99 protein-coding genes, 1 tRNA gene and 1 riboswitch (1 of these 101 running past the window's edge) are annotated in these 115,343 nt (G+C 68.0%); of the genes, 43 read left to right on the top strand and 57 right to left on the bottom strand.

Going from position 1 to position 115,343, the window contains the following annotated elements:
* Window positions 1-130: 130 nt before the first annotated feature.
* Window positions 131-556, bottom strand: a complete 426-nt coding sequence (locus BG90_RS11760) for a winged helix-turn-helix transcriptional regulator (RefSeq protein WP_025989966.1) — start codon at window positions 554-556, stop codon at window positions 131-133.
* Between the two features lie 253 nt (window positions 557-809).
* On the opposite strand from BG90_RS11760, the gene BG90_RS11755 reads away from it, so the two are divergent.
* Window positions 810-1,817 (top strand): zinc-dependent alcohol dehydrogenase family protein, encoded by a 1,008-nt coding sequence (locus BG90_RS11755; RefSeq protein ID WP_010116769.1) that lies wholly within the window; start codon window positions 810-812, stop codon window positions 1,815-1,817.
* A 39-nt stretch (window positions 1,818-1,856) separates the two neighbouring features.
* On the opposite strand, the gene BG90_RS11750 is transcribed toward BG90_RS11755, so the two are convergent.
* The 5 genes from BG90_RS11750 to BG90_RS11730 form a co-directional block, all read right to left on the bottom strand.
* Window positions 1,857-2,876 (bottom strand): hypothetical protein, encoded by a 1,020-nt coding sequence (locus BG90_RS11750; RefSeq protein ID WP_010116771.1) that lies wholly within the window; start codon window positions 2,874-2,876, stop codon window positions 1,857-1,859.
* A gap of 498 nt (window positions 2,877-3,374) precedes the next feature.
* Complete coding sequence (locus BG90_RS11745) at window positions 3,375-3,890, bottom strand: hypothetical protein (protein WP_025989967.1); 516 nt, start codon at window positions 3,888-3,890, stop codon at window positions 3,375-3,377.
* Window positions 3,891-4,005: 115 nt separating this feature from the next.
* Entirely contained in the window at window positions 4,006-4,830 is an 825-nt protein-coding gene (locus BG90_RS11740) for an OmpW/AlkL family protein (protein ID WP_010105920.1), read from the bottom strand.
* 79 nt (window positions 4,831-4,909) lie between these two features.
* Window positions 4,910-6,163, bottom strand: coding sequence for a DUF2957 domain-containing protein (locus BG90_RS11735; protein ID WP_010116773.1), 1,254 nt, complete (start codon window positions 6,161-6,163; stop codon window positions 4,910-4,912).
* A gap of 61 nt (window positions 6,164-6,224) precedes the next feature.
* Window positions 6,225-7,823, bottom strand: coding sequence for a DUF2957 domain-containing protein (locus BG90_RS11730; RefSeq protein WP_010116776.1), 1,599 nt, complete (start codon window positions 7,821-7,823; stop codon window positions 6,225-6,227).
* On the opposite strand from BG90_RS11730, the gene BG90_RS36130 reads away from it, so the two are divergent.
* Window positions 7,813-8,133 carry a hypothetical protein gene (locus BG90_RS36130; protein WP_157135625.1) on the top strand — a complete coding sequence of 107 codons (321 nt, stop codon included), beginning with the start codon at window positions 7,813-7,815 and terminating at the stop codon, window positions 8,131-8,133. The genes BG90_RS11730 and BG90_RS36130 overlap by 11 nt on opposite strands.
* A 424-nt stretch (window positions 8,134-8,557) precedes the next feature.
* On the opposite strand, the gene BG90_RS11725 is transcribed toward BG90_RS36130, so the two are convergent.
* Window positions 8,558-9,004, bottom strand: coding sequence for a winged helix-turn-helix transcriptional regulator (locus BG90_RS11725; protein WP_025989968.1), 447 nt, complete (start codon window positions 9,002-9,004; stop codon window positions 8,558-8,560).
* 287 nt (window positions 9,005-9,291) lie between these two features.
* Here BG90_RS11725 and BG90_RS11720 point away from each other — a divergent pair, with 287 nt between their 5' ends.
* The 8 genes from BG90_RS11720 to BG90_RS11690 all read left to right on the top strand — a co-directional run bounded on the left by BG90_RS11720 (window position 9,292) and on the right by BG90_RS11690 (window position 16,787).
* Entirely contained in the window at window positions 9,292-10,524 is a 1,233-nt protein-coding gene (locus BG90_RS11720; RefSeq protein ID WP_081469825.1) for a MoaF-related domain-containing protein, read from the top strand.
* Window positions 10,525-10,653: 129 nt separating this feature from the next.
* Window positions 10,654-11,241, top strand: coding sequence for a helix-turn-helix domain-containing protein (locus BG90_RS11715; RefSeq protein WP_010105929.1), 588 nt, complete (start codon window positions 10,654-10,656; stop codon window positions 11,239-11,241).
* On the top strand, window positions 11,238-11,765 hold the full coding sequence (locus tag BG90_RS11710) for a GNAT family N-acetyltransferase (protein ID WP_010116780.1): 528 nt from the start codon (window positions 11,238-11,240) through the stop codon (window positions 11,763-11,765). Before BG90_RS11715 ends, BG90_RS11710 begins: the two co-directional genes overlap by 4 nt.
* 281 nt (window positions 11,766-12,046) lie before the next feature.
* Window positions 12,047-12,661, top strand: coding sequence for a LysE family translocator (locus tag BG90_RS11705; protein ID WP_025989969.1), 615 nt, complete (start codon window positions 12,047-12,049; stop codon window positions 12,659-12,661).
* A gap of 18 nt (window positions 12,662-12,679) precedes the next feature.
* Window positions 12,680-12,868 carry a hypothetical protein gene (locus tag BG90_RS34990; RefSeq protein WP_124072254.1) on the top strand — a complete coding sequence of 63 codons (189 nt, stop codon included), beginning with the start codon at window positions 12,680-12,682 and terminating at the stop codon, window positions 12,866-12,868.
* 155 nt (window positions 12,869-13,023) lie between these two features.
* Window positions 13,024-14,160 carry a glycerophosphodiester phosphodiesterase gene (locus BG90_RS11700; protein WP_010116782.1) on the top strand — a complete coding sequence of 379 codons (1,137 nt, stop codon included), beginning with the start codon at window positions 13,024-13,026 and terminating at the stop codon, window positions 14,158-14,160.
* 130 nt (window positions 14,161-14,290) lie between these two features.
* Window positions 14,291-15,733, top strand: a complete 1,443-nt coding sequence (locus BG90_RS11695) for a DHA2 family efflux MFS transporter permease subunit (protein WP_045568138.1) — start codon at window positions 14,291-14,293, stop codon at window positions 15,731-15,733.
* A gap of 259 nt (window positions 15,734-15,992) precedes the next feature.
* Window positions 15,993-16,787 (top strand): sulfite exporter TauE/SafE family protein, encoded by a 795-nt coding sequence (locus BG90_RS11690; protein ID WP_010116790.1) that lies wholly within the window; start codon window positions 15,993-15,995, stop codon window positions 16,785-16,787.
* A gap of 214 nt (window positions 16,788-17,001) precedes the next feature.
* Here the strand turns inward: BG90_RS11690 and BG90_RS11685 are convergent, their stop codons facing one another.
* The 4 genes from BG90_RS11685 to BG90_RS11675 form a co-directional block, all read right to left on the bottom strand.
* The gene (locus BG90_RS11685) at window positions 17,002-18,849 is read right to left on the bottom strand and encodes a S10 family peptidase (protein ID WP_010105945.1); all 1,848 of its coding nucleotides are present in this window, start codon (window positions 18,847-18,849) and stop codon (window positions 17,002-17,004) included.
* 140 nt (window positions 18,850-18,989) lie between these two features.
* Entirely contained in the window at window positions 18,990-19,157 is a 168-nt protein-coding gene (locus BG90_RS36125) for a hypothetical protein (protein ID WP_157135626.1), read from the bottom strand.
* A 292-nt stretch (window positions 19,158-19,449) separates the two neighbouring features.
* Window positions 19,450-21,549 (bottom strand): D-(-)-3-hydroxybutyrate oligomer hydrolase, encoded by a 2,100-nt coding sequence (locus tag BG90_RS11680; protein ID WP_010105947.1) that lies wholly within the window; start codon window positions 21,547-21,549, stop codon window positions 19,450-19,452.
* A gap of 128 nt (window positions 21,550-21,677) precedes the next feature.
* Window positions 21,678-22,055, bottom strand: a complete 378-nt coding sequence (locus BG90_RS11675; RefSeq protein WP_025989970.1) for a BON domain-containing protein — start codon at window positions 22,053-22,055, stop codon at window positions 21,678-21,680.
* Between the two features lie 447 nt (window positions 22,056-22,502).
* Between BG90_RS11675 and BG90_RS11670 the strand changes: the two genes are divergently transcribed.
* The 3 genes from BG90_RS11670 (at window position 22,503) to BG90_RS11660 (ending at window position 25,699) form a co-directional block, all read left to right on the top strand.
* A complete protein-coding gene (locus BG90_RS11670) occupies window positions 22,503-23,942 on the top strand; it encodes a TAXI family TRAP transporter solute-binding subunit (protein ID WP_010116793.1) in 1,440 nt (479 codons plus the stop codon).
* 97 nt (window positions 23,943-24,039) lie between these two features.
* Complete coding sequence (locus tag BG90_RS11665) at window positions 24,040-24,678, top strand: 2-hydroxychromene-2-carboxylate isomerase (protein WP_010105957.1); 639 nt, start codon at window positions 24,040-24,042, stop codon at window positions 24,676-24,678.
* Between the two features lie 73 nt (window positions 24,679-24,751).
* A complete protein-coding gene (locus BG90_RS11660) occupies window positions 24,752-25,699 on the top strand; it encodes a LysR family transcriptional regulator (RefSeq protein ID WP_010105959.1) in 948 nt (315 codons plus the stop codon).
* A gap of 210 nt (window positions 25,700-25,909) precedes the next feature.
* Here BG90_RS11660 and BG90_RS11655 read toward each other — a convergent pair whose 3' ends face one another.
* The 8 genes from BG90_RS11655 to xdhA form a co-directional block, all read right to left on the bottom strand.
* A complete protein-coding gene (locus tag BG90_RS11655) occupies window positions 25,910-26,980 on the bottom strand; it encodes a FecCD family ABC transporter permease (protein ID WP_025989971.1) in 1,071 nt (356 codons plus the stop codon).
* Entirely contained in the window at window positions 26,977-27,906 is a 930-nt protein-coding gene (locus BG90_RS11650) for an ABC transporter substrate-binding protein (protein WP_232239081.1), read from the bottom strand. Before BG90_RS11650 ends, BG90_RS11655 begins: the two co-directional genes overlap by 4 nt.
* A 71-nt stretch (window positions 27,907-27,977) precedes the next feature.
* Entirely contained in the window at window positions 27,978-28,769 is a 792-nt protein-coding gene (locus BG90_RS11645) for an ABC transporter ATP-binding protein (RefSeq protein ID WP_010105965.1), read from the bottom strand.
* 40 nt (window positions 28,770-28,809) lie between these two features.
* A complete protein-coding gene (locus BG90_RS11640) occupies window positions 28,810-31,086 on the bottom strand; it encodes a TonB-dependent receptor (RefSeq protein ID WP_010116800.1) in 2,277 nt (758 codons plus the stop codon).
* A 603-nt stretch (window positions 31,087-31,689) separates the two neighbouring features.
* Entirely contained in the window at window positions 31,690-32,094 is a 405-nt protein-coding gene (locus BG90_RS11635; RefSeq protein ID WP_010116802.1) for a nuclear transport factor 2 family protein, read from the bottom strand.
* Window positions 32,095-32,466: 372 nt separating this feature from the next.
* Entirely contained in the window at window positions 32,467-33,249 is a 783-nt protein-coding gene (locus BG90_RS11630) for a substrate-binding domain-containing protein (RefSeq protein ID WP_010116804.1), read from the bottom strand.
* Window positions 33,250-33,851: 602 nt separating this feature from the next.
* A complete protein-coding gene (gene xdhB / locus BG90_RS11625) occupies window positions 33,852-36,221 on the bottom strand; it encodes a xanthine dehydrogenase molybdopterin binding subunit (protein ID WP_010116808.1) in 2,370 nt (789 codons plus the stop codon).
* 29 nt (window positions 36,222-36,250) lie between these two features.
* Window positions 36,251-37,768, bottom strand: coding sequence for a xanthine dehydrogenase small subunit (gene xdhA / locus BG90_RS11620; RefSeq protein WP_010116810.1), 1,518 nt, complete (start codon window positions 37,766-37,768; stop codon window positions 36,251-36,253).
* Here xdhA and BG90_RS37830 point away from each other — a divergent pair.
* Window positions 37,742-37,966 (top strand): hypothetical protein, encoded by a 225-nt coding sequence (locus BG90_RS37830; RefSeq protein ID WP_010116812.1) that lies wholly within the window; start codon window positions 37,742-37,744, stop codon window positions 37,964-37,966. The genes xdhA and BG90_RS37830 overlap by 27 nt on opposite strands.
* Window positions 37,967-38,047: 81 nt before the next feature.
* Entirely contained in the window at window positions 38,048-39,262 is a 1,215-nt protein-coding gene (locus BG90_RS11615; RefSeq protein ID WP_010116814.1) for an MFS transporter, read from the top strand.
* A 608-nt stretch (window positions 39,263-39,870) separates the two neighbouring features.
* Here the strand turns inward: BG90_RS11615 and BG90_RS11605 are convergent.
* The gene (locus BG90_RS11605) at window positions 39,871-40,761 is read right to left on the bottom strand and encodes a DMT family transporter (RefSeq protein ID WP_010116817.1); all 891 of its coding nucleotides are present in this window, start codon (window positions 40,759-40,761) and stop codon (window positions 39,871-39,873) included.
* 134 nt (window positions 40,762-40,895) lie between these two features.
* Here BG90_RS11605 and BG90_RS11600 point away from each other — a divergent pair, with 134 nt between their 5' ends.
* Window positions 40,896-41,843, top strand: a complete 948-nt coding sequence (locus tag BG90_RS11600) for a helix-turn-helix domain-containing protein (protein WP_010116818.1) — start codon at window positions 40,896-40,898, stop codon at window positions 41,841-41,843.
* A gap of 29 nt (window positions 41,844-41,872) precedes the next feature.
* Here the strand turns inward: BG90_RS11600 and BG90_RS11595 are convergent, their stop codons facing one another.
* Window positions 41,873-43,087, bottom strand: a complete 1,215-nt coding sequence (locus BG90_RS11595) for a pyridoxal-phosphate-dependent aminotransferase family protein (RefSeq protein WP_010116820.1) — start codon at window positions 43,085-43,087, stop codon at window positions 41,873-41,875.
* Window positions 43,088-43,993: 906 nt separating this feature from the next.
* On the opposite strand from BG90_RS11595, the gene BG90_RS11590 reads away from it, so the two are divergent.
* The 6 genes from BG90_RS11590 (at window position 43,994) to BG90_RS32540 (ending at window position 51,333) form a co-directional block, all read left to right on the top strand.
* Window positions 43,994-44,974, top strand: a complete 981-nt coding sequence (locus BG90_RS11590; protein WP_010116822.1) for a LysR family transcriptional regulator — start codon at window positions 43,994-43,996, stop codon at window positions 44,972-44,974.
* A gap of 46 nt (window positions 44,975-45,020) precedes the next feature.
* The gene (locus BG90_RS11585; protein ID WP_010116823.1) at window positions 45,021-46,025 is read left to right on the top strand and encodes a 2-hydroxyacid dehydrogenase; all 1,005 of its coding nucleotides are present in this window, start codon (window positions 45,021-45,023) and stop codon (window positions 46,023-46,025) included.
* 540 nt (window positions 46,026-46,565) lie between these two features.
* Window positions 46,566-47,225, top strand: coding sequence for a 5,6-dimethylbenzimidazole synthase (gene bluB, locus BG90_RS11580; protein ID WP_010116825.1), 660 nt, complete (start codon window positions 46,566-46,568; stop codon window positions 47,223-47,225).
* 115 nt (window positions 47,226-47,340) lie between these two features.
* A complete protein-coding gene (locus BG90_RS11575; protein ID WP_010116827.1) occupies window positions 47,341-48,510 on the top strand; it encodes an MFS transporter in 1,170 nt (389 codons plus the stop codon).
* Between the two features lie 445 nt (window positions 48,511-48,955).
* Window positions 48,956-50,314 carry an MFS transporter gene (locus tag BG90_RS11570; RefSeq protein WP_326972860.1) on the top strand — a complete coding sequence of 453 codons (1,359 nt, stop codon included), beginning with the start codon at window positions 48,956-48,958 and terminating at the stop codon, window positions 50,312-50,314.
* 207 nt (window positions 50,315-50,521) lie between these two features.
* Window positions 50,522-51,333, top strand: a protein-coding gene (locus BG90_RS32540) for an IS5 family transposase (protein ID WP_181911577.1) whose coding sequence is annotated in 2 segments (ribosomal slippage) — window positions 50,522-50,870 and window positions 50,870-51,333 — 813 coding nt in all. Because the reading frame shifts where the segments join, the coding sequence is not laid out codon by codon here.
* A gap of 206 nt (window positions 51,334-51,539) precedes the next feature.
* Here BG90_RS32540 and fahA read toward each other — a convergent pair.
* Genes fahA through BG90_RS11535 form a run of 6 tightly spaced genes read right to left on the bottom strand, consistent with a single transcriptional unit; the run spans window position 51,540 to window position 58,449 of the window.
* Window positions 51,540-52,847 (bottom strand): fumarylacetoacetase, encoded by a 1,308-nt coding sequence (fahA, locus tag BG90_RS11560; protein ID WP_010116833.1) that lies wholly within the window; start codon window positions 52,845-52,847, stop codon window positions 51,540-51,542.
* Entirely contained in the window at window positions 52,844-54,178 is a 1,335-nt protein-coding gene (gene hmgA / locus BG90_RS11555) for a homogentisate 1,2-dioxygenase (protein WP_010116835.1), read from the bottom strand. Before hmgA ends, fahA begins: the two co-directional genes overlap by 4 nt.
* 18 nt (window positions 54,179-54,196) lie before the next feature.
* Window positions 54,197-55,549: an MFS transporter gene (locus BG90_RS11550; RefSeq protein WP_010116838.1), complete on the bottom strand. Its 1,353-nt coding sequence runs from the start codon at window positions 55,547-55,549 to the stop codon at window positions 54,197-54,199.
* The gene (locus BG90_RS11545) at window positions 55,546-55,776 is read right to left on the bottom strand and encodes a DUF2783 domain-containing protein (protein ID WP_010106010.1); all 231 of its coding nucleotides are present in this window, start codon (window positions 55,774-55,776) and stop codon (window positions 55,546-55,548) included. The genes BG90_RS11550 and BG90_RS11545 overlap by 4 nt, the downstream gene beginning before the upstream one ends.
* A gap of 36 nt (window positions 55,777-55,812) precedes the next feature.
* Window positions 55,813-57,474, bottom strand: a complete 1,662-nt coding sequence (locus BG90_RS11540) for an FAD-dependent oxidoreductase (protein ID WP_010116840.1) — start codon at window positions 57,472-57,474, stop codon at window positions 55,813-55,815.
* Window positions 57,475-57,492: 18 nt separating this feature from the next.
* Window positions 57,493-58,449, bottom strand: a complete 957-nt coding sequence (locus BG90_RS11535) for an MBL fold metallo-hydrolase (RefSeq protein WP_010106014.1) — start codon at window positions 58,447-58,449, stop codon at window positions 57,493-57,495.
* 256 nt (window positions 58,450-58,705) lie between these two features.
* Between BG90_RS11535 and BG90_RS11530 the strand changes: the two genes are divergently transcribed.
* Window positions 58,706-59,512: an EAL domain-containing protein gene (locus BG90_RS11530; RefSeq protein WP_010106018.1), complete on the top strand. Its 807-nt coding sequence runs from the start codon at window positions 58,706-58,708 to the stop codon at window positions 59,510-59,512.
* A gap of 248 nt (window positions 59,513-59,760) precedes the next feature.
* Here the strand turns inward: BG90_RS11530 and BG90_RS11525 are convergent, their stop codons facing one another.
* Window positions 59,761-60,168: a GFA family protein gene (locus BG90_RS11525; protein ID WP_010116844.1), complete on the bottom strand. Its 408-nt coding sequence runs from the start codon at window positions 60,166-60,168 to the stop codon at window positions 59,761-59,763.
* Between the two features lie 750 nt (window positions 60,169-60,918).
* The gene (locus BG90_RS11520) at window positions 60,919-61,710 is read right to left on the bottom strand and encodes an IclR family transcriptional regulator (RefSeq protein WP_010116845.1); all 792 of its coding nucleotides are present in this window, start codon (window positions 61,708-61,710) and stop codon (window positions 60,919-60,921) included.
* Window positions 61,711-61,786: 76 nt separating this feature from the next.
* Here BG90_RS11520 and BG90_RS11515 point away from each other — a divergent pair, with 76 nt between their 5' ends.
* Window positions 61,787-62,974, top strand: coding sequence for an acyl-CoA dehydrogenase (locus BG90_RS11515; RefSeq protein ID WP_010106024.1), 1,188 nt, complete (start codon window positions 61,787-61,789; stop codon window positions 62,972-62,974).
* Between the two features lie 159 nt (window positions 62,975-63,133).
* Here BG90_RS11515 and BG90_RS11510 read toward each other — a convergent pair whose 3' ends face one another.
* Window positions 63,134-63,772: a peroxiredoxin gene (locus BG90_RS11510; protein ID WP_010106026.1), complete on the bottom strand. Its 639-nt coding sequence runs from the start codon at window positions 63,770-63,772 to the stop codon at window positions 63,134-63,136.
* 327 nt (window positions 63,773-64,099) lie between these two features.
* Here BG90_RS11510 and BG90_RS11505 point away from each other — a divergent pair, with 327 nt between their 5' ends.
* From BG90_RS11505 to BG90_RS11495, 3 genes are all read left to right on the top strand, one after another.
* On the top strand, window positions 64,100-64,402 hold the full coding sequence (locus BG90_RS11505) for an ElaB/YgaM/YqjD family protein (protein ID WP_010106028.1): 303 nt from the start codon (window positions 64,100-64,102) through the stop codon (window positions 64,400-64,402).
* A gap of 118 nt (window positions 64,403-64,520) precedes the next feature.
* Entirely contained in the window at window positions 64,521-64,910 is a 390-nt protein-coding gene (locus BG90_RS11500; protein ID WP_010106030.1) for a phage holin family protein, read from the top strand.
* Between the two features lie 103 nt (window positions 64,911-65,013).
* Window positions 65,014-65,421 (top strand): DUF3318 domain-containing protein, encoded by a 408-nt coding sequence (locus BG90_RS11495; protein ID WP_010106032.1) that lies wholly within the window; start codon window positions 65,014-65,016, stop codon window positions 65,419-65,421.
* Window positions 65,422-65,465: 44 nt separating this feature from the next.
* Here BG90_RS11495 and BG90_RS11490 read toward each other — a convergent pair whose 3' ends face one another.
* Window positions 65,466-65,867: a type IV pilin protein gene (locus BG90_RS11490; protein ID WP_232239080.1), complete on the bottom strand. Its 402-nt coding sequence runs from the start codon at window positions 65,865-65,867 to the stop codon at window positions 65,466-65,468.
* A gap of 75 nt (window positions 65,868-65,942) precedes the next feature.
* Window positions 65,943-66,386: a hypothetical protein gene (locus BG90_RS11485; protein ID WP_232239079.1), complete on the bottom strand. Its 444-nt coding sequence runs from the start codon at window positions 66,384-66,386 to the stop codon at window positions 65,943-65,945.
* On the opposite strand from BG90_RS11485, the gene BG90_RS37310 reads away from it, so the two are divergent.
* Entirely contained in the window at window positions 66,337-66,534 is a 198-nt protein-coding gene (locus BG90_RS37310) for a hypothetical protein (protein ID WP_232239091.1), read from the top strand. The genes BG90_RS11485 and BG90_RS37310 overlap by 50 nt on opposite strands.
* A gap of 4 nt (window positions 66,535-66,538) precedes the next feature.
* On the opposite strand, the gene BG90_RS11480 is transcribed toward BG90_RS37310, so the two are convergent.
* The 5 genes from BG90_RS11480 to glyA form a co-directional block, all read right to left on the bottom strand.
* Entirely contained in the window at window positions 66,539-67,324 is a 786-nt protein-coding gene (locus BG90_RS11480; RefSeq protein ID WP_010116847.1) for a type IV pillus assembly protein, read from the bottom strand.
* Entirely contained in the window at window positions 67,321-67,731 is a 411-nt protein-coding gene (locus tag BG90_RS11475; RefSeq protein ID WP_107950773.1) for a hypothetical protein, read from the bottom strand. Before BG90_RS11475 ends, BG90_RS11480 begins: the two co-directional genes overlap by 4 nt.
* Entirely contained in the window at window positions 67,728-68,288 is a 561-nt protein-coding gene (locus BG90_RS11470; RefSeq protein WP_025989974.1) for a GspH/FimT family pseudopilin, read from the bottom strand. The genes BG90_RS11475 and BG90_RS11470 overlap by 4 nt, the downstream gene beginning before the upstream one ends.
* Window positions 68,289-68,473: 185 nt before the next feature.
* A complete protein-coding gene (gene nrdR, locus BG90_RS11465) occupies window positions 68,474-68,950 on the bottom strand; it encodes a transcriptional regulator NrdR (protein WP_025989975.1) in 477 nt (158 codons plus the stop codon).
* 6 nt (window positions 68,951-68,956) lie between these two features.
* A complete protein-coding gene (glyA, locus tag BG90_RS11460; RefSeq protein WP_010116854.1) occupies window positions 68,957-70,204 on the bottom strand; it encodes a serine hydroxymethyltransferase in 1,248 nt (415 codons plus the stop codon).
* Window positions 70,205-70,346: 142 nt separating this feature from the next.
* Window positions 70,347-70,448: riboswitch (ZMP/ZTP riboswitch) on the bottom strand.
* 207 nt (window positions 70,449-70,655) lie between these two features.
* On the opposite strand from glyA, the gene BG90_RS11455 reads away from it, so the two are divergent.
* The 10 genes from BG90_RS11455 to BG90_RS11410 all read left to right on the top strand — a co-directional run bounded on the left by BG90_RS11455 (window position 70,656) and on the right by BG90_RS11410 (window position 78,515).
* Entirely contained in the window at window positions 70,656-71,402 is a 747-nt protein-coding gene (locus tag BG90_RS11455; protein ID WP_010106048.1) for an SDR family NAD(P)-dependent oxidoreductase, read from the top strand.
* A 109-nt stretch (window positions 71,403-71,511) separates the two neighbouring features.
* A complete protein-coding gene (ybgC, locus tag BG90_RS11450; protein ID WP_010116855.1) occupies window positions 71,512-71,985 on the top strand; it encodes a tol-pal system-associated acyl-CoA thioesterase in 474 nt (157 codons plus the stop codon).
* 146 nt (window positions 71,986-72,131) lie between these two features.
* Window positions 72,132-72,809, top strand: coding sequence for a protein TolQ (gene tolQ / locus BG90_RS11445; protein ID WP_010106052.1), 678 nt, complete (start codon window positions 72,132-72,134; stop codon window positions 72,807-72,809).
* A gap of 10 nt (window positions 72,810-72,819) precedes the next feature.
* The gene (tolR, locus tag BG90_RS11440; RefSeq protein ID WP_010116857.1) at window positions 72,820-73,269 is read left to right on the top strand and encodes a protein TolR; all 450 of its coding nucleotides are present in this window, start codon (window positions 72,820-72,822) and stop codon (window positions 73,267-73,269) included.
* Window positions 73,266-74,279, top strand: a complete 1,014-nt coding sequence (tolA, locus tag BG90_RS11435; protein WP_010116859.1) for a cell envelope integrity protein TolA — start codon at window positions 73,266-73,268, stop codon at window positions 74,277-74,279. The genes tolR and tolA overlap by 4 nt, the downstream gene beginning before the upstream one ends.
* Window positions 74,280-74,375: 96 nt before the next feature.
* Window positions 74,376-75,677, top strand: coding sequence for a Tol-Pal system beta propeller repeat protein TolB (gene tolB / locus BG90_RS11430; protein WP_010106057.1), 1,302 nt, complete (start codon window positions 74,376-74,378; stop codon window positions 75,675-75,677).
* Between the two features lie 17 nt (window positions 75,678-75,694).
* Window positions 75,695-76,207, top strand: a complete 513-nt coding sequence (gene pal, locus BG90_RS11425) for a peptidoglycan-associated lipoprotein Pal (RefSeq protein ID WP_010106058.1) — start codon at window positions 75,695-75,697, stop codon at window positions 76,205-76,207.
* Between the two features lie 19 nt (window positions 76,208-76,226).
* Complete coding sequence (ybgF, locus tag BG90_RS11420) at window positions 76,227-76,976, top strand: tol-pal system protein YbgF (RefSeq protein ID WP_010106059.1); 750 nt, start codon at window positions 76,227-76,229, stop codon at window positions 76,974-76,976.
* A 68-nt stretch (window positions 76,977-77,044) separates the two neighbouring features.
* Window positions 77,045-77,120: transfer RNA gene (locus tag BG90_RS11415), tRNA-Lys, on the top strand.
* Between the two features lie 696 nt (window positions 77,121-77,816).
* Window positions 77,817-78,515: a ribosome-inactivating family protein gene (locus tag BG90_RS11410; protein ID WP_010106061.1), complete on the top strand. Its 699-nt coding sequence runs from the start codon at window positions 77,817-77,819 to the stop codon at window positions 78,513-78,515.
* Window positions 78,516-78,852: 337 nt separating this feature from the next.
* Here the strand turns inward: BG90_RS11410 and BG90_RS11405 are convergent, their stop codons facing one another.
* Complete coding sequence (locus BG90_RS11405; protein WP_010106063.1) at window positions 78,853-79,086, bottom strand: flagellar transcriptional regulator FlhD; 234 nt, start codon at window positions 79,084-79,086, stop codon at window positions 78,853-78,855.
* Window positions 79,087-79,806: 720 nt separating this feature from the next.
* On the opposite strand from BG90_RS11405, the gene galU reads away from it, so the two are divergent.
* Complete coding sequence (gene galU, locus BG90_RS11395; RefSeq protein WP_010106067.1) at window positions 79,807-80,691, top strand: UTP--glucose-1-phosphate uridylyltransferase GalU; 885 nt, start codon at window positions 79,807-79,809, stop codon at window positions 80,689-80,691.
* Between the two features lie 244 nt (window positions 80,692-80,935).
* On the opposite strand, the gene BG90_RS11390 is transcribed toward galU, so the two are convergent.
* The 13 genes from BG90_RS11390 to BG90_RS11330 form a co-directional block, all read right to left on the bottom strand.
* Entirely contained in the window at window positions 80,936-81,871 is a 936-nt protein-coding gene (locus tag BG90_RS11390; protein ID WP_010106071.1) for a KpsF/GutQ family sugar-phosphate isomerase, read from the bottom strand.
* A gap of 108 nt (window positions 81,872-81,979) precedes the next feature.
* A complete protein-coding gene (locus tag BG90_RS11385; RefSeq protein ID WP_010106073.1) occupies window positions 81,980-82,531 on the bottom strand; it encodes a KdsC family phosphatase in 552 nt (183 codons plus the stop codon).
* Window positions 82,528-83,373 carry a 3-deoxy-8-phosphooctulonate synthase gene (gene kdsA / locus BG90_RS11380; protein WP_010106075.1) on the bottom strand — a complete coding sequence of 282 codons (846 nt, stop codon included), beginning with the start codon at window positions 83,371-83,373 and terminating at the stop codon, window positions 82,528-82,530. The genes BG90_RS11385 and kdsA overlap by 4 nt, the downstream gene beginning before the upstream one ends.
* An 82-nt stretch (window positions 83,374-83,455) precedes the next feature.
* Window positions 83,456-84,619: a glycosyltransferase gene (locus BG90_RS11375; RefSeq protein ID WP_010116861.1), complete on the bottom strand. Its 1,164-nt coding sequence runs from the start codon at window positions 84,617-84,619 to the stop codon at window positions 83,456-83,458.
* On the bottom strand, window positions 84,616-85,560 hold the full coding sequence (locus tag BG90_RS11370) for a glycosyltransferase (protein ID WP_010116862.1): 945 nt from the start codon (window positions 85,558-85,560) through the stop codon (window positions 84,616-84,618). Before BG90_RS11370 ends, BG90_RS11375 begins: the two co-directional genes overlap by 4 nt.
* The gene (locus BG90_RS11365) at window positions 85,557-86,087 is read right to left on the bottom strand and encodes a serine O-acetyltransferase (RefSeq protein WP_010116863.1); all 531 of its coding nucleotides are present in this window, start codon (window positions 86,085-86,087) and stop codon (window positions 85,557-85,559) included. Before BG90_RS11365 ends, BG90_RS11370 begins: the two co-directional genes overlap by 4 nt.
* A gap of 1 nt (window position 86,088) precedes the next feature.
* The gene (locus tag BG90_RS11360) at window positions 86,089-87,285 is read right to left on the bottom strand and encodes a capsular polysaccharide export protein, LipB/KpsS family (RefSeq protein WP_025989976.1); all 1,197 of its coding nucleotides are present in this window, start codon (window positions 87,283-87,285) and stop codon (window positions 86,089-86,091) included.
* A 32-nt stretch (window positions 87,286-87,317) separates the two neighbouring features.
* Complete coding sequence (locus BG90_RS11355; protein ID WP_025989977.1) at window positions 87,318-88,550, bottom strand: lipopolysaccharide biosynthesis protein; 1,233 nt, start codon at window positions 88,548-88,550, stop codon at window positions 87,318-87,320.
* 93 nt (window positions 88,551-88,643) lie between these two features.
* Window positions 88,644-90,884, bottom strand: a complete 2,241-nt coding sequence (locus BG90_RS11350; RefSeq protein WP_010116871.1) for a polysaccharide biosynthesis tyrosine autokinase — start codon at window positions 90,882-90,884, stop codon at window positions 88,644-88,646.
* Window positions 90,885-90,929: 45 nt separating this feature from the next.
* On the bottom strand, window positions 90,930-91,364 hold the full coding sequence (locus BG90_RS11345; protein WP_010106089.1) for a low molecular weight protein-tyrosine-phosphatase: 435 nt from the start codon (window positions 91,362-91,364) through the stop codon (window positions 90,930-90,932).
* Window positions 91,361-92,554, bottom strand: a complete 1,194-nt coding sequence (locus BG90_RS11340) for a polysaccharide biosynthesis/export family protein (protein WP_010106091.1) — start codon at window positions 92,552-92,554, stop codon at window positions 91,361-91,363. The genes BG90_RS11345 and BG90_RS11340 overlap by 4 nt, the downstream gene beginning before the upstream one ends.
* A 64-nt stretch (window positions 92,555-92,618) precedes the next feature.
* Window positions 92,619-93,686: a sugar transferase gene (locus BG90_RS11335; RefSeq protein WP_010106093.1), complete on the bottom strand. Its 1,068-nt coding sequence runs from the start codon at window positions 93,684-93,686 to the stop codon at window positions 92,619-92,621.
* A gap of 228 nt (window positions 93,687-93,914) precedes the next feature.
* Complete coding sequence (locus BG90_RS11330) at window positions 93,915-94,847, bottom strand: helix-turn-helix domain-containing protein (RefSeq protein ID WP_010116875.1); 933 nt, start codon at window positions 94,845-94,847, stop codon at window positions 93,915-93,917.
* Between the two features lie 899 nt (window positions 94,848-95,746).
* On the opposite strand from BG90_RS11330, the gene BG90_RS11325 reads away from it, so the two are divergent.
* The 3 genes from BG90_RS11325 to BG90_RS11315 all read left to right on the top strand — a co-directional run bounded on the left by BG90_RS11325 (window position 95,747) and on the right by BG90_RS11315 (window position 99,115).
* Window positions 95,747-96,319 (top strand): phosphatase PAP2 family protein, encoded by a 573-nt coding sequence (locus BG90_RS11325; protein WP_025989978.1) that lies wholly within the window; start codon window positions 95,747-95,749, stop codon window positions 96,317-96,319.
* Window positions 96,320-96,687: 368 nt separating this feature from the next.
* The gene (locus BG90_RS11320; protein ID WP_025989979.1) at window positions 96,688-97,899 is read left to right on the top strand and encodes a membrane protein; all 1,212 of its coding nucleotides are present in this window, start codon (window positions 96,688-96,690) and stop codon (window positions 97,897-97,899) included.
* 43 nt (window positions 97,900-97,942) lie between these two features.
* Window positions 97,943-99,115, top strand: coding sequence for a sialidase family protein (locus BG90_RS11315; protein WP_025989980.1), 1,173 nt, complete (start codon window positions 97,943-97,945; stop codon window positions 99,113-99,115).
* Window positions 99,116-99,184: 69 nt separating this feature from the next.
* Here BG90_RS11315 and BG90_RS11310 read toward each other — a convergent pair whose 3' ends face one another.
* Entirely contained in the window at window positions 99,185-101,230 is a 2,046-nt protein-coding gene (locus tag BG90_RS11310; protein ID WP_010116882.1) for a hypothetical protein, read from the bottom strand.
* A gap of 80 nt (window positions 101,231-101,310) precedes the next feature.
* On the opposite strand from BG90_RS11310, the gene BG90_RS11305 reads away from it, so the two are divergent.
* A complete protein-coding gene (locus BG90_RS11305; protein WP_234419672.1) occupies window positions 101,311-103,236 on the top strand; it encodes a hypothetical protein in 1,926 nt (641 codons plus the stop codon).
* Between the two features lie 225 nt (window positions 103,237-103,461).
* Here BG90_RS11305 and BG90_RS11300 read toward each other — a convergent pair whose 3' ends face one another.
* The 5 genes in view from BG90_RS11300 to BG90_RS11280 are tightly spaced (at most 38 nt apart) and all read right to left on the bottom strand, a layout consistent with a single transcriptional unit that may run on beyond the window.
* Window positions 103,462-104,184, bottom strand: coding sequence for a GNAT family N-acetyltransferase (locus BG90_RS11300; protein WP_010116895.1), 723 nt, complete (start codon window positions 104,182-104,184; stop codon window positions 103,462-103,464).
* Window positions 104,185-104,191: 7 nt separating this feature from the next.
* A complete protein-coding gene (locus tag BG90_RS11295) occupies window positions 104,192-105,514 on the bottom strand; it encodes an aminotransferase class I/II-fold pyridoxal phosphate-dependent enzyme (protein WP_010106112.1) in 1,323 nt (440 codons plus the stop codon).
* 38 nt (window positions 105,515-105,552) lie between these two features.
* Complete coding sequence (locus BG90_RS11290) at window positions 105,553-106,467, bottom strand: UDP-3-O-acyl N-acetylglycosamine deacetylase (RefSeq protein ID WP_010116897.1); 915 nt, start codon at window positions 106,465-106,467, stop codon at window positions 105,553-105,555.
* Entirely contained in the window at window positions 106,464-114,122 is a 7,659-nt protein-coding gene (locus BG90_RS11285; RefSeq protein ID WP_045568136.1) for a type I polyketide synthase, read from the bottom strand. Before BG90_RS11285 ends, BG90_RS11290 begins: the two co-directional genes overlap by 4 nt.
* A protein-coding gene (locus BG90_RS11280) for an LTA synthase family protein (RefSeq protein WP_010116914.1) crosses the window boundary here: on the bottom strand, window positions 114,119-115,343 show its 3' portion. It continues 311 nt past the right edge of the window; the window shows 1,225 of its 1,536 coding nt (coding positions 312-1,536); its start codon lies off the right edge, out of view — the gene reads right to left on this strand; its stop codon occupies window positions 114,119-114,121. The genes BG90_RS11285 and BG90_RS11280 overlap by 4 nt, the downstream gene beginning before the upstream one ends.

The following is a 115,343-nucleotide window of genomic DNA, read 5'->3' as shown; positions in this document are numbered from 1 at the left end:
TCCGCCGTCAGGACAGCGAAACACACGAACACCGCGCGAACATCGCCGGCCACCCGATATGGACGGGCCCAACGATTTGCGAATCGACTTCGGCGCACGCGCGCTCGACCGATCCGCCGACATCGGTGCGCTACGCGAGCTTCCTCGCGGCGGCTGCGCGTTTCTTCGACTGCGTCGGTGCGTCGCACGCCGGCCCGTCGCAAATCGTCTCGGCGGAGTTGGCACCCGATTGATGCGTCCGATACGCATCGCCCCATTCCCGCAAGCTGATCAGCACGGGAGCGAGCGTCTTGCCGAACGGCGTCAATTCGTACTCGACCTTCGGCGGCACCTGCGGATAGACGTGGCGCGCGACGATCCCGTCCGCCTCGAGCTCGCGCAGTTGCAGCGTCAGCATCCGCTGCGTCGTGTTCGGCATCAGCCGCGTGAGCTCCATGAAACGCTTCTTCTCCCGCAGCAAATGAAACAGAATCACCGGCTTCCACAATCCGCCGATTACGGAAAGGGTCACCTCGACGGAGCATCCGCTCTTGCTGTCGAAACGTTTCGGTCGCATCGCCACACACCCACATAATTGATAGTACCAGCGTTAATTGTACGTTCTTGCATCGAACGAAGTACGTCCGGACAATTCATCCATTCGCCGTTTGCTCGTCGGCCGACGCGGCCAGCTTCACCCAGTGCGATCCACCTGCACTTGCGTGCGGCACGCCAACGACACACCGCGCGCCGGTCCTGGGCCGGCCACTCACGAACGCATCGATCGCGCACCGCGCTTCGGGCGCTCACCATTTACAGGAGTCGAATCAATGAAAGCCATCATGCTGCGCCAGCCCGCAGGCCTCGAACAGCTCGAACGCGCGACGCTCGCCGATCCCGGCGCGCCCGCCGCGGGCGAGATCCGCGTACGCGTCCACGCAAGCTCGCTCAACTATCACGACCTCGGCGTCGTCACGGGCAGGATGAACGCCGCCGACAGACGCATTCCGATGTCGGACGGCGCGGGCGTCGTCGAAGCGATCGGCGAAGGCATCACGGAGTACGCGATCGGCGACGCGGTCGTGTCGACCTTCTTCCCGCAATGGCTCGACGGCGGCCCGACCGCGGCGGACTTCGCGACGGTGCCGGGCGACGGCGTCGACGGCTACGCGCGCGAATCGGTCGTGCGGCCCGCGCATTGGTTCACGCACGCGCCGAAAGGCTACACGCATGCGGAAGCCGCGACGCTGACGACGGCCGGCCTCACCGCATGGCGCGCGCTCGTCGTCGACGGCAACCTCAAGGCGGGCGACAGCGTGCTCGTGCTCGGCACGGGCGGCGTGTCGATCTTCGCGCTGCAGTTCGCAAAACGAATGGGCGCGACCGTGATCGTCACGTCGTCGTCGGACGAGAAGCTGGAACGCGCCCGCGCGCTCGGCGCCGACCACGTCGTCAACTATCGGCGCGATGCGAATTGGGCCGCGAAGGTCCTCGAGCAGACGAACGGACGCGGCGTCGATCACGTGATCGAAGTGGGCGGCCCCGACACGTTGCCGCAATCGATCCAGGCGTGCCGGATCGGCGGCCATATCGCGCTGATCGGCGTGCTGACGGGCATCGCGGGGCCGGTGCCGACCAACACGCTGATGACGCGCCAACAGAATCTGCAAGGTCTCATCGTCGGCAGCCGCCGGCACCAGATCGACATGGTGCGCGCGATCGAAGCGACCGGCATCAGGCCGGTGATCGATCGCACGTTCGCGCTCGACGAGATCGCCGACGCGTTCCGCCATCAGGCCGCGGGCAAGCACTTCGGCAAGCTCTGCCTGTCGATCTGAGCCGATCGGCGCGAGCCGGCTGTCGAGCCGGCTCGGTGCTCAGCGCATCGACCTGCGCTTCGTGTGAACGATGGGATTGCGCCGCGACGTGAAGCTCATCGACGCAGCCAGCCGCCCCAACACGGCCTCGCCGGCGCCGCCGATCCCGCTGCGCGCGGGCGATGCGAGGATCATGTCGAGCCACGCGTTCAACGCGTCTCCATGAAAGCGCCCGGCCATCGCGGCCACGACGTCGGGCGCCGCGATCATCACGCCTGCGAGCAGGTAATACGCCCAGAAGCTTCCGGCGCCGGTCAGCCATTCGAGCCGGCAGACGGCGAGCGCGGCGCACAGTCCTTCCGTCGACGCGAGATCCCGGCGCTCGCGCCGAATCGCGGCCGCGACGCCGTTGTGCTCGCCGCCGTATGCGGCGAGCGTGATCGGCGCGTTCGTCGCGAGCGTCGCCGAAAACGCCGCGAGCGCGGTCATGGCGTCGATGTGCTTTTCGTCCGCCCGCCACGCGCATCCGATCGCCCGGTCGATGACGCGGCCCGCCGCCGGTCCGTCGAAGCGAACCGGACCGCGCATCGCGTCTTCCGCGACGTCGCTGTCCGTCGCGAGCGCGTGCCCGATGCCGAACTCGATCGATTCGAGCGCGGCCCAGCCGGTTTCCGGATCGTCGAAGCCGCACGCGTTCGCAATGCCGTACGCCCCATCGAACACGGCTTTCGAACCAGGTAGATAACGATCGACGATCGCAAGCAGTCGTTTCGTCGGGGTACGCGCAAACGCGCCATATGCGGCCGCGCGCGACGTGTCGGCCGATGCGCCGTCGCCTTGCAGTGCCGCGAGCAGTTCGTTCAGGAGATCGTCGTCCGCCGTCGGGCCGCGCCGTGCGCTTGCATTCGATCGCGCGAGTGTGTTGTACGCGGCGGTCGCGATGTGCGCTTCGCGGCTCGCCGCCGCCGCGGACGCAAAACGCTCCGCGTGATCGAGGAGATGCCGAAGCCATGCTGCCGTGCGCAAGCTGCCGAGCGACAGGCCTTGGGCGTCGACACGATGATTATGATTGTCAGGCATGGGCCATCCGAGAAATAGCGATGCGGATCGTGTCCGCACTTAGGCGACGGCAACTGTCGCTGCGCGTCGCACGCGAGCCGCCCTCGCCCATGCGTCGAAGGCCCGACTCCGCGCGGCGCACCGATGCGCGAACGCGTCGCCCCTTTTATTTTTGACGACGACCGGCCCACATTCGCCCCGCTGTCGATCGGGCTCCGAAACGTCCGCGCGACGGCTGCCCTGCCTGCGCGCTCGTCTCGCACGCCTGCGCGCAACCCTCGCACGCATCGCACGGCGCGCACCGCGGCCCCACGCGCTTGCCCCTCAGCGCGATCGCAATGCTCGCCGGGCCGCGCATCCCGGCACAATGGCATGCGCGGCTGCCCTGACGTCAGGCGAACGACCTGTCGCTCGTCGTCTTGCGAACGCGGCGGCTCCTGGCAGCCGCGTTCACGCGATACGCGCGCAGCGGCTCATGATCGACGAGCCGCCACACGCCAAAACCGTGACGAACGCGAATTACTGGACGCGGAACTTCGGCGACGTCACGACCGTCCCCGTCACCTTGCAATCCGGCGCCAGCACCGAGTTGCTGAAGGTCAGCGACGAATTCGCGTCGTTCCACGACGTCACCACCTTGCTCGGACCGCACTGGCCGAGCAGCGACACGTTGACCTGCGCGTTGTTGATCGTCAGTTGCGTCGCGCTGTCGGCCTGGCCGGTCCACGGGTTCAGGCCGCTCGCGCTGCCCTTGATCAGGCCGCACAGGCTGTTGCTGCCGGTGAACGTCGTCGACGTGATGTTGACGACGCCCGCCGCCGAGATCGTGCCGTTGAACGTCGCGACGCAGTTCGCGGTGATCGATCCTTTGGACAGCAGCGTTTCGTTGGGAGACGACGTCGCCGAGAACGGCTCGCCGTTCGGATTCATCGGCTGGCCGTCGACGCGGGTGACGGTGACGGCGAGCGCCGGCGTAGCTGCGGCCGCTGCGAATGCCAACGCGACAACGAACGGAACAAATTTACGGTTACGCATGAGTCTGCCTCACTTGACGAATGGCGGCTTGCCGCCGGTAGCGTGACGTCGCGGCCGATCGATCCCGCCCGCTCGGTCACAGGAAGCCCGGGCGCCGACGCCGCGCGCCCGTGGCTCAGAACTTGTAAGAGATCCCGACGAACGTGATGAGCGGATCGGCCTTCAGCTTCGTGCGTGTCGTCGCGAGCGTCGTGCCGTCGGCAGCCTTGATGACGAGCGACGAGTACGTCTTGAGCGGCATGTACGACAGCGTCGCCGTCAGCGCCCAGCGCTTGGCGAACGCATAGCTCGCGCCGATGTTGTAGACCGGCGTGAACGACGACGACGCCTTCCCCTCGACCGACGTCGGTCCCGGCTTGCCGGCGCCCGCCGCGAGCACGCTGCCGAGGTTGTCGTTGACGTCCTTCGCGAAATTGCCGTTGAGCTCGATGTTCGTGAACCAGCTGTATGCGATGCCGATGCCGACGAACGGCCGGAACTTCGCCGTCGGCGAATTGAAGTAGTAGTTCAGGATGATCGTCGGGCTCCACTGCCGCGCGTTTTTCACGGCAGGCTGATTCGCCGGATTGCCGAGATCGACGCTGCCGAGCGAGCCCGACGGACCGGGAGGCCTGATGACGCCGTGGCCCGTCAGCGCGAATTCCGGCGGAATCCCGAGCACGGACGTCACCGCGATGTGGTCGGTGAAGAAGTACGTGAACGTGAGCCCCACCGTGTCCGCGTTGTTGACCGTCAGGCTCGTGCCCGGCGACGTGAACGAGCCGGGCAGCCGCAGCGGGCCGTTGATCGGCGAATTGACGACATTGGTGGTGAGGCCGTTGCTCGAATCCTGCGGCATCACGTGGAGCCAGCCGAGCGTCGCGACCGTGTCGCCCGCCTGCTGCGCGAAAGCGCCCGTCGATGCACCTGCAACGACGCACGCGGCAATCAGCTTCTTCATGAAGTCTCCTGATACTCCGATCGGGCGACGCGGGCCCGCGGGCCGCGCATCGCCGTGTGTCTCCTGTTCCGCGCGACGCTCACTGCACGAACGCGCCCACCGTGAAGTACGGGTTGCTGACGTCGCTCATGTCGAGAAAACCGAATACGCCGCCCGTGAAGATGAACTTGCCGGTAGGCGGCCCCGACGCCGCATTCGTCTGGACCGTCGTGACGACGCCCGGCACGGCCTGTGTGTAGTCGAGATTGAGCGCGCGCGTGAGCGCGACCTGCGACGCATGGAACGGATCGAGCAGCGTCGCCTGCGTGCCGACGAGCGCGGTCGCGCGATAGTCGAGCAGGCTGTCGACGCCCGTGTATTCGCCGTCCTGCGAACCCAAAGCGACCGCTTTCTGCGGACTCAGCATCGAGATCCCGGATTCGTCGTCCGCGACGGGCGCGCCTTGCGTCAGATCGGAATTCGCCGCGCCGGTACGGATGAAGACGGGCACCAGCTGATTGCGCAGCTTGCCGACGATCAGAATGCCCTTGCCCGCCTTCGTCGGATCGAGCGACGGCAGCGTCGCCGGGATCTGCGGCTGATAGTTGAGCGACTCGAACACCGGCGCATCGGCGCGCAGCGTCAGCCTCTGATTGACGGTCGCGCTCGACGCGAGCGGCTGCCCGCCGTTCTTCTTGCCGAAGTTGTCGGTCTCGACGTACGTGCCGTCCGCGTTGATCGTGACCTTCGCGTCGAGCGCCGCTTGCATGAAGTTCTGCGACGGCACCTGGTGATAGCCGAGCTGGTTGTAGTTGCCCGCGATCTTCGAAAGATCGGTCTCCTGATCGGAGAAGCTGATGAACGGATAGTACGGGAACGTCGTCTTCGGAATCCGGCCGACGCCGATCACGCCGTCGAACTCGATCGTCGCGCCGGGAATCGCGCCGCCCAGCACGCCTTCGCCGAGAAACACGCGCGCCGGGCGGCTCGGATCGAGGCTCGCGTTGTTCAGCCGGAACGTGCACTGGTTGAGCTTCTCGGTCGGAAGACCCGTCTCGTCCGTCAGCGTCCCGGTCACGACGTTGTTGGGCGGCGCATCGCGCGTCGGCTGCACGGTGCCCGCCGCAGCCGGCACCGGCGACGCGAGATACGTGATCCGGAACGTCATGTTCGTCGTGTCGAGCTGCACGCGAACGAGCTCACCGGAGCCGGAGCCGCCCGTAAACACGGTGTTGTAATCGATGGTCTTCGGACAGAGCCGGACGACGGGCGCGGGCGGCGGATCATCGCCGCCGCCGCAGGCGGTCAGGACGGAAGCCGATACGGCAGCGGCCAGCGATTTTCTCCAATGCATAGGAATCCTCGATATTGTGAAGTCTGCGGCGGCGCGCAGCGCGCCGCCGCGGTGCCATCCGTTATTGAACGAACGCGCCGACCGTGAAGAACGGGTTGTACTGGCTGTTGTTGACGACCATCCCGTACACGTTGCCGACCTTGATGAGCCAGCCGTAGTCGCCTTTCCTGAAGATCGCGACCGTACCCGCGCTGCCTTGTGCATTGAAGTCGCGCGTCGCCGTCACCTTGATCTTGCCGGGCGTCGTCTGCGTGTAGTCCAGCGAGAACTGCGAGCTCACCGACGACGTCATCGGATCCATGAACGCCGCGGTCGCGCCCTGGAACAGCGTCGACGTGTAGTTCGCCGCGAGCGTCGATACGGCCGAGCCGTCCGTGCAGCCGCCGGCGGACGGGTAGAAGAACCCGTCGTGATACGTGCCGGGCGATTCAGGATGAGGCACCGTGTTGTCGAATGCCGAGCCGCTGTTGGCGGGCGCGTTCGAATTGCCGCCGAAACTCACGACGCCGCACGCGACCGCGCTCGTCGCGCCGATGTAGCCGCCTTGCAGCGAGTTCGCCGCTATCGCCGTAACGGGGGCGAGCACCGAGATGCCGATCTCCGCATCCGCTACCGATCCGAGCGGATTGCTCGCGTCTACGTTCGCGTAGCCGACGCGAATGACGACGGGCACGAGCTGGCCGTTGAGCTTGCCGACGATCATCACGCCTTGCGCCTGGCTCGGCGTCAGGATCACGAGCGGCTGGCCCTGCCCTGCGGACGGATACGGCTGACTCGGTTGCGGATGGCTCACGAACACGTTGTCCGGCGTGCCGTCCGCGTTCGTCCGCCGCGTCCAGGGGGTGCCGGTCGTGCGGCACGAGTAGTCGCTGCCCGGCGTGATCGTGCACGAACCGTCCGCATTGAGCGTCTGCGTCCAGTTCACGACATCCGGCTGCCAGCCTTGCGGCGCGGCCGTCTGGAACGACGTGCCCGTCGGCTGCAGGTGCACGCCGACCTCGTTGTAGACGCCGGCCACTTTCGCGAAATCCGTTTCGGTGTCCGTAAAGCCAATGAACGGATAGAAGTCGAACGCGCGCGACGGCACCGTGCCGATCGTCAGGCCCGGGAACAGTTCCAGGCCGGAGAACGCGATCGTCGCGCCGGGAATCCCGCCGCCCACGACGCCCATGCCGACGAACAGCATCGGCGGGTCGGCGCGATTGATCGTCACCGAGTACGCGCCGTCGCTCGTCGCGCCGTTGTCGAGCACGAACGCGCAACGGTTCTGCTCGGCGGTCGGCAGACCGGTCGCGTTGTGGAACGTGCCGTTGATCGTGAGGCCGGCGCGCGTGTTGTTGATCTGCCCCGCGGACGTCGGCACCGACGACGCGATGAATTGCATCTGATAGGTCTTCTTCGCCGTGTCGAACTTGACCTTCACGTATTCGCCGCTGCCCGACCCGCCCGTGTACGTCGTCGAGTAATCAAGGGCATCGGGGCACAGCTTCGTCACCGTCGGCGGCGTCGTGCTCGGCCCGCTCGGCGGACACGAGCTGCCCGAGCATTGCCCGACCTGAATCGGGCCGGGATCGTCCCCGCCGCCGCAGCCGGCAAAGAACGGCATCGCGACAACCACACACGACAGCACGGTCGCACGAAGATTAGGCATGCAAAACATCACCCCTCCTTTTTTGGTCCAATCCGGTCTCGTCCGGCGTGGCCTCATCGCCCGCCGGCTGGTTGGTATCTCGGCGTCGCCGACAGGCGACACGGCGATTCTTGACGCTTGGCCGCGAGCATGCGGTCAATGCGAATTCGGCCGGCAGGATTCGATGCGCGCGCCGATTCGCGGCGCGGCATGGCAATGCGGCGCCCTCAAGTGGAAATTGAATGAAAATCGACGGCTAATTAGCGATGCGATTGCGCAGGAACACCATGCGCATGACGACTGCCCGTACGGGAATTTGAAAAAACGGCTGCTCCGCTGACCCCTCGTATGCGCGTATCATCCTCGGTCTCCGTAAGTACGCTTAGTTATCGTGCTGCTTTATTTGCCATGACTATGATCCGATGAATGGGGTATGTAAACCGACACATGGTTCCAAACATCCGAGCCTGATCAAACCCAGATCATTCAATGATCTGGACGTTTTTTCAAACGTCGTACCAGAGCATGTCAAATTCCGATCGAACAGCTTTCGCGTCGCTTTCTCTCAAGCATGATGAATGACGCGGCGCACCAAGGCAACCCTTTCCGAGCTTTTCGCTCGTTTCGAACGGCACAGGAAACAATTGCAATGATTCGATTCGCTTAAAAAAGCGTCAGTCGAGAATAAAAATCACATCGCGCCGGCATTTATTTTCTCGATATTTCGCGACGCCGATTTCGCCCGGTTGAACGTTCGCGATCGGTCAGGCGCTCACGTTGCCCTGCCGAGCATCGTAGGCCGTGCGCGCATCGAGCACGGCATCGATGTGCGTTTCCGCCCACACGATGATCGGCGAAATCGAACGCGCCAGCGTATGCCCGAGCGGCGTGAGCGCATATTCGACCGACACCGGCACCGTCGCGTAAACGGTGCGCGCAACGAGCCCGTCCCGCTCGAGCCGCTTGAGCGTTTGCGACAGCACTTTCTGCGACAGGCCCTCGATATGCCGCAGCAGCGTATTGAAACGCAGCGGCTGATGCGACAGCAGCGCCAGGATCAGGACGGTCCATTTGTCCGCGATGCGATCGAGCACGAGCCGCGTCGGACATTCCGACGCATACGCGTTGCCCCTGCGCGGCGCGTCGAGAAGCGAAGGTTTCCTCTCGGTAATCTGCTCACCTTTCGGTGCGTTCTTCCCCATCGTTGCCATCCAGTTTATAGTTTCTGCCGGTAACTACCTGTATCGCAGATACTAGCATCGTTTGCACGGCGGTCCATTTCCGCGTCGCAACGGACGTCGAAGCGCGACATCCATGCTTCGAGAGAGCCGGCAATATCGCTGGCCGCGCGTCGATTCATCGATTCGTTTTGCTAACTTTTCTTCAGCGAGGTGATGCGCCCAGATATCTGCTCGACGATACCGTCCTGCCTCGACGACGCCGCATCGCTTTGCTCGGGCGTCGCATTCACAATACCCATGCTCTCAGGGAATCCTTCATGTCCTTACGCTCTCTCGTGGCGCTCGCCGCCGCAGCCGCCTCGCTGTTCGGCGCGAGCCTCGCTCATGCCGCAGGCTCCGGCGCGCCGCTTCAGATCGACGTCTACAATCCCGGCGAAAAGAGCCTCTTTCCGGTCTCGTCCGAGATCGTCACCGGCAAGACCGGCACGATCCTCATCGACGCGCAGTTCCAGCGCAACGACGCCGAGGCGCTCGTCAACAAGATCAAGGCGACCGGCAAACCGCTCAAGTTCGTCTACGTGAGCCACAGCGATCCGGACTATTACTTCGGACTCGACACGATCAAGGCCGCGTTCCCGGACGCGAAGATCGTCGCGACGCCGCAGACGGTCGCCGCGATCCAGGCGAACAAGGACGACAAGCTCGCGTACTGGGGGCCGATCCTGAAGGACAATGCGCCGCGTTCGCTCGTCGTGCCGCAGCCGCTCAAGGGCGACAAACTGACGCTCGACGGCCACGAGCTGCGCATCGTCGGCCTCGACGGTCCGTCGCCCGACCGCACGTTCGTGTCGATCCCGTCCGCGCACGCGATCGTCGGCGGCATTCCGGTCGCGGCGAACATCCACGTGTGGATCGCCGATACGCAGACGCCGGAATCGCGCCGCAACTGGATCAAGACGCTCGACCGGATCGCGGCGCTTCATCCGAAGCTCGTCGTGCCCGGCCACTACCTCGCGAATCCGGACGGCAGCGAGCCATACACGCCCGCATCCGTGAAATTCACGCGCGACTACCTGGTCGCGTTCGAGACGGAGGCCGCGAAAGCGAGAAATTCTGCAGAACTGATCGCCGCGATGAAGGCGCGTTATCCGAACCTCGCCGACGCGTCGTCGCTCGAAATGAGCGCGAAGGTCATCAAGGGCGAGATGCAGTGGCCCGTCGTCGGCACGGAGTCCGCGTTCCCGGCCGCCGGCAAGAAGGCGCTCGTGCAATTCGGCGACATCGGCTTTCGCCTCGACTTCAAGGACGACCACACGATGACGTTCGTCGGCACGTCGGGCCAGTACCAGGGCGCGACCGACACCGTCGAATACAAGGCGACGCAGATCCGGCCGCAGGTGTTCATGGTCTATTGGCACGAGCCGAAGAGCGGCGACAACGTCGTGCACGTCGAGGATTTCGAGAACGGCGTCGTCCATACGAACATCGCGCATCGCAACGGCGAGTTCCAGCACCTGAACGGAACGATCCGCATCGAAGACGCGAAGTGACGCGGCGCGTCGCATCGGACGGACAAGGCGCGCCCCCAAGCCGACGAGCGCGCCGCCGTCGCTGACACGACGCGCATCGCCTTGATGCCAATCTAGTATTCTGGATTTTATTCCAATATACCGGACAGCATGGACGTCAATCAATTGATCGCGCGCCGCGTGCGCGCACTCCGCGATCTGCGCGGCTATTCGCTCGACGCGCTCGCCGAGCGCAGCAAGGTCAGCCGCTCGAACATCTCGCTCATCGAACGCGCGCAGAGCAGCCCGACGGCCGTCGTGCTCGAGCGGCTCGCCAACGCGCTCGGCGTATCGCTCGCGTCGCTGTTCGAGGACGATCGCGCCGCGCAGGCGGCGTCGCCGCTGTCCCGCGCCATCGAGCAGCCTGTCTGGAAGGATCCGGCGTCGGGCTACGTGCGCCGCAGCCTGTCGCCCGCGGCGCCGTCGCCGCTGCAGCTCGTCGAGGTGAAGTTCCCGCCGGGCGGGCGCGTCGCGTACGACACCGGCGAGCGCCACGCGGATTTTCATCAGCAAGTCTGGATGCTCGAAGGCGAAATGGACATCACGAACGGCGACGACACGTGGCGCATCGCCGCCGGCGACTGTCTCGCGATGCGCCTCGATCGTCCGACCGTCTTCTTCAATCCGGGCCGCAAGGCCGCGCGCTACGTCGTCGCGCTCGCCGCTGCGCCCGCGATCCGCGCGGGGAGAATCGAATGAGCGACTCGATCGACGTGCGACGCGTCGGGCCGAACGAAGCGATCGCATGCGTCGACGCGCTGTCCGACGTGCTGATCGATTGCGTCGAAGGCGGCGCGTCGGTGAGCTTCATGGCGCCGCTCGCGCGAGACAAGGCGCGCGCGTTCTGGCGCGACGTCGCCGACGGCGTCGCGTGCGGCGATCGCACGCTGCTCGTCGCCGAAGACGCCGGCGGCCGCATCGTCGGCACCGTGCAGATGATCACGCGCTTGCCGGAAAACCAGCCGCATCGCGCGGACGTCGCAAAGATGCTCGTGCGTCGCGATGCGCGGCGTCGCGGCGTCGCGCAGCGGTTGCTCGCCATGCTCGACAGCGTCGCACGCGCGGCCGGCAAGACCGTCCTCGTGCTCGACACCGTGACGGGCAGCGACGCGGAGCGGCTTTACCAGCGCGCGGGATGGCAACGCGTCGGCGTCGTTCCGCAGTACGCGCTGATGCCGGACGGCACGCCGTGCGCGACGACGTTCTTCTACAAGCAGGTCTGAGCCGCGGCGCGCGCCGTCTCTCCGGCGCACGGGCCGCGCGGGCCGCGCCGGCCCCCGCATGCCGGCGCCCGGCCGCCATCTTTCGATTGCCCGGCGCCGCCGCCGTGCTTTAAGCTCGCTTCTTCGGTCGCTTCGTCTGCAGATTGCGCCACACGCTGCGCATGCCGCATGTCGAAGTGCGCGCGGCGTCGGCGCACCGCCGTCGTAACGCGCGACGCCCGATTCGCCCTTGGCCGATTGCCGACGAGCCGATCCGGCGTTCCCACGACGAGCGACATTCCATGACGGTCAGCCCCACTCTCGCCTTCATCGTCACCTGCCTCGGCTTCGGCTTCATCCCGGGCCCCGCGCTGCTGCAAACGGTCTCGCTGACGCTGCAGCACGGCCGACGCGCGGGCGTGCTGTCGGCGCTCGGCATCCATCTCGGCGCGTTCTTCCAGATCTGCGCCGTGGCGATCGGCGCAGTCGTCGTGCTCGACACGTCGCCGTGGCTCTATCACGCGCTGCGCGTCGCGGGCGGCGCGTACCTGATCTGGCTCGGCATCCAGCGCATCCGCACGCGCCCCGACGACGGCGGCGCACCATCCGCCGTGCCGAGGAACGTGATCTCGTCGAGCGCGCTCATCGAGGCGTCGAACCCGAAGTCGGCGCTGTTCTATCTGTCGTTCCTGCTGCAGTTCGTCGATCCGTCCGCGTCGCTCGACGTCGGCTGGCAGCTCTTCCTGCTCGGCGCATGCGCGAACCTGCTGTTCTCGCTCGCCGACCTGACCTGCATCGCGCTCGCGCATCCGCTACGCAGGAACGCGGCGCCGGGCGGCGCGGCGATGACCGTCGGGCGCTATCTCGCGGGCGCGCTCTTCGTCGCGCTCGGCGTCGTCGCGATCGTCGAGCGCTGACGCGGGATCGAGCGAGCGATGTTCGCGTCGCGCATCGCCGCGAACATCGAGACGCCGCGCGTTGGGTTTTCCACGCGTTCGCCCGCCTCGGCGATTTCTTCATGCCGTCATGCAGCCGCGCCTTCCGCCCGCATGCCCGGCGACGAGCGTGCGGCACCCGACAATGTCGTCACCGCGCGACGTACAAAAATAGACAGCAAAAAGTAATACATATGTAATTATTCGCTGCGACGATCGCATCCCGGCCGGCATCCGCCGCGCGGGATGCGCACCGCCCGCGCGGGCGCGCGCGGGCGCGAACCGCCCGCCGCCGGCACATCCCCGTTCCCCTTGGCTTGGTTTCGTTTCACAGGATCGACGACATGTTCTTCAAGCGCTCGTTCGCTTTCTCCCCCGTCGCGCTCGCGTGCGCCGCGACGCTCGCGCTTGCCGCCTGCGGCGGCGACGACCCCGACTACACGCAGCCGATCTCGGCGAAGGTGCAGGTGGTCGGCCATCGCGGCGCGAGCGCGCTGCGTCCCGAGCACACGCTCGCGTCGTACCGGAAGGCGATCGAGGACGGCGCGGACGTGATCGAGCCCGACCTCGTGTCGACGCGCGACGGCGTGCTCGTCGCGCGCCATGAGAACGAGATCTCGGGCACGACGAACGTGTCGGCGCTGCCGCAGTTCGCGAGCCGCAAAACGACGAAGACGATCGACGGCGCGCAGCTCACCGGCTGGTTCACCGAGGACTTCACGCTCGCCGAGCTGAAGACGCTGCGCGCGCGCGAGCGCATCCCGCAGTACCGTCTGGCGAACACCGCGTACGACGACCAGTTCGAGATCCCGACGTTCGACGAGATCGTCGCGCTCGCGAAGCAGATGTCCGCGCAGGTCGGCCGCACGATCCACATCTATCCGGAGACGAAGCACCCGACCTACTTCCAGTCGATCGGCCTGCCGCTCGAGGACCGCCTCGTCGACGCGCTGCGCAAGGACGCGTACACCGCGCGCGACGCGACCGTCTACATCCAGTCGTTCGAAGTCGCGAACCTGAAGGCGATCCGCAGCCGGATCGGATCGAGCCAGCCGAACTGGAAGCTCGTGCAGTTGATGGACGAGCCGAAGCAGCGTCCGTACGACTTCGTGAAGGCGGGCGACGCGCGCACGTACGGCGACCTGTCGACGCAGCGCGGCATGCGCGAGATCGCGGCGTATGCGAACGCGGTCGGGCCGTACAAGACGTCGATCATTCCGGTCGGCGCCGACGGCGCGCTGCAGCAGCCGACCCACTACGTGCGCTATGCGCACGAGGCGGGGCTGCTCGTGCATCCGTACACGTTCCGGCCGGAGAACAACTTCCTGCCGGCGTCGCTGAAGGACGGCGGCGCGCCGAGCGCGCGCAACGCGGCGGGTTCGGTGCGCGAGATCCAGGCGTACCTGCGCGCGGGCATCGACGGCTTCTTCACCGACGATCCCGCGGTCGGCCGCACGGCCGTCGATACGTTCCGCCGGTGAGCATCCGCGTGCGGGCCGCGCGAGTCGCCGCGGCCCGCACGCGAACGAGAAACCGCCTGTCAGCAACCGGCAGGAAGACGCCCCACAACAAGCTTACAATGCTGCCTCCCACCCTTCGGAGGCATTCCCCATGACTCACGGCCTGCACGGCCCGAAGCGCTGGTATGCGCTCGTCGTCCTCTGCCTGGGCGTGCTGATGATCGTGCTCGACTCGACGATCGTCAACGTCGCGCTGCCGTCGATCGGCGCGGACCTGCACTTCTCCGAAACCGCGCTCGTCTGGATCGTGAACGCCTACATGCTGACGTTCGGCGGCTGCCTGCTGCTGGGCGGCCGGCTCGGCGATCTGTACGGCCATCGCCGGATGTTCCTCGCCGGCCTGACGCTCTTCACGCTCGCGTCGCTCGCGTGCGGGCTCGCGCAGACGCAGGTCGTGCTGATCGCCGCGCGCGCGGTGCAGGGGCTCGGCGGCGCGGTCGTGTCGGCCGTCGCGCTGTCGCTCATCATGAATCTCTTCACCGAGCCGGGCGAACGCGCGAAGGCGATGGGCGTCTACGGCTTCGTCTGCGCGGGCGGCGGCAGCCTCGGCGTGCTACTCGGCGGCTTCCTCACGAGCGCGCTCAGCTGGCACTGGATCTTCCTCGTCAATCTGCCGATCGGCGCCGCCGTCTATGCGCTGTCCGCCGCGCTGCTGCCGAAGGCGCGCGCGCAGGCGGCCGACGCGCGGCTCGACGTCGCCGGCGCCGTCACCGTCACGGCTTCGCTGATGCTCGCCGTCTACGGCGTCGTCAACGGCAACGAGGCCGGCTGGCTGTCGACGCAGACGGTCGCGCTCATCGGCGGCGCGGCCGCGCTCTTCGCGGCGTTCGTCGCGATCGAGGCGCGCGTCGCGCATCCGCTCATGCCGCTCGCGCTCATCGCGAAGCGCAACGTCGCGGTCGCGAACACGATCGGCGTGCTGTGGGCGGCCGCGATGTTCGCGTGGTTCTTCCTGTCCGCGCTCTACATGCAGCGCGTGCTCGGCTACGGACCGCTCGAGGTCGGCCTCGCGTTCCTGCCCGCGAACCTCATCATGGCCGCGTTCTCGCTCGGCCTGTCCGCGAAGATCGTGATGCGCTTCGGCATCCGCGGCCCGATCGCGGCCGGGCTCCTCGTCGCCGCGCTCGGCCTCGCGCTCTTCGCGCGCGCGCCCGCCGACGGCGGCTTCGTCGCGCACGTGCTGCCCGGCATGGCGCTCCTCGGCGTCGGCGCGGGCGTCGCGTTCAATCCGGTGCTGCTCGCCGCGATGAGCGACGTCGCGCCGAGCGATTCGGGGCTCGCGTCGGGCATCGTCAACACGTCGTTCATGATGGGCGGCGCGCTCGGCCTCGCGGTGCTCGCAAGCCTCGCGTCCGCGCACACCGACGCGCTCGTCGCCGCGCACGCGCCGCTGCCGATCGCGCTCAACGGCGGCTATCACGTCGCGTTCGCGTGCGGCGCGGCGTTCGCCGCGGCGGCCGCGGGCTTCGGCATCGCGCTGCGCATCCGTGCACCGTCGAACGCCGGAGCCGAACTGCACGGCGCGGCGCATTGACGGCCGGGGCGCGGGCCGGGCAACCGGCGCGCGTCCTCGAAGCCGGCCGCGCGCGGCATGCACCGCGCAATCGCGCGCCACGCATTCGCGCCGCCTCGTGCGCGGCGCCCGCCGCCCCGTGCCGTTCGCGCCGCCGCCCGGAAGCCGCGCACGACGCTTCTCCGATCTTTTTGCGCTTTTCCGCATCGATCCGCGAGTTTTGCGACAATGGCGGATTCACTTCGCGCCGCTGCTTTCAAACGCCTAACGCCCTCCGCCGATGCCGTTGCTTCATATCGATCCGCTGTATTCCCTGTCCGGCCTCTTCGTCGGTTTTCTCGTCGGCTTGACGGGCGTAGGCGGCGGCTCGCTGATGACGCCGATCCTCGTTCTCCTGTTCAACGTCCATCCGGCGACCGCGGTCGGCACCGATCTGCTGTACGCGGCGCTCACGAAAGCGACCGGCACGTTCGTGCACGGGCTCAAGGGCACGGTCGAATGGCGGATCACCGGGCGCCTCGCGGCAGGCAGCGTGCCCGCCGCCGCGATCACGCTGTGGTTCCTGCATGCGCACGGCATGCACTCGCAGGAAACGAGCCGGATGATCCAGTTCGTGCTCGGCGCCGCGCTGCTGCTCACGTCGCTGTCGCTGCTGTTCCGCCCGCAGCTCGCCGCGTTCGCCGCACGGCGCACGCGCGCGCTCCCGCCGAGCCCGACGCGCACGCTCGCCGCGACCGTGCTTACGGGCGCCGTGCTCGGCGTGCTTGTGTCGCTGACGTCGGTCGGCGCGGGCGCGATCGGCGTGACGGTCCTGTTGCTGCTGTACCCGACGCTCTCGACGACCCGCATCGTCGGCTCCGACATCGCACACGCGGTTCCGCTCACGCTCGTCGCGGGCGTCGGGCACTGGATGCTCGGCTCGGTCGACTGGTCGATACTGGTGTCGCTGCTGATCGGCTCGGTGCCCGGCATCGTCGCCGGCAGCCATCTGTCGGCGCGCGCGCCCGAAGGGCTGCTGCGCCGGATTCTCGCGACGATGCTCGTCGCGGTCGGCGCGAAGCTCGTGCTGTCCTGATCGCATCGCGCGCGCCGCATTCGCCCGCTGCCCCACCGCGCTCCGACGCGGCCATCCGCCCGCCGGGCGACCGCCCCCCCAAAAAAACGCCTCGCGAGCGCATTGCACCCGCGAGGCGAAGATCGCCGCGAAGCCGCCGTTCGCGACTCCCGAGCCCGCCGCCGTCGAACGACGACGACGGCACGCGGCCCGGCCGGGAACGGCTAGCCCCGCGTTACTGCCCCTGCTGTTGCTTCTGTTGCCTCATCTGCAGCGCCTTCTGCTGACGCAGCAGCACACGTTGCAGCGCCATGCGATCCGCGAGGATGCCGTCGTAGAACGTGGCGAGATCCGACTTCATCGCGATCCGCGAATGATCGTTCAGATAGATCATGTGGCCGGACGGGTAGTTCTTCACGGTCAGGTTCGCCGCCTTGAGCGACGGATCGAGCGGCATTTGCTGCAGCGTGAGTTCGGTCTGGTGGAACGGCGTCACCGAGTCGAAGTAGCCGTTCGCCGACAGCACCTTGAGGTCCGGGTTCAGGCTCATCGTCGCCGCGAGGTCGCCCGCCGTGTACAGCGTATTGCCGCCGCCGCGGCTCGCGCCCGTCGGATCCGTGTGGCTGAAGTCCCAGTTGTTGAACACCTGGTCGTTCAGATCGACGAACGACGACGTCGACACGTACTTCAGGTCGTTGTTGATGTAGTCGTTCCACAGCACCGTGTACGCGCCGCCGATGTTGCTGATCGACGGATCGTTGCTGCCCGAGTTCGGCAGGATGTACGGCGCGATGCCCTTGCCCGTGTAGTTCGCGCGTCCGTCGTACTGGCCGATCTGGATGCCCGGCACGAGCGTCAGGAAGAACGTGTACGGCGGATTGTCGTCCGACGACGGCACGTTGCCGAGCGCGGCCGGATTGCCGAACGTCTGGATCAGCGAGACGGGATCGGTGCCGATGTACGCGCCCATCTGCTGCGCGGCCGCGAGGTTCAGGTTCAGCCGCACGTTGACGAAGCCGCCGTCCTGCGGATTCGGCGCCTGCGCGAGCGGCGTGAGCACGTTGTCCGCGTAGCTGCGCGCCTGCACCATGTACGCGTCGAGATCGGCCGGTTTCGGGCTGACGGTCGTCTTGTTCCAGTAGAACGCGTCGGCCGCGAGCGTCGGGAAGATGCCGATCGCGCTCACCGCGTTCGAGTAGTCGAGGATCGACGACTGCAGCGTGACCCCGTTGAGCTCGATGCCGTCCTCATGCAGCACCCACGCCGTCACCGCGCTGCGCACCGTGCCGTACGATTCGCCGAACAGGAACTTCGGCGAGTTCCAGCGCGCGTACTTCGTCAGGTAGCGCTGGATGAAGCGGTCGATCGAGTGCGCGTCCTGGTCGACGCCCCAGAAGTCCTTGTTCTTCGCCGGCGCGATCGCGGCCGAATAGCCGGTGCCGACCGGGTTGATGAACACGAGGTCCGAGCGGTCGAGGAGGCTCTCCGGATTGTCGCGCAGCCGGTACGGCGCGGGCGGCGTGAAGTTCGGGAACGACGACTGCAGGCGCTTCGGCCCGAACGAGCCGAGCAGCAGGTAGACCGACGACGAGCCCGGGCCGCCGTTGTAGAAGAACGTGACGGGGCGCGGCTTCTTCGGATCGGGATTGTCGAGCGTGTACGCGACGTAGAACATCTTCGCGTTCGGCTTCGACGTGATCGGGTCGATCGTCACGAGGTGGCCGGCCGTCGCCGTGTAGGTGAGGATCTGGTCGCCGATCTTCACCTGCCGGTGGACGACCGATGTGCCTTCCGTCGCATCCGTCACCGCGTCGTTCGGGCCGGTGCCGTAGACGTCGTTGTCGAGATACGGCTGATCCGGCGGCAGCGCGGCGTTGCTCGTCGCGTCGGTGGCGGTCGTGGCGTTCGTGGACGTCGCCGTGTTCGCGACGTTCGCGGCCGCGAGCGACGGGCTGCCGCCGCCTCCGTCATCGCCGCCGCAAGCGGCGACGAGCAGTGCGGCAAGGGCGGCAGCGGCGACCGGCCGTGCCGCCCTGCCCAACCTGAGCGCGAAACCGTCTTTCAAGGACTTCTGTATCTTCATTATTGCCCTCTCGAATAGAACGATAAATTCCGTCGATTGAAACGGATGATTTCATCGACGCTCCGCACCAGGAATGCGACCGTTATGCGACGCGCACCCCGAGTATTTTCGCCATGCGCAGCATTAGCGCACGGCATTATTTACCCGCCCGGATTTCCGGCTTGACGCACTGGAATCAATTCCAGAATAAAATCGGCGATCGCGATGCCGATCGCGCGGGACGCCCCCTGCGCTCCGAGTAGACAAGACCGCCCCGCGCGCAGCCAGGCTGCCGCACGCATTGTTTTTTCAAAGAAAATAATCCCCACTCCGATTTTCCATTAATCATCGACCGACAATTCGAGTCGATTTTTAGAAAACCGTAAAATGATTTCGAAAGGATTATTTAATGAAACAGAAATATATTGGTTACATGTAATTTTTAAAAATATGAGCAAATATCGGCGCATATTAGAAGCGCCCGACTGCAACGTAAAGTAAGAATTTGTTACAGAGAAATCCGGGAATGGCGCGATGTGGCGAATGCGTATCGGCCAATGAAAACGGCCGGCCGCACGTATGTGCGGGCCGGCCGTCGCGGCGGAAAACGTGCGCGGCGCGTCAGAGCGGCACGTCGATCACCCCCGCGTTCACCGTGATCGCGTTCGCGCCCGGCGACTGGACGATCGGCGGCAGATTCGCCGTCGACAGCGCGGGCGCGGCGCCCGGCACGCCGCCGCGCGGCACCGTGCGGATCACCTGCGACGGCGGCAGCGGCGCGCCGTTCTTCAGGTGATTCCACATCAGGTTGAGCGCCTGCCCGTCGTAGTAGTGAACGGGCACGAAGCGCGTGTCGAAGCCCGGCACCGGCAGGAACGCGTCGAAGTGCTGGCCGTTCGTCACTTCGTAGAACGACAGCTGGCTCGCGCCGCGCTCGGTCGCGCTGTTCTGCGCGACGTACGCGCGCGACGCGTGATTGACCGGCACGAGCGCGTCGCTGCGGCCATGCACGATGATCGCCGGCTTGTGCTGCAGGTTCGCGTTCACGCGCACCGCATCGACGTTCGCCGCGATGCCGAGCTGGCTCGCGGTCCATAGCTGGCGCAGGCACAGCGCGCCAGCAAAGCTCGCGTCCGGCGTCGCGAGCCGGTGGTCGACGCCGCCCGAGACGCCGTTGAACACGAGATTGATCCCGTTCGTCGGCGGCACCCCGTTGCCCGCGCCGAACAGGTTCGTCATCGGCGACGCGGCGGGCGCGGCGACGGCGCCCGTCGCCGGGTTCGTCGTCGCGAAGCTGAAGTTGCACAGGTTGTCGGTGACACGCGAGCGCGTGTACGCGTTCGCGTACGTGACCGCAATCGCCGGGATCGCCTGCGAATCCCACATCGGCGCCTGCAGCAGGTCGGAATCGGCGAGATAGCCGGCCGCGTGCAGTTGCGCGAGCGCGTCGCTCGCCTGGCTCTGCGTGTCCGCGCCCGAAACGAGCCCGGCCGCCGCGAGCGTCGCGCAGCGCTGGACGCGGATCGACTGCGTGACGCTCGTCGGCAGCGCGCTGAGGTTCGGCGCGCCCGTCGCGGCGCTCGCCGCCGCCGCGCACGGCTGCAGCAGGTTCGCGAGCGTCGCGTAATCGGCGAGCGGCCGGCCGAACGAAGGCACGGGCGCGCCGCCCTGCTCGACCGTCACGCCGGGCGTCAACCGCACGTTGATCTGCGGCTCGCCGACGACGACCGCGGTGATCCAGCCGCGCGTATCCTGCTCGGCCGCCGCGAGCGCCGAACCGCCGCCGTTGCTGACCGAGGCGGCGATCGTCGTGATGTCACCCGGCCGATAGCGGATGCCATGGCGCGTGCCGTCGACGACGGGGCCGAACTGCTCGTTCAGCGCCCAGTACGCGAACTCGACCGCCTGCAGCGTCACGCGTCCCCAGTCCTGCTCGGGATTCTGCTGCGAATGCGCGTGCTTGTACGCGTAGCGGTTCGGAAATGCGCTGTTGAACGCGGCGAGCGCGCTGCTCGACTCGCTCGCGGTGAAGAGGCTCGCGCGGCCAGCGCTCGATGCGCTCGCGAGCGTGCCGTCGATCAGCGTGACGAGGCCCGTGCCGATCTCGTGCGCGCCGTTGCCGCCGCCCTTGTCGTTGTACGCGACCGCGCAGCCGCGCTTCAGGCCCCACTCGCCCGCCGCCGCGATCGCGCCGTACACGCCGCGCGAGCCCGACGCCGTCGCCGTCACGATGCACGGATTCGCCGGATCGAAGCTCGCCGGCACCTGCACGAGCAGCGTGACGTTCTTGCGGCCGCTGCCGTCGTCGGAGTACGCGAGATATTCGGTGCCGGGAATCTTGCCTTCGCCGAGCGTGTCGTTGCCCGCGAGGTCGACGTTCGGCCCCCAGAAGCGCCCGTAGCCGCCGTTCGCCGTGATGTCGACGAGCGCGCGATAGTTCGAGTAGATCGCGAGACGCCGCAGCTCCGCCGCGGTCGGCTGCGCCGGATTCGCGAAGCCGGGCCGCGTGTCGCCGCCCAAGCCCGTCTTGCCGAGTCCCGCCGTCAGCAGATCGTCGCTGACGCCGTCGTAAGCCGTCGTGCGCACGCTGCCCGAAACGAAGTCGGGCAGCACGTTCACCTGCGCGTTGTCGTTGCTGTGGCATGCGCCGAGCAGCACGCTGCCGAAGAGTGCGAGCGCCAGCATCGACGCGCGCTTCGATCCGCCCCTGATCGTCGTCATCATCGCCCCCAGTCTGCTTGGTTGGTTCGCATCGCTCGATCGTCGAGCTGCGCGCGCCGTGCCCGTGCCCGTGCCCGTGCCCGGCCGGCGCGCGCGGCGGACGGCGTCGCCGCGGCGCCCGCCCGTCGTCACTCCGGCTGCACGGACAGCTTGTTGTTGACCGACGCAACGCCCGACACGCCCTTCGCGGCGTCGACCGCCTTGTCGATCTGCGACGCGTCCGGCACCGATCCCTCGAGCGTCACGACGCTGCCCTTCGCGCGCACCGTGATGTTCGACACGTTCACGCCGTTCACCTTCGAGATCGCCTTGCGCACCGCGTAGCCGAGCTTGCGGTTCGACTTGCGCGCGGTCTTCGCGGCGTCCTTCGACGCGCTCGGCGCGGCGGCGGGCGCGTTCGCGTCGGTCGACTCGGTCGCCGCGCCGCTCGCCTGCGCGAATGCGTTGCCGCAGACGAGCGCCGCGACGATCATGCCTCCCACTGCCTTCGATACGATCGATTTCATGCGTTCTCCTGATTCTGGTGGTTTTGACGGGAACCGCGACTGCGGGCGATGCTCGGTCCGGATGCGGACCGCGATGCGTCGTCGCGCGGCGCCGCATGGCGGCTGCGCGAAATGATGCGGGAAAAGCGCCGGCCGGGAATCGAGCCGGATGCGAACCGGCGCGGCGGGCCGGAACCGGATCCGCCGCGTGCCGGGCCGCGTCGCCGCGCCGGAAAGACGGGTGGCGGCCGGCTCGGCCGTTGCGGCGGACGTTGCCGCGCCCGCGCCGGCCGGCGACCGCGCGTTTGCGTTCGCCGGCTGAAAGCAAACGCGCGGCGGCCCTGCACAATGTAATCCACAGTCCGCGCGCGCGCCAAGTTCTCGTGCTGCAGCGCGGCGCACCGCACTGCCGCAGCGGCGCCGAACTCGGGTACCATCGCCGCGAACAGACCGCCTGCCGTCAGTCTCATGAAGCCAGACCATCCTCGCCGTCACCGGCCGCATCGCATCGTCGCCCGCTTCGTCGCGGTGTCGTGGCGCGATCTCGCGATGTCGATCGGGCCGACCGTCGTGTTGTCGATCGCCGCGATCTGGCTCGCGATCGCGCTGATCCAGCCCGCGCCGCCGACATCGCTGACGATCTCGGCGGGCCCGCCCGGCAGCACGAACTGGCGCGCCGCGCAGCGATACAAGCAGATCCTCGCGAAGAACGGCGTGACGCTCGACGTGCTCGAATCCGAGGGCTCGGCCGAAAACCTCGCGCGGCTGTCGGATCCGGCGCAAAAAGTCGACGTCGGCTTCGTCCAGAGCGGCATCGCGCAGAAGGAGAAGCAGGAGAATCTCGTCTCGCTCGGCAGCGTCGGCTACGTGCCGCTCGCGATTCTCTATCGCGGGCCCAAGATCCAGCGGCTGTCGCAGTTCAAGGGCAAGCGGCTCGCGCTCGGCGCCGAAGGCGCGGGCGCGCACGAACTCGGCATCGCGCTCCTCAAGATGAACGGCATCGCGCCGGGCGGCGCGACCGAGCTGCTGCCGCTCTCCGGCGAGGACGCGGCGCGCGCGCTCATCGAAGGCAAGATCGACGCCGCGTTCCTGTCCGGCGACTCGACGCAGATTCCCGTGATGGCGAAGCTGTTTCGTTCGCCCGGCGTGCGTTTCTATTCGTTTACGCAAGCCGAGGCGTACACGCGGCGCTTCCCGTACCTGACCGACATCACGCTGCCGATGGGCGTCTACGATCCGGGCACGAACCTGCCGCCGTCGGACATCCACACGCTGTCGCCGACCGTCGAGCTGATCGCGCGCGACACGCTGCACCCCGCGCTGTCCGACCTGCTCGTCGAGGCCGCGCGCGAAGTGCACGGCCGCGCGACGATCCTGCAGCGCGCCGGCGAGTTTCCGTCGCCCGTCACGCACAGCAGCTTCCCGCTGTCCGACGACGCCGCGCGCTACTACAAGTCCGGCAAGACGTTCCTGTACCGCAAGCTGCCGTTCTGGGTCGCGAGCCTCGTCGACCGGCTGCTCTTCATCGTCGTGCCGCTCATCGTCGTGCTGATTCCGGGGCTGCGGCTCGTGCCGTCGCTGTACGGCTGGCGCGTGCGCTCGCGGATCTACCGCTGGTACGGCGCGCTCATCGCGCTCGAGCGCAGCGCGCTCGGCGAGCACACCGCGCGCCAGCGCGTCGTGCTGCTCGACAAGCTCGACGACGTCGAGGAATCGGTCAACCGGATGAAGATGCCGCTCGCCTACGCGGGCCAGTTCTACGTGCTGCGCGAGCACATCGGCTTCGTCCGCGAGCGGCTGCTCGCGCGCGAACACGAGTCGCCGCCGCCCGCCGCGGCGAATGCGCAGGCGGCGCCGAAGCCCGCCGACGCGCCGCCCGCCGCCCCGCCCGCCTCGGACGGCGCTTGAGCCGAAAATCCGTCGCGGCGGCTGCATTTGCCTGCGCCGCCGCGTAACATTCAATAACGAGGCCGCGCGTTGCGTCCTTTTCATCAGGAGACACTCCATGACCGTCGGCCTCGACGCTTCCCAGCCGATATGGTTCTACGACTTCCTGTCGCCGTTCTCGTATCTGCTGCTGGAACAGCACGACAAGTGGCCCGGCATCGCGTTCGCGCTCGCGCCGGTGGCGCTCGCCGATCTGCATCGCCACTGGGGCCACCGCCCCGCGTCCGACGTGCCCGCGAAGCGCGTCTTCACCTATCGGCACGCGCTCTTTCGCTCGGAGCAGCTCGGCATCCCGTTCAAGATGCCGCCCGCGCATCCGTTCGATTCGACGCGCCTGCTGCTGCTCGCGATCGCGCTCGACTCGGACGTCCAGGCGATCCGCGAGATCTTTCGCTTCGTCTGGCGCGAAGGCCGCGATCCGTCGGCGCCCGACAACTTCGCCGAACTGTGCGGCCGCGTCGGCATCGCGCACGACGACGAGCGGCTCACGTCGGACGAAACCGTCTCGCGGCTACGCCGCAACACCGACGATGCGATCGCCCTCGGCGTATTCGGCGTGCCGACCTTCTGGCTGAACCATCAGCTCTTCTGGGGCGAGGACGCACTGCCGATGGTGCTCTATTGCGCGCGCACGCCGAGCTGGCTCGAATCGAGCGAAGTGAGGCGAATCAGCGCGCTGCCGTCCGGACTCGCATGACGCCGCCCGCCTTTGCGCCTCGCGGGCGCGCGATGCGCCGCGCCCGCGCCTGACGTCGCCCTCCCCGCTGCAGATGCAATCGGATCAAGACCGCGCCGCGTCGCTCGACATCTGGCTCGTGCGCGTGCTGCGCACGCTGCTCGTCGAGCGCAGCGCGACGCAGGCCGCGCTGCGCCTGAACCAGACCCAGCCCGCGATCAGCGCCGCGCTGCGCAAGCTGCGCGACGCGCTCGGCGACCCGCTCCTCGTGCGCGGCAAGACGGGCATGGTGCCGACCGAGTACGGCGCGTCGCTCCTCGATGCCGCCGAGCGCGCGCTGCGCGACGTCGACTTCGTCGCGACGCCGCACGGGCCGTTCGATCCCGACACCGCGCGCCGCACGTTCCGGATCGCCGCGCCCGATTATCTGAACGACTTCTTCATGCCGACGCTGATCGCGCGCTTTCGCGCGGCGGCGCCGCACGCGCGGCTCGAGATCGATTCGCTCAATCCGTCGCTCGATCACGCGGCCGCGCTCGATTCGGGCGCGCTCGATCTCGTGATCGGCAACTGGCCGAAGCCCGACCCGCGCTTCGTGCGCGCGGACCTGTTCTCCGACACCGTGGTCTGCCTGATGCGGCGCGACCATCCGCTCGCGCGCGCGCCGCTCACGCGCGACGCCTACGCGAACGCCGCGCATCTCGCGCCCGCGCCGTACATCGGCGCGCGGCACAACGCGATCGAGATCGGCCTCGCGCGCGCGGGGATCGCGCGGCGCGTCGTCGCGACGCTGCCGTACTTCGGGCTCGTGCCGCAGGTGCTGCTGCAATCGGACCTGATCTTCACGACGACGCGCCGCTTCGCGATCCATTACGCGCAGCTGCTGCCGCTCGTCGTCGTCGAGGCGCCCGTGCCGTTTCCGCGCATCCGCTGCTATCAGCTCCGGCATCCGGCGCCCGATCGGCCGACCGACGTCGATTGGCTGAGCGCGTTGATGGCCGACGTGTCGGCGGAGCTGACGGTGCGCGGAAGGCGGCGGTAGGCGGTCGCGCCGCGTTGCGTTGCGCCGCGTTGCGTTGCGTTGCGTTGCGTTGCGTTCGTTCATCGACGGACGCATCGAGCTCATGGAATTCGGACGAGCGGCGGCATCACATCGTCGCGATGCGCGGATCGCGCACACGTGGCGCACACGTCGACGGCCGCCTCACTCACGGTCGATCGCCCCGCGCGGGTCGCCGGCGCGCAGCGCCGCTCAATGCCGCCGCATCAGCGCGATGAAGAACGCGCCGCCGAGCGCCGCGGTGACGATCCCGATCGGCAGATCCTCGGGCGCGACGAGCGTGCGCGCGGCGACATCGGCCCAGACGAGCAGCGCCGCGCCGCTCAGCCCCGCGACGGGCAACAGCCGCCCGTGCTCCGCGCCGACGAGACGCCGGCACAGATGCGGCGTCACGAGCCCGACGAAGCCGATCGCGCCGCTCACCGCGACCATCGCGCCCGTCGCGAACGATGCGATCACGAACACTTCGCGGCGCATCCGCGCGACGGGCACGCCGAGCGAGACCGCGGCGACGTCGCCCGACATCAGCGCGTTCAATTCGCGGCGGCGCGCAACCAGCAGCAGCGCCGCGAGCGCCGCGCAACACGCGGGCGCGCCGAGCAGATCCCAGCGCGCGAGCCCAACGCCGCCCAGCATCCAGAACAGCACCGACGACGCGGCGCGCGGATCGCCGAGATACAGCAGCAGGTTCGCGACCGCCGTCATCGCGAACGACACCGCGACGCCCGCGAGCAGCAATCGATCCGATTCGAGCCGGCCGCGCCGGTACGCGAGCGCGATCACGAGCGCGGTTGCGACGAGCGCGCCCGCGAACGCCGCGAACGACAGCGTGAGCGGCCCGAACGCGGCGCCGAAGCCGAGCGTCGCCGCGACCGCGCCGAGCATCGCGCCCGAGCTCACGCCGAGCAGATGCGGATCGGCGAGCCGGTTCGCGGTCGCCGCCTGCAGCGCGACGCCGACCATCGCGAGCGTCGCGCCGACGAGCGCCGCGAGCAGCGCGCGCGGCAGCCGGATCTGCCAGACGATGCTGTCCTCGGCGATCGACGCACGGTGCAATGCGAGCGCGTCGATGCGCAGCCCATCCGCGACGTGCGCCGCGACGATCGCGACGACGCGCGCGGGCGCGATCGGCGTCGCGCCGAGCGCGGTCGCGGCGATAACCGAGAGCGCGACGAGCGCCGCGAGCGCCGGCAGCACGAGCCGCGCGCGCAAGCGGCGGCCGTTCGCAACGGTCGACGCTTCGACGATCGTCGCGTCGCTCATCGCGCGGCCTTCGCGAACGCGTCCGGATGCAGGCCGCGCGCGATCGTCTCGACGGCCGCCGCGTTCTCGACGCCGGGCGTCGCCGCATCGTAGGGAATCACGATGAAGCGGCGCGCACGGATCGCGTCGACCTGCGCGAGCGCGGGCTGGCTCAGCAGGAACTGCTTCTTCTGTTCGGCCGTCACCGCCGAATAATCGACGATCACGATCGCCTGCGGATTGCGCGCGACGACGCTCTCCCAGCCGACCTGCGTCCAGCTGCGCGGCACGTCGTCCATCACGTTGCGGCCGCCCGCCGCCGCGATCAGCGCGTTCGGCATCGCGAGCGCGCCGGCCGTCAGCGGCTTGTCCGCGCCGCTGTCGTAGACGAACACGCGCGGCGGCGTCTTTTCGACCGCCGCGCGCGCGAGCGTGCGGCGCACCGCGTCGATGCGCGCGCGCATCGCGTCGACGACCCGCGCGGCGCGCGCGTCGACGCCGAAGATCCGGCCGAGGTTCGTCAGGTCGCGATAGACGTCGTCGAACGACGCGGGCGGGCGCCGCATCACGTCCGAGCACGACTCGCTCAACTCGTACGTTCGGATGCCGAAGCGTTCGAGCGACGCGGGCGTGACCGGGCCGCCCGGATTCATCCCGTAGCCCCAGCCGGCGAAGTAGAAATCGGCGCGCGCGTCGACGAGCGCTTCGAGCGACGGATAGTGCGTCGCGAGCTCGGGCACGCCCGCGAGCGCCGCGCTCAGCCGCGCGTTGCCGGTCTTCCAGCCGGCGATGCCGGTGTAGCCCGCCATCCGGTCCGTGAGGCCGAGCGCGATCATCATCTCGGTCAGGTTCACGTCGTTGCTCACCGCGCGCGCGGGCGCGCGCTCGAACGTGACGTCGCGATCGCAGCTGCGCACCGTCACCGGATACGCGACGGCATCGTTCATCGCCGCCGCCCCGAGCGACAGCGCGCAGACGATGCGCGCGAGCGTCGTGACGCGCAAGGCGGTTGGTCGTTTCAACATCGTTCGGCATCCTCCGGATAGATCAGCGTGACGCGCGGCCGTCCCGATACCGGATGCGCGTCGACGATCGCTTCGACGCCGAACACGTCGGCGAGGAGCGCGCGCGTCAGCACGTCGGCGGGCGCGCCGCTCGCGACGATGCGGCCGCCCGTCAGCACGTGCAGCCGGTCGCAGTACGCGGCGGCGAGGTTCAGGTCGTGGATCGTCGCGAGCGTCGTCACGCGCAGCGCGCGCACGCGCGCAAGCAATTCGAGCTGATGGCGCACGTCGAGGTGATTGGTCGGCTCGTCGAGCAGCAGCAGCGCCGGCCGCTGGACGAGCGCGCGCGCGAGCAGCGCGCGCTGCTTCTCGCCGCCCGACAGCGACGCGAAGCGCCGCTCGCGCCGCGTCCACAGATCGACGTCGCGCAGCGCGGCCTCGACGATGCGCGCGTCGTCGGCGGTGTCCGCATCGAGAAGGCGCTTGTGCGGCGTGCGGCCCATCCGCGCGATCTCTTCGACCGTCAGGCCGAAATCGTCGGGCGCCTCCTGCTGCAGCACCGCGATCCGCTGCGCGCTCCAGCGCGGCGACGCGCGCCACACGTCCCGCGCGTCGAGCGTCACCGCGCCCGCCTGCGGCCGCGCGAAGCGGAACGCGCAGCGCATCACGCTCGTCTTGCCGCTGCCGTTCGGACCGATGAGGCCCGCGAGCTCGCCCGCGCGCACCGTCAGCGACAGGCCGCGCAGCACGGCGGGCGCGCCCGCCGGCGACCAGCACAGGTGTTCGATGTCGAGTGTCGCGGACATGGGCGGGCCTCGTCGATGATCGTCCGGATGCGGCGACGCGCTAGAAGCGCAGCGTCGCGACAAGCTCGGCCGAACGCGACGGCCCAAGCAGCCATTGCGCGCCGCCGTTCGACGTCGACGCCGCATATGTGCGGTTCGCGAGATTGCGCGCGTAGAGCGCGATCTCGACGTCGCGCGCCGCCTGCCATGCGAGCGACGCGTCGAACACCGTGTACGACGGCACCGGCACGAGGTTCGCGTCGTCGCCGTAACGGCGTCCGACGTAGCACACGCCCGCATGCGCCTGCCAGCCGGGCGCGAATGCCCAGCCGATCCACAGGTTCGCGGTCTGCTGCGGGATGTCGTGCGGCACGTTGCCCGCGCGTTGCTCGACCGCGCTGCCGACGCGCTGGCTGAAGTCGCCGTAGCGCGCGCGCAGCAACGCCGCGTTCGCGTCGATCGTCACGCCGCCGGGCAGCCGCACGCCGCCCGCGAGCTCGATCCCCCGCGACGACTGACGGCCGACCTGCTGCGCGCGCGCCGGATTCACCGGATCGGTGCTGACGAGGCCGCGCTTGACGATGTCGTAGACGGCGAGCGTCCAGTACGCGCGGCCTTCCCACATCTCATGCTTGACGCCCGCTTCCCATTGGCGGCCCGTCGCGAGCGCGTAGTTCGCCTGCGACGACGACAGCGTGACGAGCGAGCCGACGCCCTCCGCGCCCGTCGTGTACTGCGCGTAGGCGGTGAAGGCCGGCGTGATCTCGTAGACGAGCCCGCTGCGCCAGCCCGTGTGCGCGAAGGTCTTGTCGAACGCGCCGCCCGTGATCAGATCGTCGCGATGGAACGAAAGATGGTCATGGCGCAGCCCGCTCACCCACGCGAGCCGCGGCAGCACTTCGAGCCGGTTCTCGACGAACACCGCCGCCTGCCGCGTGCGCGTGCGAAAGCGCGGCGACGTCGGATCGGGGCTCGCGAACGCGCCCGGATCGAAGCCGAACGCATCGACGGTCGACTCGCCGCGATACGGCGCGTTGTTCGCGCCGTCGAACGCGATCTGGTTGAACTCGGCGCCGATCACGAGCCGGTTCGCGCGGCCGAACACGCGCGAGTCGATGCGCGCCGCGAACCGCTCGCCGAACTGCCGCTCGCGATGGAAGATCTCGAGATAGTCGCTGCGCGTCACGGTGCGCGCCGCCGCGTCGAGCGCGTACGATTCCGCGTCGCGCCAGTGGCGGCGCGTCGCGAGATAGTAGAGCTGGCCGTCGAGCGTCACGCCGTTGCCGGCGCGATACGTCGCGGCGAGCCGCGTCCACGTATCGTGATAGGCGATCGTCGCGTCGCCGACGTTGTAGTTGCGCTCGCGCAGCGCGGGATCGAGCACGCCGTTCGTCACCGGCGCGCCGAAATAGGTCGCCGGCTTCTGGCGGCCGTAGTCGTAATCGAGCGTGATCGAAAGGCGCGGATCGACGTCGAGCTTCAGCGCGCCGCCGACGGCCGTCGTGTGCGCGTCGCCGCGATCGACGAAGCCGCGCGTGCGCTCGTCGCTCAGATAGAAGCGATAGGAAAGATGCGGCCCGAGCGCGCCCGTCGCATCGAACGCGACGCGCTTTTCGCCTTGCGTGCCGATGCCCGCCTGCAGCGTCGTCGACCGCTCGCGGCGCGGGCGCTTCGGCACGACATCGACGACGCCGCCGATCGCCCCTTCGCCGTACAGCACCGACGCGGGGCCGCGCAGCACCTCGATTCGCTCCGCCGACCACGTCGAGAACGGAAACGTCACCGTGCCCGCGCCCGGATAGAGGCGCACGCCGTCGACGAGCGTCGTCACCGACTCCTGGCCGGCAAAGCCGCGCACGCTGAGCGCGGTGCCGCCGTTGCCGGGCGACGCGGCCGTGCTGAAGCCCGTCGCGCGCGTGACGGCATCGACGATCGTGCGGTCGCCGCGCGCGGCGATCTGCTCGGACGTGATCGCCTCGACGCTCGCAGGCGTGTCGAGGCTCGCGAGTCCGAGGCGCGAGCCGGCCGCGAGCGGCGCGGACAGCGGCGGCGGCGCGTGCGGCGCGTCGCTCGTCACGTGCACGGTCGGCAGTTCGTGATGGCCGTCGCGCGCGGAATCGACGGAATCCGCGTCGGCGGCGAGCGCGCCGGACGCCGTCATGGCGCAGGCGAGCGCCGTCACGCAGCGCTCGACGGTCGTGCGGCGCTGGGCGGGACGCGGGAAAATCGCGTGTGCGGTGTTTGCGATGCGTTCAGCGTGCGAAGCGTGCGCGACGGTCGCTGCGGGCATCCGGCCGAATGCGCGTCGGCGCAGCGGCGCGTGTCGGGTCCGGCTCATCGGCGGATCGCCTCGTCCGTCGCAAATGTCGATGCGCTCATCGCGCGCCCCGCCGTCGTCGGCACCCTGCGGCGCCGAATGCATCCCGCCTGCTTCGATGTGTTCACTGCTCGTCGACTCCCGCAACCTTGATCGGCATCGCGCGGGCGGCGGGACGTCGTGCAATCGGCAGGGACCGCAATCCCGCCTGCATCAGCGTCGCGCACGCGCGGCTGTGCGCAGGCGGCGGCGGCGCCGCACGAGCGCGACGGCTTACGGCTCGCCTACGCGAAGAGGACGATGATATAACATATCATCCTACCTTTGCACGGTCGATTGATGCGCGCGCTCGGGATCTGTGCAATGCCGATCGGGCGCGAACGGCCGACGGAATGCGGAGCGCGAGCGACGTTTGCGCACCGGCAAGCGTGCGCTCACGCTACGCAGAAGGTCTCCTGCAGATGCGTCGGCGCACCGCCCCCGTTTGCGGAACGCGTTCGAACACGGCGGTCGAGCGGCGTGTCGGCAGCGCGCACGGCTCGGGATCGGCGCAACGCCGATCGGACGCGAGCGGCAGATCGAACGCGGAGCGCGAGCGGCATTCGCACTCCGGCACACACACGCTCACGCCACGCAGAAGGTCTCCTGCAGATGCGTCCAGCGCACCGCGCCCGTTTGCGGATCGCGCTCGAACACGGCGGTCGAGCGGCGCGTCGGCAGCGCGCCCGTCGCGTCCGTCTGAAACTCGCAGTAGCTGACGACGCCGAGCGCCGGATCCGCGGCGAGCGCGCGCATCTCCGCGAACGTGATCTTCAAGCCGGGCTTGCGGCCGTGGAGCCGCGCGAACAGCGCATGCGCGGCCGCGTGATCGTAGACGTTTCCGTCGGTGCCGATCATCGTGAAGCGCGGCGCGAAGCGCGCCATCAGCGCATCGAGCGCGGCGGGCCCGGACACGTCGCCTGAGAGCCAGCCGCGAATCGCGTCGCAGCCGGCGACGATCTCGTCGAAATACGGTCGATGCGCTTGCATGAGTGTTCCTCGCCAAGGCGCGCGGCACGTGACGCGCGAATCTGCGAGTGTACGCGACGCGCGCCGCGCGTCCATTCGGGCGGTGCGCGGCCGGTTGTCTCCGGGGCGCGTGAAGATCGTTCGCAGCTTGCGGCGCTCGGCTCGCGCCTATCGCGGCCGGCGCGCGATCTCGTCGCCGCATGAGGCTCGGGTTCGCGATTGGCGGCGCAACGCGTGGTGCGCGGGAGCCGGCTCGACGAATCTTGCGAGCGTCGTCAGCCGAAGCAGCCGGTACTCGACCTGCGACCCTCGGCTCGCCCGCGTTGCGGCCAGCGCATGCGACCGTCGCCGCACGAAGCGCAGCGGCGCGACCGACGACGCAAACGCAACGCGTCAGCGCGCCGGAATCGGATCGAGGCCCGTCTTGCGGATGTCGTCGGCCGACGCGGGCGACGCCAGATAGTCGAGCAGCGCACGCGCCTCGCGCGGATGCTTCGCGCCGACCGGCATCCCGCCCGCGAACCGCGTGACCGATTGCAGCGACTCCGGAATCTTGCCGACGAACGTCACGCCCTGCACCGGCAGCAGTTCGCTCACCTGCTGGAAGCCGAGCGCATACGTGCCGTCGGCGACCTTCGATGCGACCGGAATGCGCGGCACCATCGTCGCCTTCGGCTTGACCTCGGCTTCGACGCCGAGCCGCTCGAACAGCGCGTTCTGGATATAGATGCCGCTCGCGCTGTCCGAGTACGCGACCGATTTCGCGTGCAGCAGCGCGGCCTTCAGCGCGTCGGGCGTGCCGATGTCGGGCACCGGCTCGCCCGCGCGCACGACCGCGCCGATCCGCGAATCGGCGAGCTCGACGCGCGAGCCCGGATCGACCTTGCCTTCGCGGATCAGCTCGTCGAGCGCGTAGCCGACCATGATCACGACGTCGGCCGGCTCGCCGCGCGCAAGCCGGTTCGGGATCGCTTCAGGCGTCGTGCCCATCGACGGCCCATACGCGATGTCGAGCGTGTTGCCCGTCGTCGCCTCGAACTTCGGCGCAAGCAATTTGTACGCGGCCGTGAAGCCGCCGGAATTCATCACGTGCAGCTCGGCTGCGTGCACTTGCGCGAGCGCGGCGGCCGCGGTCAGCAGCGCGGCGCCGAGATGCTTCGTCAGGGCGTGTCTCATCGTTGTCGTCGTTGTCGTCGTTTTCGATCCGTCGTCGGGAGGGAAGCGCCGATCATCTTCGCGGAAACCGGCTCCGTTGAGAAGTGCAGGTTTGTACGGATCGGTTAGCTTCGGGCCGGCGCGCCATTTGCATTCGGGCTGCGTACGCGCCGAACGAACCGCCTCGGCGTGGAAACCGTCGCACTGGCTCGCCGCGCGCGGGCCGATGTGCGAAACAAGCGCGCGGGCGGCTTCCGGACAACGATTGCGGCAGCGTGCGGCGTCCGGCACCGGACGATCTCGCGCGAACGCATGCTTGCGAGCGACGGCGCATCGCACGCTCGCGCGCGTACGTTTGCCGGATCACCGCGTGCGCATCGAAGCCGCATACGCATGTGCATGCGGCTTCGATGCGCGCGCCGCATTGCCACGCGCGTCGGCCGTCCGCATCGCCGCCGCTCGATCCTCGCTGCCGGTGTCTCTTACGGCGCGATGCGAGGCCGCGCCTCTGCGCCAATCGGCACCCGCGTTATCGGCACGCGCGTTCCTTCTTGCGCCGCTGCGTCACGCACTCGCACAATCATGCATTCGCGCATTCGCCCATCCGCGCGGCCGACACCGCATCACGCTCTCGCCGCCGCCCGCGCCGCACGCACGGCCCGCACCGCATGCAGAATCGACTCGCCCGTCGCGGGCGCGGCGAGCGGCGGATCGATCGCGTAATCGCCGACCGCCGCGATCGCGTCGCGGATCGCGAAGAACACCGAGAACGGCAGCAGCAGCGGCGGCTCGCCGACCGCCTTCGACCGGTGAATGCTGTCCTCCGCATTGCGATTGTCGAACAGCTTCACGCGGAAATCCGGCGGACAGTCGTTGACGGTCGGGATCTTGTACGTCGACGGCGCATGCGTCATCAGCTTGCCGCCGTCGTTCCACCACAGCTCTTCGGTCGTCAGCCAGCCCATCCCCTGGATGAACGCGCCCTCGACCTGTCCGATGTCGATCGCCGGATTCAGCGACGCGCCGACGTCGTGCAGCGCATCGGCGCGCAGCACGCGCATCTCGCCCGTCAGCGTGTCGACGACGACTTCCGACACCGCCGCGCCGTACGCGTAGTAGAAGAACGGCCGACCGCGCAGCGTCGCCTGATCCCAGTGCAGCTTCGGCGTCGCGTAGAAGCCGTCCGACCATAGCTGCACGCGCGCGCGATACGCATGCGCGACGACTTCCGCGAACGGCACGACGGCGTCGCCGACGCGCACTTCGTCGTGCGCGAAGCGCACGTCGGCCGCGCTCGCCGCGCCGTCGCCGAAGCGTTCGGCCGCGAACGCGGCGAGCCGCTCGCGCAACTGGCGCGCGGCGTCCTGCGCGGCCTTGCCGTTCAGATCGGAGCCCGTCGACGCCGCGGTCGCCGATGTGTTCGCGACCTTGCTCGTGTCGGTCGCCGTCACGCGGATTCGCCCGAAGCCGACGCCGAGCTCGTGCGCGACGACCTGCGCGACCTTCGTGTTGAGCCCCTGGCCCATCTCGGTGCCGCCGTGGTTCACGAGGATCGAGCCGTCGGTATAGATGTGGACGAGCGCGCCCGCCTGGTTGAAATGCGTGACGTTGAACGCGATGCCGAACTTCACCGGCGTGAGCGCGATGCCCTTCTTCAGCACCGGGTTCGCCGCGTTGAACGCGCGCGTCGCCGCGCGGCGCTCGCGGTATTCGCTCGTCGCCTCGAGCTCGGCGATCAACTCGTGCAGCACGTTGTCCTCGACCGTCTGCCCGTACGGCGTCACGTTGCGCTCGGTCTTGCCGTACAGGTTCGCGCGGCGCACGTCGAGCGGATCGCGGCCGAGCGAGCGCGCGACGCTGTCGATGATGGACTCTATCGCGAACGCGCCCTGCGGTCCGCCGAAGCCGCGGAACGCGGTGTTCGACTGCGTGTTCGTCTTCCCGCAGCGGCCGACGATCGACACATCGGGCAGCCAGTACGCGTTGTCGAAGTGACACACCGCGCGCGTCATCACGGGCCCCGACAGATCGGCGGAGAAGCCGCAGCGCGACGTCATGTCGACCGACACGCCTTCGATCACGCCCGCGTCGTCGAAGCCGACGTCGTAGCGGTAATGGAAGTCGTGCCGCTTGCCGGTGATCATCATGTCGTCGTCGCGATCGGGGCGCAGCTTCACGGGGCATTGCAGCTTCCACGCGGCGAGCGCCGCGCAGCACGCGAACAGGCCCGATTGCGATTCCTTGCCGCCGAAGCCGCCGCCCATCCGCCGGCATTCGACGAGCACGTCGTGCGACGCGAGCCCGAGCACGTGCGCGACGAGATGCTGCATCTCGCTCGGATGCTGCGTCGAGCTGTAGACGTGCATCGCGCCGTCTTCCTTCGGCACCGCGTATGCGATCTGCCCTTCCAGATAGAACTGCTCCTGGCCGCCGAGCGTCAGCTCGCCCGTGCCGCGATGCGCGGCGTGCGCGATCCGCGCGGCCGCGTCGCCGCGCGCGAGCGTCATCGGCGGGATCACGTACGAATCGGCCGCGCGCGCGTCCTGCGCGGTCAGGATCGCCGGCAGCTCGTCGTATTCGATCTGCGCGCGGCGTGCGGCCGCGCGCGCCGCGTCGTGCGACGTCGCGACGACGACGAACATCGGCTGCCCGACGTACTGGACGACGCCGTCGGCGAGCACCGGATCGTCGTGAACGATCGGCCCGCAATCGTTGACGCCCGGAATGTCCGCGGCGGTCAGCACGGCGACGAAGCCCGCCGACGCGCGCACCGCGTCGAGCCGCATCGACACGATCTTCGCGTGCGGCTTCGCGGACAGGCCGAGCGCCGCGTGCAGCGTGCCCGCGACGAGCGGGATGTCGTCGGTGTAGGTCGCGCGCCCGCTCACGTGCAGATGCGCGGATTCGTGCGGACGCGACACGTGGACTTGCTTGAACGCGTCGCGCTCGGCGTCGGCGGCGACGCTCAGGAAAGGTTCGGCTTGCTGATTCATGATGCGATGCTCCGCTTGGCGTCGATCGGTCAGGAGGCGGCCGGCTCGGCGGCGACTTCGCGCACGTTCACGGCCGCGGCGGGCAGCGGATCGTGCGGGCGGGTCTCCAGCCAGAAGCGGTACAACAGGTTCTTCGCGGTCTCGATCCGGTACGCGCTCGACGCGCGCATGTCGGTGAGCGGCGCGTAATCGTCGTCGAGCGCGCGCATCGCCGCGAGCGCGGCGGCTTCGTCCCAGACGGCGTCGGCGAGCACGGCCTCCGCGTGCGGCGCGCGCTTCGGCGTCGCGGCCATCCCGCCGAACGCGATGCGCGGCGCGCGGATCGACTCGCCGTCCATGACGAACGCGAACGCCGCGCAGACGGCCGAGATGTCGGAATCGAAGCGCTTCGACAGCTTGTACGTGCGGAATCGCAGGTTTGCGCGCGCGCCGGTGCGCTTCGGCACCCTCAATGCGACGACGAGCTCGTGCTCGGCCATGTCCTTCTTCTGATAGCCGAGATACAGATCCTCGAGCGGCAGCTCGCGCGTCGCGTCGCCGCCGCGCAGCACGACGCGCGCACCGAGCGCGATGAGGCCGGGCATCGAATCGCCGATCGGCGAGCCGTTCGCGACGTTGCCGCCCATCGTCCCCGCGTTGCGGATCGGCAGCGACGCGAAGCGCTTCCACATCTCGGTGAGCTCCGGATAGTGCGCGGCGAGCGCCGCATACGCGGCCTCGAGCGTCGCGCCCGCGCCGATCTCGATCCAGTCGCCGTGCTCGGCGATCCGGCGCAGCTCGGCCACCTGGCCGACGTAGATCACGTCGCCCAAATCCCGGAGCTGCTTCGTCACCCACAGGCCGACGTCGGTACTGCCCGCGAGCACGCGCGCCGACGGCTTGTCGGCCTTCAGCCGCGCGAGCGCGTCGAGCGTGCGCGGCGCGTCGAACGTGCGGCCCGCGTGCTCGTAGTGAAACGTGTCGTCGCGGCGCAGCGCGTCCAGCATGCGCGCGAGCGCGGCGACGTCCACGGGGGCCTTCGGCGGCGGCGCGTCGAACATCCGCACCGCCGCGTCAACGATCGGCCGGTAGCCGGTGCAGCGGCACAGGTTGCCCGTCAGCGCGTCGGCGATCTCGGCGCGCGACGGCGTCGTCCGGTCGGCGCACGGCGCGCCGTGCCCGTGCTTCTCGTACAGCGCCCACATCGACATCGCGAAGCCCGGCGTGCAGAAGCCGCACTGCGAGCCGTGGCATTCGACGAGCGCGTCCTGCACCGGATGCAGCGCGCCGTCCGGCTGGCGCAGATCCTCGACCGTGAAGAGCGCGCGGCCGTCGAGCGTCGGCAGGAACTGGATGCACGCGTTGACCGCCTTGAAATCGACGCCGCCCGCGTCGTTCAGCTCGCCGACGACGACCGTGCACGCGCCGCAGTCGCCTTCCGCGCAACCTTCCTTCGTGCCGGTGCAATGCGCGTCCTCGCGCAGATACTGGAGCACCGTGCGGGTGACGTTCGCGCCGCTGACCTCGCGGATCGCCTGGCGATGATAGAAACGGATCGGCTCACTCATGTTGCGTCGTTCTCGAAAATGGGGACATGCATGGACGATGTCCGTGCGTGCAGCGCCGAACCGGCGCGCAGGCGGCCGCCGCGGCCGTCGTCGTCACAATTCGCACGCTATCACCGTCAAATTCCGGAACCCATAGCCGCCCGCGCATGCGGTTTATATCGCTGCGACGATATGCCGCTTTGCGCACCGTTTAACTAAGCAGTACCTGCAAGAAAACCGGTTCCATGTAAAAATTCGGCTTTCGCATCAAATGGATGCGCGTCTTCGTTCCGTCCCCCAATGTCCGCCGATTCCGCCCCTTCCCCGCGCAGCGCGTCCGCCACGACGCTGCAGATCGTCTCCGTCGTTTCGTTCACGTTCGTCTGCTACCTGACCATCGGGCTGCCGCTCGCCGTGCTGCCGGGCTTCGTGCACGACGAGCTCGGCTTTTCCGCGATCGTCGCGGGCGCGGCGATCAGCGTGCAGTATTTCGCGACGCTCGCGTCGCGGCCGCTCGCCGGTCGCTGCGCGGACACGCTCGGCCCGAAGCGCACCGTGCTGCGCGGGCTCGCCGCTTGCGGCGCGAGCGGCGCGCTGCTGCTTTCGGCGTTCGCGTTCGCGCGCTGGCCGGCCGCGAGCATCGTGCTGCTCGTCGCGAGCCGGCTCGTGCTCGGCATCGGCGAGAGCCTCGTCGGCACGGGCGCGATCCTGTGGGGAATCGGCCGCGTCGGCACCGCGCACAACGCGCGCGTGATCTCGTGGAACGGCATCGCGACGTACGGCGCACTCGCGATCGGCGCGCCCGTCGGCGTCGCGATCTCGCATGCGCTGATTCCCGCCGTGCTCGGCGTGCTCGTGATCGCGCTCGCCGCCGCCGGCTACTATCTCGCGCGGCTGATCGCGCCCGTGCCGCTCGTGCACGGCGAACGGATGTCGTATGCGAGCGTGCTCACCCGCGTGCTGCCGCACGGCCTCGGCCTCGCGCTCGGCTCGGCCGGCTTCGGCTCGATCGCGACCTTCATCACGCTCTACTACGCCGAACGCCACTGGCCGAATGCGGCGCTGTCGCTGACCGTGTTCGGCACGCTCTTCATCGGCGCGCGCCTGTTGTTCGCGAACACGATCAAGACGCACGGCGGATTCCGCGTCGCGATCGTGTCGTTCGCGTTCGAATGCGCGGGCCTCCTGATGCTGTGGCTCGCGCCCGTGCCGCACGTCGCGCTCGTCGGCGCGGCGCTGACGGGCTTCGGTTTCGCGCTGATCTTCCCCGCGCTCGGCGTCGAGGCGGTCGCGCTCGTGCCGCCCGCGAGCCGCGGCGCGGCGCTGTCCGCGTATTCGGTGTTCCTCGATCTGTCGCTCGGCATCACGGGACCGCTTGCCGGCTACGTCGCCGGCGCGTTCGGCTATCCGCAGGTGTTCCTGTGCGCGGCCGTCGCGGCGGCGGCGGGCGTCGCGCTGTCGACGGTGCTGTATCAGCGACAGGCGCGCTTGTCCGGCAGCGGCGCGGCCGCCTGAGCGGTCGCGGCGCGTCCGGCGGCGCTTCTGCCGCCGCGCGCCCGACGACGAAACGAAAAAGCCGCCCGCGCATTGCGGGCGGCTTGCTTTTTAGGCAGCCACGGCGCCTTCGCGTGCACGAGCCGACACGCCGTCCGGGCCGCGCCGGCTGCTTGGCGATTGCGTCAAATGGCGCTCAGCGGCAGGCGAAGAGCGGCGAGCGATGGGCCATGGGCTGCTGGCGGGCGGCGACTGACGGAAAGCGGTTGGCGGTTGGCGGTTGGCGGTTGGCGGTTGGCGGTTGGCGGTTGGCGGTTGGCGGTTGGCGGGCGGCGGTTGGCGGTTGGCGGTTGGCGGTTGGCGGTTGGCGGTTGGCGGTTGGCGGTTGGCGGGCGGCGGTTGGCGGTTGGCGGGCGGCGGTTGGCGGTCGGCGGTCGGCGGTCGGCGGTCGGCGGTTGGCGGTTGGCGGGCGGCGGGCGGCGGGCGGCGGGCGGCGGTGCAACAGGATAGCCGTCGGCGACATCGGCCACGTGCGCCGAGCGACCCGCTCCCCGAGCCACGCCCCGTAGCGACTTCGCGCGCATCGCTCCGAAATGCGCGCGACAGCCAGTCCAGCCCGCCGCGCCCGTTCAGGCGATCCGCACGAAGAGGCGGCGCGTCAGATCGAATGCGACCAGATTGCCGGCCACGACGAGCATCAGCCCGACTACCGCGAGCGGCGACCACCGATATCCCTCGAACACCGTCGATGCGGCGAGCGCGACGATCGGGAACAGCACCGTGCAATAGGCGGCCCGCTCCGGTCCGATCCGGCCGACGAGCGTCAGGTACGCGGTGAAGCCGATCACCGAGCCCGGCACCGCGAGATACACGAGCGCGCCGAGATAGCGCGGGCTCGTGTCGAGCGTGAACGGCAGCCCGGCTGCGACGCCGCCGACGGTCAGGATCGCCGCGCCGATCAGCATCGCCCAGCCGTTGGTCGCGAGCGGATGGAGCCCCATCGACTGCATCCGGCTCGACAGCAGGTTGCCCGCCGAAAAGCACATCGTGCCCGCAAACGCGATCGCGAGACCGATCCAGGTCGCGCGATCATCGACGTGCCCCGCCATCTGCTGCCAGAACAGGCAAGCGATGCCGGTCAGGCCGAGCAGCGCGCCGGCGATCGCGGACGCCCGCAGCGGACGGCCCATGAACACGCGCCCGTTGATCGAATTGAGCAGCGGCGCGGTCGAGAACACCACCGCGACGAGGCCGCTCGGCACGACCTGCTCCGCGTAGTAGAAGCACAGGAAGTTGAGGCAGAAGAGCGCGAAGCCTTGCGCGGCAAGGTAGCGCCATGCTTCGCGCGGTGGCCGAACCGGCCTGCGCATCAGGCGCAGCAGCACGAACATTGCCGCCGCCGCCAGCCAGAAGCGCCAGGCGATCGACACGGGCGGCGGCACGCTGCCCAGTTGCCATTTGATCGCGATCCAGGTGGTGCCCCAGATCAGCACGGTGACGACGTAAAGCGACAGGTTCATGGCGAATTCGAAAACGGAAGCGGAAGCGGGAATCCGACTATGCCGCCGCGCATCCCGCGCCGATTGTCTGGAATTGCGGTCTTTTGCGGACGGGCGGGCCGCGCGCGCACGTGCGCGCTTATACTCGCCCCATCATGCACACGCGCCCATCGCTTCCGCTCGACGCCAGCCTGTCCGCGCCCGCCGCCGGTTTCGTCGGCGGCGAGGCGCCGTTCGGCCTGCAGTCCGTCTGCCGGACGCTCGCCGAGGCGAACGCCACGCTAGAGCGCTTCGCGTGGCTCGGCGACCATCTGGCGATCGCCGAGTGGACGCGCGTCACCGAGGAAAGCGAGACGGTCTATGCGCAGCCCGGGCATCACACGCTGTCGTGCTACCTCGACGGCGGCTACCGCACCGAGCGGCAGAAGGTGGCGCGCTACGGCGCGCCGAGCCTGCTCTGCGCGCTGCCGGGCGACCACGAATCGCGCTGGTGGGTGCGCGGCGAGATGCACTTCGTCCACCTCTACTTCCTGCCGGAGCACTTCGCGCAGCGCGCGGTCCGCGAACTCGACCGCGAACCGCGCGAGCTGAAGCTCGCCGACCGCACGTATTTCGAGGATGCGCGCGTCGCCGCGCTGTGCCGCGCGCTCGCGCTCGAGCGTTGGGACGACGCCGACGGCCGGCTGCGCGTGAACGAAACCGCGCATGAAGTATTGAGCCTCCTGCTGCGCGGGCAGAGCACGACGCGCTCCGACGCGCCGTTCAAGGGCGGCCTCGCGCCGACCGTGCGCCGCCGCGTGCGCGACTACATCGATACGTACCTGACGCAGCCGCTGACGCTCGGCGAGCTGGCCGAGCTCGCGTCGCTGTCCGAATACCACTTCTCGCGAATGTTCCGCGTGTCGTTCGGCCGCGCGCCGCACGCGTGGATCGCCGAGCAGCGCCTCGCCCGCGCACGCACGCTGCTGCGCACGACTGCGCTGCCGCTCGCGCAGGTCGCCGCGCACTGCGGCTACGCGAACGCCGCGCACTTCAGCCACCGCTTCCGCGACACGCACGGCGCGACGCCGGGCGCATACCGGCGGGCGATGCAGGCCGCCTAGGCGGCCCCGGCATTTCCGCTCACGTCACGTCACTCACCGCGTCCCGACAACGCCTGCTCGAGCGCCGCGACGCCCGCCGGCAGATCGACGGGCACCTTCAGATCGACCATCGTGCGGCCGAACGCATGCAGCGTGCGGAACAGATTGTGCTCGCGGCACTGCTCGCCCATCTGGCCGATCCGCACGATCGGCAGGCCGAACGAGCCCGAGATCTCGACCTGGTACTGCTTCGAGATGTGCCCGCAGATGAGCCCCGGCGTGAGCCCTTCCGGCACCGCGATGCCGACGACCGAGTTCAGCCGGCACGATTCGGGCGCGTAGAGCTCGAGCCCCATCCCCGTGACCCCCGCCTGCAACGCGAGCGAGCAGCGCAGATGGCGCGCGTAGCGATTCTCGAGCGTCTCCGCGCAGACGAGCCGCAGCGCCTCGTGCAGCGCGAGCACGCCGGACACGGGCGCCGTGTAGTGGTAGCCGGCGTTGTGCCAGAAGTTCTCGGCGAGCGCCATGTCGAGGCACCAGTGCGTGTTCGGCTCCGGGCGGCTCTTCATCCGCTCCCACGCGGCGTCGGAGAACGCGATCAGCGACACGCCCGGAATCGACGACAGCCCCTTCTGCCCGCCCGTGATCACGGCGTCGATGCCCCACGCGTCCATGTCGAGCGGCATCGTCGACAGCGTGCAGACCGCGTCGACGACGACGAGCGCGCCCGCCGCCTTGGCGATCGCCGCGATTTCCTTCAGATGGCGGTTCCAGACGGTGTTCGACGTCTCGCCGTGGACGATCGTGACGATCTCCGGGCGCTCGCGCGCGATCGCATCGGCGATCTCGTCGAGGCTCGCGACCGAGCGGTCGGACACGTCGATCGTCGCGACGTCCGCGCCGACGCGCGTCGCCATCTCGGCCATCCGTGCGCTGAAAAAGCCGTTCTTGATCGACAGCACCTTGGAGCCGCGCCACGCGAGATTCGAGATCGCCATCTCCATCGCGGCGGAGCCGGGGCCCGCGACGCCCAACACCCACTTCGTGCGCGTCTGGAACACGTAGCGCGCCATTTCCTTCACCTGCTCGATGATCTTCGCCATCGTCGCGCCCAGGTGGTTGATCACGATCGTGTTCGCCTTCGCGACCGCGGCCGGGATCGGCACGGGGCCAGCGCCCATCATGAGGAGCGGTTCTTCGGGCAGGATCGCGTCGAGCGGAACGACGACGGGACAGGGAATCGGCGAGTGATCGGTCGTGGACATGAGCTAGGCGGAACAACGGGTTGAGAATGCGGTGATCGATCGATCATTCCGCGAACCGTTGCAATGCGCAAGTGTTTTGATCGACGCGTGCTTCGGAAGCGTGCGGCGCCCGGCGGCGAAACGGCGAGGCCCCGCTGCCCGACCCCGCCGCCGACAGGCGGCCGAACGTCGCGCCGGACCGCCTGAGCGCCGCACGGCGAGGCGGGCGCCCGGCCTTTCAACTTCGACAGGCGGCCTGCGACGAATCCGGGGTTGACGCCGGCCGCCCGCCCGGCGTTCATCCGATCATCCGTGCTTTTTTCACGCGACGGCCTCGGAAAAATCCCACCGCTCCCGCCCGAATAGGCCAAATCGGCATCAAAACGCCCCTCTACTAAATCGAAAAATCATTCTTTGCAACCCGAACCGTCAAATTTCCCGAAAAAGCTTGCATTAACCATTCGATGCAATGCAGCAAATTTATTTGTTCCGCACCGGAAAAGAACTGGTGACGGCATTGCAATTCACACACAAAAATCACCAAAAAAATACCCCGCCGGCATCCCGCGCGCGGCGCTCCGCACTCCGAACCAGCGGAGTTCCGGATTGGGAACGGTACCGCGTCAGCCGCTCCACGCGGCCGCCTCGCCAGGATTAAAACCGCTGCAATCGTCGAATATCGCCCGCGCAAATCACGGAATCGGTTCACGCCCCATAAATCGGGTTCGACGTGACCGCCAGCCGATTTATTACATTCGGGATGAAATAATTATTTAGTTGACTGATGCAGTCAGCTTATTGAACAATTTGCCCAGCCTTCGATGATTTGACATTTAAGACAAGCCCTGTGCTGATCCGACAGCCCGCGGCTCGTCACGATCGAAGGTGTAAAACACAACATAATCATTTAATGGGCCAACGAAAGCTATGAACCAAATCCAGACCATGCGTGTTTTCGTATGCGTTGCAGAACTGCAGAGCTTCCGGCGGGCGGCGCGGAAGCTCGGCGTATCGAATGCGCTCGTCACGCGTTCGATCGCGATGCTCGAAACACATCTGAACACGCGTCTCATCCATCGCACGACGCGCAATCTGTCGCTGACGGAAGCGGGTATCCGCTACCTCGACGGCTGCCGGGCGCTGCTCGAGGAGTTCGATCAGCTCGAGGCGTCCGTCGAGCGGGCGGTTCACGAGCCCGTCGGCACGCTGCGCGTCGCCGTGTCCGGGTTGCTGTCGCCCGGCCGGGTCACACCCCTCGTCGACAGCTACCGGCGTCAGTACCCGAAGGTGCGCGTGCAGTTGACGCTGACCGAAGGTCCGCTCGACGTGATCGAGGCCGGCTACGACGCGGGCCTCGTCACGGGCGGCCGCCTCGACGGCAACCCGGCGCTGATCGGCCATCCGCTGATGCCGAACACGCTCGCGCTGTGCGCGGCGCCCTCGTACATCGAACGGCACGGTGCGCCGCACCGTCCGGACGATCTCGTCCGCCACGCGTGCATCGCGCTGCCGGCCGACCAGCACTCGTCGACCTGGCGCTTCGTCGATCCGGACCACTTCACGCACGTCGTGTCGCTGCAGCCCGTCTACACGGTCAACAGCGCGTCGATGGTGCGCGCGGCGACGCTCGCGGGCACCGGCATCTCGGTGCTGCCGGAAAGCTACATCGCCGACGCGCTCGAAAGCGGCGAGCTCGTGCGGATCCTCGGCGACTACCGGATCGACGATCCCGACACGCAGTTGTCGATCGTCTATCCGAACCGCCAGTTCCTGCCCGCGCGCACCCGCAGCTTCGTCGAGCACGCGCTTTACCACCTCGGCGGCCAGAAGACCGAGACGAACGGCCACTACTTCATGCGCGAGGCCGGCACCGCCAAGCGCCCCGACGTCGTCGCCGGGCTCCAGTGACGCCCGACTGAAGTAAACTGACGCGCACCTTTACCGGAGGCAAAGCGTGCGCGTAATTCTTTTCAGCAGCCGGCAGTACGACCACGATTCGTTCGATGCCGCCAACCAATCGTTCGGCTACCGGCTGCATTTCCAGCCTTCCCATCTCGACGCGGAGACGGCGGTCCTCGCGCGCGGCTACGAGGTGGTGTGTCCGTTCGTCAACGACACGCTCGACGCGGCCGTGCTCGAGACGCTCGCCGCGGGCGGCACGCGCGTCGTCGCGCTGCGCTCGGCGGGCTTCAATCACGTCGACCTCGCGGCGGCCGCCCGGCTCGGGCTCTCCGTCGTGCGCGTGCCCGCCTACTCACCGCACGCGGTCGCCGAGCACGCGGTCGCACTGATCCTCGCGCTCAACCGACGCCTGCCGCGCGCCGTCGCGCGCACCCGCGAAGGCGATTTCTCGCTGAACGGGCTGCTCGGCTTCGATCTCTTCGGCAAGACGGTCGGCGTGGTCGGCACGGGCCTCATCGGCAGCGTGTTCGCGCGGATCATGGCGGGCTTCGGGATGCGCGTGCTCGCGCATTCGCTGCCGCCGCACGACGATGCGCTGATCGCGCTCGGCGTGCGCTACGTGACGCTCGACGAGCTGCTCGCGGAATCGGACATCGTGAGCCTGCACTGCCCGCTGATGCCGGCCACCCATCATCTGATCGACGCCGACGCGCTCGCGCGGATGAAGCCGGGCGCGATGCTGATCAACACGAGCCGCGGCGGACTCGTCGATACGCAGGCGCTGATCGACGCGCTGAAAACGGGCCAGCTCGGGCACCTCGGGCTCGACGTCTACGAGGAGGAAAGCGGACTCTTCTTCGAAGACCATTCCGACCGCCCGCTGCAGGACGACGTGCTCGCGCGGCTGCTGACGTTCCCGAACGTGATCGTCACGTCGCACCAGGCATTCTTCACGCGCGAGGCGCTCGCGGAGATCGCGCATACGACGCTGTCGAACATCCGCGCGTGGCAGGACGGTGCGCCGCAGAACGTCGTCGACGCTGCGCGGCAGGGGTGACGGCCGAACGAGCAGGCGCGGCCGCGCGGGCCGGCGCCGGCGAGATGCGTGAATTGCCGCCCGGCCCGGCTGGCGTTGCGGCGTGGATCGCGTTTCGCGTTTCGCGTTTCGCGTTTCGCGTTTCGCGGTGAGCGGTGAGCGGTGAGCGGTGAGCGGTGAGCGGTGAGCGGTGTCGAATTCGTCACGATCGACGGGTTCCGGCCAAGTTCGCCAAAATCTCACCCGTGCCTCGTCGGAACCTCGGGCAAAGCTCGTTGGAGACGCATCGCGATTGCGTCGCTTTCGCCATCCTCGACGCCCGCTGTTTCCCCGCCGTTCGTCCAAGGCTCGCGCGCAATCTCCCGACGTTTCACCGGACCTCGCCGCCCGCCTTCGAAACTTCGCCCGCCCCTTGCCAAACCACGACGAACCACGCCAAACCACGACGAAGCTCAACAAACGTCGCCGTGCCGGCCCAGCTCGGCTGAACCCCTTATTGGCGCGCCGCGCGAGTCTGCTATCGTTGCGGCGATTCGCCTCCACCCGCCTCGCCAGTCCATCATGCGTTTCGACGAACCCGCGATCGCCGCCGTCTACCGGGCGATCTTCGAGCGGCGCGACATGCGCCATTTCACGTCCGCCCCGGTCGATCCCGCCGTGCTCGCACGCCTGCTGCGCGCCGCGCATCACGCGCCGAGCGTCGGCTTCATGCAGCCGTGGCGCTTCATCCGCGTGACCGATCCCGCGCTGCGCGAACGCATCCACGGGCTCGTCGACGCGGAGCGCCGCGCGACCGCCGACGCGCTCGGCGAGCGCCACGACGAATTCATGCGACTGAAGGTCGAAGGCGTGCGCGAATGCGGCGAGCTCCTCGTCGTCGCGCTCGCCGACGGACGCGAGCGGCACGTCTTCGGCCGCCGCACGCTGCCGGAGATGGACCTTGCGTCGGCCGCGTGCGCGATCCAGAACATGTGGCTCGCCGCGCGCGCCGAAGGGCTCGGGATGGGCTGGGTATCGCTCTTCGATGTCGACGCGCTCCGCCGGCTGCTCGCGATGCCCGACGGCGCGAAGCCGATCGCCGTGCTGTGCCTCGGCCACGTCGACGCGTTCTACGCGAAGCCGATGCTCGAAGAGGAGCGCTGGGCCGCGCGGATGCCGCTCGACGAATGCCTGTACGAAAACGCGTGGGACGCCGCGCCGATGCCGGCGCGCAACACCTGATCGGGCCCCAAACACAGGGGTTTTCCCTGAGATAAAATCGCGGCTGTTCCGCGCGCTTCCATCGGCGCGCCGCATTCCGCGGCGCCGGAGGCGGCGGCCCTCCCGCGAGCCTCCGATGCCACTGCCCCTGTTCGCCCTTGCCGTCGCCGCGTTTGGTATCGGTACCACCGAGTTCGTCATCATGGGACTCCTGCCGAACGTCGCGCGCGATCTCGGCGTGTCGATTCCGGCCGCTGGCATGCTCGTGTCCGGCTATGCGCTCGGCGTCACGATCGGCGCGCCGATCCTCGCCGTCGTCACCGCGAAGATGCCGCGCAAGGCGGCGCTCCTCGCACTCATCGGCGTGTTCATCGTCGGCAATCTCTTTTGCGCGGTCGCGCCCGGCTACGCGACGCTGATGATCGCGCGCGTCGTCACCGCGTTCTGCCACGGCGCGTTCTTCGGAATCGGCTCGGTCGTCGCGAGCAGCCTCGTCGCGCCGAACAAGCGCGCGCAGGCGATCGCGCTGATGTTCACCGGCCTGACGCTCGCGAACGTGCTCGGCGTGCCGCTCGGCACAGCGCTCGGGCAGGCGTTCGGCTGGCGCGCGACGTTCTGGGCCGTCACCGGCATCGGCGCGCTCGCGGCGGCGGCGCTCGCCGTCTGCGTGCCGAAGCGCCTCGAGATGCCCGCGGCCGGCATCGCGCGCGAGTTCGGCGTATTGCGCCACCCGCAGGTGCTGATGGTGCTCGGCATCAGCGTGCTCGCGTCGGCGAGCCTCTTCACCGTGTTCACGTACATCACGCCGATCCTCGAGGACGTCACGGGCTTCACGCCGCACGACGTCACGCTCGTGCTGCTGCTCTTCGGTCTCGGCCTGACGGTCGGCGGCACGGTGGGCGGCAGGCTCGCCGACTGGCGGCGCATGCCGTCGCTCGTCGCGACGCTCGCCGCGATCGGCGTCGTGCTCGCCGCGTTCGCGGGCACGATGCGCGCGCCGCTGCCCGCGCTCGCGACGATCTTCGTATGGGGCGTGCTCGCGTTCGCGATCGTGCCGCCGCTGCAGATCCTGATCGTCGATCGCGCGAGCCACGCGCCGAATCTCGCGTCGACGCTCAACCAGGGCGCGTTCAATCTCGGCAACGCGCTCGGCGCCTGGCTGGGCGGCACCGCGATCCACGCGGGCGTGCCGCTCGCGAAGCTGCCGTGGGCGGGCGCCGCGCTCGCGATGGCGGCGCTCGCGCTGACGTTGTGGTCGGCGTCGCTCGAACGGCGCGCGCTCGCGGGGCCCGCCGAATGCGCATGACGCCGGCTCCGACGTCGGGTTCGCCGTGCGTTCGAGCGGCGAACGAGCGACGTGCGGGCGGCCGCGCAAAAAGCGCGCAGCAGGCAACGCATCGATCTCCACCCATAGAGTTGAAACTGGCGCACGATAACCAGTTGCGCGCCTGATGAATGCGACCGCCTCCCGCTCGCCGCGCCTGCAGGCGCGGCCCTTCGATGCCGGATCGAGCGTGGCGTGCGCGTCCCGGGACGGCCGATTTGCTCGCCCCGCACTCGAGCGTCGCCCGGCGGACAGCTCGGCTCGAAGCACGCCAATACGCGACGAGCGCCCAACTTTTCACGCATGCGGCGCGCGACCGTCGGCTCGGTGCGGCGCGGCTCGGTGCGGCTCGGTGCGGCTCGGTGCGGCTCGGTGCGGCTCGGCGCGGCTCGGCGCGGCTCGGCGCGGCTCGGCGCGGCTCGCATGAATCGTACGGACGCTGCGGCCTTCGCATACGGCCGAGCGACGCGAGAACGACGCGCGCACCGAACGCCGCCATTCCCGCAGCACACGCCCCGTCCTCGCGCATGCCCGACCGACGCGCCGACTCCGCCGGACCGCGCGACACGCATCGCGATGGAGCGATTCGGCCCGCCGGTGTAGCATCACGGCCGTTATGAAGACGATCCTCACCCGCGATTTCCTCGCGCTCATTCTCAGCGTCGCCGTGGTCGGCCTGGGCACGGGCGCCACGCTCCCCCTCACCGCGCTCGCGCTCACCGAAGCGGGCCACGGCACCGACATCGTCGGCATGCTGACCGCCGCGCAGGCGGGCGGCGGCCTCGTCGTCGTGCCGTTCGTGTCGGCGATCACGAAGCGTCTCGGCGCGCGGCAGGTCATCGTCGCATCGGTGCTCGTGCTCGCCGCGGCGACCGCGCTGATGCAGTTCACGTCGAGCCTCGTCGTCTGGGGCGTGCTGCGCGTCGTCTGCGGCGCCGCACTGATGCTGCTCTTCACGATCGGCGAGGCGTGGGTCAACCAGCTCGCCGACGACGCGACGCGCGGCCGCGTCGTCGCGATCTACGCGACCAACTTCACGCTGTTCCAGATGGCGGGCCCCGTGCTCGTCAGCCAGATCGCCGGAATGACGAACGCGCGCTTCGCGCTGAGCGGCGCGCTCTTCCTGCTCGCGCTGCCGTCGCTCGCGTCGATCCGGAAGACGCCCGTCGGCGACGAGCCGCATCACGAAGCGCACGATCGCTGGACGCGCGTGATGCCGAAGATGCCTGCGCTCGTCGTCGGCACTGCGTTCTTCGCGCTGTTCGACACGCTCGCGCTGTCGCTGTTGCCGCTCTTCGCCATGGAGCGCGGCGTCGCGAGCGAAACGGCCGTGCTGCTCGCGGCGATCCTGCTGTTCGGCGACACCGCGATGCAATTTCCGATCGGCTGGCTCGCCGACAAGCTCGGCCGCGAGCGCGTGCACATCGGTGCGGGCTGCGTCGTGCTCGCGCTGCTGCCGCTCTTGCCCGCCGTCGTCGCGACGCCGTGGCTCTGCTGGCCGCTCCTCTTCGTGCTCGGCGCGGCGGCGGGCAGCGTCTACACGCTGTCGCTCGTCGCATGCGGGCAGCGCTTTCGCGGCTCGGCGCTCGTGACGGCGAGCTCGCTCGTGTCGGCGTCGTGGAGCGCGGCGAGCTTCGGCGGGCCGCTCGTCGCGGGCGCGCTGATGGAGCAGTTGGGCGGCGACGCGCTGATCGGCGTGCTGATCGTGTCGGCGCTCGCGTTCCTCGCCGCTGCACTGTGGGAGCGGCGGGCGTTGCCGATGCACGCGGTTCGGCAGGAGCGCTGACGAGAAAAGGTGAAGGCGGCGCGGTCGGGTTGCCGGTGCGCGAGAGCGCGCATCGCGCGGGACTTGGCGAAATCGCGCGTGACGCCGAATTTCGTACGCCCGGCTCCGGACTTGGGACTTAAAAACTCTAACAAAATGAGTGTTTGGGGGCTGTTAACCCGCCGCGCGTTTTGTTAACCTCTTCGTTGTTTCGCTGACGAGGAGGCCATGGCCAAACCGATACTCGATGACGAACTGTGGTCACTGATCCAACCGCTGCTGCCTCCACCGAAGCCACGCCGTACGCGATACCCGGGCCGCAAGCCGCTGGACGATCGCGCCGTGCTGACCGGCATCCTGTTCGTGCTGCAATCCGGTATTCCCTGGGAAATGCTTCCGCAGGAAATGGGCTGCGGCTCGGGCATGAGCTGCTGGCGCAGACTGCGCGACTGGCAACAGGCGGGTGTCTGGGACCGGCTGCACGAAGTATTGCTGGCCAAACTTCGTGCAGCCGATCGCATCGACTGGTCGCGTGTGGTTATCGATTCGTCCTCCATTCGTGCAGTGGGATCGGGTCAAAAACAGGACCCAATCCCACCGATCGGGCGCGACCCGGTTCAAAGCACCATCTCGTTACCGAAGCGCAGGGCATCCCGCTCGCGCTGATCCTCACGGGTGCCAATCGCAACGACGTCACCCAACTGCTGCCTCTGATCGAGGCCATTCCGCCCATTCGTGGCAAGCGCGGGAGGCCTCTGTCAAAGCCCGTCGTTGTGCAGGCCGATCGCGGTTACGACCACGACAAATATCGTAAGCCCTTGCACGCTGCCGGTATCGCCACGCAGATCGCACGCCGTGGTGAGCCCCACGGCAGCGGCCTCGGCAAGACCCGGTGGGTCGTCGAGCGCACCTTCGCGTGGCTGCACAACTTCAGACGTCTGCGCATTCGGTTCGAGCGCCTCGCCGCCATACACGAGGCGTTCATGAAAATCGCCGCCTGCATCATTTGCTGGCGACACCTCCAAAAATCATTCTGTTAGCGCTTCTTAGGACTTGGGACGCGGCAAAAGGTCAACGCAAACCCATCGCGCCCCGCCTGCCCCGTTCCAAAATCGCGCCGACGCGCCGAAACGACAAAGGCGCCTGCAGCATCGAAGCCGCAAGCGCCTGATTCGACCACCCCGCACCGCCCGCCGCTCGACATCGATCGCCGGGCGGCGCGGGAATCGCCCTTCTCTCTACCGCCTCATCCCTTCAGCGCCGGCAGGATCTTCCCGACGCACGCGCCGAAGCCGACGCGATACCCATCGCCCTCGCACCAGCCGGCAAGCGTCAGCTCGTCGCCGTCTTCGATGAACGCGCGCGTGCCGCCGCTCGCGAGTGCGATCGGCTCCTTGCCGTTCCACGTCAGCTCGAGCAGGCTGCCGAACGCATCCTTCGCCGGTCCGCTGATCGTGCCCGAGCCCATCAGGTCGCCGACCCGCGTGTTGCAGCCCGACACCGTGTGATGCGCGAGCTGCTGCGCCATCGTCCAGTACATGTGCTTGAAGTTCGTGCGCGCGATCGTCGTCGCGTCCGCAGCGCCGTCCGGCTTCAGGCGCACTTCGAGCTCGACGTCGAACGCGTGCTTGCCGCCGTGGCGCAGATACGCGAGCGGCTCCGGCTCCTGCTTCGGCTGCTCTGCGCGGAACGGCTCGAGCGCGTCGAGCGTGACGATCCACGGCGAGATCGACGTCGCGAACGTCTTCGCGTTGAACGGCCCGAGCGGCACGTATTCCCATTGCTGGATGTCGCGCGCGCTCCAGTCGTTCACGAGCACCATCCCGAAGATGTGCGATTCCGCGTCCTCGCACGCGATCGGCTCGCCGAGCGCGCTGCCGCGGCCGACGATGAAGCCCGTCTCGAGCTCGATGTCGAGCTTGCGGCACGCGCCGAACACCGGACGGTCGCTGTCCGGCAGCTTCAGCTGCCCGTTCGGCCGGCGCACCGGCGTGCCGCTCACGACGACCGACGACGCGCGGCCGTTGTAGCCGATCGGCATCTCCAACCAGTTCGGCAACAGCGCATTCTTCGAATCGCGAAACATCGAGCCGACGTTCGTCGCGTGCTCCTTCGACGAGTAGAAATCGGTGTAGCCGGGAATGTCGACGGGCAGATGCAGCGTCGCGTCGCGCTGCGCGACGAGCACGCGCGCGCGCAGCGCGGCGTCGTCGCGAAGCCGCGCGTCGTTGCGCTCGAAGAGCGCGCTCAGCTGGATGCGCACGCTGCGCCACGCGTCGCGGCCAAGCGCGATGAAGTCGTTCAGCGCCGGCCGCTCGAACACGGCCGCCCCGCCCTGCACCGTCAACAGGCCCGCGCGCGCGAGCTCGGCGAGATCGACGATCGCATCGCCGAGCGCGACGCCCGCGCGACGCGCCGGATGACGCGCATCGCTGAAGATGCCGAACGGCAGGTTCTGGATCGGGAAATCGCATGCGGCGTCGTTCGCCGCGTCGAGCCAGCTCTTGCGGGAAGGATCGAGGGTCGCGCGCAGCGCGTCGGGAATGGCGCTCATCGTTGCTCCGGGTTGAAGTGTTTTTCGAGGCCTTGCCAGCATTCGAAGTAATTCGCCTGCAATTGCGCCGTGTCGAGCGCGAAGCGCGTCGGACGGATCAGCGTGCGGGTTTCGAACATGAACGCCATCGTGTCGCCGACCTTGCTCGGCTTCGACGTATCGATCGAAGAGGCCTTCTCGAACGTGTCCGCATCCGGCCCGTGGCCCGACATGCAGTTGTGCAGGCTCGCGCCGCCCGGCACGAAGCCTTCCGCCTTCGCGTCGTAGACGCCGTGCACGAGGCCCATGAACTCGCTCGCGACGTTGCGATGGAACCAAGGCGGGCGAAACGTGTCCTCGGCCGCGAGCCAGCGCGGCGGGAAGATCACGAAGTCGATCGCGTCGACGCCCGGCGTGTCGCTTTGCGACTGCAGCACGAGGAAGATCGACGGATCCGGGTGGTCGTAGCTGATCGAGCCGATCGTGTTGAAGTGACGCAGGTCGTACTTGTACGGCACGTAGTTGCCGTGCCACGCGACCACGTCGAACGGCGAATGATCGATGTCCGCGCGCCAGAGCCGGCCGTTCAGCTTCGCGACGAGCTCGAACGCGCCTTCGCGATCTTCGTACGACGCGTTCGGCGTCAGGAAATCGCGCGGATTCGCAAGCCCGTTCGAGCCGATCGGCCCGAGATCCGGCAGCCGCAGCAGCGCGCCGAAGTTCTCGCAGATATAGCCGCGCGCCTGCCCGTCCGGCAGCGCGACCGAAAAGCGCACGCCGCGCGGGATCACCGCGATCTCGAACGGCTCGACGTCGAGCCGGCCGAGCTCCGTCATGATGAAGAGCCGCCCTTGTTGCGGGACGATCAGCAATTCGCCGTCCGCGCTATAGAAGAAGCGGTCGCGCATCGAGCGGTTCGCCGCGTACAGATGGATCGCGCAACCGCTCATCGCCGCGGCCGAGCCGTTGCCCGCCATCGTCACCCAGCCGTCGACGAAATCGGTCGGCTGCGCGGGCATCGGCAGCGGATCCCAGCGCAGCTGGTTCGGCGGCGTCGGCGGCACGTCGTCCGAATCGCCGAAGTCGGCGACGATCCGACGCTCGCCGGACGCGAGCTCGAACGGCCGATGCACGGCGGCCGGCCGGATCCGGTACAGCCACGACCGGCGGTTGTGGCCGCGCGGCGCGGTGAACGCGGTGCCGGACAACTGCTCCGCATAGAGCCCGTACGGCGCGCGCTGCGGCGAATTGCGCGCGTGCGGCAGCGCGCCCGGCAGCGCCTCGGTCGCGAATTCGTTCGCGAAGCCGCTCTGGTAGCCGGCTTCGCCCGGTTTCGAAAAATCCAGTGTCATGATTGTCGTTCTCTCCATTCAAGCGACGCTCGGCGCGGCCGTGCCGCGCCGCCGCGTCACGCTCGCGAGGCCGATCACGAAGATGGCCGAGCACAGCACCGGCACGGCCGCCGCGTGAAACAGCGCATCGTTCGACCAGCCGAGCGCGATCAGCTGCCCGCCGACGAGCGGCCCGAGCACGGAGCCGACGCGGCCCACGCCGAGGCTCCAGCCGATGCCCGTCGAGCGCAGCGACGTCGGGTAATAATGGCCCGCGAGCGCGTTGACCGCGGGCTGTCCGCCGACGATGCAAAAGCCGCCGACGAACACGGCTGCGAGCAGCCAGGGAAACGCATGCGCGACCGAGCCGATCAGGCCGACTGCGATCGTCGCGCATGCGAAGCACGCGAACAGCACGCGCGCGAAGCCGTGCCGCTCGATGAACCAGCCGAGCGACAGCGTGCCGATCACGCCGCCCGTCTGCAGCACCGTGCCGACGACGACGGCCGTGCCGCTCGCGTAGCCCGCGTCGCGCATCACGGTCGGTAGCCAGTTCGACAGGAAGTACAGGTCGATCAGATTCATGAAGTTGATCGCCCACAAGAGCAGCGTGACGCCCATGCGTCCCGCGCGGAACAGCTCGGCGACGGGCGCGCCCTGCGGCGCCGCTTCGCGCACGACGAGCCGCGTGTCGGGCGAGAGCGCGAGCTGCGGCGCGAACTTCGCGAGCCACGCGCGCGCCGCTGCGTGCCGGCCGCGCAGCACGAGGATCTGCGGCGACTCCGGCAGGCGCGCGGCCATCGCGATCGCGAGCGCGAGCGGCACCGCGCCGCCGACGAAGAACACCGCGCGCCAGCCGAACGCCGGAATCAGCGCGGCGCTGACGAAGCCGCCCAGCGCCGCGCCGGCGGTGAAGCCGCACGACACGATCATCATCCGCTTCACGCGATGCGCGCCCGGGCTGCATTCGCCGACGAGCGCCATCGCGTTCGGCATGATGCAGCCGAGCCCCAGGCCCGTGACGAAGCGCAGCGCCATCAGCGTCGGAATCGACGTCGCGAACGGCGTCGCGAGCATCGTCAGTGCGAAGAACAGCGTCGCGCCGATCAGCACGGGCCGCCGGCCAATCCGGTCGGCGAGCACCGACAGGCCGAGCGCACCGATCAGCATCCCGAACAGACTCGCGCTGAACACCGGGCCGAGCGCCTGCTTCTTCACGCCCCACTCGGCGATCACGCTCGGCGCGACGTAGCCCATCGCCTGCGCATCGAAGCCGTCGATCACGAGACACAGCCCGCAGAGCGCGAGCAGCATCACGTGAAACGCGGGCCGATGCATGTCGTCGATCACGCGCTCGACGTCGATCACGCGTGCGGCGGCGGGCGCGGTCATTGCGGCGCCGACGCGCCGGGCGCGCCGCCTTGCGTCACCGCGCCGCTGCGCGCGAGCGCCATCGCTTCGCGCAGCACGTCGAGATCGCCGACCTGGTTCGCAAGCAGCAGGATCAGCTTCGCGTTGACGAGCTGGCTCTCGCTGTCGGGCAAGTCGCGGTGCATGTCGATCAGCGCCTCGTAGAACGCGTCCGGATCGGACAGACGCAAGCGGGTGTCGAGGTGCATCGGGTGTCTCCTGGTCGCTGTCGATATGTGTTGCAGTCACGCGTTGCAGATCGCGCGCGCGAGCGCCGCGCGCACCGCGCGCGCGTCCGGCGTGCGAAAGCGCGCGCAGACGTGCTGGTCCGGACGCAGCAGGTAGAACGTGCCGGGACGCGCGTCGTAGCGCTGCGCGGCGAGCCCTTCGCTGTCCTCGACCACGTCGACGCCCGCCACCGCGCGCGCTTCGCCCTTCGGCACGACGAGCACGGGCGCGACGGCCAGCGCGTGGCCGCGCGTCGCGTCGACGAGCGCGGGCGCATCGCCGATCGAGCCGAACAGGACGGCGGCGAAGCCGCCCTTCAGATGCTGCAGCAGCCAGCCGTGCTCGCCGTTCGCGAGCACGGGCGCGTCGAGCGCGACCGCGCCCGGAACCGGCGCGCGTTCGAACGCGTCGCCCGCGCGATCGGGCGTATTGAGCGGCGAGTCGGCGAGCACGGCCGGCACCGACAGCCGGCCGCTGTTGACGAGCTTGCGCGCGAACTCGCAATCGCGCGCGAGCTTGAGCGTCGCGTCGCGGAACACGCGCGAGATCGGGCTCTTCGGCGTGATGAAGTCGGTCGAGCGCGTCGAGTTGCGGATGTTCTCGTCGGCCGCGAATTCGCGCTCGCTGGCGTACGTGTCGAGCAGACGATCGGGTGCCTCGCCGTCGAGCACGAGCTTCAGCTTCCACGCGAGGTTGTCGGTGTCCTGCACGCCGCTGTTCGCGCCGCGCGCGCCGAACGGCGACACGCCGTGCGCCGAGTCGCCCGCGAACAGCACGCGGCCGTGCCGGAAGCGGTCCATCCGCTGGCAGCGGAACGTGTAGACGCTCACCCATTCGAGCTCGAACTCGACGTTGGGCCCGAGCAGCGCGCGCACGCGCGAAATCACGCGCTCCGGCGCTTTCTCGGCGACGGGATCGGCGTCCCAGCCGAGCTGGAAATCGATGCGCCACACGTCGTCCGGCTGGCGGTGCAGCAGTACCGACTGATTGCGATGGAACGGCGGATCGAACCAGAACCAGCGCTCGGCCGGAAACGGCGCCTTCATCTTCACGTCGGCGATCAGGAAGCGGTCCTTGAACGTGCGGCCGCGGCTGTCGAGACCCATCATCGCGCGCAGCGGGCTCTTCGAGCCGTCGGCCGCGATCACGTAGCGCGCGCGCAGCGTGTACGGCCCTTCCGGCGTGTCGACTTCGAGCTCCGCATGGTCGGGCGTCTGCCTGATTCCCGTCACGCGATTCTTCCAGCGCAGATCGAGATTCGGCAGCTCGAGCGCGCGCTCGGCCAGATAGCCTTCGACATAGTACTGCTGCAGATTGACGAACGCCGGCCGCGCATACCCGGCCTCGGGCAGCAGGTCGAACGCGTAGATCAGCTCGTCTTGCAGGAACACCTTGCCGACGTGCCAGCTCACGCCCTTCTGCGCCACCCGCTCGCCGCAGCCGAGACGATCGAGGATCTCGAGCGTGCGCTTCGCGAAGCAGATCGCGCGCGAGCCGGTCGACAGCGTGTCGTCGTCGTCGAGCAGCACGACGGGCACGCCCTGCTGCGCGAGATCGACCGCCGCCGCGAGCCCGACGGGCCCCGCGCCGACGACGACGGCCGGATGCGGCTCGCCGGCGTCGGCGCCGGCGGCGCGCGGACGATAATCGAACTTGAGCGTCTGATAATCGATGGTCATGATCGCCGCCCGCCGTGCTCAGCCTTCGAGGGTGCGCCACATGTCCTTGTCGCGCTCGGCCGTCCAGATCCGCGGATCCGGATATTGCGTGGCCTCGTCGAACGCGCGCGTCACGTCGAACGGCATGCAGTGGTCGAAGATCACCCACTCGCCGAACTTCGGCTTCAGCTCCGCGTACGTTTCCTTGTAGATCGCGTTCAGGTCCTTGCCCGCCGCCGCGCCGGACTTCACTTTCGCGTACAGCTCGCTCACGAACGCGCGCGTGCCCGCGAGGCCGTCCGCGACTTCCTGCGGCGTCTTCAGCGCGGCGCCGCGGCCCGGCACGAGCTTCTCCGGCTTGAGCGCCGCGATCGCGTCGAGCGTGTGCGGCCAGTCCTGGAAGTACGCGTCGCCCGCGTACGGCGTCGCGCCGTATTCGACGAGGTCGCCCGACAGCAGCACCTTCTCCTGCGGCAGCCAGACGACCGTGTCGCCCTTCGTGTGACCGCGGCCGAGCTGCATGATCTTCACTTCGAGCTTGCCGAGCCGGAGCGTCATCTCGCCCTTGAACGTGAGCGTCGGCCACGTGAGGCCCGGCACCGACTCGACCGAGCGGAACAGGCGCGGAAAGCGCTCGATCTCGCTCTTCATGTCGGCCGCGCCGCGCTCGACGATCAGGTCGTACGTGTCCTGGCTCGCGATCACATGATCGGCGCCGTACGCGGACGCGCCCAGCACCCGCACCGCGTGGTAGTGCGTGAGCAGCACGTACTTGATCGGCTTGTCGGTGACTTCGCGGATCCGGCGGATCACGTCCCCGGCCATCACGGGCGTCGCCTGCGTGTCGGCGACGAGCACCGCGTCGTCGCCGACGATGATCCCCGTGTTCGGATCGCCTTCCGCCGTATAGGCGTACGCGTGCTCGGACAGGCGTTCGAACGTCACCTTCTTCTCGGTCAGGTCCGCCTGCGATGCAAATTTCTTGTCACCCGCCATCTGTCGCTCCTTGCTCCGTATTGAGGGATGCGCCGCTTTCGTCGGACAAGCTGCGCGTCTGACTGCTTGATCTACGTCAACGTCATGATTTACGAATAGTAAAACCAATTACGATTAGTGAAATTAACGTATACCCTAGGCGCCGGCGCGGAGCCGATATCGATATGAGCAACTCGCGCAGCCAATCGCGCCCGGCGCTGCTACTATCGTTCATATACGGAGGCCGTTTCGGCCACATTTCTTCCATCCGGAGTCCATGGTTCCGCCCACCATTCCCGAACTCGTCGCCCGTGCGGGCAAGCTGCCGTTCCTGTGCGATCACCTCGCGCTCGACGACGGCACACAAAGCGCGTACGCGCACCTGCGCGATCTCAAACTGGAAAGCGCATACGAGCCCATCTACGACGTGTCGATGCCGGGCGCGCCGCAATCGACGTCGCTCTCCGACGCGATCGAGCGCTACGGCGACGAACTCGGCTTCCAGGCGATCACGCACGTGGGCGGCGCGCCGTTCGATCCGATCGACGCCGTCGCCGACGATCAGGAACTCGTCGCGCTCGACCGGCTCGCGCGCAGCCTGCACGCGATCAACTTCTTCGGCGCGCAGCGGCACGGACTGCTGTTCCTGCGTGTGCACGAGCGGCTGCTGAAGAGCGTCAAGTACGACCACGGCAAGCACTTCTCGAGCGTGCTCAAGGGGTTCGGGCTGCCGTCCGAGCGCGTCGTGATCGAGCTGCCGGCCGCGGCCGTCGCGCACAAGACGTTCCTCGGCTATCTGACGAAGAGTTACCAGCACTACGGCTTCAAGGTCGCGGACAAGCTGCCCGATCCGGGGCGGATCCTCGCCGTCGAATCGGACATGGCGCGGCCCGACTACATCAAGATGGATGCGGCGATCGCGCTGCGGGAAGGAATGGTGAAGGCGCTCGTCGGCTACGCGCATCGCGTGCGCATTCCGCTCATCTTCGATCACGTCGTCGACGAAACGCAGTTCGAGCTGCTGCGTCAGTACGACGTGCGGCTCGTGCAAGGGCCGGTATTCTCGCAGCCGGCCGCGGTTTGACGGATGGGAGCATGCTTGGCGCACGGTGCGTCGAGCAGGGCGAACGCGATGTGCTGCGCGACTTGCGCGGCGCCGCATGCAGCGCCGCGTATAAAAATCGGAGCCGTCGCAATCGCTGACCGCGCCTCGCGCCGGCCACCCTCGCCGCGCCTGACGCGCTCGACCCACTTGCCGCACGCCCGACACGATGCAGCGCCGCGAAGCGCCTGCATCACTTCGCCGCCTGGCTGCGCCCGCGCGACGTCGGGTCAATCGCCGCCGTCGCCGAACACCGGCAGATCGCCCGCCGCTTCGAGACCGGGAATGCGGCTCGCGTACCACGTGTGCGCTTTCGGCCGGATCGCCGACGGATCGTCGAGCGTCGCGTAATTGACCTCGACCGTCGCGGGCGCGTTCGACAGCCGGTATTCGAGCTGCGCGCCGCACTGCGGGCAAAAGCGCCGCTCGCCCCACGCGCTCGACGCGTACACGCGCGGCTCGCCCTTCACATACTCGAACGCGCCGATCGGCACCGTCGCCCACGGGAGCATGGCGGCACCCGTCGTCCGCTGGCACAGCCGGCAATGGCAGAAACCCGCGTCGGTGGGCACGCCGACGATCCTGTAACGGATCGCGCCGCACGCGCACCCGCCTTCCAGCAATTTCGAGCCCGACATCGTGAACCTCCTGTTCACGTTGCGCATGGATGCTGCGGTGGGAAGCGGTGTCTACGATACAACCGATTGCGGTCGGCTGCTGCGTTGCATTGCGGCGTGGAGCAGTGCATCGGATTGCGTCGGGTTGGATGGATCGTGTTGGATCTCACGTGCCGGATCGCGGGTGTCGAGTTGCGGGTGTCGAGTTGCGGGCGCCGAGTTGCGGGCGCCGGATTGCATACGCCGGATTGCGGGCGGCAAGCCGCCGTCGCACGACCATTTGCAAAGCGAAGGTGCCGCGTCGGATCGAGACGTTCACGCGCGCGACGCCGACACGCGCCGCAAGAGGCGGCCGCGCCCGCAAGCGACACGGCGTTCCGCTCGCGCAAGCGGCCCCTTTCGACATCGACAATATCGGCCCGCGCCGCCACAGCCGGCGCGTCGAATTTCACGCATCGGATGACGAAGATGAACGTAACGCCGACCGGCGGCACTCGCCGCACGCAACGCGCCGACAACCTGCATCGACGACAACGCCGACGTCGCTGCCGGTTCGCGCCGCTGCGGGCTCGGCAACGTGCCATGGCCGGTCGCACGGGCTACTTGCTACTTGCTACTTGCTACTTGCTACTTGCTACTTGCGACTGGTGGCTGAGGTGGCTGGCGACAGCGGCAGCAGCGACAACAGCAACAAACCACCGGCGAAAGCCGCAACGGTGAACGATCACAAAGCCACCCGCCGCCGCTCGCGCACGACGGCGGCGCCCCGGCCTACGCCGGTTGCCCGAGCCGCCGTGCGAGCGCTTTCAGCTTCGGGCCGATCTTGTTGCGGAACACGTCCTCGCCCATCGACGACGCGGGCCCGCTGCAGCTCAGAATCAGCCAGCGCCCTTCGCGCGGCTCGCGAAACGGCACCGCGATCGCATTCACGTCCTCGTGCCAGTCGCGAAACGAATAGCAGCAGCCGTCGGCGGCGAATTCCTCGACCGCGCGCTCCGCCGCCGCAACGAGCGCGGCGCCCGCCCGCCCCTTCCCCGCCGTCTTGCGCAGCTCCGCGAATAGCGCCGCGCGCACGTCGGGCGGCTGCACGGCGAGATACGCGCGCCCCATCGAGCTCGTCAGCATCGACAGCCGCGATCCGGACGCAAGCCCAAGCGTCAGCGCCGTCTCGCTGCGGATCGTCTCCAGGTAGATCATGTCGAGACCGTCGCGGCAGCCGAGCGACACCGCCGCGCCGATCTCGCGCGCGAGCGCCTGCATGTGCGGCCGCGCGAGCGCGAGCGTGTCGGAGCCCGCGAGCAGCGCATAGCCGAGCGACAGCACGCCCGCGTCGAGCGCGTACTTGCCGAGCGCGTCGTCGTAGCGCAGATAGCCGAGCACGGTGAGCGTGTACGCGAGCCGGTTGACAGTCGCCTTCGGCAGCCCGGTGCGCTCGACGAAGTCGCGGTTGCCGAGCATCGACTCGCCGGGCCGGAACGCGCGCAGCAGATCGAGCCCCCGTGCGAGGGCGACGACGAACTTGCGTTCGTCGAGCGTGTCGGCGTCGATGGTCGAAAAATTCATGTGGTGATACACTGAATCCAATTTGCAAAACATTGTTCCGCATAGCGGAACTATAGTCAAGTGAGGAGATGACGCGATGGCTGCCGCAACCTTTCATTGGGACGATCCGCTGCTGCTCGGCCAGCAGCTCACCGACGACGAGCGCATGGTGCGCGACGCCGCGAACGCTTACGCGCAGGACAAGCTCGCGCCGCGCGTGACGCAGGCGTTCCGCCACGAGACCACCGACACGGCGATCTTCCGCGAGATGGGCGAGCTCGGCCTCCTCGGCCCGACGATTCCCGAGCAGTACGGCGGCCCCGGCCTCGGTTACGTGAGCTACGGGCTCATCGCGCGCGAGGTCGAACGCGTCGATTCGGGCTACCGGTCGATGATGTCGGTGCAGTCGTCGCTCGTGATGGTGCCGATCTTCGAATTCGGCTCCGACGCACAGAAGGAGAAATACCTGCCGAAGCTCGCGACGGGCGAATGGATCGGCTGCTTCGGCCTGACCGAGCCGAATCACGGCTCCGATCCGGGCAGCATGGTCACGCGCGCGAAGAAGGTGCCGGGCGGCTACTCGCTGTCGGGTTCGAAGATGTGGATCACGAATTCGCCGATCGCCGACGTGTTCGTCGTCTGGGCGAAGCTCGACGAGGACGGCCGCGACGAGATCCGCGGCTTCATCCTCGAGAAGGGCTGGAAGGGCCTGTCGGCGCCGACGATCCACGGCAAGGTGGGCCTGCGCGCGTCGATCACGGGCGAGATCGTGCTCGACGACGCGTTCGTGCCCGAAGAGAACATCATGCCGGGCGTGAAGGGCCTGCGCGGGCCGTTCACGTGCCTGAACTCCGCGCGCTACGGCATCGCATGGGGCGCGCTCGGCGCGGCCGAATCGTGCTGGCACACCGCGCGCCAATACGTGCTCGACCGCAAGCAATTCGGCCGTCCGCTCGCCGCCAACCAGCTGATCCAGAAGAAGCTCGCCGACATGCAGACCGAGATCACGCTCGGCCTGCAAGGCGTGCTGCGGCTCGGCCGGATGAAGGACGAAGGCACGGCGGCCGTCGAGATCACGTCGATCATGAAGCGCAATTCGTGCGGCAAGGCGCTCGACATCGCCCGCCTCGCCCGCGACATGCTGGGCGGCAACGGCATCTCGGACGAATTCGGCGTCGCGCGCCATCTCGTGAATCTCGAAGTGGTGAACACGTACGAAGGCACGCACGACATCCACGCATTGATCCTCGGCCGCGCGCAGACGGGGATTCAGGCGTTCTTCTGACGTGATGCCCGCGCCGCCGCGGCCTGCGCGCGACGCGCGGCAACCGGAGCGCGACTGCACCGCCCCGGCGGCACTGCAAACGAAAAAGCCCCGGCGGTCATGCCGGGGCTTTTCGTCATATGACAGTCACGCCGCGAAGCGGCGCGGCACGCGCGACGCTCACTTGTTCGGCTGCGGCGTCAGACGCAGGTACGGACGAACCGCGTTGAAGCCCTTCGGGAAGCGCTGCTTCAGCTCTTCCGGATCCTGCAGCGACGGCACGATCACGACGTCGTCGCCGTCCTTCCAGTTGCCGGGCGTCGCGACCTTGTAGTTGTCCGTCAACTGCAGCGAATCGATGACGCGCAGCACTTCGTCGAAATTGCGGCCAGTGCTCGCCGGATAGGTGATGATGAGACGCACCTTCTTGTTCGGATCGATCACGAACAGCGAGCGCACGGTCAGCGTCTCGTTCGCGTTCGGATGGATCATGTCGTACAGTTCGGAGACCTTGCGGTCGCCGTCGGCGATGATCGGGAAACCGACGCTCGTCGCTTGCGTCTCGTTGATGTCGTCGATCCAGCCCTTGTGCGACTCGACGCTGTCGACCGACAGCGCGATCACCTTCACGTTGCGCTTCTCGAATTCGCCCTTGAGCTTCGCGGTCAGGCCGAGCTCCGTCGTGCAGACGGGCGTGTAGTCGGCCGGATGCGAGAACAGGACGCCCCAACTGTTGCCAAGCCATTCATGGAATTTGATGCGGCCGAGGCTCGAATCCTGTTCGAAATCCGGCGCGATGTCGCCAAGACGTAGACTCATGTTGCAGCTCCTTGAACTTGCATGGGTTGGGTGCCCGAGCGCACGGTGCGCAAGGGCAAGCTTTTAGCTTAAGTGATCCAGCGGCCGGCGCGAACGATTATTCCGTCAGATATTCATGCCTTTTTATCATTTTCGCCGGGTGCGATTTGACAATCCTGGAAACTTTTTCGTTCCGGATCGGCTCTCTATTGTCATTGCAAGTCGTTTACCATGCTACTCAAGCGCGATCTTGCGCCGCCTGCGCGCCGGGCCGCCGCGCCCGCCCGCAGGCACGGGTTTCGCTACGATGTTCGTAGGACAATCCGTTTCGGCAAGAAGGGAGTCGCAATGTCTGAAGTCAACAAGGAGAAACTGATGTCGGATATCAAAACTGTTCTCGCGGACGCGGAAGATCTGCTGAAACAGGCCGCGAGCACCACGGGCGACCGCGCGACCGAGCTGCGCGAGAAGGCGCTCTCGCGCCTGAAGCAGGCGAAGGAGAAAGCGGCCGACGTTCAGGTGGTCGTGGTCGAGAAAGGCAAGAAGGCGGCGCGCGCCACCGACGACTACGTGCACGAGCATCCGTGGACGTCGATCGGCGTCGCGGCCGGCGTCGGCGTGCTGATCGGCCTCTTGATCAACCGCAAGTAACGCGGCACGCCGCCGCGAGAGACAGCCCCCGGCCCCGCTCGCATCCGCGCGACGGCCGGGACCATGCGCACCGGCCCGTTGCGGCGCCGGCCGTTCTCCGCGCGCAAGCGCCTCATCCATGACGACAGAAACCTCATCGCACCAGTCCGCGCACGGACCGCTGCGCCGCCTGCTCGGCTCCGTGTTCGCGCTCCTGCAGACCCGGCTGGAACTCGTCGGCATCGAGCTCGCCGAGGAAAAGGAACGCCTGATGGGCGTGCTCTTTCTCGGACTCGCCGCGATGATGCTCGCGACGATGGCGCTCATCAGCCTCACGGTGCTCGTCGCCATCGCGTTCTGGGACACCTACCGCTGGCAGTCGCTCGCCGTCATCACCGCGCTCTATGCGCTCGGCGCGCTCGCCTGCGGGCTGAGGGCGCGCTCGGGATTGCGCGACGCGCCCGTCGTGTTCGAAGCGACGCTGAACGAACTGGAAAAGGACCGCGAACTGTTCCGCGGCAAGTCATGAACGCGCGGCCGCGTTCCTCCTCTTCTCGCCAACCTCCTGTCGATGCGCCATGAGTTACTCCGCTCCGGAACAACGATTCCGCACCGCTTCGCAGAAGCGGCACATGAGCGCGGCCCAGTACCGCGCACTGCGCAAGGAACTGCTGATCCTGCGCTCCGACGTCGAGCGCCTGGAGCTCGCACAGGCGGGCGCCGAACTGCGTCAGTCCGTCACGCATTTCAGATGGCTGAAGTTCCTCGTGCCGGGGGTGTCGGGCGGATCGCTCGGCAAGTCGGCGAGGAGCGTGAACGCGACGCTCGGCACGCTCGTCAGCCAGTATCCGCTGTTGAGCTCGCTCGCGTCCGTCGTGCTCGCGAAGCCCATGCGGGCGCTGCTGCGCGCGAGCGCGCGCCCTGCGCTCAAATGGGGCGCCGTCGGCTTCGCGGTGTGGGAGGCCTATCAGATATGGAAGCAGGCAAAGAGCGGCAATGACGCGTCCGACGCGCGGGCGCGGCGCGATGAGCGAGCGTGAAGGCGGGTAACGGCTGTTGACCCAGCCCGCTCGCCGACGCGTGCCTACCCCGCTCGCCAACACGCGTCGGCATTCGGCGCGCGTCCGTTGAGCGCGGCGCGTCCGGCCGCGCGATTCTCGCGCGTGCCGTCAGCATGCAGCACATACACGCCGCAGTTGTCGTCCCGCATCGCGCCATCGACGGTCGGGCTCGCCTCCAGTGCGTATCCGCCGCGCGCGTCGTCGAACGTGATCCGCAGCGCATAGACGGCCGTGCCGGAATCGGGCGCTCGACTCATCCCTTCCGGCAATGCGGCAGGCGGCACCTCGCCGAATGCTTCGACATACTGCGCGGCGCGATACAGCGCAGCCATCGCACTCAGCCGATGCCCTCGTTCGACATGGCCCCGGTACGACGGCACCGCAAACGCCGCAAGCACGCCCACGATCGCAAGCGCAACGACCACTTCGATCAACGTGAAACCTCGCCGATCCGGATTGCGTTCAGTTTCAGTGCATGACACCGCCGCTTCCTCCTCCAGCTATGCCGGCCGTCCCACGACCCGGCGCCAGCGGCGCTCGACGCCTCCGCGCTCGACGGCAATCTGCAATTGCAGCCACTCGACCGTATCCTTGGTCGCGCCCACGCCGCGTGCCGTCACGAGATAGGCGCGTGCGTCAGGGCGCGCCGTGAGCTTCCACGCTTCGATCACGCAGCTCGGCCCTTGCGCCGCGCCCGGCCATCCGGCATACGGCCTGAACGCGCCACCGCCGTCGAACGCGCCCGGCTGCCGCCAACCGGCCGGCTCGCGCGCCAACGCCATATCGCCGCCCGCCGCGGCGTAGGGCGCCGCGCCGCTCAGCAACGCGTCGGCGCAGGCTTCGAGTGCAGCATCCGCCGCACGAAACGCGACCGATCGGCTCGCGACGTTCGACATGCGCCGCATCTCCGTCGTCGCGATCTCGAACCACGCGGACGACATCACGATCAGCGAGGCCGTTACGGCAAGCACGCCCGGCAGTGCGACGCCGGGCGAAGCGGTCATCGCCCGCTCGCGGCGCCGCATCACATTGCGCGGCGCCGAACGCTTGCGGACTATCCGCGCTCGATCTGCCTCCCACACGGCTGCCTGACGCGTCATATGCGCTCCCGATTGCGAACCGCGACATACCGTCGCAGCGCGAGCCGCGCGCGGGTATCCGCGGCGCTCGTCATTCGCCCTTCGCAGTCGACGTAGCGCACCGGGCGTCCCGTTCGCATGCCTCGCACTTGCACGCAAACTGACACAGCGGCGACGCTGGCCCAGTCCGATGCGGATAACGCCGACGCCTCGATCCACTGCACGGTCCCGTGCAGCCGATAGCGCAGGCGCACGCGCTCGACGCCTTCGACGAGAGGCTGCGCGATGCCAGGTCTGCCGCTGCCTTCGCAATACAGCTCCGGCTCGCCTGTCGACGCGCTGACGCGAGCGTAAAAGCGGTTGACGATCAGCGGCTGCGCATCGGCCGCGCCGACGCCCTGCCCGAGGCAATCCGTCACCTGCCCGCTCGTCGTCAGCCATGTGGAAACGCCGTCGCCGACGTAGCGGACGACGAGTCCGTCGGAACCGCTCGCCAGCGGATCGCATGCCAGTTGCACGCCGGCTCCGACGGGCCGTCCCGCCGTACAACCGAACAGACCCGGTGCTGGCGGCGCATCGTGCGCGTCGAGTGGAACGAAACCCGCGATCTGGATCTGTTGCGCGATCAGTGCGAGCGACGCCTGCGCCGCGTCGCGCAAGCGCGCGGCATCGGCCGCCGCCGAATAAGCCGCCCGCTGTACGCGGTAGAGCGAGATCGCGGCAAGCAGGATCAGCAAGCCGAGCGCCATGGCGATCATCACCTCGATCAGCGTGTGCGCGCGCCAACGTATCGCTCGCGTCATCGGCCGTCCGTTATCGCATATGCGAGCGTCACGCATTGCTTGTCGCCGTCACGCGCAGCCACGGTAGCGCCTTCGCAGCGCGACGGGCTCGCAACGGCCGCCCCGGCCTGCTCCCATTCGACGCGCACGGTCGAAATGCTCGCGTCGGTGCCCGTCACGACGAGCTTTCCGCGACGAAGCCCGTACACCAACGCGTTCCAATCGACGCCTGCCGGCCCGCCGGCGCGCGCCATCTCGGCCCACGAATCTGCGGCGAGCAGCGCCTGCTCGCGCGTTGCGGCATCGCGCTCGCCTCGTATCGTCGCGAACAACGCTGCGATCACGCCGAGCGCTGCGAGCGCGAGCAGCGCACACGCGATCGCCGTCTCCAGCAACGAGCTCCCTCGCATCGACCGAACACGCATCATGTCGACGCCCCGCAGCCGCCTTCGACGAACCGCACGCGACCACCCGCCGCGATCCGCAGGCAACGTCGCCAGCGCTCGCCGCGCCACGCATCCGACGCGTCGTTCGGCGCGAATTCGAAACTTCGGAAGCCGCCGATCACCTGGCCCGCTGGCGGCGTAAACACCACGTCGCCGCCCGCTCCCGTCACGACCACTTGCGCATCGTGCTCAACGCGTCGCAACACCCGCGTACCGCGCGCGCCGTCCGCGACGACCACCGCCCAGCCGCATGACCAGTCGGTCGCACCGCCGTCACAGGGCCGCCCTGCGGCGACGCATCTGGCGGCTGCGTCGCTGCGGCACAGCATCACGCGCGCGCCGAGTCTGGCAGCCTCCCCACGCGCATACGCCAGCGATGCTCCGAACATGCGCGCGCGTGCGTCGACCCGATCGCGCATCCGTGCGCCTGCGAACGTCGGCACGGCCAGCGCCGCGGCAAGCGCGACCAGCACGAGCGCGACCATCAATTCGACGAGCATGAAGCCCGCCATCGCTTGCCTGCCGCCTTCCGTTCGCATCGCTGTCCTCCGTGACCCGATGCGCCGACTCTACCGGGACGAACGAACGCGCACCATCGGCCGAACGGCCGAGTCGCGCGCCGCAGCCGGACGCACGACAATCGCCCAGGCGAGCACGAGCACCGCGCGCTACGCGGGAGAAACGCATGGAATACGGAACGAAACGGGAAATGGAATGTGCAGGCTCAGCGCTTGCGCGGCTTCGCGGGCGCCGCGCGGCGGAACTCTTCGATCACGTCCGCGAATTCGGACACGTCCTCGAACCGGCGGTAGACGGACGCGAAACGCACATAGGCGATCGTGTCGAGCTGGCGCAGCTCGTTCATCACGAGTTCGCCGAGCTTTTCGCTGCGGACTTCGCGCTCGCCTGTCGCGAGCAATTGATATTCGATGCGGGCGACCGCCGCGTCGATCGCATCGGCCGCAACCGGGCGCTTGCGGAGCGCCAGTTGCATGCTCGCGACGATCTTGCGGCGGTCGAATTCGGTGCGGCTGCCGTCCTTCTTCACGACGGCCGGCAACGCCAGTTCGACCCGCTCGTACGTCGTGAAACGCTTGTCGCAGGCCGAGCAGCGGCGGCGCCGGCGGATCGCGGCGCCGTCTTCCGACACGCGCGAATCCACCACTTGCGTATCGTCGTGCCGGCAGAACGGGCAGCGCATGGCCGATCAGCGATAGACCGGGAAGCGCTTCGTCAGCTCGGCGACCTGCGTGCGCACGCGCTCGATCGTCGCCGCGTCTTCCGGATTCTCGAGCACGTCGGCAATCAGGTTGCCGACGAGTTCGGCCTCCTGCGTGCCGAAGCCGCGCGTCGTCATTGCCGGCGAGCCGAGACGGACACCGCTCGTCACGAACGGCTTTTCCGGATCGTTCGGAATCGCGTTCTTGTTGACGGTGATGTGCGCATTGCCGAGCGCCGCTTCCGCCGCCTTGCCGGTGATGTTCTTCGCGCGCAGGTCGACGAGCATCACGTGGCTCTCGGTACGGCCCGACACGATGCGCAGACCGCGCTTGACGAGCGTCTCGGCCAGCACGCGCGCGTTCTCGACGACCTTCTGCTGGTATTCCTTGAATTCCGGCGACAGCGCTTCCTTGAACGCGACCGCCTTCGCGGCGATCACGTGCATCAGCGGGCCGCCCTGGATGCCCGGGAAGATCGCCGAGTTGATCGGCTTCTCATACTCGGCCTTCATCAGGATCACGCCGCCGCGCGGGCCCCGCAGGCTCTTGTGCGTCGTCGTCGTGACGAAATCGGCGTGCGGCACCGGGTTCGGATAGACGCCCGCGGCAATGAGGCCCGCGTAGTGCGCCATGTCGACCATCAGGTACGCGCCGACCGCCTTCGCGATCTTCGCGAGACGCTCGAAATCGATCTTCAGCGCGAACGCCGACGCGCCCGCGACGATCAGTTTCGGCTTGTGTTCGTGCGCGAGCTTCTCGGCGGCTTCGTAATCGATGTCTTCGTTTTCGTTCAGGCCGTAGCTGACGACGTTGAACCACTTGCCCGACATGTTGACGGGCGAGCCGTGCGTCAGGTGGCCGCCGTGCGCGAGGCTCATGCCCATGATCGTGTCGCCCGGCTTCAGCATCGCGAAGAAAACGCCCTGGTTCGCCTGCGAACCCGAGTTCGGCTGCACGTTCGCGGCTTCGGCGCCGAACAGCGCCTTGACACGGTCGATCGCGAGCTGTTCGACGATGTCGACGTACTCGCAGCCGCCGTAATAGCGCTTGCCCGGATAGCCTTCCGCGTACTTGTTCGTGAGCTGCGAGCCTTGCGCCGCCATCACGGCCGGGCTCGTGTAGTTTTCCGACGCGATCAGCTCGATATGCTCTTCCTGACGGACATTTTCTTGCTGGATCGCTTGCCAGATCTCGGGATCGACGTTCGCAATGGTGCTTTGGGCTCTGTCAAACATACGGTTTCCGTTAAGTGTGTACAGGTTGACCGAAGTGGCCGAGTGCATCGCGCAGCCGGCGACGCAGCCGGCTCGACGTGGCGGAGGATTCCGTGGAACGCGAGGCAGGACAGCCACCGGCAATGCACGCAACGCGGCGCACAACGGCTGCCCAGGCGAACGGCAAAAGCGACGCCCTGCGCTTCACGGTGGGACGCTCCACCTTTGACCCCGAAAGGTCTTATCGCCAGTCACGCAGGGGATATTGAGCGCATTAGTGTATTGGATGCGCGATGAATAGGCAACCGCGCCCGGAGCCCGCCTCATATTAAGGGCCAAATCTGGCGACACCGCCGGCGCAGGCATCCGCCGCAGATATCGGGAGCGCGCGCCGCCGCGCCTTGCCGCACCGCCGCAATGCCAGTAGGCTAGCGAGTTCTCCCAGCAAGCCTCGTTTTAAGGAGCAGCAGCAATGATCGTGTTCGTCACCGGCGCATCGGCAGGTTTCGGCGCCGCCATCGCCCGCGTCTTCGTGAAAGGCGGCCACCGCGTCGTCGCCACCGCGCGCCGCAAGGACCGCCTCGACGCGCTTGCCGCCGAACTCGGCAGCGCCATGTTGCCGATCGAGCTCGACGTGCGCGACCGCGCGGCCGTCGAGGCCGTGCCGGCCGCACTGCCCGCGGAGTTTGCCGCGATCGACGTGCTCGTCAACAACGCCGGCCTCGCGCTCGGCGTCGAGCCGGCGCACAAGGCGAGCCTCGACGAGTGGCAGACGATGATCGACACCAACTGCTCGGGCCTCGTCACGGTCACGCGCACGCTGCTGCCCGGCATGGTCGAGCGCGGCCGCGGCCACGTCTTCAACCTCGGCTCGGTCGCGGGCAGCTATCCGTACCCGGGCGGCAACGTCTACGGCGCGACCAAGGCGTTCGTGCGCCAGTTCAGCCTGAACCTGCGCGCGGACCTCGTCGGCACGCCGCTGCGCGTCACCGACATCGAGCCGGGCCTTTGCGGCGGCACCGAATTCTCGAACGTGCGCTATCGCGGCGACGACGCGAAGGCGGCGGGCGTCTACGCGAACGTCCAGCCGCTCACCGCCGAGGACATCGCGGACACGATCTACTGGATCGCCACCCGCCCCGCGCACGTGAACATCAACACGATCGAGATGATGCCCGTCGCGCAGGCGCCCGCCGGACTGACCGTCCACCGCGGCTGAGCGTGCCGCCGCCGGGCCGCCCGCACGGCTTGACGGGCGGCCCGGCAAAGGCAACATTCCGTTACGAATCAGGGGAATCGGGGTCGTCCGTTCCGGTAGAATGCGCGCCATGACTGAACCCAGCCGACAGCCCGACGCGGCGCCCGACTTCGCGTGGCCGGTCCGCGTGTACTACGAAGATACCGACGCCGGCGGCGTCGTCTACTACGCGAACTACCTGAGGTTCTTCGAGCGCGCGCGCACCGAATGGCTGCGCGCGTGCGGGATAGACCAGCGCCGGGTCGCCGACGAGACGGGCGCGATCTTCATCGTCCGCCGTGCGGCGCTCGATTACCGCGCCCCCGCGCGGCTCGACGACACGCTGGAAATCGTCTGCAGAATCGCCCGCCTCGGCCGCGCGACGGTGGAATTCGAACAACAGGCGTGGCGAGGCGGCACGCTGCTCGTCGCGGCCGACGTCCGGATCGGCTGCGTCGACCGCTCGGCGTTCAAGCCGACCGCGATTCCGCCCTCCGTCCTCGCCGCCCTCGAGCGCGGACCGGCCGTAACCGGCCGGCAAGCCGTGTCAACGGCGTACGCATGAGTGCCGTTTAGACAGAGCCGATGAACTCGACCCCATGATCCGCCACTAAGCAAGGTTCGGCGGAAAGCTTCCGGCGGACGCCGCCGGAGCGCGCCGGCCGGGCAATCCTGGCCAGGCCTCCCCGAAGGGACGTTACACAAACCTCTATGAACACTTCTCAAGACCTGTCGATCATTTCCCTCGTCCTCAATGCGAGCGTGCTTGCCCAGGCGGTGATGGGGCTCCTTCTCATCCTGTCGCTGATGTCGTGGACGTTCATCTTCCGCAAATGGTTCGCGATCCGCCGCGCCCGCGCGCAAACCGAGCGCTTCGAGCGCGATTTCTGGTCGGGCGGCGACCTGCAGGCGCTGTACCAGAGCGCCGCGAACAATCGCCACACGATCGGCGCGCTCGAGCGGATCTTCGAGTCGGGGATGCGCGAATTCCTGAAGGCGAAGGAAAAACGCCTGAGCGATCCGGCGCTGCTTCTCGATGGCGCGCGCCGCGCAATGCGCGCATCATTCCAGCGTGAGATGGACGTCCTCGAGTCGAATCTGTCGTTCCTCGCGTCCGTCGGCTCGGTGAGCCCGTATATCGGTCTGTTCGGCACGGTCTGGGGGATCATGAACTCGTTCCGCGGCCTCGCGAACGTCCAGCAGGCGACGCTCGCAAACGTCGCGCCGGGCATCGCCGAAGCGCTCGTCGCGACCGCGATCGGCCTGTTCGCGGCGATCCCTGCAGTCGTCGCCTACAACCGCTACGCGCACGACATCGACCGTCTCGCGATCCGCTTCGAAACGTTCATCGAAGAGTTCTCGAACATCCTGCAGCGCCAGGCGCAATAAGGAGCACGCGATGGCCGGCACCCCCATTCGTTCCAGCATGCGCGGCGGCCGCTCGCGCCGTTCGATGGCCGACATCAACGTCGTGCCCTACATCGACGTGATGCTCGTGCTGCTCGTCATCTTCATGGTGACGGCACCGCTCGTCGCGCCGTCGATCGTCAATCTGCCGACCGTCGGCAACGCGGCGCCGCAGGAGCAGACGCCGCCCGTCGTCGTCAACATCCAGGCCGACGGCAAGATCAGCGTCCGCTACAAGGGCGACTCGGGCGCGTCGCAGGAAGACACGATGACGAAGGCCGAGCTCAACAGCTTCATCGCGGCGCGCCAGGCCGACCACCCGGATCAGCCGGTCGTGATCGCGGCCGACAAGACGGTTCAATATGACTCGGTGATGACCGTGATGTCCGATCTGAAGGCGCGCGGCGTGAAGCGCGTCGGCCTCCTCGTCAAATCGCGATGAAGCCTCGCCAGTCGCGCACAGCCGCCTATCCGCCTCGGCCGCCGCGCGAGCGCGGCACAGGACGCGCGTTCCTGCTTGCCGCGCTGATGCACGTGCTGCTCGCGCTCTTCCTGTACCACGGCGTTCATTGGCAGAACAGCACGCCGGCAGGCGCGGAGGCCGAGCTGTGGACGTCGGTGCCGGACACGTCGACGCCGCGGCCGGTACCGACGCCGCCCGTGAAAGTAGCCCCTCCCCCGCCGCCCGTCAAGAACGAGGAGGCGGACATCGCGCTGCAACAAAAGCGGCGCGAGCAGCAAGCCGCGGCCGCCCGCGAGGCGCAGCTCGAAGAGCAGCGCCGGCAGCAGCAGTTGAAGGCTCAGCAACTCGCCGCGCAGCAGGCCGCCCAGCTCGCCGCGCAAAAAGCCGCCGAGCGCGAGAAGCAGAAGCAGGCCGAGAAGCTCAAGCAGCAGCAGCTCGCGGAGCAGCAGCGCAAACTCGAACAGCAGAAGCTCGAGCAACAAAAGCTCGAACAGCAGAAGAAACAGGAACAGCTTGCCGCGCAGAAGAAGGCCAACGCCGAAAAGGCCGAGAAGGCGGCCAAGGCTGCGGCGGCCGCCAAGGCGAACGCCGCCGCGAACGCGAAGCTCGACAAGGAGCGCCAGGCCCGCCTCGCGCAACTCCAAGGGATCGCAGGCGGCGGCTCGGGCGGCGGCGAAGGGCTCGCGAAGAGCGGCACGGGCACGGGCTCGGGCGGCAACGCGGCGTCGCCCGGCTATGCCGACAAGGTCCGCCGGCGCGTGAAGCCGAACATCGTGTGGGCGGGCGAGCGCGACAGCCTCGTGACCGTCGTCGCGATCCGCTGCACGCCGTCGGGCGACGTGCTCAGCACGTCGATCCGCCGGTCGAGCGGCAATTCGGGGTGGGATCAGGCGGTGATCAGCGCGATCCAGGCGTCGGTGCCGTTGCCGCCCGATACCAACGGCCGCACCCCGGCCGAGATTACGATTACCTTCAAGGCGGCGGAATGAGCACATTTGCGCTTACACTCCCGCCGTCGCACCGGGAACGAATCGGGTATTTTTGAGTCTCTGCGGTTGCGCAGCGTACATACGGGAACAAGAAGCATGAGTTTGATGACGAAGCTAGGTTTCAGGGCACTCGTGGCCTCGTGTCTGATTGCCGCGGGCGGCGCCGCCCACGCGCAGGTGAACGTACTGATCACGGGCGTCGGCTCCACCCAGTTTCCGATCGCCACCGCGAATTTCGTCAATGAAGCGAGCCTGCCCCAGCAGGTCACGTCGGTCGTGCGCGGCGATCTTGCGAGAAGCGGCAAGTTCTCCAACGTCGACGCGGGCAGCACGCCCGTGCCGGAAACGGCGTCGGTCGATTTCGGCGCGTGGAAGGCGAAAGGCGCGAACGCGTTCGTCGCGGGCAGCGTGAGCCGCGAGCCGAACGGCCAGTACAAGGTCAACTTCATCCTCTACGACACCGTCAAGCAGCAAAGCCTGGGCGGCCTGTCGCTCACGACGTCGAACGACAACGAGGGGATGCGCAAGACCGGCCACAAGATCGCCGACTACATCTACCAGAAGCTGCTCGGCGTGCGCGGCGTCTTCAACACGCGCCTGTCGTACGTGCAGCGCACGGGCAATGTGTACAAGCTGCTGATCTCCGATTCGGACGGCCAGAACGCGATCCCCGCGCTGACGAGCAAGGAGCCGATCATTTCGCCCGCGTGGTCGCCGAGCGGGACGAAGGTCGCATACGTGTCGTTCGAGCTGAAGAAGCCGGTCGTGTACATCCACGATCTGCCGACGGGCCGCCGCTACGTGATCTCGAATCAGAAAGGCAACAACAGCGCGCCCGCATGGTCGCCCGACGGCCAGACGCTCTCCGTCGCGCTATCGCTCACGGGCAATACGCAAATCTATTCCGTCAGCTCGACGGGCACCGGGCTGCGTCGCCTCACGCGCAGCAGCTCGATCGACACCGAGCCGTTCTACTCTCCCGACGGCAAGTGGATCTATTTCACGAGCGATCGCGGCGGTGCGCCGCAAATCTACCGGATGCCCGCCGAAGGCGAGAGCGCCGGCGCCGCTCAGCGCGTGACGTTTACCGGCAGCTACAATACGAGTCCGCGCATCAGCCCGGACGGCAAGCTGCTCGCGTACATCTCGCGCACGGGCGGGGGCTTCAAGCTGTATGTTCAGGATCTGCAAACGGGTGCGGCGAACGCCGTCACCAACACGACGCGCGACGAATCGCCGAGCTTCGCGGCGAACGGTCAGTACATTCTGTACGCTACGCAATCGGGGGGCCGCGGCGTGCTGGCTGCCGTTCCGTCCGACGGCAGCGCGCCGCCGCAGATCCTGTCCGTTCAGGGCGGCGCGATTCGCGAGCCGTCCTGGGGGCCCTTCATGCAATGACCACAAGGAGAGTAACCATGATGTCGAAGAAACTTCGTCTGGCGTTCGCAGTGCTGATGATCGGCGCGCTCGCCGCATGTAAGTCGGGCGTGAAGCTCGACGAGCATGCGAACCAGGGCGGCGCGGTCAGCACGCAGCCGAATCCCGAAAACGTCGCGCAAGTGACCGTCGATCCGCTGAACGACCCGAACAGCCCGCTCGCGAAGCGCAGCGTCTACTTCGATTTCGACAGCTACTCGGTGCAGGACCAATACCAGGCGCTGCTGCAGCAACACGCGCAGTACCTGAAGGGCCATCCGCAGCGCCACATCCTGATCCAGGGCAACACCGACGAACGCGGCACGAGCGAGTACAACCTCGCGCTCGGCCAGAAGCGTGCGGAAGCCGTGCGTCGCGCGCTGTCGCTGCTCGGCGTCACCGATTCGCAAATGGAAGCCGTGAGCCTTGGCAAGGAAAAGCCGGTCGCGCTCGGCCACGACGAAGCGTCGTGGGCGCAGAACCGCCGCGCGGATCTCGTCTATCAACAGTAAGTAACGGAAGAATCGCTGTATGACGCACCGTTTTTTCTGGCTGCGCACGGCCGCCGCGCTGTGCGTGGCAGGTGCGGCCCTCGCGGCCGCGCCGGCGCACGCGGGCCTCTTCGATGACGACGAGGCCCGCCGTGCAGTGCTCGACTTGCGCAGCAAGTCCGACAGCCTGTCGAACCAGCTCGCCGCCGCACAACGGACGATCCTCGACCAGACCAGCCGCCTCGACCAGCTCAACCAGCAGGTCGCGACGCTGCGCGGCGAGAACGAGGATCTGACGAACCGCCTGACGACGCTCGAGCGTCAGCAGAAGGAGTACTACACCGATCTCGATGCGCGCCTCAAGAAGTTCGAGCCGCAGAAGACGACGGTGGACGGCGTCGAAGGCACGGTGCAGCCGGGGGAAACGGACGCGTTCAACGCGGCGTCGCAGCAGTTCCGCAACGGCAACTTCAAGGGCGCCGCGGCTTCGTTCCGTGCGTTCATCGCGAAGTATCCGCAAAGCCCCTATCAGCCGACCGCGCAGTACTGGCTCGGCAACGCGCAGTACGCGCTGCGCGACTACAAGGGATCGACGGCGACGTGGCAAGGCCTCGTGAAGAACTATCCGCAGCATCCTCGTGCGGCGGACGCGCTGATCGCGATCGGCACGAACCAGCTCGAGCAAGGCCAGAAGGCGGCCGCGAAGAAGACGTTCGAGCAGGTCGTGTCGCAGTTCCCCGGCTCGAATGCGGCGGAAACGGCGCAGAGCAAGCTGGACGCGATCAAGTAGCGGCGAACGGCGCGGCTTATCGACGGGTTGACAAGCCGTCGGAGCCGTCGATATAATTTTGCCTCTTTGGGTCGTTAGCTCAGCTGGTAGAGCAGCGGACTTTTAATCCGTTGGTCACTGGTTCGAATCCAGTACGGCCTACCAAAGACATCAAGGGCTTAGCGTTCGCGCTAGGCCCTTTTCATATTCAGGCTCGGCAACGACGCCGCGAATCGGTCATGTGAATCCTTGCAAGCTCCGCTCGCAAGCAAGACCATCTCATCTCCCGACACGTTCACGTCACCGCTCGTCCTTGCATTCGCGCCGCCGTCGAACTTGATCGCGGCATTCCACCGCTCTCGCGAGTTGCGAAGCCGGTCCTCCGTATATCGGATGCGTCGAGGCTCCGGCTTCGACGTTCGGCGCACTCACCCGCCCTCCGACGATTGCGCGAACGGCACCATATCGTTTGTCGTCGAGCTCCGCAACACGCTCGTCGACGCCATCGCGAAATGGCCGCCGCATTCCCTTTGTCACGCCTCGGCGACGAAGGCGTGACTTCCTGATCGGGCGTTGCGCGTCGCCGCTCGCGGTCTCAAAAAACACGTGCGCGAGCTCCGATCCGGCCCAGTGATTGGGCCCGCCGGCCCGGCAGCGCGCGTCGTCCGGACGCGCATCGCAAGCCATTCCAGCATCGCAATTCGCCGAACAACGCAACCAATCGTCTGTAGAATCGTCATTCCCGGCCGATGCATCGATGCCGGCGGCGGAAGCCCGAAGCGGCGAAACAGCGACTCGCCGAATCAGCCACGGCAAACGCGCGAATCAGGTCATCGCCCGCTCATACCAGGAGACGCCTCGATGAGCTACACCCTACGCGTAGATACGGATTGGGCATCGCAGATCACGAACCTTCGCCACGCGATCAGCGAGGACACGAACCTGATCCGGTTCGACAACGGCTTCTACCGGGTCTGTCGTCCCGGCGACGGCCGCATCAGCCTCACGGTGTCTCCGCGCACCGCGCCGAAAATCGGCCTCCTGCTCACCATGCGCACGAGCGATCTCTATATCGAAACGATCGGAGGCCTGTCGTTCTCGCGCTACGCGTCGACGCTGGCCTATCAGCGCCCCACCGGCATCAGCCTGGACGACGCGATTCACAAGTTGTCGCAGGAGCCACGTCACCCCTTGCGTCCGCAGGATCGCTTCATCGCGCAGTCCGTCATCGTGTTCTGCGTCGCGGAATCGCTGCGATTCAACCAGATCGGGACAGCCGTCCAACAAGCGATCATCGCAACGCATGGGCAGTTGCTCGGCGTATCCAGCCAGTTTCCAATCAACGCGTGGTCCGAGATGGCGAAGAACTGGGGGCAAACGAGCGAAGCCATTTTCGCCGCCATGTCCGACGAGGCGCGGAACATCGTTCTCAAGCCGCGCGCTTCGCTGTCATCCAAGGAGCGTCAGTTCAGCGAACGCGTGGATACCTCGAAGCTCGGCGGTAAGCTCGGGGACTTCGCGCGCGCGATCACGGTGCTGAAGCGTCCGCCGATGGGATAACCCGGTCCGGAAGCGCAAAACCCCTGCCGCCCGGCCGGGCACGGTCCGAACACGGCGGGCCGTTCGCCGCAAGAATGACCGCGGCCTCACGTGGCGTCGAGCCCCGCGGACGGCGCCAGCGCAGCATTGCGCGCCGCCTCGAATCGACGGCAGCCATCCACATGCATCGTCGGGTTTGGCTCTAGCCAAGGCTCTTTCTCGCCCGGTCTGCACGAGGCTCGTCGCACGCGCGCTGCAGCGCAGATCATGACGCTCGACCTGCACTCCACCACGGGTCTTCGTTCCGCTCGGGCGTGTCGTCGAAACCGCGACGCAACGAGCGCGACGAGCGCGCTTCTCACGCCCGCCCGGGCATCGCGTCCGCACGAAACTGGCAAACGAGCTCGCCGACCTCGGCGAGCTGTTCGAGTTGGACACGCGTCATCGCGACAAGACGCGCCGCCAACGCGTCCGATACGCCCAGCATCACCTGACCTCGTTCGCCGTTCTCGCTCAGCAGGCGCTGCGCGAGCCGGAGATACCGCTGATTGAATTCCGTGATCTCTTCGAGCACGTCCCGCTTTCCTTCCATGCCTGCCCCGTTTCGATGATGAACGCGCGCGACGCCGCAAACGTTCGCGCAGACGCGATGGTTTATCCGATGCACGTCCGCAAGCGCAGGCTAACGCATGCGGATCGCGGCCAGCCGACAAAATACCGCCGCGTTCCGCCAAATGACAAGCCGCAAGCGCATGCACGCAACGCATCCGAAGACGCCACCGCGTAGCATGGGCCCGCCCGAAGACGGCATCGATACGATTTGCGCCGCGCATCGGCATGCCGTCCGTCATCGACTTGCAGTAGCCATCGGTCAATTGCTACGCCGAATCGGACAGATCGATAGGCGCGCTCGCACGTGCGCCCTCATACTCGCCCCCGGCCAGCCGCTCCCCCCGGGCGGCGAACCTTCCGATCGTTCGGAATTGGCCTGCCTGCACGCGCCGTCGCAGGCGGGCCTTTTTTTCCGCTCGCATCGAGCCGCACACCTGGCGACACCCTCGCGCCGAACGCATGCATCGTGAATACCGTTGCTTCCTATCGCATTTCGAGTCGCAAACGCCTTCGCCAGGTTGATTGAATCGACATCGCGAGAAGTCTGTCCGATCGAACCTATATTTAGCGTAACCAAACAATTCAAACGGCCCTACCATCGCTTTACCATGCACGCATCGCCGACGTCGTTCGTTCACAAGAACGTCTCGCCGGCTCGTGCGCAAACGTTTAACCTCTTCGATGGAAGGTGCGACGCCCGATGCTGAAAGTCACAAAAGCCGTATTTCCCGTTGCCGGCCTCGGCACCCGCTTTCTGCCCGCGACGAAAGCGAGTCCGAAGGAAATGTTGCCGGTCGTCGACAAGCCCCTGATTCAATACGCGGTCGAGGAAGCGATCGCGGCCGGCATCACCGAGATGATCTTCGTCACCGGCCGCAGCAAGCGCGCAATCGAGGATCACTTCGACAAGTCCTACGAGATCGAGGCGGAACTCGAAGCGCGCGGCAAGGAGAAGCTGCTGTCGCTCGTGCGCAGCATCAAGCCGCGCCACGTCGACTGCTTCTACGTGCGCCAGGCAGAAGCGCTCGGCCTCGGCCATGCGGTGCTGTGCGCGGAGAAGCTCGTCGGCGACAGCCCGTTCGCCGTCGTGCTCGCGGACGATCTGCTCGACGGCCGCCCGTCCGTGCTGCGGCAAATGATCGACGTGTTCAATCACTATCACACGTCGGTCATCGGCGTCGAAGAGATCGCGCTGCAAGATTCGAAGTCGTATGGCGTGATCGACGGCAAGCGTTTGGAGGACGATCTCTTCAAGCTGTCGGACATCGTCGAGAAGCCCGAGCCCGCGATTGCGCCGTCGAACTTCGGCGTCGTCGGACGCTACGTGCTGAAGCCGCGGATCTTCGATCATCTGCGCGCGCTCAAGCCGGGCGCCGGCGGAGAGCTGCAACTGACCGACGCGCTTCAGTCGCTGCTGAAGGACGAGCAGGTGCTCGCGTATCGGTACGACGGCACGCGCTTCGATTGCGGCAGCAAGATCGGCTATCTGAAGGCGACCGTCGAGTTCGCGCTGCGTCATCCGGAAGTCGCGACCGAGTTCGAGCGGTATCTGAGCGAGCGCTTTCCGGAGCTCGTCGCGGTGTAACGCGCTGCGCTCGCTGTGCGCGAGCGGCGGATGCGGCGCGACGGTTCGCCCTACGTGCCGCATGTGCCGCTCGTCGTCGGTTCGCAGGCGAAGCTCGTGCTTCCGTTGCGGCGACGACGCGCGATGAACGAACAGCGTTTTCCTGCATGAGCAAGTGCTGCGTCGCTCATGCATGCATCTTTTCGGGCAGCGCCGGACATTTCATAGGGATCGCGAAATATCCGGCCATCGCCCGTGAATTTCTCTATTTCTTGAATACGCCGACGACGTCCTCGCCGTCGGATACGAGCAGCGCGTTGATGCGCCGCGTCTCCATCAGCAGCAATGCGTCTTCGACGCGCGTGCCGAGGCGCACCATCGCCGGATCGCTCGACATCAGATCCGCCGCGACACGGCGAAACAGCGCATCGCCATGCGTCTCGACCGCGCGCCGGATGTCGCCGTCGGTGATGATCCCCCAGCCCGTTTCGCATCGGACGATCGCGAGCCCTAGCCGGCCTCGCGTCATCGCTTGCAGCACGTCGATCGCCTGCGCGTGCGCGTCGACGAACGGCAGATCATGCGCGGCCATTTCGTCGTCGACCTTCGACAGCAAGCGGCGGCCAAGCGAGCCGCCCGGATGGAAGCGCGCGAAATTCTCCGGCCGAAAGCCGCGCGCCTTCATCAGCGTGACGGCGAGCGCGTCGCCCATCGCGAGCGCCGCCGTGGTCGACGACGTCGGCGCGAGCTGAAGCGGACACGCCTCCTGCTCGACGCCGACGTCGAGATGGCTGTGCGCCGCTCTCGCGAGCGTCGATCGCGCGTTGCCCGTCAGCGCGACGAGATGGTTGCGGTTGCTTTTCAAAAACGGAATCAGCTTGATCACTTCGTCGGTCTCGCCCGAATACGAGATCGCGAGAAACGTGTCGGCCGACGTCACCATGCCGAGATCGCCGTGATACGCCTCGCCCGGATGCATGAAGAAGCTCGGCGTGCCGGTGCTCGCGAGCGTCGCCGCGATCTTGCGCCCGATGATTCCGGATTTGCCCATCCCGCACACGACCACACGGCCGCTCGAATGCAGGATCGCGTCGACCGCGTCGCCGAACGACTCGTCGACGCGTGCGGACAGGCCCGCGAGCGCCCGCGATTCGATGTCGAAGACTTGTCGTGCGGAATCAAGGTAGTTGTGATGGTTCATCGGAGAGCAATCAAAGGCCGTGAGAAATGTTGTCGGATGCATTCGAGCGAGTCCGCGCTCGCGGGCCGTGCGCAGCACGTCGGAGCAGCCGCGCGCCGCGCCGCTAGATCATTGAACGACGTCATGCGCCCCCCATCGATCCAGCAGCGGGCGATACGCTTCGTCGAGCGGCAATCCCGAACGCAGCAGCACGTGCTCGGCGACTTCGCGCGCGACGCCCTCGCCGCCCACACGCGCGACCACGTAATCGACGCGCCGCTTGACGAGCGCGTGCGCGTCGGCGGGCGCGTACGAGACGCCGACCGACTCGATCACCGGCAGGTCGTTCACGTCGTCGCCGACGTAGGCGATCGCATCGTCGGCGAGCGCATGCTCCGCCTTGATGCGCGCGTAGCCCGCGCGCTTGTCGTCGCAGCCCGACACAAACACGTCGAAGCCGAGCTGCTGCGCACGCCAAGCGAGCGGCGCGCTGTGGCGGCCCGACAGAATGCCGCTGCGAATGCCGTGCGCGCGCAGCAGCGCGACGGCGATGCCGTCCTTCGCGTGAAAGCTCTTCATGAACTCGCCATCGCCCGTCACGTGCAGCCGGCCGTCGGTCAGCACGCCGTCGACATCGAACAGCACGAGCCGGATCGCGCCGCGATACGCAGGCGTGTTCATCGGATCTCGAGCGCAGGCATGCGCTTGACGAGATCGTCGATCGCCTTCATTTGCGACAGGAAACCTTCGAGCAGGTGCAGCGGCAGCGCGCTCGGCCCGTCGCAGCGCGCGTGATCCGGATCGGGGTGCGCTTCGAGAAAGAGCCCGGCGATGCCGACCGCCACGCCCGCGCGCGCGAGATCGAGCACTTGCCGGCGCCGGCCGCTCGACGCGTCGCCGAGCGGATCGCGGCATTGCAGGCTGTGCGTGACGTCGAAGATCACGGGGCAACCACCCGTTGTCTCCGCCATCTGCCGGAAGCCGAGCATGTCGACGACGAGATTGTCGTAGCCGAACGAGCTGCCGCGCTCGCACAGAATCACCTGATCGTTGCCGACCTCGCGGCATTTCGTCACCACGTGCTTCAGTTGCGTCGGGCTCATGAACTGCGGCTTCTTCACGTTCACCGGCTTGCCGGTTTTCGCGATCGCGACGACGAGATCGGTCTGGCGCGCGAGGAATGCGGGCACCTGCAGCACGTCCGCGACTTCGGCGACGGGCGCGGCCTGCTCGATTTCGTGCACGTCGGTAATCACCGGCACACCGAAGCGCTCCTTCACCGCGGCGAAGATCTTCAGGCCCTCGTCGAGCCCGACGCCGCGATACGAATGGATCGACGAGCGGTTCGCCTTGTCGAACGACGCCTTGAACACGAACGGGATGCCGAGCTTGCGCGTGACCGAGACATATTCGCTGCACACGTCGAGCGTGAAATCGAGACTCTCGAGCACGTTGATCCCGCCGAACAGCACGAAAGGCAGGTCGTTGCCGGCCGTCACGCCGGGACTGATTGCTACGTTCATAGGTCAAATCTCCAAATGAACCGTCCCGCACGCGCTGCGCGGCGATTTCGCGCGGCAGGCCCGCGTTCGGGACGGCGAATCATCAAGACGCGCGCGCGAGATGCGCCGCGTAGACCGGCGCCAGTTGCCGGAAAAAGCGTTCCTCGCCGAAGCGCTCGCGGGCTTCGCGCTGCGCCACAACGGCGAGGCGCGCGCGCAGCGCCGCATCGCGGTCGATCGACGCGAGCAGCTCGACCGCGTCGTCGGCGCCGCGAAATATCGCGCCAGTTTGCAAATGCCGTATGACATCGACGTTTCCCGCGCAGGCCGACGCGACGACGGGCAAGCCGATCAGCATCGCTTCGATGACCGACACGGGCATGCCTTCCCATGACGACGTCGACAAATATACGTCCACGCGCCGCAATCGTGCGACGACTTCCGCTCGGCCGAGCCAGCCGGCAACCTCGACGCCGGCATCGCGCAATTCCGCCTTGAGCGCGGCGTCGCCGTCGCCGATCCAGGTGAAACGCATGCGCGGGCCGTGCAAGCGGCGAGCGATCTCCGCGAACAGATGCGGATTCTTCTGCGGGCGGATGCCGCCGACCGTCACGACTTGCAGCACGGGCTCGCGCGCGTCGGCTGGATCGGCGTCTACGGGCGGCGGCATCGCGCCGACCGCGTTCTCGACCACCACGACGGGCTGCCGCAAGTGTGCGCGAACCGCGTCGCGCTCGCTGTCCGAGCAAGCGATGTAGAGGCACCGCTTCACGCACGCGATCCGCTCGAGCACGACGAACGCAAGCCGCTTGATCGCCGAAATGTCACGCCGCATGAACGAGATGCAGTGCGGGCTGTAGAAGAACGCCGTCCGCCGTAGCGCGAACAGCGATGCGATTCGCCCGAGGAATCCCGCGAACGACGAATGCAGATGCACGACGTCCGGCCCGATGCCGATCAGCGTGCGCCGGAGTTCGAGCAATGCCGGCGGCAGCGGCACACCTTTCATTTGAATGTGGCGCAGCTTGACCGTCGCATCGAACAGCGCATGAAAATCCGCGGGCGTATCGGGCCGGATCGAGTAGACGACGTGCACGTCGTGTCCCTCGCGCGCGAGGCGATTCGCGATCAGGCACACCATCGACAACGTGCCCGTCGCGCTCGATTCGAGAACCTGAACGATCTTCATCCGCGCGCGCCCGCCTCGCGTCGCACCGTCCTTCGACGGCATCGCGCGATGCCGCCTTTCCGCAACGCCGATCGTCATCGCGCACCTCGCATCGAAGACACCGCGTCGAGATGCGCGGATACGCCCGATTGCGCAATCACCGCAGTCCATCCGAGCCGCTTCAGCCGCGTCGGATCGTTGCGTTCCGCATGTAGCTGCGTCAACGGCAGCACCTCGTCGAATATCGATGCGCCCGTGACGTGAGACCGGATGCCGAGCGCCTTCACCGCTTCGACGTTCGACGGCGCATCGTTGCAGACGATCTTCTTGCCGAGCGCCGCATATTCGAGCAGCTTCGTCGGCGTCTGATAGCAGTGCGGGCGATGATATGGGAAATAGCAGACCGCATATTCGGAACGCTGCACGATCTTGAGCGCATCGCGCTGCGGCACGCGGCCGACGAACGCGATGCCTTCGACGCGCCGGAACGCATCGTAGATTTCCGGCTCCGGCTGCCCGACCAGCACGAGCGTATCGCGCGCCGTGCGCGGCGCGTCGCGATACGCGGCCAGCACCTCGTGAAAGCCGCGTTCGCGGCTCATCTCGCCGATGTAGCAGAAGCGTCCGGCCGGACCGTCGCCCGCCGGTTCGTTCGCGATCCCGAAGATCCAGTCCGGCACGCCCATCGGCAGCAGCAGCGACGGCACGCCGTCGCGAAACGCCATCGCGTCGAGCATCCGCGCGTTCTGGAAGATGCGCAGATCCGGCTTCACGTTCAATGCGCGCTTGAGCGCGTCCTTGACGGCAGCGAGCCGGCCGACCGACAGCGACCGGTAGTCGTGAATCACGAACCGCGCGGGCGGCAGCGAACGATAGAAGCCCATGATGCACCACAGGATGCAGTTGCTTCGGTCGCCGAACCGCGCATACGCGCTCGCATCGCCGTCGTGCACCTCGAAGCCGCGCTGGCCGAGAAAATCCCGGTACGCGGCGATTTCCGGGTAGTTCGCCTTTCCCGGGTGGACGATGAATACCTTCATGCTGCGCTCTTCTCCTTCTCGAGCACGCGCGCCGGCACGCCCACCGCGACGCCGCCGTCCGGCACGTCCCGCAGCACGACGGCGCCAGCGCCGATGCGCGCGCGGTTGCCGATCCGAATCTCGCCGAGCGCGACGCTGTGCGCGCCGAATTCGACGTCGTCGCCGACAGTCGGCACGCCGCTGTACGTGCCGTCGGGCCGCAGCGTGTTGCCGATCGTCACGCCGTGCCGCATCACGCAGCGCTCGCCGATCTCGCAATAGCCGTTGATGACGAGCCCCGTGCCGTGATACAGCGTGAGGCCCTTGCCGATTTTCGTCTTGACCGGAATCTCGATGCCCATGATCCAGTCGCAGACGACGATGTAGAGCGCGATCACCGGCGCGCCGAGCATGAGCGTCAGCCTGCTGCGGCACGCGAGATAGTTCGCGATCCGGAAGAACACGACGACGCAGCGCGTCTTGAAGAACGCGTTGCGCCGGCAATCGTCGACAATCGCCTCGATCGTCTGTTTCAAGGTCGTGCGCATGTCAGTGCTTCATCGAAAACACGTTCCTCGCCGCGCGCGGTGCGATCTCGCCTGTGCCGAAGTAATCGATGCCGTCGATCAGGAACGAATGGATGTACTTGAGGAGCCGCGTGCGGTCGAATTCCTTGTAGAAGCAGCGGCCGAGCGACACGACCGGCTTGCCGTACAGGAGCGCCTCGAGTCCGACCGTCGAATTGATCGTGACGACCGAATGCGCATGCTTGATGAGATCGGTGGTCGGCGACGTGACGAGATCGAAGTGGTAGACGCGCTGCATCCGCACCACTTCGTCGATCACGGCGGTGTCGCACTCCGCCGGATGCAGCTTGACGATCAGATCCGCGCTCTCGTTCGCCGCATGCTCGAACGCGAGCTGAATCGCCTTCAGGTTATCGACATCCGAATGCAGCTTGATCTGCGTATCGCCCGATACCTGCAGCGGCAGGAACACGTAGCGCAGCGCCGACAGCGCCTTCACCGTCAGCACTTTCGCCTGGGCCGGCGCAATCGCCCCATTGGTCGCGCGCACCGTGTTCAAACGTTTGCGCGCGACGCCGCGCGTTGCGAGCTTCAGCGCATAGTTGACGGCCGACATCGCCTTGCGCTTCCACGACGTGCGCGCCTGCGGCAGCGGCCTTGCCTTGTACTGTTCGTAGCGCGCGAGCCAGCGGCGATGCGCGTCTTCGGTCGGCATCGGGAGGCCGTCGATCACGGCCGGGTTGCGGCTGATCGACGACAGCGCGTTCACGCCGAGCCGGTCGACGAACAGCTTGTCCGGCAGGTTCGAGATTTCGACGAACTTCGTCGGAATCCCGTGCGCCGCGCACGCATGCGCGACCGCCCGGCAGACGAGCTGCTGGCCGTTCCACATCAGGCACTGCGAAATCAGATGGCGACGGAACACGCCGGACATCGCCGCGACGATCGCGGCCGCATCGGCGCGTGCGAGCTCGGACGTCATCTGCCCGTTCAGCACTTCGATCGACGCGTCGAAACGAATCGCGCCCGCGGCATCGCGTGCGGCGGATGGCGGTGCGCCGCGCCGCAAATAGACCGACCGGAATCCCGCACCCAGCGCCATCAGGTGCGCGACCGGCTCGCTCGTCGCGAACAGAAAGTCGAACTCCTTTCTGACCGCCTTCACGAGCCGCGCGGCGAAGTAATAACGTTCCATGGAATCGACGACGACGACAATCATGATCTGCGCTCAACGAAGAAATGGAAGAAACGTCATGCGCCGGCGCGCCGACGCGACACGCTGCCGTTCATCACGCTGAACGTCAGCGCGATGCCGGCGATCATCAGCACGGCGCCGGAAAACGAGAACAAGCGCACGCTCGCGAGCACCGACAGATTCGCGAGCTTCGCCGTGCACAGCGCGCCGGCAAGCACGGCGCCGGACCCGAGCTGAAACAGGAAATCGATGCGCTGCGCGCGCGCCGCGAGGAAGATCTGCGACAGCGGCACGTAGATCATCTGCAATGCGAAGAGCGGGATCATGCATTGGAAGAATGCGATCGCGCCGCTCCAGCGCGCGCCGAAGAAGAGTTCGACGAGCGGGCCGAACAAGAGCGCGCCGCCTGCCGCATAGCCCGCCGCGAGCAGCGCGAGCGATCGCGCATATGCGCCGAACACCTTCGGCACCATCGTGTGCGCGTCGTCTCGCGCCATCGCGGCCATCGCATCGCGCCGGAACACACCGCCCAGGCTCTGCGCAATCAGCGACACGGGAAAGAAACCGAGCCGATACGCGGCCGCGAAATAGCCGGCGCTCTGCGCATCGAACCAATGCGGAATCACGATCGCGAGCGCATAGGTCAGCACCGAGCCGCAGAGCGTCGACGGCAGGATGTACTTCGCGAACCGGCTGTGCTCGACGAAGAACGCGCGCGTCACTGCAAACGAATAGCCGCGCCGCTTGCCGTGCAGCGCGACCGCGATCAGCAGCAGCAGCGCGACGAGCGCCGTCACCGCCGTGTATGCGCCGAATGCATCGATCGGTCCGAGCGCCGGCACGAGCACCGTGACGGCAATGCAGACGAGAAACGATCCGTTCACGGCAATCCGGCTCGCGGCGATCCAGCCATAGCGCCTCAGGCTGTTCAGATAGCCGCCCGCAGCCAGTTGGACGAACACCGCGAAACCGTAAGCGGCGACGACATACAGCTCCGCGCGGCCCGCGACGAAGATCGCCGCGCAGCCGAGCGCGACGATCGCGATGCTCAGCGCCATCACGTTGACGAACGCGTTGAACGAATCGGCCGGGCTGTCGCTCACGCAAGCGAGCTCGTAACGGCACGCGAGCAGCGTGCCGGCGAACGTCGCCAGCGCGAGCAGATAGTTGAAGTGGCCGAGCGCCTCCGGCCCCTGAAAGCGCCCGATCAGCGAGATGCAGCCGAAGATCGCGATCTGCCCGGCGACGACGCCGCATAGCGACACGATCGAATCGCGGACGCGGATCATCTTCGCGCCCCCGCGTTCGAATGCGCGCGCGACGCGCACACGGTTCCGCCGCGACGGCGACCGGCATCGCATCCGCTTGCCCGCGAGTCGGCGTCACGCATCCCGCTTCGCTCCATATTCGTACGCGACGTAGCGATAGCCGCCGTACTTCGATCCGTAGCCATACTGACCAAGGCGCGGATTGATCCCGTTGAACACGATGCCGCTCAGGCGCACGCCGTTTTGCGCGAGCCGCTTCGCGGATTCGGATATCTCGCCGAGCTTCGTCGAGCCGGCGAGCGCGACGAGGAACGCGGTGCCCGCCGTCGCGGCGAGAATGCCCGTATCGGCCACCGCGAGCACGGGCGGCGAGTCGATCACGACGACGTCGTAGCGCTTCGAGAGCGCATCGATCAGCGCCGGCACGCGCGCGTTGAGCAGCAGCTCGGCCGGGTTCTTCGGCATCGCGCCCGTCGAGATGAAGTCGAGTCCGTCGATCACGTCGCGATGCAGCACGTCGTCGAGCTGCGCGGCATCCGCGATCAGTTCGGAAAAGCCCCTGCCGCGCGCAAGGCCGAGATAGTCGTTCAGATGCCCTTTGCGGATGTCGCCGTCGATCAGCAGTACGCGCTTGCCCGCCATCGTCAGGACGGCGGCGAGATTCGCCGATACGAACGACTTGCCGACGCCGGGCGCGGGACCCGCGATCACGACGACGTTGTTCTTCGCTTCGAGCATCGCGAACTGCAGCGCCGTACGCAGGCTGCGCAGGCTTTCGACGGCCGGCTCGTCCGGGTGCACGACGGACAGCAGCGACATCACGCGCGCCTTGCGCTTCGCGCGCTCGGTCAGCGCCCGCTGCTGTTCGCTGCGCGGCACGGTCGCGTAGACGTTCAGGCCCAGGCGGCGCTCGATCTCGTTCGGATCCGAGATGCCATGGAACAGCATCGACCGGCCGACCGCCGTCCCGCAGCCGGCGATCACGCCGAGCAGCAGCGACGCGAGCGCGACGAGCGCCTTCTTCGGCTTGACGGGCACTTCGGGCACCGCGGCCGTATCGACGAGCCGCACGTTGCCGACCTTGCCCGCGCGCACGAGCTGCAACTGCTGCATGTTGTTCAGCAGCGCCGTGTAGAGATCGGTGTTGACTTTCACGTCGAGCATCAGCCGCACGATCTGCTGCTGCAGGTCCGGCAGACGCTTGATCTGCTGCTCGGCCGTGCCGCGATAGCCGTCGAGCGCCGCGATCTGCTGATCGACCGCGACGACGCCCGGGTGTTTCGGCGTGAAGCGCGACAGCAGCTCCTGCCGCTTCTGCTGCAGTTCGAGCAGGCGCGTCTTCGCGTCGGCGGATTGCGCGAGCGCGAGCTTCGCCTCTTCGGTCAGATCGACGGTGCCGTGCTCGTCGCGCAATTTCGTCAGGCGTGCTTCGGAATCGGTGAGCTGCTGCTTGAGCGTCGGCAGCTGCCCGTTGAGGAACTCGAGCGATTGCGCGGCTTCCGCCGACTTGCGCTGGATGTTCTGCGCGATGTATTGCCGCCCGATCTCGTTGAGCGCGCGGCTGACGAGCTCGGGATCGGTGTCGCGCAGGCTCGCGACGACGACGTCCGATTGCTTGACGCGCTCCTGCACGTCGAGGTTGTCCTGCAGATCCTCGATCGTGCGCAGCCGCGAGTTGCGCACGAGCGTAAACGCCGCGCCCGGCTTCGCGGCGACCGAATCGACGCGCAGCGCGATCGCCCCGCCTTTCGCCGGAAAGCGTTCGAGCTTGCCGACGACGCCTTCGACGCTGCGATCGAGATCGCCGCCGTCGAGCCGATAGCGGCGCGCATCGAGCATCGTCAGCTCGAACGCGTCGCCTTCCATCGCGCGCGGCACGTCGAACATCGCGACGTCGATGTGCTCCTGGCCCCACGCATAGCCGCCGAAGCCGGCGAAGCCCGGATTAGACAGCCCTTCGCTGCGGCGTGCGAGCCAGTTGCCGATGACCGGAAAACGCTTCGGCTTCGCATCGATGAAGAGCTTCAGATTGTCGACCGCGCGCGAGACGACGAGCCGCGACGCGAGAATCTGCGTCTCGGCCGCCGCCGACGATTTCACGTCGAAGAGCGACGACACGTCGCCGAGCAGGCTTTTTGCGGCGGACGTGTCGGGGCTGTCCTCGACCTGGATCAGGATGTCCGCCTGATAGACCGGCTTGCTGAGCACCGCATACGCGCCGCCGATGACGAGACAGCCGAACGCGATCGCGGCGATCAGCCGCCAGCTTTCGATCAGGATGTCGAGAATGGCGATGAAATCCGTATCGCCGTCGCCCTCGGCGGGCGCTTGTGTATCGGATGGATTGGAAGTCATGTATCGGGATCTTGGGGATTCGGTTCCGCGCGTTCGCGCGATCGTTCACACGAGCCGCAGTCGCGACAGCCAGCCGTTCACGCCGAGCTCGATGAGCCGTGCGGACCGCTCGAACACGAAGCGCGGTTGACGATAGGGATCGTGGACGTCGAAGTTCTCGTGCTCGCCGATGCGAAATACCTTGCCGCGCGCGAGCGGATACTGATCTTCGACGAGCCGGCGCTGACCGCGGTCCATCACGAGAATCAGGTCCGCCGATGCGCACTGCGCGCGACCGAGCTGCTGCGCGCGATGCGCGGAGAGATCGATGCCGCGCTCGCGCATCACGTCCTGCGCGAACGGCGCGGCCGGCAGCCCGACGAGCGCGTTGAAGCCCGCCGACGTGACCGTGCGGCCCGGCAGCGCCGCGGCGAAGAACGCGGCCGCCATCGGGCTGCGGCAGAGGTTGCCTTCGCAGACGACGAGAATCGATTCGATCATTTGGTCACGACCGCCGCGGTCAGGCCGGCGTTGATCGCCGGCAGCAACAGGCTGAGCACGCGGCTGAACCGCACGAGGCCGTTGCCGTCGACGTAGACGATGTCCTTCGGCTCCAGCTCGAACTGGTTCGCGAGCACCATCGCGACGGGCGAGCTCGCGTCGAGCCGGTAGACGTGCGGCTTCGCATCGAGCGAGCCGCGGATCACGTACATCTGCGCCGCGTCGGCCGTCGACGCGTTCAGGCTGCCCGCCTGAGACAGCGCCTCGCTCAGCGTCAACCGGCCGTTGCGCATCGGCAGCGCGGTGACCGGCTTGTTGACTTCGCCCATCACGAACACGCCGCTCTCGTCGCGCGGCGGGATGCGCAGCAGATCGCCGTCCTCGAGGACGACCCGCGACGGATTGATTCCCTGTCCGGCGCCCGACAGATCGATCCGCTGCTCGACGCCGTCGCGCACGAGCATCACGCGGCGCTGGTCGGCACTCGCCGAGAAGCCGCCTGCGCGGCTCACCGCGTCGTACAGCGTCATCGGAATGTCGTTGAGCGGCTGCGAGCCGGGCGCATGCACTTCGCCCTCGATGTAGACCTGCTTCGCACGGAACGACGCGACGCGCACCGTCACCTGCGGATCGCGAAACGTTTCCGCGAGCTTGCGCGCAAGCCGCGCCTGGACCTGCTCGGGCTTCAGCCCCGCCACGGCGATGCGCCCCACGTACGGATACTGGAGCGTGCCGTCCTGATCGACGACGAAGCCCGCCGGCGCATCGGCCGCGCGTGCGGTCGACTGCTGCTGCGTGCCGAGCGCCGCCGCGAGCTCGGGATGATCCCAGACCGTGATCTGCAGCACGTCGCCGCGCCCGATCGTGTAGCCGGGCGCCGGCGACGCGAGATCGGGCGCGCCGTGCGCACCGCGCTGCGCATCGCGCAGCGTCCGAATCAGATTCAGGTCGATGTCGGTAATCGGAACCGGCAACTGCTCGCCGTGCGGCTCGCGGCCGGCCTCGGCCGACGCGCCCGCTGCCGCGCTCGATACCGGCACGTTCGCCGGCTGCTTCATCCGCATGCCGGGCGCGATGCCGCATGCACCGAGCGCCGCGCATAGCGGCACCCACATCGTCAACAAGCGCACGCGCGCGCCGCACGTGCGTCTCGGCGGCGCGCCGCCGCCTGCTTCCCCCAGACTACCCATCTATACCTCGATCCACTTTCTAGTTCTGGCCTGTTCCGGCCGCCGATCGTCGCACGGAAGGCGCTCAATACGCGCCCGATCCACGCAGAACCACGTTGACCGTCTTCAACAGGATGTACAGGTCGCGGCGAAGCGACCATTCCTTCACGTACGACACGTCGAGCGAAACGCGTGTCGCGTAATCGGTGTCGTTGCGGCCGCTCACCTGCCACAGCCCCGTCATGCCAGGCTTCGCCGCGAGGTAGTAGCGGACGTCGTCGCCGTAGCGCGCAAGCTCGGCCTCGACGATCGGCCGCGGCCCGACGAGGCTCATCTCGCCCTTCACGACATTCAGCAGCTGAGGCAGCTCGTCGAGACTGCTGCGACGCAGGAAGCGGCCGATCCGCGTGATCCGCGCGTCGTTCTTCAACTTGAATTCGCGCTCCCATTCCGCGCGCGCCTGCGGATCGCGCTCGAGCAGCGCCTTCAGCACGGCGTCCGCGTTCATCACCATCGAGCGGAACTTCAGGCACTTGAAGCGGCGGCCGTCTCGTCCGATGCGCACATGCCCGAACACGGCGGGCCCGCCGTCGCGCTTGACGAGGAATGCGATTACGGCGAGCACGGGCGACAGCACGGCGATCAGGCACGACGCCGCGGCGACGTCGAACGCACGCTTGACGATCCGCTTCGCGACGCCCGAGGTCCTCATGCGTTGCGCGACATGGCCCACCTGGTCGAACGTCGCGGCCTTCACCTTGCGGCTCGCGCGCTCGACGATGCCGAAGATCGCGAGCGTGACCGCGCGAAAGATCAACAGCCCGATACCGCTCGTCACCGTCCAGTACACGAACCACGCGCTCGACAGGATCTGCGCACGGCGCAGCACGTACAGCAGCGCGACGGTTCCGCCTTGCACGACGAGCCAGGCGAGTACGGTGCGGCTGATCAGATGCACGGGCGAGCGCCGCTTCGACGTCTCGTAGATCCCGCACGCGGGAAAGACCGACAGCGACAGCGCGGCGGCGAACGCCACCAGCGATCCGTCGAAGATCTGCGCGTGCGAGCTGCCGGACGCCTCGATCAGAATCGGGAGGAACGCGCCGATTACGATCAACGCAATGTCGACGACTCGGGGAAATATCGCTGGCATAGTGAACCTCGATTGCGTTTCGTCAAGAATTTGCTTCGTACTTCTACATTCATGCCCGATGTGCCCGCGCCTCGCACATCGCGTCATCAATGAATCGGAATCCGAATCCGAATCGACGAGCGTCCGGTCTTCATCGCCCGGAATCGACCGAGCGTCGCTCACGGCTTCGCACGCGAGCGTGGCGAAACGAAGGTTGGGGATGAAACGACGGACGCGGCGTACCGCTTGTTATGAAACCGACCCGCTCAGGTGCGAAACGAATTCGGTGCATGCGAGATCCGCGTCCGAGCCGCGACTGCGCTCGATCGCGCGATACTCGGTCGGCGACATCGACATGTGCTGGCGGAACAGCTTCGCAAGACGATCGCCGCTGCCGAGACCGGTGCGCCGCGCAATCTTGTCGACCGGAAGATCGGTGTGCACGAGCATGTGGCGCGCGTGTTCGAGCCGGACTCGCTGCACGAACTCCGACGGCGTCACGCCGATCTCCTGCTTGAAGCGCCTCAGGAAATTTCGTTCGCTCATCGCCGCCGCGTGCGCGGTGTCGGCGATCGAAATGCGGTTTGCGCTGTTGTCGCGCAGTTGCTGGACCGACGCGCGAATCAGCTTGCTCGCGCGCGCCTCGCGGGACGCAAACGCCGACTCGGCGGGCCGCGCGTTCATCGCCGGGCACAGGCATTCGGCGACTTCGTGCGCGGCGCCGTCGCCGCAATCGTGCCGAATGATCGCCAACGCGGCCGAGAATGCCGCGCGCTCCGCCGCCGTCGGGCGGGATTTTCCGGAGGATGCGGCGCCGGAGAGCATCGTGTCGATCGACAGATCGTCCGCCGCCGCGTCGCCGCGCTCGCGATTCGCGAGCCCCATCAAGCGCTTCGTGCCGCCCGAGGCTCCGACGTGGGCACGCGCGCAGCGCAGCCAATCGGATACCTTCTCGTCGTCGCGATCGGCCGCATCCGGCTCGCCGATCGCGAAGATCGCATGCACGCTTTCGATCGCTCGCTCATGCAGCGGCTGGGTCCAGACGGGTATGCCGGACGACGAATACACCGCGCCGCCCTTCGCCGACAGCAGCAGCATCTCGTAGTCGCCGCCGGGATCCACGCCGGCGTCACGAAAGCGATTGGCGAGATTGAATATTTCCGCGATGCGTCCCGCCTGCATCAACGAAAAGCTATCAAACAAGACGACAGCGATTCCTTTTCGGTAGCACACGCCTCCGAAAGCTGCACCACGACTCACGTGTGCTCCCATCCGACCAATGTTGAACGCGCATTCCATCCCGCCGGCCCTTTCCACTCATTCAGCAATGTCAATTCTGCGGCGCATCATATTCCTTCAAATAGACGTAACAACCTTTCTGTCCGATTACGATGCAATGTTGGCGGATTGACTCTGGACGCCGATTCCGCCATTTATCCTTCGCGTCAATTCGATTTGACGTGAACTTGCACCGAAGAGCGCTTGCGGGCTAGTCGATTTCGGACAATCTTTCGGCAACCGAATCATCGTCGGCATGCGAAGCTTCCGATAAAGACGACTGATCAATGCGGGCGCCGCAGATGCTGCGCCCGCACTCGCCGTCCAGGCAAATCAGGCATGTCGTTCGGATTCGACGGCCCCGCAGCTCCGCCGTTTTCGCGGCCTCCCGTCTCCGCGCCGCGCGGTTGGTTCTTGTAGGAGGAATATGACGGAATCGCGCGCCGCATACGTCGCCGCGGCGCCGACTCTATCGAATTTGCCCCCGTATCGCATGTTTTTTTACATTTGGAATTGATCTTCCATTACTGGTCCGCCAATCGCCGCTGCGTATTTTTTCGATATCAATCTCATGCTTTTCGATAATGGACGGCAGAAGCAAATTTCGCATCGTACACAATGGGCGCGATCGCCGCAGTTCGGCAATTTCATTTATGCCCGCTACGACGCGCCACACACGCGAATTAACACGATGTACGCCAATTGAACAATGCGGCTGCCACATGCGCTTTCGTCGCACGAAACTGCAGCCATTCGCGTCATCGCCCTACAATACGGCGTTTTTTCTCGAGCGAATGCAAGCAATGTGGTCTGCCATCAGCGATCTCGGCGATGCCGCCTTGACCCTTCCTCTTTCCGCCGTCTGCTGCGCGTGGCTCGTCCGCTCGTCGCCCGAGCGGCGCCACGCGATCTCGTGGCTCGCGTTGCTCGCAACCGGCATGCTCGTCGTCGGATTGACGAAGATCCTCTATGCGGGCTGCGGCGTGCAGATTCGCGCGATCGGCTTCCGCGTCGTCAGCGGCCACACGATGCTCGCATCGGCAGTGTGGCCGATGGCGCTCCTGCTCGGCCTGCAGTGGCTGCGCACGGACATCGCGCTGACGGCGGGTCTCGCGCTCGCCGCGCTGATCGGCACGGCGCGCGTGTTCGACGAAGCGCATACGACGTCCGAAGTGATCGCCGGCTGGACGGTCGGCACGCTCGTCACGCTGTCGTTCGTGCGCTGGAAGGGAGCGCCGGCCGTATCGCCACGCTTGCGGCTCTACGCGTCGATTTCGATGCTGGCAGTGCTGGCCATTGCCTACGGCAGACACGCGCCGATTCAGGCGGCGATCGAGCAGTATTCGCCGTTCCTGTGCCGTCAACTCCCATGGTGACCGGCTGCCGCACCCAAGGTTAGTCGTCGATCGCCAAAACCCCGTCTCGATCGGACAGGCGCGCTCGCGCCGTCGCACGCATCGCTATACTCCCAGGCACCGCGCCGCATCGATACTCAAATCGGGCCGACGATGTCTTGCGCACGCATGCGAAGCGCGCCGCCGAGTACGACGCATACGAAGGCGCACGCGGAAGACGCGTGCACAGGCGTCGACGGCGTGCGGAACGGGCAGCGCCCGCATCGAGTGCGTGCGCGCCGACGGCCTCGCCTCGGCGGCTCGCCGCGCGGCGCATACGCGTTCGACGCGCCGCCTTCGAGCGACGCGGCTCGGGGATGCGCACGCCGCTCACGAACAACGGAGTTTCCATGCGACGCGCGAGCGTTCCCACCCTGCTCTTCGCCGCCAGCGCCTGCTTCTTCTCGCTGAATGCGTTCAGCGTGCGCGCAACCTTCGCGGCCTATGCGCTGATCGTCATCCTCGCACTGTTCCGCGCGCCGACGCTGTTCGCGCGCCAGCGTCGTCTGCCCGCCATCGCCGCATACTGGATGCTCAGCGTGAGCATCGCGTTCATCGTGTCCGCGTTCGGCGATTTCTACGCGAACTCTTACGTCAAGTTCGTGCTGATCGAAACCTACATCGCGCTCGCGTTCTGGTTGTTCGCAAGCGGCGTGCTGTCGATGCGTTCGCTCGAACGGACATGCGAAACGCTGATCTACGTGCACGCCGCGTTCTTCATCGTGCAGCTCGGCTGCTACCTGATCTCCGGCCATTTCATCGACTTCGACAGCTACGTCCGCGAAAGCGATTCGGAAGCGCTCTACGCGACGAAGGCGCTGAGCGACAGCCTCATCTCGATCCGCGCGCTCGGCCTCTACTCGGAACCGTCGTTCTATGCGATGACGGTCGTGCCCGCAGGCGTCGTGCTGCTGCTCGCGAAGCGGCGCATGACGGCGGCGGCGATCATCGCGTTCGCGACCGCGCTGCTGTCGTTCTCGATCGCGGCGATCATCATCTGCGCGCTGCTGTTCGGCGTGCACTTCCTCGCGGGACGCACGTCGATCCGGATCAAGCTCGTGATCGTCGCCGTCGCGCTCGCGATCGCGCCGGCGATGTACAGCGTGTATGACAAACGCGTGAATCAATCCGCCGACTACGACGCGGTCGCCAGCCGCACGCTCGTGCTGCGCGAGCTGAGCACGCGCGACGCGCTCGCCGGCGTGTTCGGCAACGGGCTCTTCTGGGACGAGCGGAACAATGTCGGCAAGACGCATCTGCGCGGCTATCAGGTGCGCGACAGCTCGTTCTACGTGTATCTGCTGTTCGGCACCGGCATCGTCGGCGTCGCCGCGTTCTTCGGCACGCTGTTCATGCTGTTCCGACAGCGCGGCCGCCGACGCTACCTGCTGTATCTGCTGCCGCTCCTGCTCTTCAAGTTCCACGCGCTATACGGCATGCTGTGGCTCACGCTGCTGATGTTCGTCGTCGCCGCCGGGCACGCCGAACGTTCGCCCGAGCGCCGCGAGCGGCCTGGCACCGGTACCGTCCGGCTGAGCGCGACCGGCGCGTCGGGCCCTTAGCGTCCGCCGCCGCGCGCGTGCCGATACGCAAAGGAGAATATCGATGACCACCCGTTGGATGCTCGCCTGCCTGTTCTGCGCGTGCGCCGTTGCATCGTCGGCCGCTCAAGTGCCGCCCGCCGCGCCGCCCGGCAGGGTGATCGCGCACAGCGCGGCGGCGACGCGCGTGTTCCTCGGCTCGCCGTCGCTCGTGATCCTGCCGGACGGCACCTACGTCGCGTCGCACGACATGTTCGGGCCGTCGGCGCTGCCCGACGAGGTGCACGTATTCGCGTCGCACGACGAGGGGCAGACGTGGGGGAAGCTGAGCGTCGTGACAGGTCAATACTGGTCGTCGCTCTTCGTCGTCGACGGCGCGCTCTATCTGATGGGCACCGATCGCTCGATGGGCGCGCCGGTGATCCGCCGCTCGACCGACGGCGGCGCGACGTGGACAACGCCCAGCGACACGCAGACCGGACGCTTCGCGCTGACCGGACGCTACATCACCGGGCCGGTGCCGGTGCTCGTCGAGCGCGGCCGCGTGTGGCGCGCATTCGAAGTCATCGAAGGCGGCGACCTGCGCTCGCTCGTGCTGTCCGCGCCCGTCGACCGCGACCTGCTCGACACGCGCAACTGGCGCGCGGCCAAGCCGCTGCCGTCCGATCGAACATGGCTCGACAGCAATTTCCTGACGTGGGAGGAAGGCAGCGTCGTGTCGACAGGCGAACGCGACCCGGCGATCGTGTTGCGCGTCAACACGAAGCACGGGCCGGAAAAGGCAGCGCTCGTCCACGTGCTCGCGGACGGCCGGTCGCTGTCGTTCGATCCGGCGCACGACTTCGTCGACTTTCCGGGCGGCGGCAAGAAGTTCACGGTCCGGTTCGATCCACGCTCGGGACGCTACTGGTCGCTCGCGAACGCAGTGCCGAACGAAGACGGCACCGCGAATCTCGAGCGCGTGAGAAACACGCTCGCCCTGACGTCGTCACCCGATCTTCGCCACTGGAGCGTCGAGCGCGTGCTGCTGCAGAGCGCGGACCGCCTGCGGCACGGCTTCCAGTATGCGGATTGGCAATTCGAAGGCGACGACATCGTCGCGGTCGTGCGGATGGCGTTCGACGACAGCGAAGGCGGCGCGCAGAACCAGCATGATTCGAACTACGTGACGTTCGTGCGGGTGCGCGATTTCCGGCACGCGGCGCCGGACAAGCGCGCCGAAAACGGTTCGCGTTGACGAGCGGCGCGCGCCGCTCGTCATGCGATGCGGCACGTCCGGCGCATCGCGCGCCGGACGTTGCCGAACTCAGCCGACGGCCACCGCAAGTCCTGCGTCCGCTTGCTGATTCGCGAGCGGCTCGATCCTGAGCGTATCGACGCGCACACTCGCCCCCGTCGGCACCCACACGCGGACCTCCAGATCGCTGATCGACGACGGAAGCTCGAAATCGAACTCGGCGATCGGCCCGTTCTTCTCGCCGGGCGTCACGTCGTGCCGCTTCAGCACTTGCGCGCCGCGATCCCACGTGACGTCCATCCAGCCGCCGTCCGGCGTGTCGCACCGGCCTTCGAGACTCACGACGTAGCGTCCGGCCGGCAGCGACGCATAAGGCCCGAACAGCAGAAAGCCCGCTTGCCCGGCGCTTGTCATCGCCCCTGCTTCACGCAGACCGATCTGCGTATACAGCCGGATGTCGGCGCCTCGATAGACTCTCGCGACGCTCGCGTCCGTCACCGTGAATTCGAGCGACAGCGGCGTGAATCCGTGCGCGTCGAACCCGCGCTGGCCATCGACTGCCGGCATCGCGACGAGGCGATAGCGGCCGCTCGCGCCCGGCGCGACGATGCGCATCGCCAGCGCCAGCGCCTCTCCCGGCGCGACGAGGTTGACGGGCAGCGGCGTCGGCTCCGGAGCCGATGCGACGACCTGGCCGGCGGCGTCGAGCCAGCGATACGACAGGTGAATCGGATTCAGGCTCGAGCTGACCCAGGTCTGCGTCGACGCGTTTTCCAGGCACACGGGCAAATCGAATGTCTCGCCGGCCGTCAGCTGGCCCAGCATTGCGTCGGTTTGCAGCCGGCCCGTGGCGTCGCGCAGCGTGACGGACACCACGTCGCCCACCCGCTGGCAGTCGAAGTCCACGGGCAGGCTCATGTAGCCGACGCTCGGCGTCGCACGCGGCATCACGACCTGAAACGGCACGAGCTTCTCGTAGTAGGCGAGCTCGTTGGTGCGCTCGTCGCGGCTGTCGGAGAACACGAATCCGGCCACGTACTGCCCTTCCGGCAGATTCGCGGCGAGGTAATAGCGCATGCAGTACGTCCCGCGCGTCAAGCCGACGAGCGGCCGGTTCAGCAGCGAATTGCTGCTGCCGAACGCCCAGCGCTCGTCTCCGTCCATGATCTGGATGCCGATGCCCAGTGCGGCGACGTCGACGTCGATCGAGAACACGATCGCGAAGCGCAGGATCTGCCCGTGCGAATACGTATCGCCGCCTTCGAGCGTCGCCGACACGAGCGAGAACTCCGGCATCGAGTACGCGCGGCTCGTCACGGGCTCGTACGGCTGCCAGCGGGCGACCTCGGGTGCGGCGACGATCGTGCGATGCGCACGCTCGCGCTGCCGGCGCTCGCGCAGCACGCGATAGAACTCGATATCGAGCGCGTTCAGCGTTTCCAGGTGCTTGCGCAGCGACGGCGTGATCTGTCCGACGTCCGGCCGCACGCGCGTCGCATTCACCTTGTCGATCCGCTGCGGCGCGGGTAGTCCGATCAGTGCGGCGACGTCCGACAGAAACGCAGGCATCGCTTCGTAAAACCCCCACACGTCGTATTGCTCGACGCTCGCGAGCGCGGCGGCGATCTTCTCGTCGTCCGTGCGCGGACAAACGCCGGCAATCGCGGCGAAGTGCTCGACGTACGGATTCCTGATGGCCTCGACGAACTCGGGTTCGAACGAGCGCCCGACCGACGCGCGGAAATCAACGTCGGGATCGTCTGGCAGCGCGGCGAATCGCCCGGCCTGCTCCCACAACTCCGGCAGCTGCTCGGCTTCGTGGTTATTCATCACGAAAAAGAGCCATGAAATCGCGCGGTCGATCGGCTCGCGTAAGCATGTCAAATATTGATACCGCGGATCGAGCCCCGTCCCCTGAAACGACACGTGCGCCGAAATGACCGAATACGCGCCGCCGTAGCGCCGAATCAAGTCAAGATGTCTTCCGATCAGGTTCGGCGTCACGCAGCCCGCGCCCAACGCCTTGCTCAGCCATGCATTGACCGCCTGCCCGGCAGTCTTGGGCAGATGATCGAAAATGACGCGGCCAGCAAAAACCTGCCGTTGCTCCTTCATGGTGGGAAATCCCCTCTTATGTCGCCGCGAGCATTGATCTCGATTTTCCGAAATTCTGACATAAAAATATGGCGTGTCATTTGTCGGAATCGCGTTGTTTTTCGCGAATGTCGCCGGCTCGCATCGGCCGGTTCCGATACCGCGACGGCGTCGCGGGAACGGCGGCCGCGCATCCCGTCGGCGCTCGCGCCGACGCCGCTTGCGCGCCCGCGACGAGGACCGCCGATGCGCGTCGACGGTCCATCGAAAGGTGGCCGTCCTATCATCACGAAGCGCCGCCGTCCCACCCCGGATCGCGCGCCGCCGCGATTGTCTCCCAATCAGTGCACAGGAAGCGCAACATGACAAAAGCCGCCTTCGCCGCCCTCGCCGTTCTGGCCTCGCTGGGCGGCCTGCCCGCGCTCGCGGCGGCGCAGGCCGCCCCGTCCGCCGCGCTGCTCGCGGACAATCCGGCCGCGGGCAAGCCGCCTGCCGCGGCCGCCCGCCCGCCGATCGACGCGCCGGCGGAAATGCGCTTTCAGCAAAAGGGCGCGGGCAGCGTGCCGCGGCCGCTCGCGGTGAAACTCGCGGACATCATCAACGGCGCCGACTTCGGGATGCTGTGCAACGGCTCGAACGACGACACGGCGGCGCTCAACCGCGCGCTCACGTATGCGGCGAGCGTCGCGCCCGCCGTCGTGAACCTGCCGCTGTCGAGCACGCGCTGCGTGATCACGGGCACGGTCACCGTGCCGGAGAACGTCACGCTCGCCGGCGCCCGCGGGCAGCGCGCGAGCCTGTCCGCCGGCGCCGCGAATCTGAATCCGATGATCTCGCTCGCCGGCAACGGCTCAGCGATCCGCGACCTCTACATCAACGCGTCCGCATCGGGCGCCAACTCACGCGGCGCGACGATCGCGGTCAAGAACGTCATCGCGCCCGTGATCGCCGGCGTCTACATCCAGGGGCCGTTCGTCGGCATCGATCTGAACGGCAATCAGGCGCTCGTCGAGCAGACGATCGTCAACGGCGTCAAGGGCGCGGGCAGCATCGGAATCCGGGTCGGCGCGCTCACCGCGCACGCCGAGACAGTCGACGCGCGCATCGCGCACACGACCGTCATCGGCGATCGCGCCCAGCCGGGCGACGTCGCGATGCAGATCCTCGACGCGGGCGGCCTCCTTGTATCGGAGTCCGACATGCTGTTCACGAAGATCGGCACGCAGATCGTTCCCGGCGCAAATCAATGGGTCGCGTGGGCGAGCCTGAACAACACGTACGTCGGCGACACGAACGCCGTGAACGCACTCGAGATCGATACGAGCGCACCGACCGGACGCGTCGAAGGCCTCGAATGCAGCGCATGCTGGACCGCGTCCGCGCAGTCGGACAACATCCTGATCAAGAACACGGGCGGCGGGCTCGTGTCGGAGATTCACTTCAACGGGCTGCGCAACTACAACGGCGCGTCGAACGGCGCGAACGTCAAGGCGGGCGCCTTCGTCACGTTCGACGCGAGCCGCTTTTGCGGAAATGGGCGCGGCAACGGCGCAGCGGCGAACATCGTGTACGGCCCGAACGTGAGCTCGTATGCGGTGCGCGGCTCCGAGCTCGGCGGCAGTTGCGGCGGGCTCTTCAAGGCGGCGCCGCGGCACGGGATCGTGCTTGCCGGCGACAACGCGGGCGGGCTCATCAGCGGCAACGATTTCAGCGGCTCGAAGACGCCGATCGCGGGCGCGCCGACGGGCGACAGCATCGTGTCGTCGAATCTCGGAATCGACACCGCGCCCGCCGCGATCGCGAGCGCCGCGACGATCGACGTGCACACGGCGCCCGTCGTGATGCTGACCGGCAGCGCGAAGATCAGCACGATCAGGCCGGCGTGGAACGGGCGCACGCTGAAGCTGATTCCGACGAAGGGCGCGGCCAGCTTCGCGACGGGCGGCAATCTTTGCAACGCGGTGACGTCCGCGCAGAACGTGCCCGTCGATGCGTATTTCAACGGCAGTTGCTGGAATCTGAAGTGAGCGACGCGGTCGATGCGGCATGTGCGCGCCGTGCTCCGCGCGCGCGGCGCCGCGAGCGCAATTGTTCGCGCTACGAAATGCCCGTCGCCTGCGATGCGGTCGCATCGGCGTCGCGCGCGATCGTCGGTCGATTGCTTGGCGGTCCTTGAAGACCGCCGTCGGCGCGATACACGCTGCATCGCGCATTCGCCGCTCGCCGTCCGTGGGCGCCGCCGATTTTCCGGCTCAGTGCGGCGCCTGCGCGCGCAACGCGGATTGCCGCGGCACGCCGCCGAAGCGCATCCGAATCGACGCGAGCTCGCGCGGCAGGCGCGCGGACCGCGGACGCGCACGCGGCATCTCGACGAAGCCAAGGCGTTCGTAGAGCGCGCGGGCACGCACGTTGCTCGTCAGCACGTCGAGCACGACATCCCTGCCCGCTTCCGCACGAAACGTGCCGGCCCGCATCGCATCGTCGAACAGCGCGCTGAATGCGCCGCAGCCGCGCACGCGCTCGTCGGTCGCGCAATGCGCGATCAGGGTCTGCGTGCGCTTCGGCGCGGGCAGCTCGCTTTCGAGCACGAGCCCGCGCAGCAGCATCCGGATCGTGCGCACCGGGCCGAAGAAGCGCAGCAGCGTCCACGCGACGTGCAGATCGTCGAAGGCGGTCGCGCGTCCGTCGTGCGCGGCGAGCACCGCGCCGACCGCACCGTTCTCTGCGACCGCGACGCGATGACGCCGCCACGAAAAACGCCCGTGCTTCGACGCGAATGCGAACGCGAGGAATGCGATGCATCGCGCGGGCGATTCGCCGAGGAAGTAGCCGAATTCCCGCACGCCGGATTCGAACACGAGCGGCGCGCACGCATGCGCATCGCTTGCGGCGGCCGCGCGAAAACGCCACGAAGACATGCGCCGCGCGGCTTCGCCCGAAGCGCCGCGCTCGCCGTCGACTGGCCGGCTCGCCATCGTCGCCTCAGCGCGCGAGCCGCACGAGCGCCGCGATCGTGCGCTCGATCTGCTCGGGCTCGTGCGTCGAGCAGATGAAAAAGCGCAGGCGCGCGGCCTTCTCTTCGACGGCCGGATAGAAGATCGGCTGCACGTTGATGCCTTCGTCGAAGAGCGCGTTCGCCCATTGCGCGGCCTTCAGCGAGCTGCCGGTGATGACGGGCACCACCGCATAGCCTTCGCTCGTGCCCGTGTTGAGGCCGGCGTCGCGCGCCTGCGTGAGGAACTGCAGCCCGCGCTCGCGCAGCGTCGCGATCCGCTGCGGCTCGGCCTGCAGGCGTTCGAGCGCGGCGAGCGACGCGGCCGCGAGCACGGGCGACAGCCCGACGCTGTACAGAAAGCCCGGCGCGAGATGGCGAAGAATGTCGATGAGCGGCTGGCAGCCGGCGATGAAGCCGCCGCAGCCGGCGAGCACCTTGCTCAGCGTGCCCATCCAGAGATCGACGTCGGCGGAACGCACGCCGCAGTGCTCGCGGATGCCCTTGCCGTTTTCGCCGAGCACGCCGAGCGAGTGTGCTTCGTCGACCATCAGGAACGCGCCGTAGCGCTGCTTGATCTCGACGAAACGCGCGAGGTCCGGCAGATCGCCGTCCATGCTGTAGAGCCCTTCGATCGCGACGAGCACGTGCCGGTATTCGCGCCGCGCACGCGCGAGCAGCGCGTCGAGCGCGCGCCAGTCGTTGTGCGGAAAGCTCAGGCGCTTCGCGCCGCTCAGCTGCGCGCCCTGCACGATGCTGTTGTGCGCGAGCGCGTCGTGCACGACGAGGTCGCCCGGCCCGAACAGCGAGCCGATCACGGTGACGTTCGTCGCATGGCCGCTCACGAACACGACGCAATCGTCGGTCTCGTAGAACGACGCGAGGCCGCGCTCGAGCTCGCGCTGCACCGGCCGCTCGCCCGCGACCATCCGGCTCGCGGACGCGGACGTGCCGTAGCGGTCGATCGCGTCCTTCGCGCGCGCCGACACGACGGGATCGCCCGCGAGGCCCAGGTAGTTGTAGTTCGCGTAGTTCAGGTATTCGCGGCCGCCGATGTGCGTCGTCGCGCCGGCGACGCCCTCGTGCACGCGGAAGAACGGCGATTCGACGCGCAGCTTCTCGCCCATCTCGCGGATGATCCTGACCTGCTGGTACTGCGGCATCGCCTCGAACCAGCTGCGCGGATCGCCTGCCGCGTGCGTGGTGGCGGAAGGCGGCGCACGGCGCGCGTCGCCGCCGTCGGAGACGCGATCCAGTTGCCGCTTCAGTGCTTTCGCCGCGAGCTGCTGGCGCAGGTGATCACCCAATCCCATCTGAACCGTTCGCCTGTTTCGTCAATGAAGCCCACATATTACGCGACGAACTCGGCCCATTCCCACGCGCCCTGCGTCGACAGCAGTTTCTCGACGAGCCGGAAGTTCATCTCGTGGCTCGGCCTGAACGCCGACACGCGGCCGAGCAGCGGCGCGCCGGCGAGCGCGAGGTCGCCGATCAGGTCGAGCACGCGGTGGCGGACGAACTCGTCCGGCTGCCGCAGGCCGCCGACGACGCGCGAGCCGACGATCGACGCCGTGCACGACGGCCGCGCGCCGCGCAGGATCGGCACGCCGCGCAGATAGCCGCCGACGATCGCGGGAATCGCCCATTTGACGCGCCCGTACGAGCGCGACGGCGCGATCTCGGCGGCGAACACCGCGGGCGTCAGCACGCCGCGCCAGTGCATGTCGCCGAAGCCTTTCAGGTCGTTGCGCACGCTGAGCTCATAGCGCGCGGCGGGCTCGATGCGCATCTCGCGGCGCGCGGCGCCGTCGCCTTCCATCGCGAAGACGGGCCGTAGCACGCGAATGAAGCGCTTCGGCGCCGGCAGCGCCGCGCGTCCGCATGCGCGCAGCGCGTCGACCCACGGCCGCGCGCTGCCGTCGAGGATCGGCACCTCCTCCGCATCGAGCTCGACGGTCGCGTGATCGATCTCGCAAGCGAGCAGCGAGGCGAGCAGATGCTCGATCGTGCGCACGCCGACGCCGTCCGCGTTGCGCAGCATCGTGCAAAGCGGCTGCGCGCGGCGCAGCGCGGGGTCGGCTGCGAGCGTCGCGAGCTCGCGGCCGTCCTGCATTCGCCGGAACGCGACGCCGCGCGCACGCGCGCGTCCGTCGGCGGGCAGGATCCGCACGCGCACGCGCCGCCCGGTGTGCAGCCCGTGGCCCGACAGCGCAAGCTCGCGCGCGAGCGTGCCTTCGCGCGCCTGCCAGCCCGCCGGCGCGCTCATGCGGTCACCAGCGTCTTCGGCGTGCCCGCCGCGGCGTCGGCGGGCTCGTCGTCCCCGACTTTCAGTACCGTGCGCGCGTCGCCGTCGAGCGCGTGCTGCGCGGCGATCGCGGCCACCTGCGCGTCGTCGCCTTCGCCCGGGCCCGACGGGCCGGCCGCCGCGCCCGAGATCATGTCGACGATCCGTCCGGCAAGCGAATGCACGGTCGCGCCGTCCGCGATCGACATCACCGACAGCTTGACCTCGAACGTCTCTTCGACCGCCATCCCGAGCTCCATCCCCATCAGCGAATCCATGCCCATCTCGAGCACCGACTTGTCGAGCTCGATCCGCTCGGTCGACAGATGCAGGATGCACGCGATCTGCGCGCGCAGATTGTCTTCGACGACGCCCACCGCCTCGTCGCGCGACAGCGCGGCCACTTGCGCGCGCAGCCGCGTGCCGCCGTCGCGCGCGGGCTCGCTCGCGCCGCGCGCGCGCAGAAGCGCGTAGCGGCGCGCACCGGCGGCGGGCATCCCGCGCGACACCGCGTGCCAGTCGAGCCGCACGACGGCCTCGCCCGCGCCGCCTGCGAGCAGCACGCGCTCGAGCGCGGCGAGCGCCTCGCCGGACGTGATCGACACGCCGCCGATCCGCGCCTGCAGCGCCTCGCGCGTCTCGGCGTGGCGTGCGAGAAAACCGACGTCCTCGAGCGGCCCCCACGCCATGGCCGTGCCCGCGAGGCCCGCCGCGCGGCGCTGTTCGACGAGCGCCTCGACGAAGCTGTTCGCGGCGACGTAGCTCGCCTGCCCCGGATTGCCGAGATAGGTCGTCGCCGACGAATAGACGACGAAGAAATCGAGCGTGCGCCCGCGCGTCGCGCGATGCAGGTTCCACGCGCCCGCAACCTTCGGCGCGAGCACCGCGGCGAAGCGTTCGTCGTCGAGATTGCGCACGAGGCCGTCGTCGATGTGCATCGCCGAATGCAGCACGCCCTTCAACGGCGCGCCGCGCGCATCGATCTCGCCGATCGCGCGGGCGAGCGCCGCCGCGTCGGTCGCGTCGCACGCGACGACGTGCGTCTGCACGCCGAGTTCGTCACGCCAGCGCTCGACTTCGTCGCGCAGCGGTTCGGCAAGCGCGCCGCCGCGGCTTGCGAGCGTCAGATGCCGCGCGCCGCGCGACACCATCCAGCGCGCGCTCGCGAAGCCGAGACCGCCCGTGCCGCCGACGACGAGATACGCGGCGTGCGGATCGAGCCGCAGTGCGCGGGCGTGCGTGGAAGCCATGCCGCGCGTCGGCGCGGGCGTGCCCGCCGGATACGTGACGAGCACCTTGCCGATCTGCCGCGCCTGCTGCATGTAGCGAAACGCGTCCTCGACGCGCGCGGCCGGGAACGCGCGATACGGCAGCGGATGCAGCGCGCCTTCGGCGAAGAGCGCGATCACGTCGCCGAACAGGCGCTCGGTCAGATCGGGCCGCGCGCCCATCAGTTGATCGGCGTCGATGCCGAAGTAGCTGATGTTGTTGCGAAACGGACGCAGGCCGATGTGGCTGTTCTCGTAGAAGTCGCGCTTGCCGAGTTCGAGGAAGCGGCCGAATGGCCGCAGCGTGTCGATGCTGCGCACCATCGCCTCGCCCGCGAGCGAGTTGAGCACGACGTCGACGCCCTCGCCGCCCGTCAATGCGCGAATCTCGTCCGCGAACGACAGGCTGCGCGAATCGAGCACGTGATCGGCGCCGATGAGCCGCACGAACTCGCGCTTCTCATCGCTGCCCGCCGTCGCGAACACTTCCGCGCCGCAGCGGCGCGCGAGCTGGATCGCCGCGATGCCGACGCCGCCCGCCGCGCCGTGCACGAGCACCCGCTCGCCGCGGCGCAGCCGCGCGAGCTCGGCGAGCGCGTAGTACGCGGTGAAGAAGGTCGTCGGAATCGTCGCCGCTTCTTCGAACGACAGCCGCGACGGCTTGTGCGCGACCGCGGCCGCCCGCGTCCTCACGCGCGTCGCGAACGACGCGGGCGCGAAGCCGAGCACCGCGTCGCCGGCCGCGAAGCCGTCGACGTCGCGGCCGGCGCGCACGACGCGCCCCGCGAGCTCCATGCCGATCGTCGCGCCGGCGAAGCCCGCCTCGACCGCCTCGTCGGACAAGAGTCCCATCGCGTACATCACGTCGCGGAAGTTGAGGCCGGTCGCCACGGGCTCGATCTCGACTTCGTCAGGCGCGAGCTCGAGCTCGTGCGGCCGCAGCGCGAACCATTCGAGATTGCGCAGCGAGCCGGGCGCGTCGAACGCGAGCACCGCGGGCGGCCGCTCGCCGATCGCGCCGGGCGCGCGCGCGTCGATCTGCGCGGCGCTCAGCATTCGCGGCACGAAGCGTCCGCGCGGCGTGAGGAGCACCTCTTCTTCCGCGTCGTCGGCGAGCAGCTCGCGCACGAGCACATCGAGCGCGGCGCCGCAGCCGGGATGCACGTCGATCAGCCGGCACGACAATTCGGAATGCTCGTTCGCGAGCACGCGGCCGAGCCCCCAGAGACCCGCCTGCGTCGGATCGAGCGGCGCATCGAGCGCGAACGGCGCGCCGCCGCGCGTGACGACCGACAGCCGCACGCTCGCCGTCGCATCGACGACGCCGAGCTCGCGCACGAGCCGCGCGAGCGCGACGACGCCCGTGCGCTGCGCGCGCATCATCGCGGCGCCGTCGGCGTCGGCGGCGAGCGCCGCATCGGGCGCGACGAACACCAGATGATGCGGCTGCGCGGGCGACGCGACCGCGACGATCTCGGCCATCCGGTTAAGCGACACGGCCTCCGCATAGCAGCCGGCGCTCGCGAGCGCGCCGGCGAGCGCCGCGCCCGCATCCCCGTCGTCACCCGTCGCGACGAGCCAGCGCTCCGCATACGCGGCGGTGTCGAGGCTGTCCCATACGCCGCCGTCGAGCGCCTCGCGCGCGTCGCCCGCCTTCGCGGCCGGCTTGCGCGCGACGACGAACGTCGGCGCGCCTTCGAGATCGAGCGATTGCTCGAGGTGGCGCGCGACATCGCGAAAACCCGCGTGCGAAAGCAGCGACTGGATCTCGGCCGGCGCGAGCGCCGCGGCCTGCGACGCGCTCGCGCCGCTTGCGGCGAGCGCGAACACGATGTCGGCGAAGCGGCTGCCGCGCGTCTCCGCGAGCACGACGAGGCCGCCCGGCGCGAGGCGCTCGAACACGACGCTCAGGAATGCGAGCGGATCGTGCTGCGCAGCGAGCGCGCGATCGATCAGCACGATGTCGTAAGGGGTGCGGTCGTCGGTGGCGATCGCCACGCCTTCGCCCGTCTGCAACGCGACCGTCTGCATCGACGGATGCGCGGCCGCGTCGAAGCCGGCGAGCTGCTGCGGCGTGCCTGCGATCGTGTAGTCGCAGCGCGCGGCGGACGGCGCGACACCGAGCGGCCGCAGCACGTCGCGGCCGGGCGCGCCGATCTCGAGCACGCGCAGCCGGCGCGGCGCGCGCCACGCGGCGAGCGCCTGCTCGACGCAGGCTGCGATCAGCGCATGCGCGTGGCCCCACGTCGGCGACGCTTCGTAGAAATGATCGACGAGACTGCCGCCCGTCGGCGACAGCGCCTGAGCGGGCGCCGTCTCGCCGCGCAGCACGGCGGGCAGCAACGCGCCGCAGTGCGCGAGCAGCGTCAGCTCCGCGACGTGCGCGGGCGACTCGGCGAGCAGGCCGCGCCACAGTTCGTCGAGCGCGGGCATCGCCGCGCACGTCGTATCGTTGCGCACGAGACGCGTGCCCGCCCACTGCGCGAGCCCGTCCTCGACGAGCATCGCGGCAAGGCGCGCGACGAGCCCCGCGCGCTCGTCCGCGGGCGGCACGGGCTGCCGGAACGCGTCGATCGCATCGAGCGCGCGCAGCGCATACGCGCTTGCGAGCACGTCGAAGAGCGGCAGCATCTCGGTCAAATGGCTCGTGCGCCGCGCGAGGTCTTCGCCCGCCGCGAGCATCGCGATCGCGCTCTCGACGAGCCGCCCGGGCGCGGGCAGCGCGCTCGCGTCGAACGACGACGGCAGCGGCTTCGCGTCGAGCGCATAGGCAAAGCGCGCGGGCGCATTCAGCCGGCGGCCGACGAGGTCGACGCGCCGGAACCGGCACGCGGCGAGACGCGCGACGATCGCGCCGCTCGCGTCGAGGAATTCGAACGACGCGACGATCGAATGCGGATTGCGCCGCTCGATTCGCGCGAGCACGCGCGCGACGACGTCGCCGCGCAAGAAATCGATGCGCCCGAGCCGGACCGGCACGTACGCAGCGTGCGGCGCGCACGCGTCGCGGCCGTCGCTTTGCGCGAGCAGCGCGAAGAGCGGATGAAAGCCGCTGTCCATCAGCGCCGGATGCAGCAGGTAGGCGGCGAGCTCGGCGGCGTCGCCGCAGGCCTGCGGCGCGGCGAGCTCGGCGAGCGCCGCGTCGCCCGCGATCCTCAGCGCGCGCACCCAGCGGAACGCCGGGCCGTATGCGAGGCCGAGCGCGGCCGCGCCGTCGTACAGCGCATCGGCGCTCGACGCGGGCTGGGCGAAGAGACGCGCGAGCGCCTCGGGCGACACGGCGCTCGACGCATTCAGCGTATTGCCGCTCTCGAGCAGCCGGCCGACGACGTTCTCGACCCACGGCGCGTCGCACATCCGGTCGCGCGTCTCGATCTTGAACGACGCGGTGCGCGGCTCGATCGTGAAGCGGAACAGCTTCGCCTGCTGCCCCTGGAACACGACGGGCGCGCGGATCTCGAGATTCTCGAGCGCGCAGTCCGACGTGCCGAAGAACGCGCACGCGGCGGCGAGCGCCATCTCGACGTAGCCCGCGCCGGGAAACGTGACGCCGCCGTCGACGACGTGATCGGCGAGCATCGGCACGCGCACGGGATCGAGCTGGTTCTCCCACGCGAACGCATGCTCGCGCAGCCGGTAGCCCAGGAGCGGATGCGCGCGGCGGCGATTGACGAGGCCGTAGCCTTCGGGGCTCGGATCGAGCCAGTAGCGCTCGCGCTGCCACGGATAGGTCGGCAGCGCGACGCGCGGCGAGTCGGGCGCGAAGCGGTCGGGATCGATCCGCGCGCCGTGCGCGACCGCCGAGGCGATCGCCTGGCGCAGCATCTGCGCGCCGTCCTGCTGGCGCTTGAGCGTCGGCAGCATCGTGCCGGACAGCTTGAGCGCGGTCAGCGTCTGCTTCACGTACGTGCGCAGGATCGAGTGCGGCGATACTTCGATGAACAAACGAATGCCGTCCGCCGCGAGGTGTGCGATCGCGTCGCCGAAACGCACCGGCTCGCGGATGTTGCGCCACCAGTAGCGCGCGTCGAGCGCGTCGCCCGGAAAGCGCCCGCCCGTGACGGTCGACACGAAGCCGCCCGTGCCCGCGCGCGGCGCAACGCCCGCGAGCTTTTCGAGCACGACCGGCTCGATCCGCTCCATCTGCTTGCTGTGGAACGCGTAATCGAGATCGAGCAACTGGAAGAACTGACCGGTCGCGCGCAGCGATGCCTCGATCGCCTGCAGTCCGTCGAGCGGGCCCGCGAGCGTCACCGATTGCGGGCTGTTCACGCCGGCGATCTCGACGCTCGACGCGAGCGGCAACTGGGCGATCAGCGCACGCGCGGCGTCCTCGCCGACGCCCGCCGCGGCCATGCGTCCGCTGCCGCGGGTCAGCGCCTGCGCGCGGCTCCGGATCTTGATGACCCGCACCGCGTCGGCGAGCGACAGCGCATCCGCCGCCCATGCGGCGGCGATCTCGCCGACGCTGTGGCCGGCGACCGCGTCAAAGCGCACGCCGTGCGCGTCGAGCACGCGCACGATCCCCACTTGAATCGCGAACAGGAGCGGCTGCGCGTTCTCGGTCGCGGCGAGCCATTCGGCGCTCGCGCCCGCGCACATCACGTCGACGAGCGATGCGCTGCCGTCCGCGCACCAAAGCGCGTCGACTTCGGCGAGCGCGGCGCGGAACACCGCATCTTCCGCGTACAGCTCCCGGCCCATTCCCGCCCACTGCGAGCCGTTGCCGGAAAACAGGAGCGCGACGCGCGCGTCGTGCTCCGCCGCATGCGCGTGCGCGACGCACGCGGGCACCGACGCCCCGCCCGGCTGCGCGAGCGCGGCGAGCGCCGCGCGGCCGTCTGCGACGTTCGCGGGCGCGACGACGGCGCGCGCTTCGAACCATTGCCTGCGCCGCACCACGTTGGCGGCGAGCGCATGCCACGCGCAACCGTCGTCGAGGCGCTGCAGATAGCGCGCGGCCAGCGCGGCGAGCGCCCGCGGCGCGCGCGCCGTCAAGACGAGCGGCGGCGGCACCGCGTCGGCATCCGGCGCGTTCTGCTCCGTCGCGTCGCCCCGCCCGCCGTCCGCTGCGGCCGCGGGCGCTTCCATCAGCACGACGTGCGCATTCGTGCCGCCGAAGCCGAACGAGTTGACGCCGATCGTGAGCGGCGCTTCGCGCTCGTCGAGCGGCGTGTAGCGATCGACGACGCGCAGCCGCCCGCCCGCGAAATCGATATTGGGATTCGGCGTCTCGAAATGCAGCGAGCGCGGCACCGCGCGGTGCTCGAGGCAGCACACGGCCTTGAAGAGGCCCGCCATCCCGGATGCGGTTTCGAGATGGCCGATGTTGGTCTTCACCGAGCCGATCAGGAGCGGATCGTGCTCCGGACGCTGCGCGCCCGCGACTTCGATCAGCGCGCGCGCTTCGATCGGATCGCCGACCGCGGTACCGGTGCCGTGCGCTTCGAGATAGACGAGCGAACGCGGATCGATGCCCGCGCGCCCGTACACGTCGCGCAGCAGCGCGGCCTGCGTCGCGGCGCCCGGCACGCTGATGCCGCCTGGCGAGTAGCCGTCCGAATTCACGCCGGAGCCCGCGATCACCGCGTGGATCGTGTCGCCGTCGGCAAGCGCGCGCTCGAGCGGCTTCAGCAGCACGAACGCGCCGCCTTCGGCGCGCACGTAGCCGTCGCCCGTCGCGTCGAACGCGCGGCAGCGGCCGCGCGGCGACAGCATCGACGCCTTCGAGAAACTGACGAAGCCGAACGGATGCGCGAGCAGATTCACGCCGCCCGCGAGCGCGAGCTCGGCGTCGCCCGATTGCAGCGCCTGGATCGCCTGGTGCAACGCGACGAGCGACGACGAGCACGCGGTGTCGACCGACATGCTCGGCCCGCGCAGATCGAACAGGTAGGACACGCGATTCGACGCGATGCTGAGCGTGTTGCCGGTCGCCGAATACGGATCGACCGAATTCAGGTCGTCCATGCTGCGATTGCCGTAGTCCGGGCTCGCGACGCCGACGTACACGCCGCAGTTGCGCCCGCGCATGTCGGCGGGACGCACGCCGGCATCCTCGAACGCTTCCCACGCGAGCTCGAGCAGCAGGCGCTGCTGCGGATCCATCTGCGTCGCCTCGCGCGGCGAAATGCCGAAGAACGCCGCGTCGAAACCGGCAACATTGTCCAGCACGCCCGCGGCGAACGTGTAGCTTTTACCCGGTTCGCGCTTCGACGGATGTCGATAGAAGTCCGTACCGAATCGCTCCGCGGGCACCTCGGTGACCGCGTCGCGCTCGTCGCACAGCAGCCTCCAGAACGCGTCCGGACTCTCTACGCCACCGGGAAAGCGACACGCCATCCCAACAATTGCAATCTTTACATTCATCGTTGTGTCGTTTTTTCCGATGCCTTCGTCGCAGGGCCGCTCGTCTCTTCCGCTTCGGTCGCACGAAGCAGGATCGAACCGAGCTCTTCGACACGCGCATCTCGTCGACAGGCGTCCGGGGTGCCGAAATTCCGCCAGATAAAGTAGTCGCTGCGCTCGGGCGCGACACCCAGCTTACCGAAAATACGCGGCAGCGCCGGGACATGGTCGCCATAAAAGCACACGACCGTGTCACGCCGTCGAGCGCGCAGATGCTCGAGCAGTCGCCCGATCATTGCATCCGCATTTACGACATGACGCAAGTAAACAGTTAAATCGCGCCATTCGGCGCCGTCGCCGAACGCATGGCGCGCGCGCGATTCGCCGGGCTCCACCGTCTCCAGATGCAGCGGGCCGTGGTTCTCCATCGTCATCGCGAACGCGAAGAGCGGCTTGGCGCGCGGCGCGTCGAGCTCGGCGATCAGCGCGTCGGCGACGGCCGCGTCGGCCACGTACGGGCCGGCGCGCGGCGCGCGGGCAAAATGCCGGATGTCGAGGAAGCGCTCGAAATGCATCAGCGGGAACACGCGGTCGCGGCCGAAGAAGTCCGCGTAATACGGATGGATCGCGACCGTCCCGTAGCCGCCGCGCCTGAACCAGCCGGCGAGCGAATCGCAGGCGCGACGCAGGAACGCATAAGGATAGAAGCGCGCATAGCCGAGGCGCTCCGACGCGAGCCCCGTCAGCATCGCGAACTCGGTGCGCATCGTGTTGGCGCCCCACGCAGGCACTGCAAGCTCGCCGTAAAACATCGACTCGCGCCGCGCGCGATCGAAATGCGCGAAGAGCGACGGCTCGATGCCGCTCACCGCGCGCCGCGCATCGAAGAACGATTCGCTCTGGATCACGATCACGTCCGGATACGCGGCGGCCCGGCCGTCGGCGAACGGACTCGCCGCCGCCGCGCGCTCGAACGCGCGCAGCGTCGCCGGCCGCAGCCCGTTGAGCAGATACGCGACGAACGTCGCGAAGAAGCCGTTGCGCCGCTGGTCGACGCTCGCGTCGAGCGTGAGCGTCAGGCGCTTCGCGAGCAGGCAGCCGCAGACGAAGCAGGCGGCGACCGCGCCGGCCGCCGCCCCGAACGGCCGCGGCGCAAGCGGCGCCTCGGCCCGATAGCCGGCCGCGAGCAGCGCGATCCCCGCCGCGATCGCGGCGACCTTGCCCGCGCTCAGGAACGGCAGA

This window comes from Burkholderia oklahomensis C6786 (assembly GCF_000959365.1).
Taxonomy (GTDB): domain Bacteria; phylum Pseudomonadota; class Gammaproteobacteria; order Burkholderiales; family Burkholderiaceae; genus Burkholderia; species Burkholderia oklahomensis.
Note: the sequence above shows the minus strand (reverse complement) of the source record. Positions and strands in the feature narration are given on the sequence as shown.

Excerpts from the sequence above, each read along its gene's own strand:
- BG90_RS11760 (WP_025989966.1), bottom strand. The coding sequence starts at position 556 with ATGCGACCGAAACGTTTCGACAGCAAGAGCGGATGCTCCGTCGAGGTG.
- BG90_RS11755 (WP_010116769.1), top strand. The coding sequence starts at position 810 with ATGAAAGCCATCATGCTGCGCCAGCCCGCAGGCCTCGAACAGCTCGAA.
- BG90_RS11750 (WP_010116771.1), bottom strand. The coding sequence starts at position 2,876 with ATGCCTGACAATCATAATCATCGTGTCGACGCCCAAGGCCTGTCGCTC.
- BG90_RS11745 (WP_025989967.1), bottom strand. The coding sequence starts at position 3,890 with ATGCGTAACCGTAAATTTGTTCCGTTCGTTGTCGCGTTGGCATTCGCA.
- BG90_RS11740 (WP_010105920.1), bottom strand. The coding sequence starts at position 4,830 with ATGAAGAAGCTGATTGCCGCGTGCGTCGTTGCAGGTGCATCGACGGGC.
- BG90_RS11735 (WP_010116773.1), bottom strand. The coding sequence starts at position 6,163 with ATGCATTGGAGAAAATCGCTGGCCGCTGCCGTATCGGCTTCCGTCCTG.
- BG90_RS36130 (WP_157135625.1), top strand. The coding sequence starts at position 7,813 with ATGCAAAACATCACCCCTCCTTTTTTGGTCCAATCCGGTCTCGTCCGG.
- BG90_RS11730 (WP_010116776.1), bottom strand. The coding sequence starts at position 7,823 with ATGTTTTGCATGCCTAATCTTCGTGCGACCGTGCTGTCGTGTGTGGTT.
- BG90_RS11725 (WP_025989968.1), bottom strand. The coding sequence starts at position 9,004 with ATGGCAACGATGGGGAAGAACGCACCGAAAGGTGAGCAGATTACCGAG.
- BG90_RS11720 (WP_081469825.1), top strand. The coding sequence starts at position 9,292 with ATGTCCTTACGCTCTCTCGTGGCGCTCGCCGCCGCAGCCGCCTCGCTG.
- BG90_RS11715 (WP_010105929.1), top strand. The coding sequence starts at position 10,654 with ATGGACGTCAATCAATTGATCGCGCGCCGCGTGCGCGCACTCCGCGAT.
- BG90_RS11710 (WP_010116780.1), top strand. The coding sequence starts at position 11,238 with ATGAGCGACTCGATCGACGTGCGACGCGTCGGGCCGAACGAAGCGATC.
- BG90_RS11705 (WP_025989969.1), top strand. The coding sequence starts at position 12,047 with ATGACGGTCAGCCCCACTCTCGCCTTCATCGTCACCTGCCTCGGCTTC.
- BG90_RS34990 (WP_124072254.1), top strand. The coding sequence starts at position 12,680 with ATGTTCGCGTCGCGCATCGCCGCGAACATCGAGACGCCGCGCGTTGGG.
- BG90_RS11700 (WP_010116782.1), top strand. The coding sequence starts at position 13,024 with ATGTTCTTCAAGCGCTCGTTCGCTTTCTCCCCCGTCGCGCTCGCGTGC.
- BG90_RS11695 (WP_045568138.1), top strand. The coding sequence starts at position 14,291 with ATGACTCACGGCCTGCACGGCCCGAAGCGCTGGTATGCGCTCGTCGTC.
- BG90_RS11690 (WP_010116790.1), top strand. The coding sequence starts at position 15,993 with ATGCCGTTGCTTCATATCGATCCGCTGTATTCCCTGTCCGGCCTCTTC.
- BG90_RS11685 (WP_010105945.1), bottom strand. The coding sequence starts at position 18,849 with ATGAAGATACAGAAGTCCTTGAAAGACGGTTTCGCGCTCAGGTTGGGC.
- BG90_RS11680 (WP_010105947.1), bottom strand. The coding sequence starts at position 21,549 with ATGACGACGATCAGGGGCGGATCGAAGCGCGCGTCGATGCTGGCGCTC.
- BG90_RS11675 (WP_025989970.1), bottom strand. The coding sequence starts at position 22,055 with ATGAAATCGATCGTATCGAAGGCAGTGGGAGGCATGATCGTCGCGGCG.
- BG90_RS11670 (WP_010116793.1), top strand. The coding sequence starts at position 22,503 with ATGAAGCCAGACCATCCTCGCCGTCACCGGCCGCATCGCATCGTCGCC.
- BG90_RS11665 (WP_010105957.1), top strand. The coding sequence starts at position 24,040 with ATGACCGTCGGCCTCGACGCTTCCCAGCCGATATGGTTCTACGACTTC.
- BG90_RS11660 (WP_010105959.1), top strand. The coding sequence starts at position 24,752 with ATGCAATCGGATCAAGACCGCGCCGCGTCGCTCGACATCTGGCTCGTG.
- BG90_RS11655 (WP_025989971.1), bottom strand. The coding sequence starts at position 26,980 with ATGAGCGACGCGACGATCGTCGAAGCGTCGACCGTTGCGAACGGCCGC.
- BG90_RS11650 (WP_232239081.1), bottom strand. The coding sequence starts at position 27,906 with ATGAACGATGCCGTCGCGTATCCGGTGACGGTGCGCAGCTGCGATCGC.
- BG90_RS11645 (WP_010105965.1), bottom strand. The coding sequence starts at position 28,769 with ATGTCCGCGACACTCGACATCGAACACCTGTGCTGGTCGCCGGCGGGC.
- BG90_RS11640 (WP_010116800.1), bottom strand. The coding sequence starts at position 31,086 with ATGAGCCGGACCCGACACGCGCCGCTGCGCCGACGCGCATTCGGCCGG.
- BG90_RS11635 (WP_010116802.1), bottom strand. The coding sequence starts at position 32,094 with ATGCAAGCGCATCGACCGTATTTCGACGAGATCGTCGCCGGCTGCGAC.
- BG90_RS11630 (WP_010116804.1), bottom strand. The coding sequence starts at position 33,249 with ATGAGACACGCCCTGACGAAGCATCTCGGCGCCGCGCTGCTGACCGCG.
- xdhB (WP_010116808.1), bottom strand. The coding sequence starts at position 36,221 with ATGAATCAGCAAGCCGAACCTTTCCTGAGCGTCGCCGCCGACGCCGAG.
- BG90_RS37830 (WP_010116812.1), top strand. The coding sequence starts at position 37,742 with ATGATAGAAACGGATCGGCTCACTCATGTTGCGTCGTTCTCGAAAATG.
- xdhA (WP_010116810.1), bottom strand. The coding sequence starts at position 37,768 with ATGAGTGAGCCGATCCGTTTCTATCATCGCCAGGCGATCCGCGAGGTC.
- BG90_RS11615 (WP_010116814.1), top strand. The coding sequence starts at position 38,048 with ATGTCCGCCGATTCCGCCCCTTCCCCGCGCAGCGCGTCCGCCACGACG.
- BG90_RS11605 (WP_010116817.1), bottom strand. The coding sequence starts at position 40,761 with ATGAACCTGTCGCTTTACGTCGTCACCGTGCTGATCTGGGGCACCACC.
- BG90_RS11600 (WP_010116818.1), top strand. The coding sequence starts at position 40,896 with ATGCACACGCGCCCATCGCTTCCGCTCGACGCCAGCCTGTCCGCGCCC.
- BG90_RS11595 (WP_010116820.1), bottom strand. The coding sequence starts at position 43,087 with ATGTCCACGACCGATCACTCGCCGATTCCCTGTCCCGTCGTCGTTCCG.
- BG90_RS11590 (WP_010116822.1), top strand. The coding sequence starts at position 43,994 with ATGAACCAAATCCAGACCATGCGTGTTTTCGTATGCGTTGCAGAACTG.
- bluB (WP_010116825.1), top strand. The coding sequence starts at position 46,566 with ATGCGTTTCGACGAACCCGCGATCGCCGCCGTCTACCGGGCGATCTTC.
- BG90_RS11575 (WP_010116827.1), top strand. The coding sequence starts at position 47,341 with ATGCCACTGCCCCTGTTCGCCCTTGCCGTCGCCGCGTTTGGTATCGGT.
- fahA (WP_010116833.1), bottom strand. The coding sequence starts at position 52,847 with ATGAGCGCCATTCCCGACGCGCTGCGCGCGACCCTCGATCCTTCCCGC.
- hmgA (WP_010116835.1), bottom strand. The coding sequence starts at position 54,178 with ATGACACTGGATTTTTCGAAACCGGGCGAAGCCGGCTACCAGAGCGGC.
- BG90_RS11550 (WP_010116838.1), bottom strand. The coding sequence starts at position 55,549 with ATGACCGCGCCCGCCGCCGCACGCGTGATCGACGTCGAGCGCGTGATC.
- BG90_RS11545 (WP_010106010.1), bottom strand. The coding sequence starts at position 55,776 with ATGCACCTCGACACCCGCTTGCGTCTGTCCGATCCGGACGCGTTCTAC.
- BG90_RS11540 (WP_010116840.1), bottom strand. The coding sequence starts at position 57,474 with ATGACCATCGATTATCAGACGCTCAAGTTCGATTATCGTCCGCGCGCC.
- BG90_RS11535 (WP_010106014.1), bottom strand. The coding sequence starts at position 58,449 with ATGGCGGGTGACAAGAAATTTGCATCGCAGGCGGACCTGACCGAGAAG.
- BG90_RS11530 (WP_010106018.1), top strand. The coding sequence starts at position 58,706 with ATGGTTCCGCCCACCATTCCCGAACTCGTCGCCCGTGCGGGCAAGCTG.
- BG90_RS11525 (WP_010116844.1), bottom strand. The coding sequence starts at position 60,168 with ATGTCGGGCTCGAAATTGCTGGAAGGCGGGTGCGCGTGCGGCGCGATC.
- BG90_RS11520 (WP_010116845.1), bottom strand. The coding sequence starts at position 61,710 with ATGAATTTTTCGACCATCGACGCCGACACGCTCGACGAACGCAAGTTC.
- BG90_RS11515 (WP_010106024.1), top strand. The coding sequence starts at position 61,787 with ATGGCTGCCGCAACCTTTCATTGGGACGATCCGCTGCTGCTCGGCCAG.
- BG90_RS11510 (WP_010106026.1), bottom strand. The coding sequence starts at position 63,772 with ATGAGTCTACGTCTTGGCGACATCGCGCCGGATTTCGAACAGGATTCG.
- BG90_RS11505 (WP_010106028.1), top strand. The coding sequence starts at position 64,100 with ATGTCTGAAGTCAACAAGGAGAAACTGATGTCGGATATCAAAACTGTT.
- BG90_RS11500 (WP_010106030.1), top strand. The coding sequence starts at position 64,521 with ATGACGACAGAAACCTCATCGCACCAGTCCGCGCACGGACCGCTGCGC.
- BG90_RS11495 (WP_010106032.1), top strand. The coding sequence starts at position 65,014 with ATGAGCGCGGCCCAGTACCGCGCACTGCGCAAGGAACTGCTGATCCTG.
- BG90_RS37310 (WP_232239091.1), top strand. The coding sequence starts at position 66,337 with ATGCGCCGCATCTCCGTCGTCGCGATCTCGAACCACGCGGACGACATC.
- BG90_RS11480 (WP_010116847.1), bottom strand. The coding sequence starts at position 67,324 with ATGACGCGAGCGATACGTTGGCGCGCGCACACGCTGATCGAGGTGATG.
- BG90_RS11475 (WP_107950773.1), bottom strand. The coding sequence starts at position 67,731 with ATGATGCGTGTTCGGTCGATGCGAGGGAGCTCGTTGCTGGAGACGGCG.
- BG90_RS11470 (WP_025989974.1), bottom strand. The coding sequence starts at position 68,288 with ATGCGAACGGAAGGCGGCAGGCAAGCGATGGCGGGCTTCATGCTCGTC.
- nrdR (WP_025989975.1), bottom strand. The coding sequence starts at position 68,950 with ATGCGCTGCCCGTTCTGCCGGCACGACGATACGCAAGTGGTGGATTCG.
- glyA (WP_010116854.1), bottom strand. The coding sequence starts at position 70,204 with ATGTTTGACAGAGCCCAAAGCACCATTGCGAACGTCGATCCCGAGATC.
- BG90_RS11455 (WP_010106048.1), top strand. The coding sequence starts at position 70,656 with ATGATCGTGTTCGTCACCGGCGCATCGGCAGGTTTCGGCGCCGCCATC.
- ybgC (WP_010116855.1), top strand. The coding sequence starts at position 71,512 with ATGACTGAACCCAGCCGACAGCCCGACGCGGCGCCCGACTTCGCGTGG.
- tolQ (WP_010106052.1), top strand. The coding sequence starts at position 72,132 with ATGAACACTTCTCAAGACCTGTCGATCATTTCCCTCGTCCTCAATGCG.
- tolR (WP_010116857.1), top strand. The coding sequence starts at position 72,820 with ATGGCCGGCACCCCCATTCGTTCCAGCATGCGCGGCGGCCGCTCGCGC.
- tolA (WP_010116859.1), top strand. The coding sequence starts at position 73,266 with ATGAAGCCTCGCCAGTCGCGCACAGCCGCCTATCCGCCTCGGCCGCCG.
- tolB (WP_010106057.1), top strand. The coding sequence starts at position 74,376 with ATGAGTTTGATGACGAAGCTAGGTTTCAGGGCACTCGTGGCCTCGTGT.
- pal (WP_010106058.1), top strand. The coding sequence starts at position 75,695 with ATGATGTCGAAGAAACTTCGTCTGGCGTTCGCAGTGCTGATGATCGGC.
- ybgF (WP_010106059.1), top strand. The coding sequence starts at position 76,227 with ATGACGCACCGTTTTTTCTGGCTGCGCACGGCCGCCGCGCTGTGCGTG.
- BG90_RS11410 (WP_010106061.1), top strand. The coding sequence starts at position 77,817 with ATGAGCTACACCCTACGCGTAGATACGGATTGGGCATCGCAGATCACG.
- BG90_RS11405 (WP_010106063.1), bottom strand. The coding sequence starts at position 79,086 with ATGGAAGGAAAGCGGGACGTGCTCGAAGAGATCACGGAATTCAATCAG.
- galU (WP_010106067.1), top strand. The coding sequence starts at position 79,807 with ATGCTGAAAGTCACAAAAGCCGTATTTCCCGTTGCCGGCCTCGGCACC.
- BG90_RS11390 (WP_010106071.1), bottom strand. The coding sequence starts at position 81,871 with ATGAACCATCACAACTACCTTGATTCCGCACGACAAGTCTTCGACATC.
- BG90_RS11385 (WP_010106073.1), bottom strand. The coding sequence starts at position 82,531 with ATGAACACGCCTGCGTATCGCGGCGCGATCCGGCTCGTGCTGTTCGAT.
- kdsA (WP_010106075.1), bottom strand. The coding sequence starts at position 83,373 with ATGAACGTAGCAATCAGTCCCGGCGTGACGGCCGGCAACGACCTGCCT.
- BG90_RS11375 (WP_010116861.1), bottom strand. The coding sequence starts at position 84,619 with ATGACGATCGGCGTTGCGGAAAGGCGGCATCGCGCGATGCCGTCGAAG.
- BG90_RS11370 (WP_010116862.1), bottom strand. The coding sequence starts at position 85,560 with ATGAAGGTATTCATCGTCCACCCGGGAAAGGCGAACTACCCGGAAATC.
- BG90_RS11365 (WP_010116863.1), bottom strand. The coding sequence starts at position 86,087 with ATGCGCACGACCTTGAAACAGACGATCGAGGCGATTGTCGACGATTGC.
- BG90_RS11360 (WP_025989976.1), bottom strand. The coding sequence starts at position 87,285 with ATGATTGTCGTCGTCGTCGATTCCATGGAACGTTATTACTTCGCCGCG.
- BG90_RS11355 (WP_025989977.1), bottom strand. The coding sequence starts at position 88,550 with ATGATCCGCGTCCGCGATTCGATCGTGTCGCTATGCGGCGTCGTCGCC.
- BG90_RS11350 (WP_010116871.1), bottom strand. The coding sequence starts at position 90,884 with ATGACTTCCAATCCATCCGATACACAAGCGCCCGCCGAGGGCGACGGC.
- BG90_RS11345 (WP_010106089.1), bottom strand. The coding sequence starts at position 91,364 with ATGATCGAATCGATTCTCGTCGTCTGCGAAGGCAACCTCTGCCGCAGC.
- BG90_RS11340 (WP_010106091.1), bottom strand. The coding sequence starts at position 92,554 with ATGGGTAGTCTGGGGGAAGCAGGCGGCGGCGCGCCGCCGAGACGCACG.
- BG90_RS11335 (WP_010106093.1), bottom strand. The coding sequence starts at position 93,686 with ATGCCAGCGATATTTCCCCGAGTCGTCGACATTGCGTTGATCGTAATC.
- BG90_RS11330 (WP_010116875.1), bottom strand. The coding sequence starts at position 94,847 with ATGCAGGCGGGACGCATCGCGGAAATATTCAATCTCGCCAATCGCTTT.
- BG90_RS11325 (WP_025989978.1), top strand. The coding sequence starts at position 95,747 with ATGTGGTCTGCCATCAGCGATCTCGGCGATGCCGCCTTGACCCTTCCT.
- BG90_RS11320 (WP_025989979.1), top strand. The coding sequence starts at position 96,688 with ATGCGACGCGCGAGCGTTCCCACCCTGCTCTTCGCCGCCAGCGCCTGC.
- BG90_RS11315 (WP_025989980.1), top strand. The coding sequence starts at position 97,943 with ATGACCACCCGTTGGATGCTCGCCTGCCTGTTCTGCGCGTGCGCCGTT.
- BG90_RS11310 (WP_010116882.1), bottom strand. The coding sequence starts at position 101,230 with ATGAAGGAGCAACGGCAGGTTTTTGCTGGCCGCGTCATTTTCGATCAT.
- BG90_RS11300 (WP_010116895.1), bottom strand. The coding sequence starts at position 104,184 with ATGGCGAGCCGGCCAGTCGACGGCGAGCGCGGCGCTTCGGGCGAAGCC.
- BG90_RS11295 (WP_010106112.1), bottom strand. The coding sequence starts at position 105,514 with ATGGGATTGGGTGATCACCTGCGCCAGCAGCTCGCGGCGAAAGCACTG.
- BG90_RS11290 (WP_010116897.1), bottom strand. The coding sequence starts at position 106,467 with ATGAGCGCGCCGGCGGGCTGGCAGGCGCGCGAAGGCACGCTCGCGCGC.
- BG90_RS11285 (WP_045568136.1), bottom strand. The coding sequence starts at position 114,122 with ATGAATGTAAAGATTGCAATTGTTGGGATGGCGTGTCGCTTTCCCGGT.